Below are 113,687 nucleotides of genomic sequence, written 5' to 3' on the forward strand. Positions count from 1 at the left end.
ACCGCTGTCTCGGTTGGTCTGGTCATGGGGCATCAGGCCTCTCGGCTGTCGGTCGGTACACCAGGTACTTGCCCGACCCCCAAGGTGCGGTTCCCACTACCTAGGGCGTCGAGGCCGGCGCACGCGACGCGGCCGCGGCGGACCACACGGCCACGGCGATCGTGAGGATCGCGGCGGCGATCAGGGCGGCGGCCTCGGCCGGACGCAGCAGCCCGAGCTGTGTGCCCAGCGTCGCCGCGGCGACGGGGACGCCGAGCTGCGCCGCGGCCAGGCCGCCGTAGGCGAACGGCTGGCCGGTCAGCCGCATCGCCACGTGGACCAGGACCGCACCCAGGCCGAGCGCCACGGCGAGTATTGCCGACCGGAGATCCGTGGCGAGCGCCCGCACGTCGAGCGTCGCGCCCAGCCAGACGAAAAACAGCGGGCCCAGGAACCCTTCGGTCAACGCGAACAGCTGCCGTGCCAGCCGCCGCGGTTCGCCGACCGCCGCGACCGCCAGACCGAAGCAGAAACCGGCGAGCAGGACCGAGACGTGCGCCGCCTGCGCCAGCGCCGCGAGCGCGAAGAGGATGACGAGGTTGACGCGCATCTCGATGGCGAACTTGCGCCGCTCGGACACCCGGTGGACCCGTTTGCGCAGGCCCGACGCCTCAAGCCACCGCAGGAGCACGTACAGCACCGCCGTTGCCGCGAGGACCAGCCCGGCGCCGAGTGCCGCCCGGGTGGCGTGCCGCGGGTCGATCGCGAGCGGCAGGGCCACGACGCACAGGGCGTCGGCGATCGCGACCTGCGGCAGCAATTGCAGCACCGCGTTGCCCGCCAGGCCGAGGCCGTCAACGATCGGCAGGATCAGCGCAGCCGACGACGATGCCATCAGCACGGTATAGAGCGCCGCATGCCCGGTGTGGAAGAAGATGTTCGCGAGGAGTACCGCGGGAATGCACGCGAGCGCCGCGACGCCCGCCGCGCGGGCGAGGCCGATCCGCAGGGCGCCGCGCAGGCGCAGGTCGCGCACCGGCACGTGCGTCCCGGCCACGAACATCACCAGCGCGAAGCCGATGTTCGCCAGGAATGTGAACGTGTCGTCCCGGGCGTCGACGATGCCCACGCCGGTCCGCCCGACCGCCGCCCCGGCGACGAGCTCCCCGAGCAGGACCGGCAGGTGCCAACGCCGCGGCAACGCCAGCAGCGGCCCCAGCAGCGCGAACGCGCACACCACCGCCAGAGTGCCGAAGCTCATCCGATCACTATTGCGCACCGCCGGGCAGCCCGGCGGCGACACCGCCGCCGAGCCGGGTCGGCGATCTCGCTGGTTACGTGCTGCTTGGTAGCGTCTCGAGCGGCCAGTTGAGGACCTTGGCGCCGAGCACGGCCGCCTGCAGGGTGAACCGGTGTGCCGGGTCGACCGCGTCGTAGCCGGTCAGGGTCTTGATCCGGTCCAGGCGGTAGGTCACCGTGCGCACGGACACGTGCAGCCGTCTGGCTGATTCGGTGGCCACCCCGCCGGTGGCGAAGTAGGCGTCCAAGGTGTCCAGCAGCGGTGCGGGGCCGCCGCGGGCCTGCGTCAGCGGGGTGAGCACCGCGGAAACGAGATCGACGATGGCGGGCTGGTCGCGCAGCAGCACCCGGTAGACGAGCAGGTCGTGGGCGGTGACGACGGTTTTGTCGGTGTGCAGTCGTCCCGCCATGGTCAGGGCTTCGCGGGCCTCTTCGTAGGAGCGTGCGATGCCGTACAGGCCGGGGTGGGGGCGGCCGACGGCGACCCGCCACGGTCGTCCGTGCCGAAGGCGGTTGAGCTCGCCGTGCATGAGCTGGCCGAGGTCGTTGTCGTGGCCGGCGGGTGCGGTCCCGGTGGCCTCGGCCGGGGCGAGGACGACGAGCAGGCCCTCCTTGGTGGCGACGAGGACGTCGCGGTCGCCGAGCCGGTCGAAGATGACCGCTTCGAGGGCGCTGATCGCAGCGTCGGTGTCCGGCAGCCGCCGGCTCGGGGCGGCGAGCGCCACCTGGTGAACGCGGGCGAGGTCGAGTCCGAACGGTTCCGCCCGCTCGACGAGGCTGCCAAGATCAGAATCGCCGCGCAGCAGGTCGTCGATGAGTTCCCGGCGTAGCGCCTCCTCCCGGCGGACCAGGTCGCGGCGGGCGAGCGCGTAGCCTTCGGCGAGGGTGGCGACGGCGTCGTCGATGACGTGCAGCACAGCCGCCGCCGCGGCGCGTACGACCTCGCTGTCGCGGGAGCGCACCACCGCGGGCAGGTCCTGCCACAGCCGCCGCGCCGACGACAGGTACAGCTGCACCACGCGCCCGGCCGAGATGCCCTGCTCGGCGGCCTGCCGGCCGAGCCGGCCCACCGCATCGAGCTCGGCGCGTCTGGGGCGGCGTCCGCTGGCCGCCGCGTCGGCGAGCATCGGCAGGTAGTCGCCGAGCAGCTGGACCGGAACACCGCCGGCGTCGGCCGCGGCGGCAGTGGCGACGTCGGCCAGCCATGCCTGCTGCGCCGGCGGCGGTTCCGCATCGGCGGCATCTCGCCGTCGGCTGCTGTCGGCCACGCCCCAGTCACCTCCCACCCGCAGCACCACGCGGTGAACGCCTCCACCCCGGCCACACGGCGTCGCTCGTCAACGCTATGGCGGCTCGGGGCCTCTGTTGCCGGTCACCGGCAGTTTAACCCGACCGATGGTGCCGAGATGCCGCTGCGATTGCGGTTGATCAAGCTGCGTCACGGCGACGGTCGCTCCTTTGCGTGGTGCGCTGCCTGGTGCCGCTCAGCGTTCGCGGGGCTGGCAGGGCACGCAGAACCGGGCGTGCGGCAGGATCTCCAGCCGGGCGCCGGGAATCGGATCGGTGCAGCGTTCGCAGCGGCCGTAGACACCCGCGGTGATGCGGGACAGCGCGGCGGTGATCTCCTCGATCGCGTGGCGGGCGGCGACCGTGCGCGCGGCGATGGTGTGCGGGTCCTCGCCGATGCTGCCCGGGTCGGTGTCGGCGGCGGCGAGCACCGTGAGGTTCTCGGAGTGCTGACGCAACTGCGTCTGCAGCGTCTGCCGCAGCGTAGCGATGCTCGGGCCGGTGTCGATGTCCATTCGGGTCTCCCATCGAACTGTCGGATGAGGTGGCGGTGCGCCGGACAGGCGCTGCCCGTCAGAGCCGCACGGCGCCGCGACGCAGCGCGGCGAGGGCGGCCAGGCCCGCGCCACGCACCGCGGCCAGATGTGGTGCGGCGGGGCGGCGGACCGGAAGGCCGGCGGCACCGGCGATGCGGGCGGCCAGCCGCGGGCGGGTTGCGCCGCCACCGACGAGGAGCAGGCCCCCGCGTATCGCCGCGGCGATGGCCTGACGCCGGCCGGGCTGACAGCGCACCTGACCGATGAGCTCGGTGACCGCGGCGATGACCGCCGCATCGGGGTCCAGTTCGCCGGCGTGGTCGTGCAATCCGACGTCGCGCCGCTGGGCGGCGATGACAACGCCGCCCGCGAGCACAGCGACCTCGGTCAGGTGCGCGCCGACATCGGCGACCAGCAACGGGCCGGGCGCCGCGCCGGCACCGACCGCGGCGGCACGCACGGTGTCGATGAACAGCAGCCGTGCCGGCTGGAACACGGTCGTCATCACCTCCCGCAAGGCCAACTGCGCCTCCGCGTCGGCGCCCACGGGTCGGCAGGCCACGACCACGACACCGGCGGGCAGCGGCCGTCGCCGGCCGCACAGCAGACCGGACAGCCGCAACCGCACTGCCTCCGGGTCGGTGACCCGGCCCCGGACGACCGGGCCGGACCACTGCGCAGCGGCCGGCGCCGGGTTGGTGACGTGCAACGTACCGCGGCCGGACGCCCAAACCCGGGTATTGGCGCTGCCGAGGTCGACCCCCACGGCCGCCGGCTCGTGCGGCGTGGCCTCGTCGGCGGGGCGTGTCGGCCCGGCACGACGCCGCGGGTCATCCGGGCGTTCCCGAGCGGCGTTGTCTGTCGGTCTGGTGAGCACCGGTGCTCCTTTCATGCCAAACACGGACGAACGTTGAACAGCTGAACAGCCGACGGGTGGGTCCCGGACGCGGTCGCCGCGTGCGCCGCCGGCCCGACGTCAGCGGCAGGCGGTCGACTGGCCGTTTCGGCCGGGCGGCGACGGCTTCCGGCACGCGCGCTCGAGCCCTCGCTGCCCAGAGGCATCCGGCCATGCCGGCGCGGCACCGGTCGAACCGCCCAGCACGGGGCAGGCTGCGACCGGGACGGCAGGTCGCCTGCCATACAACGCACCAGCCGTCATCGTCACCACCCCTGCAAGCCGTGCCGAAAGGAACCTCCAGCATCGGCCACCGGTCACCGGTACACACCAGAATCGGTCGGCAACCTCGCGCCGGCCAAGTTGCCGATCACCGGCAATGTCGGGATCGCGGAGCCCGCACCGCGGACCGACGGCTCAGGTCGACGAGTGCGACGACGATGACGTGCGCACTGGTGGGCGGTGGCGGGGTGCGGACTGCGGCGAACGCTGCGCGCCGCCCGCTGCACGCCACCGGCGCTGCGTGGCGTGGATGAGGACCGAGCACCACATGCGGTACGGCGCCCAGGGTGCCGAGATCCGGGCCAGGTCGGCCGGCGACGGGTCGTGCGGCAGGGCGTAGAGGCGGCGGATGCCGGCGCGGGTGATGGGCTCGTCGGGCAGCGCGTCGGTGCGGCCGGCGCCGCGCAGCACGATCGCCGTCGCGAAGAAGTCGCCGATGCCGCGCAGGCGCTTCACGTCGGCGTACGCCTCGGCGACCGGCATGGCGCGCAGGCGGGCGCGGTCCAGGCGGCCGTCGAGGGCGGCGTCGGCGATGCCGTGCAGGCGGGAGAGCTTCTCCGCGTCGACGCCGGGCAGCGACGCCTGGCGGCGCAGCACCTGCGGGGACGGGAACGCGTGCACGGTGGCGCCGGGGACCTCGAACGGCTCGCCGCACAAGGCGGCGATGCGGGCGCGGATCGCGCGGCCCTGCTCGATGCGCATGCGGTGGGCGATGACGAAGGCGCACGCCGCCTCGTACGGGGAGTGGAACAGCACCGGGCGCAGGTACGCGTGCTCGGCCTGCAGCGCGCCGATCACCGGGTCGGCCTCCCCCACCCGCGGGAAGCCCGAGCCGTCCTCGTCCAGCGACAACGCGGCCAGGGCCTGCCGCCACGCCGCCTCGCCGGCACCGGAGCCGTACACCTCGCCCGAGACCGTGGCCGTGCCGGCGTGCTGGCGCAGCACCACCGCCGCCGAGTGGGTCCAGCCCTCGACCGGGAAGGCCATGACGATCGAGCGCGGGTCGTCGGCGGGGCGGACCCAGCCGCCGAAGTACTCGTTCTGCCGGGCCATGTCGTACGGGCCCGCGATTCGTGTCTGCATGCGTACCAGCATCGGCGGCATAACACGACATCCCTTGTCATCTTTTCCGCGGTACCGTATGAAAATGCGCGGCGACCGGCTGCTCTCCCTCGTGCTGCTCCTGCAGGCCCGTCCGACGGCGGCCGCGCCCGACCTCGCGGAGCGGCTCGGCGTGTCGGTGCGCACCGTGCTGCGCGACGTCGAGGCGCTCAGCGCCGCGGGCATTCCCGTCTACACCGAGCGCGGGCGGGGCGGCGGCATCCGGCTGCTGGACACCTACCGGGCGGGGCTGGCGCACCTGAGCCGGGCCGAGGGCGCCGGGCTCGCCGTCGGGCAGGCGCGCCTCGCCGGCGACCTCGGCCTCGGCGACGCGCTCGACACCGCCCTGGAGAAGCTGACCGGCGCCGGCGGGCGGGCGCTGCGCGGCGGGCTGGCCGACGCGCGCAGCCACGTGCTCGTCGACGTCGACCCGTGGATGCGCTCCGGCGAGCCGGTCCCGCACCTGCCCGCCATCCACGAGGCGTTGCTGCGGCAGCGGCGGATCTCCATGGTGTACCGCGACAGCGACGACATCCGCGCCGGGCGCACGGTCGACCCGGCGGGCCTCGTCGCCAAGGCCGGCGTGTGGTACCTGGTCACGGCCGAACCGGCGCTGCTGCGCGTGGCCAGGGTCGAGTCGTGCACCGTCCTCGACGAGCCGGCGCACCGCCCGCCCGGCTTCGACCTGGAGGCGGCCTGGTCGGCGCTGCGCGAGGGCGTCGAGGCCCGCCCGCGCGACCTCGCGGTCGTGGCCGAGGCCCGGCCCGAGGCGGCCGCGATGTGCCGCCGCCTGCTGGCCCGCCACCTGCGCAACCCCGCCGCCGGCGGCACCCGCCTCGAGCTGTCGTTCAACGGCGTCAACCACGCGGTCGGCAGCCTGCTCGGCCTGGGCACCCGACTCGAGGTCGTCGAGCCGCCGGAGGTCCGCGACGCGATGCGGGCGGCCGCCCTCGAGGTGGCGGCGATGTACCCCATGTGATCATTGCCCGGTGGCGGACCTCATGACCTATGCCGGCCCCGCGCCGGCCGACGGACCGGGCACCCGCACCGGCGGGGTGCCCCTCGTCCCGGCCGGCTTCGCGTGGCCCGAGTGCACCGAGTGCGACGGCGCGATGCAGTTCCTGGCCCAGGTCCGGCTCGGCGGCGACCTGTTGTCGATCTTCATGTGCCAGAACGACCCGGGCCTGTGCGACGAGTGGGACGCGACCGCCGGCGGCAACCGCGCGTACCTGTTCGGCGCCGACGCGACCGAGCCCGCCGCGGTGCCCGGCGAGGGCGAGACGCTGCTGGAGGAGGTGTCCGCGGTCGAGGTCGTCCCGGTTGACGCGCCCGCCTACCCGCAGGCCGCCGCCGAGTGGTCGCGCCGGACGGGCCGCCCGCGCTCCGACGTGCTCGGGCACCTCGGCGGAGAGCCGGCATGGCTGCAGTTCGACGAGACGCCGGCGTGCGCGTCCTGTGAGCGCCCGATGGACTTCGTCATGGCCCTCGAGGAAGGCCACGACTGGCACACGAAAATCAACTTCGGCGGCGGCCGCGGCTACGCCTTCCGCTGCGCGCCCTGCCGCGCCGCCGCGTTTCTTTGGCAGCGGTGATACCCGTGACCAAGCAGCGGTACCTCGTCCAGCACGACTACGGCATGGGCGCCCTGTGGTGGTGGATCCACGCCCGCTCGCCCCGCGAGATCCTCGAGACCTTCGCCGAGGTCGAGGTCATGCAGACCGCCGAGGCGATCGAGCGCGCGGAGGGCTGGGGCGGCCTCGACGAGGTCGACATCGACATCCTGCCGATGCCGCCGGGCCTGGACGGGCTGCGCGAGCGGCGCGACGGGCAGCGCGACCGGCCGGGCTTCGGCGCGCTCGCCGACCGGGAGATCGTGTACCTGCGCCACGACGGCGAGGAGGGCGACGCGTCGGTCTACCTGACCGAGGTCGGCTCCGACGGGCGGCGCATCCGGCAGGTGGAGCTGACCGGGGACGGCGCGGCGATCCGCTACGACGAAGACTCCTGGTTCTTCAACCCGCCGCTGGTGGACCTGTACGACCCCGACCTGCCGCAGCGGGAGATCGAACGGGCCGAGTTCGAACGTGCCTGGGCGAACGCCCGCCCCGCCGAGCCCGAGGAGTAGGCGGCGGGGCGGGACGGGCGCTGCTGCGGTTCAGAGCCCGGCGGACAGGGCACCCATGAGCGTGCCGCTCGTCGTGTCGCCGGACATCTCCCAGATCATGCCGCCGAGCAGGTTCTGCTGCTTGAGCCAGGCGGTCTTCTGGGCGATCGACCAGGTGTCGTCGAACGTCCACCACTGGCCGTTGGCGCCGGTGTAGCAGTACGTCGAGACCGACTGCGTGTCGTGGTAGACGGTGCAGCCGGGGACCATCGCGAGCAGGTTGGCGTACCCCCGCGTGCCCGCCTCCTCGGCGAACTGCCCGGGCGCGGCGCCGGTCGCGCTCTGCCACTCGCCGTTGGTGCCCGCCGGGCCGGCCGCCACGCCCTGCCAGCCGCGGCCGTAGAACGCGAAGCCGATCGTGAGCTGGCGCGGGTTGACGCCCTGGTCGGTGTACGCCTTGACGGCCCGGTCGACGGAGAACGTGAACGAGTACGGGTCCTGCGCGTCGGCGTAGAGGTTGCCCTGGTGCCCGGTGCGGTTGGGCTCCCACGAGTTGTCGCTGCCGGCGCCGTGGAAGTCGTACCCCTGCACGTTGGCGAAGTCCAGGTAGTCGAACACGCTCGGCGTGCCGTCGGCCTTCGACACGTCCCAGCCCGCGGCCAGCTTCACGGGGTCGGCGGGCGTGAACGCGGTCAGCAGGTAGCGCTTGCCGCCGAGCGCGTCGAGCTGGCGGCGGAACTCGGCGGTCAGCGCCAGCAGGTTCGCCTTGTCGGCCGCGCTGTAGTGGTTGCCGGCGTGCCCCTCGGCGCCCGGCCACTCCCAGTCGAGGTCGATGCCGTCGAAGATGCCGGCCGCGCTGCCCGGCCCGCCGGCGCCGTTGTACGCCGGCAGGTTGCCCTTGATGTACATGTCGATGCAGGACGAGACGAACTTCTGCCGCGATGCGGGTGTGGCCGCGGCGTCGGCGAAGAACTTCGAGTACGTCCACCCGCCGATCGAGATGAGCACCTTCAGGTTCGGGTACTTCGCCTTGAGCTTGCGCAGCTGGTTGTAGTTGCCGCGCAGCGTCTCCCACCCGGTGTCGGCGACGCCGTCGACGGACTGCGCCGCGCTGAACGGCCGGCCGTAGTCGGCGTCGGCGTCCCCGGCGCCGGTGCCCTGGTCCGGGTCCTGGGGGTTCGCCGTGGTACCGCGGGTCACGCCCTGCAGGCACGTCAGGTTGACGGGGTCGAGGTTGGCGAACGCGTAGTTGAGGTGCGTCAGCTTCGCCGCCGCGCCGGACGTGTCGAGGTTGCGCACGAAGTACTGCCGGCCGTAGACGCCCCACTGCACGAAGTACCCCACCTTGGCATAGCTGCCGGACCCGACCGAGTCGTCGGTCGTCACCGACTGCGCGGAGCTCGCCGGCGAGGCGTTGTCGTAGGTGTCGCGCGCCTTCACCGTGAAGGAGTAGGCGGTCAGCGGGGCCAGCCCGGTGACCGTCGCGCTGGTGGCCGTGGTCGTGGTCTTCAGGGCGCCGCCGACGTAGACGTCGTACCCCGCGATGCCGCTCGGGTCGGTCACCGCGTTCCACGCCAGGCTCACGCTGACGGCGGTCTTGCCGACCGCGCGCAGGTTCCCGGGCGCGGGCGGCGCAGCGGTGTCGTCGGCCGGGTTGAGCGTGGTCGCGCTGACGGGCGCGCTGTCGGCGGACACGTTGCCGCGCGTGTCCTTGGCCCGCACGGTGAACGAGTACGCGGTGTTGGGGCTGAGCCCGGTGACGGTGGCGGCGGTGTCGGTCACGCTCGTCTTGAGCGTTCCCCCTTGGTACACGTCGTAGCCCGCGATCGGGAAGTCGGTGGCCGCGGCCGCGTTCCACCGCAGTGACACGGTCTTCGTCGTGCGCCCGCTGACGGCGAGCCCGCCGGGCACGCCGGGCGCACGGTCGGCGCTGCCGTCACACTTGTTCCCGTTGATGCGGCAGTTCAACGGCTGGGTGTTGGTGCCGGTGGCGATGAACCAGAAGCTGTACGGCTCGGTGTTCTTCCCGGCCGCGACGGTGGCGTTGTAGTGCTCGTTGACGACCGTGACGTGGTTGCCGCTGCGGGTGACCTGACCGTTGTACCCCTGCCCGACGTTGAGCCCGGCGGGCACGTCGAACTCGAGGGTCCACCCCGTGATGGACGCGCTGGTGGGGTTGGTGACGATGTACTTGTCGACCCAGTACGTGCCGTAGTCGGACGCCGAGAACGTGGCGGTGAGCCCGGCGGTGGCGGCGGAGGCGGTCGCGCCGGGCAGCGCAACCGCGGCCCCGGCAAGGAGCAGAGTGGCGGCGAGAAGCCTGGTGGGGTGCACTCGTCCCTCCTTTAGGAAAGTTTCCTATTAGTTTCCGGGCGAGGGCCTATGCAGTCAAGGAAGTAAATATTTTCAGCCGCCGATGGCCTGCGCGAGCAGCGCCTGGGCCGTCCCGCGGACCGTCTCGGCGGCCTCGTCGCGGCTCTGCCCGGCGATGTCGACGAGCCAGATGAGCGCCTCGATCCCGGTGGCGGACCGGATCGCGACGGCGAGCCTCCTGACGTCGACGCCCGGGTGGCTGTCCCGCAACGGCCGCAGCGCGTCCTCGATCCACCCGATGGCCCGCCCCTGCCGCAGCGCGGTCCGCCCCGCCTGCGGCTCGAGCGACACCCGCAGCGACGCGCGCAACTGCGGCTCCCACTCGAAGTTGTACCGCGAGAACGCCGCCATGAACGCATCCAGCCGCTGGTGCACGTCGCCGGGCGCCTCGTCCCCGAGCAGCGTGTCGGGCGAGATCTGCGGATGCGCCGCCATCAGCAGGCTGCGCTGGTTCGGAAAGTACCGGTACGCGGTGGTCCGCGAGATCGCCGCGCGCTCGGCGGCCTCGTCGACCTGCGGCGTGATCCCTTCGGCGAGCAGTTCCCGGGTCGCCTCGACGAGCGCCTGCCGCGTCCGCGACTTCTGCCGGGTCCGCCCGGTCGCCTCATATGGAGTCGCCATCGGCTTCATGGTACCGTAGTCCCATGGTACTGGAGTCCCACGAAGCCGTAGACCCCACGATCACCGACCCGTCCCACTACCGCGTCGTGTTCGAAAACGCCCGGGTGCGCGTGCTGGAGTACCGCGACGCCCCCGGCGACAGGACCCACCCGCACCGGCACCCCGACAGCGTGATGGTGACGCTGACGTCGTTCGACCGCCGCATCTCGTCGGGCGGGCGCTCGGTCGACGTGTCGCTGGGGGCCGGCCAGGTCCGCTGGGTCGGCGCCCAGGAGCACACGGGCGAGAACATCGGGACCACGCCGACGCACGGCATCTTCGTCGAGCTCAAGGAGCCCGCCCCGACGCCGAGCACCGGCCCCGCTCCCCTGGGCCCGTCCGCGCAATAGCCTCGCCCCACCCCCAAACGCCGCACGCACACCACTCACACCACGTCCACAACCACAAACGCCGCACACCCTGAGCCGCGCGCGCCCCGCCGACGAGCCGGCGGACCCACGCAGCCGCGAACCCATGATCGGCGTCGTGATCACGCGTGCACGTGCGATCCGCGGGCTGCCGAACAACGCTCCGGCCGGCGAGCCAGCCGATGCACGACGCCGGAACGCGAACCCGGATGCCTCGCTCGGCGGTCCTTCCGGTTTCTCCCTTCACGGTACCAACCGGCACCTAACCGATCTTCAACGCCGTTGCGCACCGTAGCCGAGCGCGACAGCGAGTGACCGTCAGGCGCGGAAGCGGCGTACGCCCGAGATGAGCAGGACCAGGCCGACCACGGCGACCAGCGGGCCGATGATGGCCCACATCGTCGCGCCGCTCATGGCGCTGCCGCCCAGCACGTTCAAACCCTGCAACGTCCAGACCGCGCCGGACAGGACCAGCAGAACACCGACGATGACGAGCACCCAACGCATGGCGTCCACACTGGACCTGGCGACCGGCGCGCGCAATGGGCGTTCGGAAGTCGTAAGGATTCAGCGCGGGGACAGGCCGGCCGCGCGGTAGACGGCGTCGATCACCGTCATGTTCGCGATCGAGTCGGCCGGTGGGGTCAGGTTCGCGGACGCGTCGCCCGCCACTGCGGCGGCGAAGGCCCGCAGCTGGTGCACATACGTGGCGGCGCCGGGGACGCGCTCGTGGGTGGTGCGGCCGGCGCGCGTGATGGTCAGGCGGTGGAACGCGCTCGGCATCAGGTAGTTGAAGATCTTCAGGGAGCCCTCGCTGCCGACGTAACGGGCCGAGAGGCTCAGCAGGCGGCGGGACCACATGCTGGCCGTCGTGTGGCCGGTCGCGCCCGACGCGAAGCTGTACGACGCGCTCATCGCGCGGTCCACGCCGGGCTTCTGGAGCAGGGCGCGCGCCGAGACGACCGACGGTTCGGCGCCCGCGAGCGTGCGCAGGGCGTGGACGGTGTAGCAGCCGGCGTCCATCATGGCGCCGCCGGCCAGCGACAAGTCGTACCGGATGTCGCCGAACCTCGGCAGCGGGAAACACAGCGACGTCTCGATGCGGCGCGGCGAGCCCAACGTCGGCAGGATCTCCAGGACGCGGGCCAGCAACGGGTGGTAGCGGTAGTGGAAGGCCTCTATGACGACCAGGCCGGATGCCTGCGCGGCCGCGGCGACCTCGCGGGCCTCGGCGGCGTTCGCGGTCAGCGGCTTCTCGCACAGCACGTGCTTGCCGGCGGCCAGGGCCGCCAGGGTCCAGCGCGCGTGCAGGCCGTTGGGGAGCGGGTTGTACACCGCGTCGATGGACGGGTCCGCGATGAGCTCCTCGTAGCCCGCGTGCACGGCGGCGATGCCGTGCTTGGCGGCGAACGCGGACGCGCGGGTGCGGTCGCGGGCCGCCACGGCCGCCACCGTGACCTCCGGGACGGCGTGGGACGGGCGGATGAGCGCGGGAGGGGCGATCCGGGCGGCGCCGAGCACGCCGATGCGCAGCATGCCGCGACTGTACCCGCCAGTGCCTAGTCGGCGACCTGCGACACCAGGCCGACGAGGTTGCCCTCGCTGTCTTCGAACGCCGCCTGCCACTCCTGGGTGCCGGCCGGGCCCAGCGCGTCGTCCGCGTGGGTGAAGATGACGTGCGGCTCCGAGCGGATGGGGGCGCCCGCCGCGCGCAGGCGATCGACGGCGTCGGCGATGTCCGCAACGGCGATGTAGAGCATGGCGGCCGGTGCGTTGCGCTCCAGCATGAGCCGCACGCCGTCGAGGTCGAAGAAGACCAGGCCGGGCGGGTCGTACACGGCGCGCGGCTCGGCCTGCAGGAACGTCGCGTAGAAACGGGTGGCGCGCTCCAGGTCCTCGACGCGCTGCGCTACCTGCACCAGCCTCATACCCGCAGGCTACAGGGCCGTCACCGTCGCCGTCGCGGTCGTCAGGGTGCTCGCGCCGGCGGCGCGCAGGGCCTCGCAGACGCCCTCCAGCAGACGCGGGGTGAGTTCGGCCGGGCCGGACACGTGCGTGACGACGGCGTCGGGGCCGGTGCGGCGCACGACGGCGTGCGCGACGACGGCGGCCGTGGCGACGTCGTGCAGGACGTACAGGTCGTCGCGGTCGTCGCGCACGGCGAGCGCATTGCGGGCGGCGCCGTCGCCGGGCAGGACGAGCAGGCCGTCGCTGAGGGCGTCAGCCATCGGCGCGCTCCTCGCCGATCAGGGCGGACAGGCGCGGCAGGCCCCGGTCGGCGACGCGGCCGGCCTCGTCGAGCAGGACCCGGCGGGCGGCGGGGTCGCCGCCGGTGGCACGCAGCACCCGGGCGAGGGCCGCGCGGGCGTACGCCGCCCAGCCCGGCAGCCCGCCGGCGTCGTCGATGCGGATCGCCGAACGCAGGTGCGCCTCGGCGGCGGGCAGGTCGCCGGCGCGCTCGGCGAGCAGGCCGAGGGTGCGGTCGACGGCGCCGCGGCACACGACGCCGGTGCCGGCGACCGCGACCCGCCCGGCGTGCGGCGCGAGGGCGGCGGCGGCCGCGGCGACCTGCGGCGCGGAGCCGACGGCGGCGATGACCTCGGCGCGGACCGCCCACGAGTGGACCAGGCCCCAGCCGGGCAGCGGCTCGGCGAGGGCGCGCTCGATCGCGGCCCGCGCGCCGGCAGTGTCGCCGGCGCGCAGCAGGGCCAGGGCCACGCCCTCGTTGATGCCGGGCATGCCGGCCTGCGCGACGGTGGTGAGCGCCGCGACGAGGTCGGGCAGGCGGCCCTGCTCGTCGCGCAGCGCGAACAGCTGGCTGGCCAGGGTCTCCTCGGCGCCCCACATGCCGGTGCGGCGGTGCACGGCGGCCGCCGAGTGCAGCGCCGCCTCGGAGGCGGCGAGGTCGCCGTCGAGGAGGAGCTCGGTGGCGGCGTACCACGCCTGCTGCGCCAGCAGGCCGGGCAGGCCGAGCCCGGCGGCGAGGGCGCGGCTGCGCTCGACGTGCGCGGCGCCGTCGCGGCGGCGGCCCTGGTCGAGCATGGACACGCCGGCGTACCAGCGGCCGGTCGCCTCGGCCACCGGGCCGGCGGGCAGGGACGCGAGCTCGAGGGCGGCGGCGACGCGGGCGTCGACGGTCTCCGGCGACCAAGTGTTGACGATGTGGGCGGCGAGGGTCTGTGCGAGCAGCGCCGGGTCGCCGGCCGCGCGTGCGGCGGCGACGGCCCGGTCGCAGGTGTCGAGGGTGGCCGCGGCGTCGCCGGTGCGGGCGGTCTCGGCGCCCTCGCAGGACAGCAGCCGGCAGCGCAGCGCCTCGTCGAAGCGTTCCAGGCGGGCGGTGCTGCGCCGCAGCCGGTCCAGCACGACCGGGTCGGGCCACGGGCCGGGCCACAGGGTGGCGGTGGCGGTGCCGTAGGCGACGAGGGCCTCGGCGACGAGCCGCTCGTCGCCGAGGGTCTCGGCGATCGTGACGGCCTGCAGGGTCGCCTCGCGGGCGGCGGGCACGTCGGAGGCCTGGTGCAGGACCACGGCCAGGGCGACGAGCAGCTCGTATCGGCGCCGCGGCGGCAGCGCCGGGTCGTCGCCGGCGAGGTCGAGGACGCGCCGCCGCCAGGTCGCGGCCTCCGACGGGGCGCCGCGCCCGGACGCCTCGGCGGCGGCCTGCTCGGCGGCCTCGACGGCGCGGCCGGCGACGTCGAGGCGGCGGGCGGCGGCCTGCTGCAGGTGGTACGCCAGCGCCGCAGCCCGCCCCGCTCCCCCGCCGCCCTGGACCGCCTCGGCCGCGCGCAGGTGCAGCGCGGCCCGGCGGGCGGCGGGCAGGTCGGCCCGGATCGCGTCGCGGACGAGGGCGTGGCCGAAGCGGACGCGGCCCGTGCCGGGGTCCTCGTCGAGGATGCGGTGCACGACGGCGACGTCGAGCAGGTCGAGGGTGCGCTCGGGGTCGAGGCCGCAGACGCCGGACAGCAGGGCGAGGTCGACGTCCTGGCCCAGGACGGCGGCGACGGACAGCACGGTGCGCGCGTCGTCGGGCAGCGCGGCGACGCGCAGCCGGACCAGGTCGCGGACCCCTGCGGGCACCTCGCCGGCCGGCACGGGCGCGACACCGCCGGGCGCGGTGAGCAGCCGCATGGTCTCGCGCACGAAGAGCGGGTTGCCGCCGGTGCGCTCGTGCAGGGCGGCGACCTGCTCGTCGTCGAGCTCGTGGCCGGCGGCGCGGGCGTAGGCGGCGACGTCACCGGCGGCGAGGCGGCGCAGCTCGATGCGGGCGGCGCCGGCCCGGGTGAGCGCGGCGAGGGCGGCCGTGACCGGCTCGCCGTCGCCGGCGGCCAGGTCGCGGACCGCGGCGACGAGGCACACGGGCCGGGCCGCGAGGTCGTCGGCGACGGCGGCGAGGACCTGTGCCGAGGCGTCGTCGAGCCACTGCAGGTCGTCGAGCACGATCGCGACCGGCGCGCCGCCGGCCGGTGGCAGGGCGTCGCGGACCGCCTGGGCCATGCGCCAGCGGGCCCGGTCCGGCTCGAGGCCCTCGGTGTCCGGGGAGGGGGCACCCAACGCGGCGAGTGCGGCCAGCCAGCCGCGCCAGGCCTGTTGTGGCTCCGGTACCGCGGTGACGGCGGCAATACGCAGCCCGGGCGCGACGGCGGGCAGCTCCCGCAGCAGCCGGGACTTGCCGATGCCGGGCTCGCCGGCCACGACCAGCAGCGCGCCGCGCCCCTCGGCGGCACCCGCGGCGGCGGCGCGCAGTGCGGCCACGGCGTCGTCGCGCCCGACGAGGATGTCGCGGCGTTCCTCGCTGCCGACGACATCGGCAACCGGCGCAGCAGCTGCCGCGGCCGGTCGCGGGTCCAGGTGCGGCGCCTGGCGCAGCACGTCGCGCTCCAGGTCGCGCAGCGCGGGGCCGGGGTCGATGCCGAGCTCCTCGGCGAGGCGGCGGCGCACGTCGGTGAGGACGCCGAGCGCGTCGGCCTGCCGCCCGGCCCGGTACAGCGCGACGGCGAGCAGCTCCCACAGCCGCTCGCGCAGCGGGTGCGCGGCGACGAGCCGGCGCAGCTCGGGCAGCGCGGCGTCGTGCCGGGCGAGGCGGATCTCGGCGGCCCACAGCTCCTCGGTGGCGGTCAGGCGCTGCTCGACGAGGCGGGCGGCGTCTGGCTCGAGGGCGGCGACGGGCACGTCGGCGTACGGCCGGTCGCTGCGCCACAGGGCGAGCGCGGCGGCGAACGCGTCGCGTGCGGCCCGGGCGTCGCCGCCGTCGAGCAGGTCGCGGCCCCGCTCGACGGCGTGCTCGAAGCGGATGCGGTCCAGGTCGTCGCCGACGCGCAGCGCGTAGCCGGGCGGCGCGGTGACGAGGACGGTCGCCGGGCTGCCGGGGCGGCGGCCCGGCTCGAGGATGCGGCGCAGGTTGGACACGTACGCCTGCAGCGAGCCCAGCGGACGCGACGGCGGGCTGCCCTCCCACACCTCCTCGACGAGCCGGTCGACGGAGACCAGCCGCGGCGCGGCGGCGGCCAGCAGCGCCAGCACGGTGCGCTGCTTGGGGCTGCCCGCGTCGGCGATCGACCCGCCGAGGAGCACCTCGACGGGCCCGAGCACCCGGACCTCCGGTACCGAACCGTCCCGCACCGCCACCTCCGCCGCCCTGCCGCTCCGGCGGGTCAGGGTAGCAACGTGGCGACGCAGGAGTGGGTGCGTCACGGCTTCGCGGTGCCGCGCAGGGGCACGATCCCGGTCACGGCGAGGGCGAGGCCGGCCACCATGGACGCGGGGATGATCCACAGGCCTTCGACGACGGGGATGCCGGGCCCGGCGACGAGGACGACGGCGGCGGCGACGAGGCCGATGCCGGCCCAGCGCACCGGCGGGCGGGCGGGGCGGCGAATGAGGGCGACGCCGAAGAGCACCACGGAGAGGATCCAGCCGAAGCCGATGACCGCGTTGACGGTGCCGGCGGGCCCGGCTTCGACGGTCTTGTCGACGCCGCCGGGCAGCGGCGCGATGAACGCCTCGAACCAGGCGCCGGGCGCGAGGCCGGCGAAGGTGACGGCGAGCAGGATCGCGGCCGCGGCGGCCAGGCGCGAGGGGCGCACGGCGCCGCCGGCCAGGACGAGCAGCGGCAGCCCGGCGGCCAGCAGCAGCCCGCCGAGGCCGAAGATGAGGTGGGCCGCCTCCCAGGTGGCGGCGGCGTGCGCGGCCTCGCTGTGCTCGAGCGGGTGCAGCGCGTTGCCGACCGCGAAGAGCACGCCGCCGGCGCCGACCAGCAGGCCGGCCGTGATGTCCGTACGCATGTCGAATGTCTCCCGTTTCCGTGTTGTCGGTTGGATGCCGGCCACGGTGGGCGGACGTGCTTGGCGAACGCTTGGCGCGCCCCTTGGCGGCGGCGTGGCGTGACGGATAGCCGACGACGGTTCCCGGCAAATGCCGGCGAATCCGGACGCACAGTCACGCATGGCCATGTGTCACCGTGCGAACGGTTGATGCCTGCGCGGCGGACGGATGAATACAGTCCCGCCATCCGAAGCGGAGGTTGCGGCAATGTTGCTGTCCAGGAAACGCAGGAATCGGGCGATTGGCGTCGTCGCCGGCCTGTTGCTGGGCTTGTTCGTCGTGGTTTCGCAGCCCGCGCCGGCCACGGCCGACACGTTCTCGAGCCCCGGCTTCACCACCGAGGTGATCGCGACGGTGGACAAGTACACGCTCGTCGGCGAGGCCTTCGCCCCCGACGGCCGGCTGTTCGTGTGGACGAAGCCCGGCGTCGTACGGGTGTTCAAGAACGGCCAGCTGCTGCCGACGCCGTTCCTGGACCTCACCGGCAAGGTGAACACCTATGACGACCGCGGCCTGTGGGGCATGACCTTCGACCCGGACTTCGTCAACAACGGCTACATCTACCTGACGTACGTGTACGAGAACACGAGCAACCCGAACGACCCCGGCGCCAAGACGTCCCGGCTGGTGCGCGTGACCGCCAACCCGGCCAACCCCGACGTGGCCCTGCCGGGCAGCGAGACGGTCATCCTCGGCAGCGTCGGCACCGCGCCGTGCAACCCGGGCGCCGACTGCATCCCGGCCGACGGCAGCAGCCACACGATCGGCGCGCTGCAGTTCGGGCCGGACGGCAAGCTGTTCGTGGGCAACGGCGACGCCGACGACGCCACGAAGGCCGACGTCAACGCGCTCGGCGCGCAGGACCTCACCAGCTACCGCGGCAAGATCCTGCGGATCAACAAGGACGGCACCGCGCCCGCCGACAACCCGTTCTACGACGGCACGAACAGCGTCAAGTCGAAGGTGTACCTCTACGGCGTGCGCAACCCGTTCCGCTTCGCCCTGCAGCCGGGCACGAACCACATCTGGTTCGGCGACGTCGGCTGGAACACGTGGGAGGAGATCAACGACGGCGTGCCCGGCGCCAACTACGGCTGGCCGTGCTACGAGGGCAACGACGTGCAGCAGTCGTTCCAGAACCTCTACGCGCAGTGCCGCAACCTGCCCGCCTCCGCCGTCACCGCGCCCTACCACACGTACAACCACTCGGTCGGCACCGCCGCGATCGGCGGCCCGTTCTACACCGGCAACCTGTACCCGGCGCAGTACCAGAACAACTACTTCTTCGCCGACTACTCCGGCAACTTCATCAAGCGGGTCACGTTCGACGCCAACCACAACCCGACCGGCGTGCAGCCGTTCGCCACGAACGTCGAGGCGCCGGTGTCGCTGGCCGTCGGCCCCGACGGGATGATCTACTACCTGTCGTTCACCACCGGGCAGTTGCGCCGGATCCGGTTCAACGGGCCGTCGGCGAACGCGACGGCGACACCGCAGTACGGGTACTCGCCGCTGCAGGTCGCGTTCTCCAGCGCCGGTTCCGTCGACGCCGGCGGTGCGAGCCTGTCGTACCTGTGGGACTTCGGCGACGGCGTCACGTCCACCGAGGCCAACCCGACCCACACGTACACCGCCGGCGGCGTGCAGACGTTCACCGCGAAGCTGACCGTCACCGGCACCGCCGGGCTGACGTCGCAGGCCACCACCACCGTCACCGTCGGCAGCTCGCCGCCGGTGCCGACGATCAGCGCGCCGGTGAACAACACCACCTACCAGCCCGGGCAGACCGTGAACTTCGCCGGCTCCGCCACCGACCCCGACCAGGGCGCCCTGCCGGCCAGCGCGCTGAGCTGGACCGTGCTGCTGCACCACGACACGCACATCCACACGTTCGTCGGCGGCACCGGCGCCAGCGGCAGCTTCGTCGTGGACGACCACGGCCCGATCGGCACCTTCTCGTACGAGGTCATCCTGACCGCGACCGACGCCAGCGGCCTGCGCTCGAGCACGAGCGTGCTGCTGCCGATCGGCCAGGACTCCTCGCCGCCCAGCGCGCCCGCGAACCTCGCCGCCGCCGTCAACGGCACGCAAGTGGGCCTGACGTGGGGGGCGTCCACGGACAACGTGCTCGTCAGCGGGTACCGCGTGGAGCGCTGCCAGGGCGCCGCGTGCACCGACTTCGCCCAGATCGCGACCCCGACGGCCACGAGCTTCACCGACACCGGCCTCACCCCGAACACCACCTACCGCTACCGGGTGGCGGCCGCCGACCCGTCGAGCAACGTCAGCGCGTACTCGAACATCGCCACCGCAACGCTGAGCGCCGCGCCGACGCAGCCGACCGGCCTGATCGCCGGCTACACGTTCGACGCCGGCAGCGGTACCACCGCGGCCGACACGTCCGGCAACGGCAACACCGGCACGCTCACCGGCGGCACGTGGGTCGCCACCGGCAAGTACGGCGGCGCCCTGAAGTTCAACGGCTCCGGCGACATCGTGAAGGCCCCCTCGGCGGCGTCGCTCAACGCCACGACCGGGCTCACCATGGCGGCCTGGGTCCAGCCGACCGCGGCGCAGTCCGGCTGGCGGACCATCATGCACAAGGAGACCGACGCCTGGTTCCTCAACGCCGGCAGCGACTCCGGCGCGCTCAAGCCGGCCGGCGGGGTGACGACCGGCAGCAGCGACTCCGTGGTGTACGGCACGACCGCGAGCCCGGTGAACCAGTGGACGCACGTGGCGATGACCTACGACGGAGCGAACCTGAAGCTGTACGTCAACGGCACGCTGGTCGCCACGAAGGCCAAGACCGGCACGCTCAAGCAGACCACCGGCCCGCTGTCGATCGGCGGGAACACGCCCTACGGGGAGTACTTCGTCGGCCTCATCGACGAGGCGCGGGTGTACAACCGGGCGCTCACCGCCGCCGAAGTCCAGACGATCATGAACTCGCCGCTGGTGGCGCCGGTCGCCGACACCACGCCCCCGTCGACGGTCACCGCGCTGACCGCGACGCCGTCCGGTTCGTCGCACGTCAACCTGTCGTGGCCGGCGGCCACCGACGACGTTGCGGTCTCCGGATACCAGGTCGAGCGTTGCCAGGGTGACGGCTGCACGAACTTCGCCTCCGTCGGCAGCGTCGGCGCGACCTCGTTCACCGACAGCGGCCTGGCCGACAGCACCGCCTACACCTACCGGGTCCGGGCCACCGACGCGGCGGGCAACCTGGGCGGCTGGTCGCCGACGGCGAGCGCGACGACGACGGCCGCGTCCGACACCACGGCGCCGTCGGCGCCGGCGAACCTGGCGGCGACCGTCGCCGGGAACACGCAGATCAACCTGACGTGGTCGGGCTCGACCGACGACGTGGGCGTCGCGGAGTACCGCATCGAGCGCTGCTCCGGCGCGAACTGCACGACCTTCGCGCAGGTGGCGACGGCGACCTCGCCGACGTATGCGAACACCGGCCTGACCGCCGGCACCGTGTACCGGTTCCGGGTCCGGGCCGCCGACGCCGCCGGGAACGTGAGCGCGTACAGCAACATCGCCACGGCGACGACGACCGCCTCCGACACCACGGCGCCGAGCGCGCCGGCGGGCCTGACCGCCACCGCGGCCAGCCCGACGCAGGTGGACCTCGCCTGGACCGCGTCGACCGACAACGTCGGCGTCGCCGGCTACCGCGTCGAGCGCTGCACCGGCGCCGGCTGCACCACCTACGCCGAGGTGGCCCAGCCGGCCGGCACGACGTGGTCGGACACCGGGCGTGCACCGGCCACGACGTACCGGTACCGGGTGCGGGCCACCGACGCCGCCGGGAATCTCGGCGCCTACTCGTCGGTCGTCGCGGCCACCACGCCGGCCCTGCCCGACTCGACGCCGCCGTCGACGCCGGCGTCGCTGACCGCCACCCCGAACGGCACGCAGGTCGCGCTGTCCTGGCCCGCGTCCACCGACAACGTGAGCGTGGCCGGCTACCGCGTCGAGCGCTGCGCCGGCGCCGGCTGCACCGACTTCGCGCAGGTGGCGACCCCGGCCACCACCTCGTACACCGACTCGGGCCTGGCCCCGAACGCCACCTACCTGTACCGGGTGGCCGCAGTGGACCCGTCGGGCAACGTGAGCGGCTGGTCGCCGACCGCGTCCGCGACGACGAGCAGCGCGCCGACCCAGCCGACGGGCCTGATCGCCGGCTACACGTTCGACGCGGGCAGCGGTACCACCGCGGCGGACTCCTCCGGCAACGCCAACACCGGCACGGTCACCGGCGCCACCTGGGCCGCGGGCAAGTACGGCGGCGCGCTGTCGTTCAACGGCACCTCCGACATGGTGCGGGTGCCCGCCTCCGCCACCCTGAACCCGAGCACCGGCCTCACGCTGGCCGCCTGGGTCCAGCCGACGGCGGCGCAGCAGGGCTGGCGCACGGTCATGCAGAAGGAGAACGACGCCTGGTTCCTCAACGCCAGCAACGGCGCGGGCGCGCAGAAGCCGGCCGGCGGCGTGACGGCGGGCGGCAGCGACAAGGTCGTCACCTGCCCGACCGCGACGACGCTGAACCAGTGGACGCACATCGCCCTGACCTACGACGGCGCGACGCTGAAGCTGTACGTCAACGGCGTCCAGGTCTCCTCGACGGCGAAGACAGGGACGTTGCAGCAGACGAGCAATCCGCTGTCGATCGGCGGCAACGCTCCCTACGGGGAGTTCTTCAAGGGCCTCATCGACGAGGCCCGGGTGTACAACCGGGCCCTGACCCCCGCGGAGATCACCACGGTGATGAACACCCCGCTGTCCTGATTCCCGCCACGGCCGCGGGGGCACTCTCACGGTGCCCCCGCGGCCCCCGGAACCACCTGCGCGGCGAACCGCTCGTGCGCCCGCGGCACCCGCACCCACTGCGAGTCCCGCGAGACGTGCGCCCCCGCAACGGCCGAGGCGTAGCTGCGCGACACCACCACGAGCCCGAGCACCGCCACCACGATCAGCCCCGCGATCTCAAGCCCCGCGCCACCGCCCCGCGCGTCGACCACGCCCGGCAGCACGGCGAACGCCCCGGCCAGCAGCGCCAGCCCGGCGAGCAGCCGGACGACCCGCAGCACCCCGCACCGCCCGCACCACGGCCAGCGCGGCGCCCACACGTCCTCACGCATGACCACGACGGCGATGAGGAAGAACAGCAGCCCGAGCGGGATGAGCGCGTAGGCCCACGGCCGCGGCCGCGACGAGAACCGCAACGACTTCATCTGCGTGGCGTCTCGCCCGTGCCGCGCACAGACCCGCGGCAACCCGGCCGCCGCGGTGACTTGACCCGAGGAAATCTGCACAGCCGGCACTTCGAACTCCTGATCATCAATCGGTGGGCGCTCAGCATGCCAGACCGGGTGAGGAGGTCACGCTGGGGCGCAGGTGTAGAGCGGGAGTGCCGGGTAGCAGGACCGGCATGACTGACCAAAGACCGATCACGACGACCGATGCCGGTGCGCCGGTGGCCAGCGACGAGCACTCGCTGACGGTCGGGGCCGGCGGGCCCAACCTGCTGCAGGACACCTACCTGCTCGAGAAGCTGGCGCACTTCGTGCGCGAGAGGGTGCCGGACCGGGTGTACCACGTCAAGGGTGGCGGGGCCTTCGGCTACTTCGAGGTGACGCAGGACGTCACGCCGTGGACCAAAGCGGCGTTCCTGAACAAGGTCGGCAAGCGCACGCCGGTGCTGGCGCGGCTGTCGACGGTGGCCGGCGAGGAAGGCTACGCCGACACCGACCGCGACGTGCGCGGGTTCGCGGTGAAGTTCTACACCGAAGAAGGCAACTACGACATGGTCGGCAACAACACGCCGGTCTTCTTCGTGCGCGACCCGATGAAGTTCCCGGACTTCATCCACTCGCAGGAGCGCATGCCGGACAGCGGGCTGCGCAGCAACAATGCGCAGTGGGACTTCTGGACGCTCTCACCCGAGTCGGCGCACCAGGTGACCGTGCTGATGAGCGACCGTGGGACGCCGCGGACGTGGCGGCACATGAACGGGTACAGCAGCGACACGTACATGTGGCAGAACGCCGCCGGCGAGCGGTTCTGGGTGAAGTACCACTTCAAGACCGAGCAGGGCATCCAGAACATGACCGACGCCGAGGCCAAGGCGATGCGGGCCGAGGACCTGGACTTCCACCGGCGGGACCTGCGCGACTCGATCCTGCGCCGCGAGCATCCGGCCTGGCGGGTCGAGATGCAGATCATGCCGGTCGCCGACGCCGCCGGCTACCGGTTCAACCCGTTCGACATCACCAAGGTCTGGCCGCACCGGGACTACCCGACGATCCCGATCGGCCGGATGGTGCTCAATCGCAACCCGGAGAACTTCTTCGCCGAGATCGTGCAGGCCGCCTTCGACGTGGCGAACATGGTCCCGGGCATCGGCCCCAGCCCCGACCGTATGGTCCTCGGGCGGATGTTCGCCTACGGCGACTCCAACCGGTACCGCACCGGCCCGAACTACGCCCAGCTGCCGGTCAACCGGCCGCTGAACGAGGCGCACAACTACAACAAGGACGGGCCGATGCGGTACCACCACAACGGCAACCAGGCGGTCTACGCCCCGAACAGCTACGGCGGCCCGGCCGGCGACCCGCGGCGCTTCGCCGACCCGAGCTGGACGGTGGAGGGCGCCGAGATCATGCGCGCCGCGTACGAGGCGCACCCGGAGGACGACGACTTCATCCAGCCCGGCCGGCTGTACCGCGACGTCATGACGCCGGCCGACCGCGACCACCTGGTCACCAACATCGCCGCGCACCTGGGCACGGACGTGGAGCGGTTCATCCAGGAGCGCGCGGTGCGCGACTACTGGGCGAAGGTCGACCCGGACCTCGGTGCCCGCGTCGCCGAGCAGATCGGGCTGGCGGCCATGAGCCGGTGACGGCCGGCGGGCCGCGGATTAGCCCCCCAGCCGTGGGTAGTGCAGGCGGGCTGGAGCTATTCCACGGGAGGGAGTGGCCATGACTGCCGCGACGCTGGTGTCGACGAAACGGAAGTTCCGCGTCGAGGGCGACAGCTGGGTCACCTCGGCGCGGGGCGCCGAGGTGCTCGACAGCCCGCTGCTGAACAAGGGTACGGCGTTCACCCGGCACGAACGCGAGGCGCTGGGGCTGCAAGGGCTGCTCCCGGCGGCGGTGCAGACGCTGGAGGAACAGGTGCGCCGCGCCTACGAGCAGTACGCGGGGCAGCCGACCGACCTGCACAAGAACGTGTTCCTGGCGATGTTGCAGGATAACAACGAGGTGCTGTTCTTCCGGCTGCTGGCCGAGCACCTGCGCGAGATGCTGCCGGTGGTCTACGACCCGACGGTGGGTGAGGCGATCCGGCGGTACAGCCACGAGTACCGCCGCCCGCGCGGTGTCTACCTGTCGATCGACGAGCCGGACCGCATCGAGGCCGCGCTCACCGACCTGGGGCTGGACGCCGACGACGTCGACCTGATCGTGGCCTCCGACGCCGAGGAGATCCTGGGCATCGGCGACTGGGGCGTCGGCGGCATCGACATCGCGGTCGGCAAGCTCGCCGTCTACACCGCCGCCGCCGGGATCGACCCGGCGCGGGTCATCCCGGTCTCGCTCGACGTGGGCACCGACAACGCCGAGCTGCTGGGCGACCCGCAGTACGTCGGCAACCGGCACGGGCGGGTCCGGGGGCCGCGCTACGACGCGTTCATCGACGCCTACGTCACCGCCGCCACCCGGCTGTTCCCGCAGGCGCTGCTGCACTGGGAGGACTTCGGGCCGAGCAACGGGCGGCGGATCCTGCAGCGGTACCGCGACCAGGTCTGCACCTTCAACGACGACATGCAGGGCACCGGCGCGATCACGCTCGCCGCGGCGCTGAGCGCGGTGCGGGCGTCCGGGACCCGGATGCGCGACCAGCGCCTCGTCGTCTTCGGCGCCGGCACCGCCGGCGTGGGCATCGCCGACCAGCTGCGCGACGCGATGGTCCGCGACGGCGCCGACCGCGACGCGGCGACCCGGCGGGTCTGGTGCGTGGACCGGCAGGGGCTGCTCACCGACGACATGCGCGACCTGCGCGACTTCCAGGTGCCATACGCCCGGCCGGCGAAGGAGGTTTCGGGGTGGGCCCGCGACGGGCGCATCGGCCTGGCCGAGACCGTCGCCCGCGTCGGGCCGACGATGCTCATCGGCACCTCGACCGCGCACGGCGCCTTCACCGAGCAGATCGTGCGGGAGATGGGCCGCCACGCCGAGCGGCCGATCATCTTCCCGCTGTCCAACCCGACGGAGCGCATCGAGGCGATGCCCGCCGACCTGATCCCGTGGACCGACGGGCGGGCGCTCGTGGCCACGGGCATCCCGGTGGGGCCGGTCACCTACAAGGGCGTCACCTACTCGATCGGGCAGGCCAACAACGCGCTGCTGTACCCGGGGCTGGGCCTCGGCGCGATCGTGGCCCGGGCGACGAAGATCAGCGACGGCATGTTCCACGCCGCGGCCGACGCCGTGGCAAGGCTCGTGGACGCGTCCGCGCCGGGCGCGTCGGTGCTGCCGCACGTGGAGAACCTCCGCGACGTGTCGGCCGCGGTCGCGACCGCGGTCGCCGGCCAGGCCAAGTCCGAGGGGCTCGCCCGCGCGCGGCTGAGCGACACCGCCAGGCAGGTCCGCGAGTCGATGTGGCAGCCGGGGTACCGCAACATCGAGGCGGGGTGAGGCCGTGAACGACGACCGGAAGTCCTACACCGTCCGCGACGTCCCGATCGGCATCGACGCCAAGGGCACGCGCACCGAGGCCGACTCGCTCGGCAAGGTCGACGTCCCAGCGGACCGCTACTGGGGCGCGCAGACCCAGCGCTCGCTGCTGCACTTCGACATCGGCGACGACCGCATGCCGAAGGAGGTGTACCACGCCTACGGCTACGTCAAGAAGGCCGCCGCGATCGTCAACGCCCGCGCTGGGCGCCTGCCGGACTGGAAGGCGCAGCTCATCGAGCGGGTGGCCGACGAGGTCATCGCGGGCGAGCTCGACAGCGAGTTCCCGCTCTACGTCTGGCAGACCGGCTCCGGCACCCAGTCGAACATGAACGTCAACGAGGTGATCTCCAACCGGGCGATCCAGCTCGTCGGCGGTGAGCTGGGCAGCAAGATCCCGGTCCACCCCAACGACGACGTCAACATGGGCCAGTCGTCCAACGACACGTTCCCCACGGCGATGCACATCGCGGCGGTGACGGCGATCGACCGGCGGCTGCTGCCGTCGCTGACCGGCCTGCACGACGCGATCGCCGGCAAGAGCCGGCAGTGGGCGGACGTGGTGAAGATCGGCCGGACCCACCTGGAGGACGCCACCCCGCTGACCGTCGGGCAGGAGTGGTCGGGGTACGCCGCGCAGCTGCAGGACTCCGTCGTGCACCTCACCAGCACCATGGCCGGCCTGTACCGGCTGGCGATGGGCGGCACGGCGGTGGGCACCGGCCTGAACGCCCCGCCCGGCTTCGGCACCGACGCCGCGCGGGTCATCGCCCAGCTGACCAGGTGGCCGTACGTCACGGCGCCCAACAAGTTCGCCGCGCAGGGCTCCCTCGATGCGCTCGTGCGCACCTCGGCCGCCCTGCGCGGGATCGCCGTGACGCTGTTCAAGTTCGCCAACGACCTGCGCTGGCTCGGGTCCGGGCCGCGCACCGGCCTGCACGAGCTGGACCTGCCGGCCAACGAGCCCGGCTCGTCGATCATGCCGGGCAAGGTCAACCCGACGCAGGCCGAGGCGACGCTCATGGTGTGCATCCAGGTCATCGGCTCGGACACGGCCGTGGCCATGGCCGGCAGCGAGGGCAACTTCGAGCTCAACGCGTTCCGGCCGATCGTCATCAGCAACGTCCTGCACTCGGTGCGCATCCTCGCCGACATGACCGACCACCTGCGCCGGTTCCTCGTCGAGGGCGTGCGGCTCAACGAGGAGCGGCTGCGCGGCAACGTGGACCGCTCGGTCATGATGGTCACCGCGCTGTCGCCGGTCATCGGCTACGACAAGGCGTCGGAGATCGCGCACTTCGCGATCGACCACGACCTCACCCTCAAGGACGCGGCGCTGCAGCGCGGCGTCGACGAGGAGCTCTACGACCGGATCGTGGTGCCGGCGAACATGACCCGGCCCGGCACCGCGGACCTGGTCAGCGGCGGCGCGCGAGGGTGACGCCGTCGCGGACCGTCAGCATGACGGCCTCCCCGCTGGGGTCCCGGGCGATCGCGGCGTTGAGCGCCCGGACCCCGCGGTGTGCCGGGTGCGGCGTGTCGGTCGAGCACCTTGCCGCCGCGCTCGGGGCGGCGAAGGGCACCGTGGGGTACCACATGCGGATCCTGCTGGAGGCGGGCCTGGTGCGCATCGCGCACGCGCGCACCGTGCGCGGCGGCACCGAGCAGTACTTCGAACCGACCGCACCGGCCCTGCGCATCGCGCCCCAGGCGCCCGGAGCGGGCGGCGGCCCTCGCCGCGGAGCTGGAGCGGTTGGCCCAGGAGGTTTCGGACCCCGAAACGGGGGCGGCTTACGGACTTTTGTTGAGCCTCTACTGCGCCGATATTCCGCTCCTTCCCGCCGAATGAGGCACGAACCGCGCATCTCGCCGGAAACGCGGTCCCTCGAAGTGCGTTAGCGTGGTCGCGTGCGGGTCCTGATGGTTGCGCCGCCCGGAGCGGGCAAGGGCACTCAGGGTGCCATAATCGCCAAACACTTCCATCTGTCTCGGGTGGCCATCGGGGACCTGCTACGGCGGCACGTGTCCGAGGGCACCGAGCTCGGCCGCAGTGTGCAGCGCTACCTCGAGCACGGCGACCTCGTCCCCGACGACGTGGTGCTGGAGCTCATGCGGCAGGGGCTGTCCGAGGCGAGGGCGGCCGGCGGAGGGTACGTGCTCGACGGCGTGCCCCGGACCATGGCGCAGGCCCTGGCGGCCTACCGGGTGGCGTTGCAGCTGCAGATGACGGCCGAGGTCGCGCTGCACCTGGCCGCCGACGACGACGAGCTCATGCGCCGGCTGCTCAAGCGGGCCGAGGTCGAGCACCGCACCGACGACACCGAGCTGGTCATCCGGCAGCGGCTGAAGCTGTACCGCGAGGTCACCCAGCCGGTCCTGCAGTTCTACGACCGGCGCGGCATCCTGCTGACCGTCGACGCGATGCGCCCGGTCGAGGTCGTCAGCGCCGACGTCATCGCCGGGCTGGAGGCGCGCGACGGCCACCGATAGGCGAGCTCGCGACAGGCCGATTGCCGCCTTCGATACCTAGCAGTACGATGCCTCGAACTTCTAGGTATGGACGGGGTGAGATCCGTGCGTGTCGCCAAGGACCTGGTGGCCGCGTCGGCAACGCCGATGGTGCTCGGCATCCTGGCGGAGGGCGAGAGCTACGGCTACGCCATCCTGCGCAGGATCAACGAGTTGTCCGGCGGCGAGCTGGAGTGGACCGAAGGGCTGCTGTACCCGCTGCTGCACCGCCTCGAGCGCCTCGGCCACGTCGAGGCGGCCTGGCGCGCCGTCGCCGGCGAGCGGCGCCGCAAGTACTACCGCATCACCGCCACCGGCCTCGATGAACTGGCCGAGCAGCGCCGCCAGTGGGACACCGTCGTCGACGCGCTCAAGGAGATCTGGCTCGGGCCCGGCGACACGCGGCCGCTGACCGCCCGGCCCCAGGTGCGTCCGGCATGAGCGTGCCCGAGCAGCAGGACGACCTTGAGGCCCAGTTCGCGCAGTGGCGGCAGTACGTCCAGAGCCACCGCGCGCTGCAGCCGTCCGACGTGGACGAGCTCGAGGACCACCTGCGCGGCTCCGTCGACGGCCTCGTCGAGCTGGGCCTGCACCCCGATGAGGCGTTCCTGGTCGCGGTCAAGCGCATGGGCGGGCTCGACGAGCTGTCGCGCGAGTTCGCGCGGGAGCACTCCGAGCGGCTGTGGAAGCAGCTGGTGCTCGCCGGCGACACCGGCCGCCCGGCCGAGGACGCCCGCTCGCGCCGGGACCTGTGGGTGATGCTCGGCTGCGCGGCGGGCGCCGCCGCCTCGAGCAAGGTCCCGGAGCTCTTCGGCCGGCAGTGGGGCGGCAACGACGCCGACAGCGTGTTCTACGCACTGAACATCAGCCTGTTCGCCCTGCCGTGGCTGGCCGGTTTCCTGGCCTGGCGGCGCCGCGCCTCCCGGGTGGTCATCGGCGTGCTCGCGGCGCTGTTCGCGCTCGGCGCCGTCGCGGCCAACGTGTACCCGCTGGCCGACTCCTCCCAGTCGGTCGTCATCAGCGGTTTGCACCTGCCGATCGCACTGTGGCTCGTCACCGGCCTGGCCTACGTCGCCGACGACTGGCGCTCCTCGCGCCGCCAGATGGACTTCATCCGCTTCACCGGCGAGTGGTTCGTGTACATGTCGCTCATCGGCAGCGGCGGCGGCGTGCTCATCGGCCTTGTCTTCGGCACGTTCAACGCCATCGGCCTGGACCCCGGGGATTTCGTCGGCAAGTGGCTGCTGCCCTGCGGCCTCGTCGCTGCGGTGGTCGTGGCCGGCTGGCTCGTCGAGGTGAAGCAGGGCGTGGTCGAGAACATCGCCCCGGTGCTCACCCGCCTCTTCACGCCCCTGTTCACCGCGGCGCTGCTGGCGCTGCTCGTCGCCATCGTCGTCACCAGCCACGGCATCGACGTCGACCGCGACGCGCTGATCCTGTTCGACGTGCTGCTCGTGGTGGTGCTCGGGCTGCTGCTGTACTCCTGGTCCGCCCGCGACCCCCTGGCCCCGCCCGGCCTGTTCGACCGGCTGCAGCTCGCCCTCGTCATCAGCGCCCTGGCCATCGACGTGCTCGTGCTGCTGGCCATCACCGGCCGCATCACCGAGTACGGCACCACCCCGAACAAGGCGGCGGCGCTGGGCGAGAACGTCGTCCTGCTGGCGAACCTGGCCTGGTCGGCCCTGCTGCTGACCCGGTTCCTGCGCCGGCACGTGCCGTTCGCGGCCATCGAGCGGTGGCAGACGTCATACCTGGCCGTGTACGCGGTCTGGGCCTGGCTCGTCGTGCTGATCTTCCCGCCCGTGTTCAACTTCCGCTGATCCCCGAGTCGGCCAGGGTCCGCGCCGGCCCGCGATCCGGCGCGGACCGGCGCGCGCCCGACTAAGGTCGACGGGTGAACCCTGAGACGCTGTTGCTGATGGGGCTCGGGGCCGTGGTGATCATCGCGGCGGCGCGATGGATCGGCGCGCGCACGGGCCTGCCGGCGGCGGCGCTGCTTGCGGTCGCCGGGATCGTCTACGCGGTGCTGCCCGGGCCCAACATCTCGCTCGACCCGCACATCGTGCTGACGTTCGTGCTGCCGCCGCTGCTGTACAGCGCGGCGCTGGAGTCCTCGCTGCTGGCCATCCGGGCCAACCTGCGCATCGTCATCGGGCTGTCGGTGCTGCTCGTCTTCGCCACGGCGCTGCTGGTCGGCGCCGGGTTCGGGCTGTTCGTGGCCGGTGCGACGTTCGCGGCGGGCGTGGCCGTCGGCGCGGCCGTCGCGCCGCCGGACCCGGTCGCCGCCCTCGCCGTCGGGCGCAAGGTCGGGCTGCCGCCGCGGCTCGTCACGATCATCCAGGGCGAGGGGCTGCTCAACGACGCCACCGCGCTCACCATCCTCAACGTCGCGGTCGCCGCGGCCGTGAGCGGGCACTTCTCGCTGCCGAAGGCGGCCGGGCTGTTCGTGCTGGCCGCGGCGGGCGGGACCGCCGTCGGGGTCGGGGTGGCCTATCTGGTACGCCTGCTGCGGCCCCTGGCCCGCGACCCGCTCCTGGCCAACGCGATCTCGCTCGCCACCCCGTTCGTGGCCTACTACATCGGCGAGCAGCTGCACGTCTCCGGTGTGCTCGCGGTCGTCGTCGCCGGGCTCATCGTCGGGCACGACACGCCGCGGTCGGGCACGGGCGCGAGCCGGCTGCAGACCAACGCCGTGTGGCGGCTGGTCGACTTCCTGCTCGAGGGCATCGTCTTCCTGCTCATCGGCCAGCAGCTGCCGGCGGTGATGCGCGGGCTGGCGAAGTACCAGACCTCGACCGTTGTGATCGCCGTGGCCGTCACCGTCGGGGTGACGCTGCTGCTGCGCCCGGTGTGGCTCAGCCTGACGCAGGCGGCCCACCTGCTGCTGCGCCGCGAGGACGAGGGGCTCAACGCGCGGGAGATCGCGGCGCTGAGCTGGGCGGGCACCCGCGGTGTGATCAGCCTCGCGGCGGTGTTCACCCTGCCGCTGACCACCGGCGCGGGCGAGCCGTTCCCGGACCGGGACCTGCTGCTGTTCTGCACGTTCGTGGTGGTGCTCGTCACACTTGTCGGGCAGGGGCTCACGTTCGCGCCGCTGGTGCGCCGGCTCGGGCTGCGGGCCAACGAGGTCGACGAGGCCCGGCAGCGCAACGAGGCCCGGATGGCCTCCGTGCACGCCGCCCTGGAGCGCCTCGACGACCTCGAGGAGGACGAGCCCGGCGACGCGCCGACGATCGAGGCGCTGCGCGGCCGGATGCAGGAGCGGCTGCGCCGCTACGAGCACCGCCTCGACGTGCTGCAGAGCGCCGAGTCCGACGAGGTGCCGGTGTCGGAGCACTACGAGTCGGCGCTGCGCATCCAGCGGCTGGCGATCGAGGCGCAGCGCGAGGAGCTGCTGCGCTGGCGCGACGCCGGCAACCTGCCCGACGAGGGGCTGCGCCGCCTCGAACGTGAGCTCGACCACGAGGAGCGGGTGCTGCCCGACCGGCGCGAGTAATCCCATCAGGTGAGTGGGATTGACGAGCGGCCGCCTTCTTCACTACATTACCTACTCATTAAGTAGGCAACGTAGACTTTGACCTCAAGGATGGCCCCGTGAAGCTGCGTACCCGTGCGATCGCTGTCAGTGCAGCGTTACTCCTCCCCGGGACCGCGCTGACCGCTTGCGCCGGCACCGCCGACAACTCCTCAAGCTCCGGCGACAGCGGCGGCGAGGTCACCCTCGCGCTGGTCGCCTACTCCACCCCGCAGGCCGCGTACGAGCAGCTCATCGCCGCGTTCCAGAAGACCGACGCGGGCAAGAAGGTCAAGTTCACCCAGTCCTACGGCGCCTCCGGCGACCAGAGCCGGGCGGTCGCCTCCGGCCTCAAGGCCGACATCGTGGCCTTCTCGCTCGAGCCGGACATCACCCGCCTGGTCACCGCGAAGCTCGTCGACGCGAGCTGGAACTCCGACCAGTACAAGGGCATGATCACCGACTCGGTCGCGGTCATCGGCACCCGCAAGGGCAACCCGAAGAACCTCAAGACGTGGGACGACCTCGCCAAGCCCGGCGTGCAGGTGCTCACGCCCAACCCGTTCACCTCGGGCGGGGCGAAGTGGAACATCCTCGCCGGCTACGGCGCCAAGTCGAAGAAGGGCACCGACCCGCAGGCCGGCGCGACCTACCTCGACGCGCTGTTCCACAACGTGCCGGTGCAGGACAACAGCGGCCGCGCCTCGCTGCAGACGTTCACCAGCGGCAAGGGTGACGCGTTCATCTCCTACGAGAACGAGGCTCTCTTCGCCCAGAAGAACGGCCAGGCCGTCGACTACACCGTGCCCGACGACACGATCCTCATCGAGAACCCGATCGCGGTGACGTCCAACAGCGCCCACCCGACCGAGGCCAAGGCGTTCCTGGACTTCCTGCACACGCCGGCGGCGCAGAAGATCTACGCCGAGAACGGCTACCGGCCGGTGGTCAAGGACGCCGGCGGCCCGTCGTTCCCGACCCCGTCCGGCCTGTTCACCATCGGTGACCTCGGCGGCTGGTCGAAGGTGAACAAGGAGCTGTTCGACCCGGGCCAGAGCGTCATGGCCTCCATCGAGCAGAAGCTCGGCGTGTCCACCTCTGCGGCACCGACCGCGGCGGCCTCCAAGTCCGCCGCCCCGAGCCCGGCGGCCTCCAAGTAATGACCGCCACGGCCGTCAAGTCCACCGGGTCCGGCACTGCGCCGGGCCCGGTGGGCCCTGTTCTGCGCAAGCGCCGGCCGTACGGCACGGCGCTCGGGCTCGGCACGGCGGTGCTGTACCTGAGCCTCATCGTGCTCATCCCCCTCGCCGCCGTCGTGTGGCGCTCCACCGAGGGCGGCTGGGACACGTTCTGGGCGGCGGTGCGCACCCCGGACGCCTGGGCGGCCCTGGAGCTCACCGTCGGCGCGTCGCTCATCGTCGCCCTGGTCAACGTCGTCATGGGCACCGTCATCGCATGGGTGCTGGTCCGCGACAAGTTCTGGGGCAAGAGCATCGTCGACACCCTCATCGACCTGCCCTTCGCGCTGCCGACGATCGTCGCCGGGCTGGTGCTGCTCGCGCTGTACGGCACCAACAGCCCCCTGCACATCAACCTCGCCTACACCCGGTTCAGCGTCGGCGTCGCGCTGCTGTTCGTGACCCTGCCCTTCGTGGTGCGAACCGTGCAGCCGGTGCTCAAGGAGCTGGACCGCGACATGGAGCAGGCCGCGTACTCCCTGGGCGCCTCCCCGTTCACCACCTTCCGGCGCATCATCCTGCCGAACCTCGCCCCGGCCATGATCTCCGGCGCCGGCCTGGCGTTCACGCGGGCGATCGCCGAATACGGCTCGACCAACCTGCTCACCGGCAGCATCCCCTTCTCCACACAGGTGTCGGCGGTGAACATCTTCGGCCGCATCGAGAGCGACGACACCACGGCCGCGGCCGCCATCTCCACCGTGCTGCTCGTCGTCGCCTTCATCGTGCTCGTCGTGCTCGACCTCTTCCAGCGCTGGAGCGCCCGCCGTGGCTAAGTACCCCCTGCGCATCCTCGCCCTCGTCTACCTGCTCTTCCTGCTGGTCCTGCCGGTCGGGCTGGTCGTGTGGCGCACCTTCGACAAGGGCCTCGGCCGCATCGCCGACGTGCTGACCTCGCCGAACTTCACGCACGCGTTCGCCGTCACGCTGTCGGTCGCGATCTGGGCCGTGCTCGCCAACACGATCTTCGGCATCGGCGCTGCGATCCTGCTCGTGCGGCACCGCTTCCCCGGCAAGCGCCTGCTCGGTGCCCTGATCGACCTGCCGCTCGCGGTGTCGCCGGTGGTCGTGGGGCTCGCGCTGATCCTGGTATACGGCAAGTTCGCACCCGCCGGCGGCTGGCTCGAGGACCACGGGCTGCAGATCATCTTCTCGCTGCCCGGCATGGTCCTCGCCACGATCTTCGTGTCGCTGCCGCTGGTCGTGCGGGCCATCGTCCCGGTCCTCGAGGAGATGGGCGACGAGCAGGAGCAGGCCGCGCACACCCTCGGCGCGAGCCGCTGGCAGGCGTTCCGGCGCATCACCGTGCCCGGCATCCGTGCGGCGCTCGGCTACGGCGTCGTGCTGTGCCTGGCCCGGGCCCTCGGCGAGTACGGCGCCGTCGCCGTCGTCTCCGGCCGGCTCGTCGGGCAGACGCAGACCGCGACGCTGTACGTCGAGGAGCGCTACCAGAACTACGACCAGACCGCGGCGTTCACCACCGCCACAGCCCTGGCCCTCATCGCGATCGTCATCCTGCTCATCACCAAGCTCCTGCGGCCGAAAGAGAACGACTGATGGCCATCGAAGTCCGCTCCGTCAACAAGTCGTTCGGCAAGACGCCGGTGCTGCGCGACATCTCGATCGACATCGACTCCGGCTCGCTGACCGCGCTGCTCGGCCCGAGCGGCGGCGGCAAGTCCACGCTGCTGCGGGTCATCGCCGGCCTCGAGCAGCCCGACACCGGCACAGTGCGGATCAACGAGGTCGACGCCACCCGGCTCACCCCACAGCGGCGCAACGTCGGGTTCGTGTTCCAGCACTACGCGGCGTTTAAGCACATGACGGTGTACCGCAACGTCGCCTTCGGCCTCGAGGTCCGCCGCCGCCCGAAGGAGGACATCCGCAAGCGGGTCATGGAGCTGCTCGAGCTCGTCCACCTCGACCAGTTCGCCGACCGCTACCCCGCGCAGCTGTCCGGCGGCCAGCGCCAGCGCATGGCCCTGGCCCGGGCACTGGCCCCCGAGCCGCAGGTGCTGCTGCTCGACGAGCCGTTCGGCGCGCTCGACGCGCAGGTGCGCAAGGAGCTGCGCACGTGGCTGCGCCGCCTGCACGACGAGGTCCACGTCACCACCGTGTTCGTCACACACGACCAGGAGGAGGCGATGGACGTCTCCGACGAGATCGTGGTCCTCGCCGACGGCGTCGTGCAGCAGGTCGGCAGCCCGCACCAGATCTACGAGAACCCGGCGAACCCGTTCGTGATGAGCTTCCTCGGCCCGGTCACCCGCCTCGACGGCCAGCTGGTCCGCCCGCACGACGTGGCCCTCTCGCGTGACCCGGCCGACGGCGGCACCGAGGCGGTCGTGACGCGGGTCGTGTCGCTCGGGTTCGAGGTGCGCATCGAGGCGCGGGCCGGTGACGTCGACGTGTGGGCGCAGCTCACCCGCACCGGCGCGAAGGCGATCGACGTCAAACCGGGCGACACGGTGTACTTCAGCCCGTCGGCGGACGCCCGGACGCTGGCCGCCGCCTGACGCCGACCCCATGGTCCCGAAGCGCATCGAGTACTCGGTCCGGGCGCTCGTCGCCCTGGCCGCGGCCGCGCCGCAGACCATCAAGGCCCAGGACGTCGCCGACGCACAGGACATCCCGCCCGGGTACCTCTACGACCTGCTCGCCGACCTGCGCCGCGCCGACCTCGTGCAGGTCCAGCGCGGCACGGGCGGCGGCTACGTCCTGGCCCTCCCGGCCGCGGAGCTGACCCTCGGCGAGATCGTGCGCCGGCTCGACGGCCCCGGCGCCACAGTGCTGCGCGGCGCGGCACCCGACCCCTCCATCGACCGCCTGCGCCGCCTCTGGGAACGGGCGAACCGGGCCCGCCTGGACTACCTTGACGCGGTAACGCTCGCCGACCTCATGCACCATGGCGCTTGACCCGGGCCTCGCCGCCCCTGGCCCGGCGTGTGACCGGCACCGTGCTCGGCTTCTTCACCGGCAGGTACCTCTCCCCCGGCCGGCGCGACCGAGCACCGCTACTTCGCCAAAGCGGTCGCGCGCATCCGCGAGATCATTCGAAGCTGAAGGCGTCGGTCACGCTCTCGCACGCGGCCGTCCACTTCGGCACCGCCACGCCCTTCGCCGCGATCGTGCCCTTCGGCCGGAACGCCAGCTGCGCGACGGTGATCCCCTCGGGGACGTCGGCGACGAGCTCCCACTCGCCGGTGTGCGGGTCCTGCTGCGACGGCCCGCCGAACGTGAGCGGCAGCGACACCGGGATCGGCCCCTCCGGCCCGGTCACCGTCACGCTGGCCGGCCCGTCGAGGGCGAAGGCGACGCCGTTGCGGGAGTACCACAGCTGCAGCCTCAGATCGAACCAGATCCTGCCCTTGGCGGCCCAGCCGCGCCCCTCCACCCACGGCTCCAGCGTCGCGCTCGTGATGAGCACCAGCGCTGAGTCGTCGATCGTCTTGTTCGGGCTCGCGAGGTCACACTCGATGGACGCCCCGTCGCGTTTGCGCGGGTCGTAGCCCGGGATGACGTTGCCGACCTCGGCGGTGCGCAGGTCGATCCACTGCATCCGCTCGGTGTCGGTGAGCTCGAGGCGCACGACGGCGTCCTTGGGCGCCGCGACCACGATGAACGCCTGGCTGGCGAACGGCGGCACGGCCCGGGCCACCCCGCCGACCTTCACCACGGCGTCGGTGAACCGCCGCGAGGCGAACCCGGCCGGCGCCTGCCCGACGAAGGCCACCACGTACTGCTGCCCGTCGCCCTTCGCCGGCGCCGGCGAGCCGATGAGCGGGTCGACGGCGTCGCTCGCCCCGATCATCTCCAGGTGCAGCCCCGTCTTCGGCCACCTGAGGTTGGCCTCGTTCGCGCCGAGGATGCGGATGAACGGCAGCTCGAGGCTCGCCGGCCGCTGGTGCTCGTACACCATCACGTCACTGCGCGCCGACGGGCTCGGCGACGCCACCGGAGCCTGGTTCGCGGGCTTGGCGCCACCGCAGGCGGTCAGCAGCAGGACGGCGCACAGGGCGAGGCGACGGATCGGCACCCCGCCGATTCTGCGGCCACGCCCGCGCCCCCGCCGTCGCAATGCCGACGCCACCGGACGATCACTCGGACACGGTCCGGAAGCCGGGCGCTCGGCCAGCAACGCCATGTTCGGTAGCTGCGCTGCGGTAACGCCTTTTGTGATCTGGAATGGCGAGTCGTGCGTCATCAGCGCAGGCGGGTGGCTCGCTCAAAGGTGGCCTGCGGGTCTTCGCCGTCGGTGAGGTCGAGATCCTCGACGAGGCGTCCGTCGGTGAGCCTGATCAGGCGGTCGCAGCGCGCGGCGACGTGCTGCTCGTGCGTGGCGAGCAGGATCGTCATGCCACGTTGATCACGCAGATCGAGCAGGAGGTCGAGGACGTGCGCGCCATTGGTCGAGTCGAGGTTGCCGGTCGGCTCGTCGGCCAGCAGGAGTTTCGGTTCGCCCATCAGGGCGCGGGCGATGGCCACCCGTTGTTGTTGCCCACCGGACATCTGTGAGGGCAGCGACCGTTCACGGCCGGCCAGCCCGACCGCGTCGAGCAGTTCACGGGCGCGTGCCGTGCGGTTGTACCGCACGCGGTACGGCAGGACCGGCGCGATCACGTTGTCCAATGCGGTGAGCGCGGGCAGTAGGTGGTAGCGCTGGAAGACAAAGCCGATGCCACGCCGGTACGCGGTGAGCTTGCCGCGCCGCAGGGCGGTGACGTCGACGCCGTCGATGACGATCGTGCCGGCGTCGGCCCGTTCGATCGCACCGATCAGGTGCAGCAGGGTCGACTTGCCGGAGCCGCTCGACCCGGTGACCGCCACGACGCTGCCGGCGGCGACGTCGAGCGTAAGGTCGTCGATGGCGGCGATCCGTGCATCGCCCGCCGTGAACGTCTTGGCCATCCCGACGATCGAGATCTTGGCACCAGAGGATGAGAGTTCGGGCATGCTCACTCCTCGGCAAGCAGTTGGGCAACGGGCAGGCGGCGAAGCAGCAGTGCCGGTACGGCGGCCGAGGCGGCGGCGACCAGCACGCCGGCCAGTGCGGTGAGCACGCCGACGTTGACCAGGCCGGCGGAGATGCCGCCGACGAGCAAGCTCGCACCGGCAAGACCGGCGCCTGCACCGAGCACCGCGCCGAGAACGCCGATGCACAGTCCCTCATACGTGACGAGCCGACCGAGCGCGGCGGCGGACCAGCCGGCCGCCTGGAGGCTCGCCAGTTCGTGCGCGCGGTCGCGGATGTTGAGGTACAGCACGTCAGCGACAGCAACCGCACTGAACAGAACGGTCGCCACGATCGCGACCGTGTCGACCCCCCGCACCCGCAGCGACACGACGTCACCGAGCGCGGTGCCGACGATGGCGCCGCGGAACGCGAAGGTGACCGCCATGAGCATGCTCAGCGCGGCCACGCCGATGGCGAGGGCGACCGTACCAAGCAGCGTGCGCCCTGGTACCCGGCCGAGGTTGGTCAGGGCGAGCCCGAGCACGGTGCGCGCCCGTCGAGGGCGCCGCGGCCGGCGGACCGCTGGGTGCAGCGCGCCGGCGGGGTGTGTGCGCGCCGCCCGTACCGCTGGAACGATCCCGGCGACGAGGGTCAGCCCGAGCGCGACCGGCACGGCCAGCACGGCATGTGACCAGGTGAGCCTCACGCCGAGGATGATCCCGAGCGGCGCGGAGATGCCAAGGCCCAACAGGCCGGCGGCGAGCCCGATGCCGAGGACCTCGGCGAGGATAGCCAGCCCGATCCGTCGGCCGGGCCAGCCGAGACAGGCGAGCACGGCCAACTCGGACCTTCGGTCCCGCACGGCGGCGGCCACCGCGTTGACCAGGAACAGCGTGCACACCACCAGCACCAGCAGGAACAGCACGACGCTCTTGCGGTCAACGGCGTTGACGATGGCGGCGGCGACACCCTTCTTCGACCAGCCCTCGTTGAGGTGCAGGACCGGGCGGCCATAGACACCGGCGGCGAGCTCGACGGTCTGTGGCGTGGCCGAGGAGCCGTAGGTGATGTCGACCTCGAGGCCGGTTCGGGTGGCGATCTGCTCGGCGACGACCCGGACGCGTTCCCGCGACGTCTCGGTGAAACCGGTCACGTCGGCGACCCGCACGCGGATCGCGCTGATCGGCGCGGCGCTCGAAAGCTCACCCGAGGACAGCGCGGCGAGGTTGGTCAGCAGCAGCGGGGGCGCGGCAACATAGCCACTCGGGTTGCCCTCGGGCGCGAGGGTATTGCCCCCGAGGAGGTCCTTCGAGCGCTGGTCGGCGCCGGTGACGCCGGGCGGCTCGTAGGTCTCCATCGGCACTCGGCTCAGCTCGCTGAACGCTCTCAGCTTCGCCGGGTCGTAGGTGCCCACGACCCGCCCGGCGATGAACTGCCTGGTGCGCACCTCCTCGGTCAACGTGCGAAACGTCGTATCGTCGCTTTGCCACGGCGCGACGAAGGTGTCGTAGGCCGACACGCTGGGGTCCACGGTGCGTACCACCAGCGTGCCGTCCGGTGCACGGTCGTACTGCGGTGCGCCGGCCCGCACGAACGACGACATCCTGACATCGTTGGCCGGATCGTCGGCAAGCAGTTGCTGCAGGCCTGGCTCGCCGCCGACGCTCTGCCGAGCGAGGGTGTTTCCAGGCGGGACCGCACCCAGGTGCGACCCCAGGTCGAAACGCGATATGCCGGCTATCGGCGTGTCCGGCGGCAGGCGGGAGAACGCGGCCTCCACCGAAGAGTCGATGTAGCTGCGGCTGCTCGCGAGCACCGGAAGCGCCGAAAAGTCCTGCCCCGGCGTAACGCGATCGTCCGGCGTGAGGTATCGCCCGGTATCGACCGCGTTGCGCAGGCCGACGAGGCGGTCCTCGGCAACCGGATCGATGCCGGCGACCAGGACGGACAGCGTTCGTCGCACCGTGGCCACCAGGCGGTCGGTGACCGCTGGCGGCTGCGCTGACCGGCCCCGTTCGAACTTCCCGTCGGGGCGCAGCCGGACGACCTCGACCGTGTTGAACCCGCGTTCTGTTGCCACGCTCGTGCTGTAGATGCCGCAGATCCGCGTCGGTTGACCGGCGGCGTCGAGGTCGAGCGCGGCGACACTGCCGTGGCAGACCTCGTCCCGTCCCAGCACCTCACCACCGAAGAACGTGGAACGGGAGGTGCTTGACTGCTCGAGGATCGGCCAGGACAGCCGATGCTTGGTGATGTACACGAAGGACGGTTGGCCGGACGCGCGGCTCAGCCCGCGATCGGCGGAGAACGTCGGGTCGATCCGGATGATCTGCCCATCCAGCGAAGGGTCGACCACGTCCGTGATGTCGAATGCGCTGAAATACCTGGTGTTGGCATAGCCCAGCACGGCGACCGGCGCGGCGACGTCAACGCCGGCGAGGTGCTGCACCTGCTCGTACTGCCGCATGGTGATCCCGCCATAGAGGGCTGACATCGCGTGGGGCTGCACAAGGCCGAGATCGGTCTCCATCGGCAGCCGGGTGCCAACCGGGCGCACCAGGATGTCGTAGGCTGCCCGGGCATTTTCGCTGACCACGCCCGTGACCTGTAGCCGCGCGGTGGCGGTCGTCCCGCTGAGCACGGTGAAGCCCGTGGTCGCCACCAGCACACCGGCCAGCAGCGCCAGTGACCGTCCCGCACGACCGCGCACATGCGACCAGACGAACCGGATCATCGCGCGGTCCTCCTCCCCCGTGGCATGAATCATATTCCCGCCATGCATTGTGACAATGCAAGAGGGAGGTTCATCTACGCCGATCCACCATGCGGTCCTGAAGCAGGTATTCGGCTGCGATACGGTGCCGCGTATGAGAACGGCCACCGACGCATCGCGGTGGCCGCGGTATGCCGCAGCCGATGAGCACGCACCTTCCCCAGTCCGGCGCGCCGCGCATTGTCGAACACGAAATTGGTCACCCCGCCGGTGCTCAACGTCCGGTGCGCGGCGCGCACCCGAACGAACACGCTGCGGGCCTCAGCGGTGCGCGGACTGCGCGCCGCAGCCAGGCGGTGATCGCTGCGCCCACATCGGCCGGTAGCGGTAGCTGCTCAGCTCGGTTGCCCTTACCGCAACGGTGAACTCGTTTTAAGGGACCGGCGAGGACTCTCTCGCCAGGAGCGCCGCTCGCTGTTTACTGAGCGTGAGCAACGGGCATATGGCCCTGTTGGCGAACGAGGCCAGAACGTCGAGTATGCCGGGCGGGCAGGCGCTGGGCGCTGGCCACTGTAGTACCCAGATCGTTCGGTTTTGCGTGCAGCAGCCTTGACGCGCGGCTGAACTCAGCCGTGACTGGTACACGGCCCAGCTACGTTCGTGATAGCACATTTTCGAGGTAAGGCCATGCGTCTACTCAACATCGAATCCTCTCCGCGCGGATCCAGGTCTGCATCTATCACCGTCACCAGCGCGTTCATCGAAGCCTACCGTCAGACTTGTCCTTGGGTCATGGTCGACACCTTGAACGTCTGGGAGGAAATGCTGCCAGACTTCGACCAGGAGGCCATCGGGGCGAAGTACAAAGGCGTGAATAAGGAACCGATGGACCAGGCCGAGACCGCCGTCTGGGACAAAATCCAGGAGCTGGCGGCACGCTTCCGGCAAGCGGACCGCATCGTGCTCGGCGTGCCCATGTGGAACTTCGCCTACCCATATGTACTGGTCAGCAACGCCGGCGAGACTGTGCGCGCGCCTTTGGAGAGCGTCCCGATCTCCGAGGTCCAACGGCTCTTTGAACTCAACACCCTGGGCGCGCTGCGGGTTGCGCAAGGCGTACTTCCGGCAATGCGTGAAAGAGGAGCCGGCCGCCTCGTCTTCGTCTCCAGCATCCAGGGGCGGCTCGTACTGCCGCTGATCGGCCCTTACGCCGCCAGCAAATGGGCACTGGAAGCGCTCGCCGAGACGCTCGCCATCGAGACGGGCCACTTCGGCATCAAGGTGAGCATCGTGCAGCCCGGTGTGGTGTCCTCAGGAGGCGCTGAGCGCGCCAACGTGTTCCTCAAGGAGAATGACCCGTACACCCCACTGTTAGAGGCGCTCGATGTCCTCCGTGGCGAATCCGTCACGCCACTGGAGGTGGCCGCCACAGTGGCCGACACGATCGAACATCCCAAGCCTCCGCTGCGCGTGCCGGTCGGTGCACCCGCCACGCGCGTCCTACAGGCCCGCAAAGAGGCCCCGGACAGCAAACCCTTCCTGACGGCCGAGATCGATTGGTAGCCGGGCGCGCCGTGGTGACCTCACCCCGATAGGACCGCTTAGCCGTGCTGGCCCCACCTCGACATCGAGGGTGTGCCCGACCCGGAGCACGTCCCGGATGGATCGACCCGACCCGTCCGGCCTGGCGAACGGCCCGGTGTCAGCGGCTTCGCCGATTAGAAATCCTCCGTCACGTCGTCAGTTCTGTTAGCCTCTCGCACCGGTGGAAGGATTGATGACCATGACCGACGCCAGACTGCTGGGCGCCGACGAGGCCGCGTTCATCGCGGCGGTCCGCTCAGACGACACGGCGCGGTTTGCGCTCATTACGGAGCGCCACCGGCGTGAGCTTCAGGTGCACTGCTACCGGATGCTCGCGAACTACGAGGACGCCCAGGACATGACGCAGGAGACGTTCCTGCGAGCGTGGAACAAGCGGGCGTCGTTCAAGGGCCACGCGGCCCTGCGGACCTGGCTGTACCGGATCGCGACGAACGCCTGCCTCGACTTCCTGGAGAAGCGCAACGACCGCACGCCCGTACCGTCCGGGCTGGCGGACGTCGGCTCCGAGGTGCTGTACCTGCAGCCGTACCCCGACCGGATGCTCCCCGAGGACCCGCAGGAATCGGTGGTGGCGCGGGAAACGATCGAGCTGGCGTTCATCGTCGCCGTCCAGCACCTGCCGCCGCGGCAGCGGGCGGTGTTCATCCTGCGCGACGTCCTCGGCTGGCCGGCGGCGAAGGCCGCCGACGCCCTCGAGCTGACCGTCGCATCGGTGACCAGCGCACTGCAGCGGGCCCGTGTGACGATGCGCGAGCAGCTGCCCGACCGCCGCCTCGACTGGCGGAGACCCGCCACCCACGAGCTGTCGAATGACGAGCGCGGCGTGGTGAAGTTGTATATCGCCGCCCATGAGCGCAACGACCTCGACGGGCTGATGTCCCTGCTGCGCGACGACCTGCGCTTCGTGATGCTGCCCGAGGCGGGCACCTCGGTCATCACGGCCAAGGACGCGGTGGACGGCTGGGTCTCCGGTGGGCTCTTCCGGCGCGGCTACGACGACTGGCGCTGTATCACCACGACGGTCAACCGCATGCCTGCCGCCGTGCTGTACCTCCGCACCCCCGACGACCCGGAGTACCGGTTGTTCAACATCGCGGTCCTGCACATCGTCGACGGGAAGATCGCCGAGCTCACCGGATTCGACGCCACCGGCAAACCATGGCTGGACCTGCCCCCGACACTGTGATCACACATGTCCCCATCGTCGACGAGTCCAGCGCCACGGGCCGCCGTCACCGAAGTCACCGCGGAACGAGCAACCCGACCAGCTGAACACCAACGCGACAACGCGAACACCACCGCCCCGCCGGCGTTGCCGGCGGGGCATCTTGATGCCCGAAGAACATCGTCACGATCAACGACGCCGTCGTCGCTCATCTCCAGCGAGTCGGTCAACAGCTCACTCGGAACGCAAGGAAGGCGCCGGGGGAAGGTTCCCTCATAGCCGAGGGGCACGGTGAGCCCCAGGAATGACTTCGACCTGGCCTCACGAGCCCGATCGTCTGGCCCGTGCTCATCGCCTCGTCTCGTATCGGGTCAGCACCACGCCGCCGGGAAACGTCCGCGTCTCCACCAGGGTCAGGTTCACCCAGCTGTCCAGCGCGGTGAAGAACGGCGTGCCGCCGCCCACCAAGACCGGCACGGTGACCAGCACGTATTCGTCGATCAGCCCGGCCCGCATGGCCGCCCCGGCGAGCGTCGCTCCGCCGATGTCCATCGGGCCGCCGTCCCCGGCCCTGAGCCGGGTGATCTCGGCGACCGCGTCGCCGGTGACCAGGCGGGTGTTCCAGTCGACCTTGTCGATGGTCGAGGAGAACACCACCTTCGGCATGTCCCGCCAGCGGCGGGCGTACTCGATCGCCGCCGGTGTGGCGCCGGGCTGCTGGTCGGCGGTAGGCCAGTGGGGACTCATTGCCTCCCACAGCTTGCGCCCATACAGCGCCAGGCCCGTCGCCGCCACCCGGTCGGACCACCACTGGAACAGCTCGTCGCTCGGCGACGAGTCCGGTCCCTCACCCCCACTCCAGCCGAGGTCGTCGCCGGGCGCGGCGATGTAGCCGTCCAGGGTCACGTTCATGCCGAAGATCAGTTTCCGCATCGTGCCAGCCTCCCGTGAGTTGGTCTCGCACGTACAGACGGGCGCGGCGCGGAAACCTAATCGGTGCGCGATCTGCGTCCGCAGGTAGTCCTCGCGTTCCGGACTCGGCACGGCGCACTCGGCTGGGCTCGAGCAGCACCCACCGGATCTCGATTTCACCCTAGTACGGGCAGCGGCGCACCCATGACCGGCTCTCCAAGATCATTGTCCATAGCGGACTGCGCGGAGCTTGCTCGTCAGTTCTTCCTCGCTGTCACCATCGCGAAGGTGAGGAACTCGCCGGCGTCGGCGGCGAGTAGGTCGATCACCGCCTGGCGATTGTGTTGTGGGCCGGCCCAGTCGCCTGTGTGCTCGGCCACCGCCTGTGTCCATAGCAGCCAGTCCCGCCAGCCATCTTCCTGCAGTCGTGCCGATGTGACGGTCACGAGTTCGGTGACTTCCCACTGAAAGCGCCACCACTCGGCGGTGTGCCAGGCGATCGGCTCCCAGCCGAACAGTTCCTTGATGCGCTCCGGGATCGCCCCGAGTTCCCGGACCTCCTGGGTCATTCCCGGCGTCGCCACGCCGAGTTGGCCGCCAGGCCGCAGAAACCCCACGAGGTATGGCAGGTACCAGTCAGAGGTGCCGAAATACTCGAATGCGTCGATGCTTACGATGGCGTCGAAGCTGTCCTTCCCGAACGGCAGGTTGTGCGCCTCGGCCCGCACGGCGGTCACCTGGCTGGAAACGCCAGCGTCAGCGAACACGGCCGCTGCCTCATCCGGCGCGATCCACCAATCGGCCGCCACGACCTGGACGCCGTACTCACGGGCCAGGAACACCGACGTCGCTCCCTTGCCGGAGCCCAGGTCCAGGACCTGCATTCCCGGGCGCAGGTCAAGATCCCGGGCCAGGTCCTCCAGCAGCCACAACGGGTTCGGCCCCATGTCCAGGTCGAGCAGCCAGGCCGGGTCATACCGGGACGAGCGCGGATACCGATCTGGGCAGGCAAGCTCATCGACGATTGTCACGGGTACCGATCAAAGCTGGTCACACGCAGGCATGCAATCCCTTTGCTCACCCTGCCAGCAAGGACCTGCAGGCGTACTTGGTCACGGCGCCAAGCGCGAACGCAAAGGCCAGGAACAAGTACAGGCCGGCCATGAGGCGTTCGACAGAATATTTGTCCCTTCGGGAGAAGTTGGGCAGGGTGATACCTCCGACGGCGATTGCATTGCCGCCGGAGTCTTGCTTTCAGGGGTCAGCCCCGCAGGGTAGCGATGGCCTTCTCGATACGCCGTCGGCGCGTCTCGGGCTTCTTCGCGCTCTCGATGGCGCGCACATGCTCGCGCTTGTGGCTGTACGCAAGGTTGTCGTATGCGGCGCGGGCGACCGGGTCGTCGTCCAGAGCCTGGGCGAAATCCGCGGGCTCGACGACGACGCGCGGCTCGGAGTCGAGCTCCAGTTCGACTTCGACTTCCTCGCCGATAGCGACACCGGCGGCCTGCCGGTTGGCGTTGCTGAGGCCGAGCAGGTGGCGGCCTCGCATGATGGCGACCCGGCTCTTCCAGGAATGCCCGTTGACCGTAATGGTCACTGCCGGCCGCGCGCCCCCGCCGAGCGCCTCCACCACCTTGGGCGGGACTTCCAGCCCCCGCATGGGCTCGGGTGGCTCGACGAGGGTTCGAAACTTCACGACGTACTCCTTGTCGATCTTGAAGTTTGGGCCTCCAGCATAGAACTCCTTGGCGTGATCCAGGTCCTTGACGCCGAGCATGATGGCGTTCACAGGTCGGACACGGGGTGCAGCACAGTCTTGATCATGTTTGGCTCCTGGGGCGTGAGGTACTCGGTGTGGCCGGTGATGGCCACGCCTAGAGCCTCTCCTGGCTGCGGCGGGCCCACATCCGTGCCGACCACGGAGACCACACGGAGCCGGCCGTGCGTGTAGGGCAGGATGGATCCCGTGGTAGCTCAAGGGATCTCTGGCCGGGAGGCCGAGGTGCTGACCCTGGTAGGGGAGCATCTCAGCAATGCCGAGATCGGCGCGCGGCTGTTCATCTCCGTCCGCACCGTCGAGACCCACGTCTCCTCCATGCTGCGCAAGCTCGGTGCGGTGGACCGGCGAGGGCTCGTGCAGCTGGCCACGGAGTGGAGCCGGACCGGACGCGGTGGCGTGCCCGCGGTCGCCTTGTTCTCGGGCACCCCACACGCATCTGGATGAGGCTCCTCTCCCGGTTCGGGAAGGCGCTTGTCACGGTGACGCGAACATGGGTCGCAGGTGCGGTCATGGATGTCGAAGTGCCACGAGAAGAGGCCGCCGCTCCCCAACGCTAGCTAAACACGTCGTACCCGGCCCAGACGGTGAGGATCGTGGCGAAGAGGGCGATGAAAACCATGAACGTCGCCCCGTACGCCTTCTGCGCGCTTCCGTGGTACCGCACGGGGAACTCGTTCGGCGCCACCAGCTCGCCGCGGCTGATGGCGTATGCGGCGGTGCCGCTGACGGCGGCCACCAGCGGGCCGACGAGCAGCAGCCAGGCGGGGAGTTTGGGCGGCGGTGAAGAGCAGGACCACGAAGCCGGCGCAGCCCAGCCAGTAGAGCCTGCCCATGCGCCGGGCCCACCGCCGCGCGGCCCGCCGATGCTTCGCGAACGTCTCCACCACGGTGGGATCGGGCCCGGCGGCGTCGAAGGCCTCGACGGCGTCGTGGGAACGCGGCATCCGTCGCAGCTTGCGGCGCATGTTCCTCGGCATGATCGCAGCGTCGGTCATCATGTCAACCGGACCCGCAGTGAAGGAGCGCGGCCGTCAACAACCTCCTGGCCAGCAACGCCTGGGCCGCGACGTCGTCCCGGCCCAGGCGTTGACGACTACTGCTGCTGGTCGCGGTGGGTCAGTGGTGGCCGTTGCCGCCGTCACTACGACGGCGTTGGAGCGTGAACTTCTCGAAGACCGACAGCTCACCTGTGGGCGTGATGATGTTGTAGTAGGTGACGTAGATACGGGTCATGTCACCGGGGTGACGGCCCGGGTCGACGGTGAACTCCGCGAAGCCGTACGGATGCTCCGCGTCGCGGACGCCGATCCAGATCGCCGTCTCCTGCTCCTTGACCGAGTTGAACTTGCCGACGTGCTTCGTCTGGACGTATGCCGAGTGATGTCCGTGACCGTCAGCGTCGTCGGTGGTGAAGCTGTTGTTGGTGATGCCGGACACGCCGCCGCCGCCGAGGATCATGTGCGTCGTGCCATGCTCGCTCTCGATCACGTCGAGTGCGGTCTGACTCGGGTTGGGTGTGAGGGTGACGCTGCCGGGGACGACGCCACGCACCGCCAACGAGCGCTCGTAGTCGTGCTCGTGGCCACAGACCACCAGGTCGACGCCGTACTTGTCGAACAGCGGGCCGTACGCCGCACGCAGCGCGAGATCGGGGCCGTTCGCGGCGGTCGCAGAGCTGATCATCACCTGGTGCATGCAGATGACGATCCAGTCGATGTCCTTCGAAGCCCGTGCCGACTTGAGCTCCTTCTCCAGCCAGGCGAGCTGCCGACCGCCGGAGTAGCCGTTGATGTAGATGTCGCCGCCTTCCTGCAGGGCGATGTCGTCGTTCTGCAGGGAGATCACCTTCACCGAGCCGACCGTGAAGGAGTACCAGAGGTTGTCGAGCTCGGGCTGGGTCTCGGTCGAGGGCAGCTCGAAGTAGGTCTGGTACGCGTCGAGACCGAGCTTGCCGTTGCCCAGCTCGATCTCATGGTTGCCCGCGCACGGCATCCACGGACGGAATCGCGCTGAGCGGCTGTTGTTGGCCAGGAAGTCGTGCCAGACGCGGATGCGGTCGGGCCCGGTGTTGGCGTAGCAGAGGTCACCGTTGAGGAGGTGGAACAGTGGGCCGACCTTCTCGATGCCGGTGACGATGTCGGCAGAGGCGGGCGTGGCGTTGGGCTCGAAGTCCCGGCCCGAGGCGTCGGCCGGGTTCGCGCCAGTCTTCCACGTCACACTGGGCGCACCCTGGTCGCCGAAGCTGGTGAAGGTGAACGGAGCTCTGCCGGACGGCGCCGTATGGAAGGTGCCGGCGTCGGGGGTGGCGCCGTCGTGCTGGGCCGCGTACAGGTAGTCGCTGTCGGCCTTGAGCTTGCTGATCTGCGCGTGATGGACCCAGACGGTCCGCCCGGAGGTGCCGTCCACGTAGGTCTTCGTCGTCGCGTGCGCTGTGGAGCCGAAGCCGCCGCTCAGCGTGCCGTAGACGACCCGCGGGTTCTTCACGGCCGCGTCGGTGACCCACGAGACGACCATCTGGCTGCGTGGGTCGGCGCCGAAGGTCAGGTGCAGGCCCTGGACAGGGGTGGTGGCCGAGCCGGTGGTGAGACCGGTGACCTCCGATTTCGCCGGAACCGCCTCGGCGGCTCCGGCGCCGAGGAGCAGTGGCCCGGCGGCGGCGCCGGACACTGTCGCGCCGAACAAGCCGAGCGCGTTGCGACGAGAGATTCGAGTTTGCTTGGATTCTTCGGACATTCCGAGGGCCTTTCGCGTCTTCGGGTGCAGTCGAACACCGACCGGACAGCAGCGGTTCGAACCTGGCAGCGGACTGCGGCAGGCCAGTGGTGCGCGCACTCACGGACGCTAGGAAGCACAGATAACCGGCGCGGCGAGGTGGGCATGAACACTAGATGGCAGTCACCGCAACGGACAGCAAGTCCCGACGGCCTGGCCCTGCAGGCGTCCGGCAGCGCGGCCGGCACCGCCCATCACGTTCACCGGACGATCCGGGTCGCTATCGGCGAGGTAGCGCGGCGCGGGCATGTGCCGACCAACGCCGCGGAGATCGCCAAGGCTCCCCGGCTTGAAGAGGAGGACATCGGGCCTTACACGATCGAGGAGGCCCGAGGGTTTGGCGCACTACGGCCACTCTGGGCGCCACGTGGGCGTTCCACCCAGGACTGACCCAGTACGCGGAGTGACCGTGTGTGGTCAGGCCAGCGCGCACGGACGGCGGGCAGATGTGTGCAACTTCTGCGCGGTTGCGCGGGGTATCGGCAAACCCTGAAGTTCCACCCAGGATCACGCCGGCGCTCGCACAGCGTGGCGAACGGCTCTGGCCGGGATGCCAGCAGGGCGGTGACGAGCGCGGTCGCGATCCGTGTCTGCGCCGTTGGGCAGCACGACCCCAGGTCGAACACCGCGAACTTCGCCCGCCCGCGCGTAAGTCCGGCCTCGTCGTCGGCATTGCGCCACCACTGTTCCGCTGGGAACGGAAGGCTGTACCGGCTCCATCCGCGGCGCGGCATCGGTGGATCGGGGCTTAGGGCGTGGGGGTTCGATCCGTTGAGCGGCTCGATGGCTCCGAATACGTATTGAGCTGGGCGGTGGGGTGGGGTGCGTGCCGGGGGCTGACACGCATCAATTGCCACGCCGTTGATCTTGAATGATGTGCTGCGCCTGGACATCGATCGCTACAGCCTGTGAGGCGTTTGCCTTGTCCTGACCTGCTTTATTTTCGGCAGGTGCAGGAGCGACAACCGGCCGCACCGGCAACAGTGCGGCGAACTGGTCCCACAACGGGGACATCAGCCATGATGGAACAACAGGCACGGACACCTTCCGCGATCACGAGGCGTAAGCACCTTCATGATCATGGACGTCCGTGCCTGCTTCGTACCCGGCCCTACCCGACTGACCTATTTGCGTGAGCTTTAAAGCGCACCGGATTCCGGCGTGGGCTTTAGAAGACCGGCGTGCCCTCGCGCACCAGCCGCCAGTTCGGCGTGAAGAAGTCGGCTGGGTCGATCGCGCCCTTGGCTTGCGCCCAGTCGATGAGCAGCTGGCGGATCTCCTGCTGGGCGTTGTACACCTGCGTCTTGACGATCCCCGGGAAGTTCCCGCCACCGGAGCGCCGGTAGTTGTTCACTGCCACGACGAACTGCTCGGCGTCGCCGACCGGCGTGGTGGTGCCCGGGTGGACCAGACGCGTGATGCGCTGCCCGACCGGCTTGCTGATGTCGATGTCGTACTCGATGCCCGACAGCGTGTCGTAGTTGTAGTCCGGCACGGCCGGGTCGCTGATCGTCGCCGGGTCGACGGGCGCGCCCGGGGCGAGGGTCACGAAGTATTTCGCCGAGTACTCGAGGTACGCGCGCACCTCGGCGCCGGTGAGCACGACCGCCTCGAGGGTGTTGTCGTAGATGTACAGGCCGGCCACGTCCTTGATCCGGACCTGGCCCGCCGGGAACAGCGCGGTGCGGGAGAACGGCGCCGCGATGGACAGCACCGGCAGGGACGCGTACGTGCCGCCGGCGAGCGCCGCCGTCACGACGTCGGTCTGCACCTTGTTGATGTAGTCGAGGATCGGCGTGTCCTTGTACCGCGACTCGACCGCCGACAGCTCCTGCACCGAGGTCGCCACCGGCTGGTTGACGTAGGCGACCGTCTTGTTGTGCTGCTCGCGCACGGCGGCGAGCACGATCGGGTCGGCCTCCACCGTGTTGGTGTTGATGGTCTTCGCTGCCTTGCTGGCGATCTGCCAGCGGCCCCGGTCGCGGGTGAGCGTGAAGTCCATCCGGGTGACCCGCTGGCCCCACTTCGACGGCTCGGACAGCAGCACCTGCGCCCCGGTGGCGGCGTTGGTGACGAACCGCTGCGGGATGTCGTTGTGGGCGTGGCCGAACAGGATCGCGTCGATGCCGGGCACCTGCTGGGCGATGAGCGCCGACGGGTTCTCGTTCGGCAGCTCCGGGCCGTAGCTGGAGGTGCCGCTGTCGCCGCCGTGCGCAGAGATCAGAATGATGTCGGCGCCGCGGTCACGCATCTGCGGCACGTACTTCGCCGCCGTGGCGACCATGTCGTCGAAGCGCAGCTTCCCCTCGACGTTGGCCCGGTCCCAGATCGCGATGCCGGGGTTGGTCAGGCCGAGGATGCCGACCCGCAGCTGCGGCGCGTCCTCGCCGAGCTTGACCTTCTTGATGACGTACGGCAGGAACGCCGGCCGCCCGGTCTTGACGTTCACCGCGTTGGCGGCCAGCGCCGGGAAGCCCAGCTGGCGGATCCACAGGTCCAGCAGCGGCAGCCCGTAGTTGAACTCGTGGTTGCCCAGGGTCACGGCGTCGTAGCGGATGACGTTCATCGCCCGCGCCATCGGGTGCTGCTCGCGGGTGGTGGTGATCGGCTCCTGCTTGGCGTAGTAGGTGGCCAGCGGGGTGCCCTGGATCGTGTCGCCAGCGTCGAGCACCAGCGTCGCCTTGCCGCGCCGCTCGGCGCGCACGGCGTTGACCAGCGTGGCCACCTTGGCCAAGCCGACATCGTTGTGCGCGCCGTCGTCGTACTCGGCGTCCTTGTAGTAGTCCCAGTTGTAGACGTTGCCGTGGGTGTCCGACGTGCCGAGCAGCGTGAGGTCCCAGGTCTTCGGCTGCGTCGGCTTCGCCTGTGCACCCTGGCCCGCGACGAACGGGGCTGCGGCGGCCGCGGCGGCGGCGGCAAGGACCCCGCGCCGGGAGAGGTTGGTCATGTTGCGCCTTCCGTGATGGTCAGGACGCCTCGTGGGCGTCCCGAGCACCATAGCGGGCGGTCAATGCATCGATACCCGTAAGGTATGTGCTCCGGTCGACGCCGCTCTCCAGCACGCGCTGGATGATGTGCCTGCCCTTGCCGAAAACCCCATCCGCCCTGGTAAGAGCGGCGCATGGGAGGAACTGGGTGTCGACGGCGGTCGCTCGAGTTCGGTCTGTCTTCTCCTGGTACTGCGCGAATCGTGGCGCGGCGGCGGTGATCCGCGCCCAGGCGTCTGCGCGCTCCTCGCCGTGGAGTTGGCGTGGGATCATGTCGATGGTCTGGCCGTCGACCTCGATGCGGACCGTGTCGGGGTTGGCGGCAAGGTTGTAGTACCAGGCGACCTCCCCGTCGTGGATCCGCAAGGGGCTGCAGTACATGCATAGTTTTGTTGGCATGGTCATCGACGACCGTGGCACGAAACCATGATTCGACTCTCATCACGGATTTCTACCTTGACAGCTATCGGGTTCAGGTAGCGGCGATGGGGGCGGCGGCAATGGCGATCAGCAGAAGGGCGCTGCTGGGCGGGGCGCTCGGCGTGACGGCGGCGGCGGTCGCCGGTTTCACCGTCGAGTCGGTCGCGACGCGGCGGTCCGCGAGTGCGGACGCGTCCGGGGCCCGGGTGACCGGGCGGGCGTCGCAGGCGGCGCCGGTGCGGCCGATCGGGGACGGCAGCACCGCCGACACCGGGGCGCAGCCGCACCAGCCGGTGCCGCAGAAGCTGGCGCCGGGCGAGCGGCCGCCGCAGTTCGTGGTGATGTCGTGGGACGGGGCCGGGGAGACCCAGGCGCAGCTGTTCACCCGCTTCCGCGGCGTCGCCAAGGAGCTCAAGGGGTCGATGACCTTCTTCCTGTCCGGGATCTACACGCTGCCCGAGCGCAACAAGACCTTCTACAAGCCGCCGCGGCACCAGCCGGGGGCGTCCGCGATCGGGTACCTGTCCGACCAGTCGGTGCACGACACCATCGAGCAGGTGGGGCTGGCCTGGGGCGAGGGGCATGAGATCGGCACGCACTTCAACGGGCACTTCTGCGGCAAGGGCGGGGTGTCGGAGTGGTCGCCGGCCGACTGGGACAGCGAGATCGACCAGGCCGTCGCGATGGTGTCGCAGTGGCGGACGAACACCGGGTTCACGGACCTGCCGGCGCTGCCGTTCGACTACACGAAGGAGCTCGTCGGCGGGCGCACGCCGTGCCTGGAGGGGCAGGCCAACCTGCTCAGGTCGGAGCGGGTCAAGCGGTGGCGGTACGACAGCTCCGGCACCGGCACGCAGATCTGGCCGGCGAAGTTCGCGGGCGGGCTGTGGAACCTGCCGATGCAGCAGATCCCGTTCCCGGGGCACAGCTTCGAGGTCATCTCGATGGACTACAACATGATGTACAACCAGTCGAAAACGCCCAACGGCGACGCCGCGAAGCGCTCCACCTGGCAGCAGCAGGCCCGCGACGCGTTCGTGGCCGGCTTCCAGCGGGCCTACACCACCAACCGGGCGCCGTACATCATCGGCAACCACTTCGAGCGCTGGAACGGCGGCATCTACATGGACGCCGTCGCCGATGCCGCGCACCAGATGGCGCAGCACGACGACGTGCGGTTCGTGTCGTTCCGCCAGCTCGTGGACTGGCTCGAGGCGCAGGATCCCGCGGTACTGCAGAAGCTGCGGAAACTGCCGGTCGGGCAGAAGCCAGACGGCGGCTGGGCCGGCTACCTCGGCGCGGCCTGAGCGCCCCGACTCCTGTCAGGGGTACGCAGTCGGGTCGTGGCGCAGCTGAGTCAACACGCTTCGTCGGGACCGAACCAGGGTTATCCCTCTGTCGACGACGCCTTACGGCTCGCACAATGATTGCGACGACGATTGCGCCGTCGCGTGCAGCCGGGGACAAATCGGAGGCGTTTCATGCCCGCCAGTGATGATCACCATGCCGCGATCGATCGACAGACGGGGCTCTTCGACACACTGACCGGGGCGCTCGGGGCCTGTTTGTTGGGCACTGTCTGGCCTCCGTGGCCAGGTTCAGCGTCGCCGACGCGCTCGACGACACGCCGCGGACGGCCGAGGAGCTGGCCGAAGTTACCGGGGCGAATCCCGAGGCCCTCGGTCGTGTGCTTCGCCTCCTCGCTGCCCATGGCGTCTTCGCGGCCAGCGACGACCGCTTCACCCACACCGGCGCGTCGCGAATGCTCCGTTCCGACCATCCCCAGTCTTGGCGTGACTTCGTGGCAACATTCGGAACCGAACGTACTGCAAAGCAACTGGGTTACTTCGACTACTCACTCCAGACTGGACTCCCGGCCGCGGAACAAGCTGCATCCGGACGGGTTCTTCGCCATCCTTCACAGTGATCCCGAGGTGGGCCGGGTCTTCGACGCCGCGATGGTCTCAAAGGCGCGTATCCAGGTCGCGAGTGTCCTGGCCGCCTACGACTTCTCGGACTGCGGAACGATCGCCGACATCGGCGGCGGCCAAGGACACCTACTGCAGGCGGTGGTGGACGCGGCCGAGCGAACCACGGGCATCCTTTTCGACCTGCCCCCGGTGATCGAGCGTGCCGCGCAGATCGCCTCCGATCGGCTCACGCTGCAAGCTGGCGACTTCTTCAAGGACCCGCTGCCGGTCTGCGACACCTACATGCTCATGGACGTGATCCACGACTGGGACGTCGAGCGGGCCACGGCGATCCTGGCCGCCGTACGGAAGGCCGCTCCGCCGCATGCGCGGCTGTTGTTGGTGGAGAGCGTCATCCCCGACGACCCTGGGCCCGACTGGTCTAAAGCCATGGACATCATGATGCTCATCCACACCGGGGGCAGGCAACGCACCCGCAGCGAACACGAGTCGCTGTTGCAGACCTGCGGTTTCCGGCTCGAGCGGGTCGTTGCGACGGCATCAGATGTGTCGATCCTCGAGGCGGTGTGTGCCTGACCGGGCACTGATTTCGGGTCCGCGTCGAGCGGGATCCTGGCCGATCCCTTGGGAGGGTCGAAAACAGCCAGATCGGGGTGTTCCTCGGCTACGCCTGCGCGGCCGGTCGGGCGCTGCTGGATGTCCGGCTCTACCTGCCGCGGTCCTGGGTCGCCGACCCGGGCCGGTGTGCGGCCGCCGGTATCCCCGCCGATATCGAGTTCGCGACCAAGCCGCAACTGGCGTTGCAGATGATCGCCCCGGCGCTGCGTGCGGGTATCACCACCACCACCGCCGCCGCTCCGACCCGGCCACCAGCACATAGATCACAAGTGCCGCTGCCGTACAGGTTCTGTCTCGCGGATCTTTGGCTGTTGGCGATGGCGTGCGGCCTAGCGACAGGGGGGTGCGTGATCTGGTGCCGCCGCTCGGTGAAGACTGGCTCCGAATATCGTCGACTTTTCGGGAGTGCACCATGTCATCCCTGTTCAGCGGACCGATATTTGGTGTTCGAATGCGTCTTTCGCCCAGCACCGGGGCGCAGCCGGTCTATGCCGAGATCGTGGTCGACATCGAGCCGCTCGAGGGCGGGACAAACGAGTTCGAGTTCGTCAGCCTGGCTCACCCGCTTCGTGCTGAATTTGCTGCCGCAGTCGAGTCCGGCCTTCGAGATGAACTGAACAGCCAGGTGGCCACCAGAGGCTTGTCGTCCGTATTTGAGGGCGCAGGAGTCCGGGTCACGCTCACCACCGCCCGTTCGCACGACGTCGATTCGAGCGTGTCAGCCTTTCTGACAGTGGCGCGCTTGGCCGTCCGAGCTGCCATCGAACGCCGACGAAGGAGCTGAGCTTCGCTGCTCGCGGCCATCCGCGTTGACAACCTGCCGGTGGTCAGGCCACCGCCCGCCACGAGCGGCCTGCGTCGGAAGCAACGGTTCCAGCACAGCCCACTCGGCGTTGCTCAGGTCTCCACGAGCCATACTCGTTCAACGAATCAAAGTCATGATCCGCGAGACACAACGTAGGGCCTGCCCGACGGATTTGCCGGACAGGCCCCGGGTCCCGCGGAGGGCTCAGCGCTTGAGCGTGAAGGTGAAGTCGCCGGAGTGCCTGCCACCCAGCCGGATTGCCGAAACGAGTTTCCCTCCGTGATCAGTCTCTCGACCTCGGCCCGCGAAAGACCGCAGCCTTCGGCGATCAGTCGCACCGGCCGGACCGGGATCCGCGCCGCAAAGCGGACCGAGACGTCGATCACCTCACGGTCAAAGCGATCCGATCCGCCGGTGTCGAGGCGCCAGGCGTTGTCCCAGTCGAGGGCGATGCGATTGCGGCATTGCACGACCGAACCATGGAGCAGCTCGGCTGTCAGGCCGGCGTCGTTGTCGTGCAGCCGGTCCAGCACCTCGGGTCGTGTGGAGTTGCATATTCATCCGCTCCAGGACCGTGGGCTTCGCAGGGTCCCCGCAGGCGGTGCAGAGCACGAGGAGCCAGGCGTCGAGGAGCTTGTGGTTTGCGGTGACGCGAAAATTACCGCTTGCTTGGAACCGCTCGGACGCGCACGCGTGGGAACGGTGGAGTACGAGCGGCAGGCAGGTGGGCACGACAGTTCCGTGTTTGAGCATAGAAGTACACCGGTTTCAGTGAGAAGTCCGCAGCAGGAAGGATCGCGGCGCACATGTGCGACGCGCGACGAATCAGCGCTCGGGAGGTCTCACAGGGTGTACAACGGCGCGTCCTTGACTAGACGACTTGGCTCGGCAGCACGGTAGTGGCGCACAGCGGCGCTGGTCCACTGGTTTTTAGAGCGCCTCACCGCCAGGTTCTGTCCGGCGGATCTTGGGTGGCGCCAGAGTCGGATCGAGGCAATGGCGCCCCATGCCCATGCCGACGGCCCGCAGTCACGGGGGTCACAAGATCCGCCGGGTGCGCCCGAATTAGTGGCGCGGGCCGTACATGATGACGGCGACGCCGAGGAGGCATATGAGATGCCATGCATCGGCTTCGTTCGGTGTCGCGGGGTCGCTGAGCTATCCCGGAGGGGTACGTCGGTCGGGGTATTGACGATTGTGGCGTTCGGGCCTCCTCGGCTCATACGCAGTGCTGCGTGGGACATCGATGTGTCGGAGCTCGACCGCGTGTGGCCTGCGGCAGCCAGCCGAACACGCGCACCGCGCTCAGTACAACAGAACACGCCCGCCACCTTGCGCCAGGGTCGCGAAACAGCAGCTCACACCAGGTGCGATGAGTTTTGGCACGGTACAGGCATTCGGATCGCCGCACCGGCGAACCGCCGTCCGCCCGAGGGGCGTACTGATCTGGGCCAGAACAGGACTCCACGGGAACTTGGCGATCTTCTCTACCTCGACGAGCATGGTATCGATGATGCCCGGCGTGGCGTTGAGGGTGGGCGCGGACATCCGCACATGCCGCAGACAACGCTCGGTCGGCCGCCACAAGCTGCGGGACAACCGCAGGTCGCGCCTACCTGCGGTGACCGTTGGAGGTGGCGAGCCCACTGACATGGCTGATGCGCGTGCGTCTGGCGCCTAGGTTTCACCGATCGGGAGTTGATCGGTCTTTTGGCCGTGTTGCTCCAGCAGCGCGGCGCCCTCAGCCCACTCGATTCGGTACTTCTTAACTTGGTGCAGCACCAGAGCTGCGTCGATCGGCCAGCCTTGCTTGCCGCGCGCTGCGATGCTGGGATCAGCGCCTCGATCCAGCAGGGCGATCGACGGACACTACCGGCGGCAGAGCGCGGGCTCGCACATCTGGCCGCTGATGCAGCGCCGGCCGCACCCCCGACGGTCGCGCTCCGTGCGCCCGGCGGATCACGCCGGCGCTCGCACAGCGTGGCGAACGGCTCTGGCCGGGATTCCCGCCGGGCGGTGACGAGCGGGGTCGCGATGCTGTGTCTGCGCCACTGGGCAACACGACCAGTTCGAACACGGCGAACCTCGCCTGCCCGCGCGTAAGCGCGGCCTCCTCCGTTGCGCCACCACTGTTCCGCGGGGAACGGCAGGCCGTACCGGCTCCGCCCGCGGCGCGGCATCGGTGGATCGGGGCTCAGGGTATGGGGGTTCGATCCGTCGAGCGGCTCGATGGCTCCGAACACGTATTGAGCTGGGCGGTGGGGTGAGGTGCATGCCGGGGTCTGACACGCACCAAATGCCCACGCTGTTGATCTTGAATGATGTGCTGCACCTGGACATCGATCGCTACAGTCTGTGAGATATTCGCCGTGTTCTGATGTGCTTACGATCAGAGGTGCGGATTGCGCCGGGCGGCCGCGCGACCGGTAGATTCTTCGCCAGGTCTGCGGTCAGGAGCACGCGTTCGCCGATGCTTAGGCGGCACAAGTGCCGCACCGTGGCTGGTAACTGGGCGGAGCCCTGGCGGGTGGTGCTGAACATGCTCCGGCACGAACCCTCGGCCCGGACATCGTTGCCGTCGAGTTTCCGTTCTGGTGGGTCTACGTCGTCGGCCCGGTGCTCGGTGCGGTCGCCGGCTCCGTCCTGTGGGAGCGGCTGCTCGTGCAGGGCAGCAAGGAGGCGATGCGGGCGGTCGGGAAGTGTCACAGCTGACCGGCGGTGGCGACACGAATGTCTGGTCTTGTGACCGGTGGCGATCCGGGCGAACGAGCGGACCAGCGGCGTGGCCGGGTCGGCCCGCCAGGCGAACAGCAGCCGGCTCAGTGGCCGGTCGTTCACCGAGACGGTGACCAGGCCGGCCGGCAGCGCCTGGTCGAGGGGTGCCTCTGCGGCGGTGCCGTTCCACAGCACCGACTGCAGGCATTGATGTTCGCTTGCCGAACTCCCGTGCCATGGATCGCGCTACGCCGACCAGTCCGGCTTTGGATGCAGCGTAGTTCACTTGGCCGGCCCGGCGCCTACGGGACGACGCGGTCGCGGATGCTGTCGAGCACCGCCTCCGCTGCCCATGCGGCTGCGTCGGCGATGTCACGCCGGTCCATGCCGAACTCGCGGCGAAACGTCACCCAGGTCGCGGCGGAGTCGAGGTGGGACAGCGCCACGATGACCGCTCTGCGCTGCGCCGCGTCGAGGGATGGCACCTCGGCGTCCAGCAGCCGCTCGAGGTGCGCCCGGCCGACCGACGGCGCCGCGCCGCTCACACCGCGCATTGCCGTCTCGGCGACGACGTGCGCGAGTTCCGGCCGCGCGTCGTACCGCTGCATCGCGTCGCGGATCGCGAGGGGGATGTCGAAGATCGAATGTGACTCCTCGCGGACGAACACCGTCGCCTCGATCCACGCTGCGGTCGCCAGCAGCAGATCGACCCGCGTAGGGTAGTTGCGGAACACCGTGCGCTCGGCGATGCCGGCCCGGCGGGCGACGAGCCGGTACGACACGTCGTCGCTGCCGACTTCCTCGATCAGCTCGGCGTAGGCGGCGAGGATCGCCGCTTGCGTGCCGCTCAGCGCCGGGACGGCCATCGACCCGCTCACGGCTCCGCCCACGTCGCGTCGGGCAGCCTCGCGAGCACTGTGCCCACGGCGCGATCGAACGCGTCGCAGATCTCGCCGGCATCCAGGTCGAAGCCCGTGCGCAGTCGCGCCCAGAACATCGCCGACGAGAAGTAAAGCAGGGATGCCGCGACCCGCCGCCGATCCCGCCGGTTGAGCGTCGAAGCCGACACGTCGAGCATTGCCTCGATCGCACGCGTGATGTAGGCGGGCTCGGCGTCGAGCGTCAGCGAGATCGTAGACGCCCGTGCGCTGACGAATGCGTACGCGGGCGACGCGTCAAAGGCGCGGAAGCGCTCGTGCACGGCAGCGCGGAAATCGGCCACGGTCACGAACGGCGGCAGCGGGAAATGGGTCTGCTCGATCCAGTTCGACAGTGCGGCGAGCAGGTGCGCACGCGTGGGGTACTGGCGGTAAACCGTGCGCTCCGAGATGCCGACCTCGTCGGCGAGGGCGCGATAGGAGATGTCGTCGAACGTGTGCTCACGCAGCAGAACCGCCGCGCTCGCCAGAATCGCGGTCGCGGTGTCGACCGGCTCCTCCATCACGTTCCCCTGCCTCGATCGGTCGCCCAGTGCGGGGGGCCGTTGACTTCCGGCGGAAGCACGTAGCGATCGGAATCGTCGAGCGTGAGCGCCAGCGACGAGACGTACTGCACCTGGCCGTGCGCCCCTCGCTGGGCCGAGGCCAGCATATCCGGTCGCTCGAACATATATCCGGTGACATGGCAGCGGAGCCGCTCGCCCGAGGGGTTGCCGTGCTCGTCGAACAGGGGAGAGTCGATGCCGTCGGAGCGGCGGCGGAGGTAGTAGCGCCCCCGGGTGGCGAGGGCCATGACCGGCGTGGCGACGAACGCGACGCCGATCGCGATGAGCACCGAGAACGGCTTGACGGCGGTGCCGAGCAGCCCGGCGAACGCGAGCAGCGAAAGCACCGAGGCGAGCCCCACCGACACGAGCCCCACCGGGTTCCAGTCGTGCAGCATGCCACGGCGGAATTCCGGGAAGCGTGGCGAGATGCGCAGCACCCACTTGTTGATCGCGATATCAGTGGCGATCGTCACGAGCCACGCCATGACGACGTTCGCGTACAGGCTCAGGACGAAGGAGATGAGGGTGAAGACGTCCAGCATCATGAGCGCGTACGCGATCACAAGGTTGAGCAGCACGAAGATCGTGCGACCCGGGTAGTGCTTTGCCACCCGGGTGAAGACGTTCGACCAGGCGAGCGAGCCCGAATACGCGTTCGTCACGTTGATCTTCACCTGCGCGACCACGATGAGCACGAGGGCGAGGACGATTGCGAGCCAGTCGGGGAACAGGGTCTGGTACATGCCGACGAACTGCTTGACCGGTTCGGTCGCGGAGTGCCCGAGGGTGGGATCGACTTTCACGAGGACGTAGACAGCGAGAAACACCCCGATCATCTGCTTGGTGCTGCTGAAGATGACCCAGCCCGGGCCGGACAATGCGAACGACGTCCACCACGAGCGGGCGTTCGACGGCGTGCGCGGCGGCATGGCGCGGATGTAGTCGATCTGCTCCGCCAGCTGCGGGGTGAGGGCGAAGCACACGGCCGCGCTTGAGACAACGGCGCCGAAACTGATCGAGCCGTCGGAGTTGCCGTTGAACGACGTGAAGGCGCGCACTGACTCGGGGTCGGAGACGATGATCCACAGCAGCGGCAGCAGGGCGAGGGCGAGCCACAGGGGCGTGGTCCAGAAATGCAGGCGCTCCAGCGCACGCATGCCGTAGATGACGATCGGGATCACGACCACGGTCGAGATGAGATAGCCGAGCCACAGCGGCGTCCCCGTTGCCACCTGCAGCCCCTGCGCCATGATGGCGCCCTCCAAGGCAAAGAAGATGCAGGTGAAGCCCGCGAAGACCACGGTTGTGATGATCGAGCCGTAGTAGCCGAATCCCGAGCCACGGGCGATGAGGTCGAGGTCGAGGTTGTAGCGGGCGGCGTAGTAGGCGACGGGTACGCCCACGATGACGATGATGACCGACGCGAACAGGATGCCGAGCATGGCATTGGCGGTACCGTGGTCGATGCCGATGGTCGCGCCGATCGAGAAATCGGCGAGGAACGCGATGGACCCGAGGGCTGTCGCGCCGACGGACGCCGCGCTCCAGCGCCGGAAGGTGCGCGGCACATATCGGAAGGCATAGTCCTCGAGGCTGTCCTCCGCGGCCGCGCGCGCGTTGCCTGTCCTGCTCATAGTGGCATCCCCTCACGCGCCGGGCGTGGGGCATGTTCCGGGTTCGTTGTTACGAAAGTATTGCAGGTCCGGAAACCGGTAATGTCGGCTCAGATCGCCATGGCGGCTCGCACGGTGGAGATGGCTGCCGAACCCCCCTCGTCGGTCTGGGTGACGAAGCCCGAGGCGAGCACGACGTAGCGCTCAGCGGCCTCGAGGGCGAAGCCGATGTGCTGCTCGACGAGCAGCACGTTGATGCCCTCGCCGGCCAGCTGCACGATGGTGCGCTCGATCTCGGCGACGATCGTGGGCTGGATGCCCTCGGTCGGCTCGTCAAGGATGAGCAGCTTCGGCTCGGTGATGAGGGCGCGGGCGATCGCGAGCTGCTGGCGCTGCCCGCCCGAGAGCAGGCCTGCCTTCCGGGCTGCGAACTGCTCCAACGCGGGGAAGCGAGCCAGCTGCGCGTCGATGAGGGCCTTGCCGCCCCGGCGTCCGTCGGCGACGAGCTGCAGATTCTCGAGCGTGGTGAGCTGCCCGAACGCCTGCTGACCCTGCGGCACGTACGCCATGCCGCGAGCGACGCGCTTGTTGGGGGCGAGCGACGCGATGTCTTCGCCGTCGAAGAACACGCGGCCCTTCGTCGGCTTGATGAGCCCGATCGCGACCCGCAGCAGCGTCGTCTTGCCGGCGCCGTTGTGGCCGAGCACGGCCACGACCTTCCCGGCCGGCACCGTCACCCCGTGCAGCACCCGCGTGCGTCCGTAGCCGGCCTCGATGTCGGTGAGTTCAAGCATGTCAGTCCTCCTCCTGCTGCTGCGTCCCGGCTGCCACTTCCGGCGAGCCTGCGAGCCCGACGGCTGCCGCTTCGGGCACGACCGACATTGCGGCCGTGGTCGCGGCGCCCGCAGTGCCGAGGTAGACCTCCTGCACCTTGGGGTCGGCCTGCACCTCGGCCACCGTGCCGTGCGAGAGCACCTTGCCCTGGTGCAGCACCGTCACGCGCGTGGCAAAGCGGCGCATGAAGTCCATGTCGTGCTCGACCACCAGCACAATGCGCTTCGCCGCGACGCGCTGCAGGAGCTCGCCGGTCGCGGTCCGCTCGTCCTGGCTCATGCCGGCGACTGGTTCGTCGAGCAGCAGCACCCTCGCGTCCTGCACGAGCAGCATCGCGATCTCCAGCCACTGCTTCTGGCCGTGCGACAGGATGCCGGCCGGCGTGGCGAGCTCGCCAGCGAGTCCTGTCTCCTCCAGCGCCTGCACGATCGACGGGTCGACGCCACGCCGGGTCCGTAGCAGCGAGGCCCAGTGGCGGTGGCGTCCGGCGGCGATATCGAGATTCTGCAGCACCGAGAGCTCGTTGAAGACGCTGGCGGTCTGGAACGTGCGGCCGACCCCGAGTCGGACGATCTTGTGCACCGGCCTGCCGAGCAGCTCCCGCTCGCCGAGCCTCGCCGACCCGGTGGCCGCAGAGAGCCCCGTGATGGCGTCGATGCAGGTCGTCTTGCCGGCGCCGTTCGGGCCGATGAGGAACCGGACCTCGCCAGGGTGCGCGTCGAAGGAGACGCCGCCGACCGCGACGAAGCCCGAGAACTCGACGTGGAGGTCCGTGACGACGAGCGAGGCGTCGGTCACGACTTCGCCTCCTCGAGCTGCAGGGTGGCGGTCGCCGCCGCGGGCTGTTCGCCCGGGCCCCGTCGCGCTGCCGTATACCTGGCCAGCACCGACGACAGTCCTTTCGGCAGGAAGAGGATGACGACGATGAACAGCAGGCCGATGATGTAGGTCCAGCCGTCGGGCCAGGTGGAGCCGAGGCTCGACTGCCCCCAGCCGACCGCCATCGCGCCGAGCGCGGGGCCGAAGAGCGAGGCGCGGCCGCCGAAGGCAACGCCCGCGATCATGAGGATCGAAGCGGCAGCACCGATCTCGGCCGGCGTGATGATGCCGACGATGGGCACGAACATCGCTCCGCCGATGCTTGCCATCAGCGCTGCGACGACGAAGGCGACGAGCTTGATGTTGGCCGGGTCGTAGCCGAGGAAGCGCACGCGCTCCTCGGCGTCCCGGGTGGCGACGAGGAGCTCACCGAAGCGGCTGCGGTAGAGCTGCCACACCACGAGCAGGCACACGACGAGCAGCGCGGCCGTGATGAGGTACACCATGTTCCTGTTCGCCGGGTCCTTCAGCACGAAACCGAAGAAGTACTTGAAGTCGCTGAGCCCGGTGTCGCCGCCGGTCTCGCGGATTGTGGAGCTGATCAGGGTGGCGAGCGCGACGGCGAGCGCCTGCGTCAGGATCGCGAAGTACGCGCCCTTCACGCGGCGCTTGAACAGCGCGTAGCCGAGGATGCCGGCCGCGATCACCGGGAGCAGCACGATGGCCAGCAGGGTGAACGCAGCGCTGCGGAACGGCTCCCAGAACGCCGGGAGCGGCGCGAGCGGGTCGTAGAGCACCATGAACCCCGGGACCCCGTCACCGGCGGTCTCCAGCGTGAGGTGCATGGCCATCGCGTAGGCACCGAGGGCGAAGAACACCCCCTGCCCCATCACGAGCATCCCGCCTCGGCCCCACGCCAGGCCGATGCCGACGGCGGCCATCGCCCAGCAGCAGTACTTGCCGAGGTTGCCGAGCCAGTGATCGGTGAGTACGAGGGGAGCGACCGCGAGGAGCAGGACGGCGAACACCCCGATGCCGACGAGGGAAAGCCGTGGCTTCAGTTTGGTCATACCAGACTCCTGGTTCGCACCGTGAACAGGCCCTGCGGTCGCAGCTGCAGGAAGACGATCACGAGGATGAAGGCAAACACCTGCGCGAGGCTGCCGGTCGTCCAGTAGGCGAAGCACGAGAGGACGACGCCCACCGCCCACGCGGCGACGATGGTGCCCTTGAGCTGGCCGATGCCGCCGGCGGCGACGACGAGAAAGGCCGGGATGATGTACTGCGCGCCCATCTGGGAGTTCGTGCCGCCGATGAGCGACGCGGCCACTCCGGCGACCCCGGCCAGCCCCGACCCGACGAAGAAGGTCAGGCGGTCGACGTTGCGGGTGGAGATCCCCGCGGTCTCGGCGAGGTCCCGGTTCTGCACGGTCGCCCGGATGCGGCGGCCGAACGAGGTGTACTTGAGCCAGGCCGCCAGCGCGGCGACGCAGACGGTCGCGAGCAGGATGGTGAACACCTGCCGCAGCGGCCAGTCGTAGCCAAGGATGGTCAACTGCCCGTCGAGCCAGCCTGGCTTCTTCACCGGGACGCCCTGGGACGGGAAGATCTGCAGCGCCGCCTGTTGCAGGATCAGGCTGACACCGACCGTGACGAGCAGGGTGTCGAGGGGCCTGCGGTACATCCATTGGATGATGCTGACCTCCAGCAGGAGGCCGAACAGTCCGGCGACGACGAACGCGACCGGCAGTGCGACCGGGATCGACAGATCGCTGGAGTCGATGACCTGCTGGACGAGGTAGGCGGTGAAGGCGCCGATCATGAGGAACTCGCCGTGGGCCATGTTGATCACGCCCATCTGACCGAACGTGAGCGAGAGGCCGAGCGCGGCGAGCAGGAGCAGCGCACCCTGTGCGCTGCCGTTCAGCAGCGGTGGGATCAATGCGTCCACGTGCTCTCGCTCTCTGTGCGGGGTGGGTGTGAGGGGGGATTCGGATCCGGGTACGCGGGGTTGCCTGCCGCAGGCGACACGCAACTCCGCGTCCGGGTGGGGGTGGGGCCGATCAGCCCGCGGCCTTCACGAGCTGGTCGCGGACGTTCGCCGGGAACCAGTCGTAGCCGTTGAGGAACGGGTCGGGCTTGATGAACTTGTCGGAGGACCAGACGATGTCGAACTGGTTGCTGGCGTTGATCCGGCCGATGTGACCCGGCTTTGAGATGTGGTGGTTCTCGCCGTCGAGCGTGACGGTGCCCTCCGGCGCGGCGAACGTGATGGTGTTCTTCTTCGCTGCGGCGTTCACCGCGTTGACGTCGAACGAGCCGGCCGCCTCGACGAGGGCCTTGTACAGGTACAGCGAGATGTAGGCGGCCTCCATCGGGTCGGAGGTGACGCCGCTGCTCTTGGGGTAGGCCTTCCAGCTGTCGATGAACTTCGGGTTGGTGTCGGTCTTGAGCGACTGGAAGTAGTTCCAGGACGCGTAGTGGCCGGTGACCTCGTGGCCCATGGCCGGCGCCTCCTCCTCGGCGATCGACACCGAGATGATCGGCGTCGTCGCCGCGGTGAGGCCGGCGTCGTAGTAGGCCTTGATGAAGCCGACGTTCGACGAGCCGTTGATGGTGTTGAAGATGAAGTCGGGCTTGGCCGCCTTGATTTTCGCCACCTGGGTGGTCCAGTCGTCCTTGTCGAGGGGTACGTACTCCTCACCGACGATCGCGATGCCAAGCTTGGCCGCGTAGAGCTTGATGATCGCGTTCGCGGTGCGCGGGAAGACGTAGTCGCTGCCGGCGAGGAACAGCCTCTTCACCCCCTTGGAGGCGAGGAAGTCCATCGCCGGGATGATCTGCTGGTTGGTGGTCGCGCCGGTGTAGTAGATGTTCGGCGACGCCTCAAGGCCCTCGTACTGCACCGGGTAGAAGAAGAGGCCGTTGTTCTTCTCGACGACCGGCTTGACGGCCTTGCGGGAGGACGAGGTCCAGCCGCCGAAGATCGCGCCGACGCAGTCCTGCGTGAGCAGCTTCTCGGTCTTCTCCGCGAAGGTGGGCCAATCGGTGGCGCCGTCTTCCTGGATGTACTGGATCTTCTTTCCGAGGATGCCGCCGCCGGCGTTGATCTCGTCGGCGGCCATGTGCAGCACGTTGGAGACGGTCTTCTCGGAGATCGCCATGCCGCCGGTGAGGGAGTTGAGGAAGCCGAGCTTGATAGTGCTGCCGGAGGTGTCGACGCAACTGGGTCCGGCCGACTTGCTGCCGGACGTTTCGTCGCCGGCTTTGGCGCCACAGCCGGCGAGCACGAGGGCGACGGTCGTCGCGAAGGCGCCCGTGGCGACAAGCGTGCGCAGCCGCTTGCTGGTGGTGGACATATGCGGGAACTCCGTTCCTGGTCAAGGAGGCGTGACGCCGGGGTCGCGGCACAGCGGATGGTGCGGATGTTCATGTCCCGGGCCGAGCCGCCGGCGTCCAAAGCGCCCAGCCCGGTATCGCCAAACGAGGTGCAGCCGGCTGCTGCAGGTGAGAGCAGATTGGCCTTGTGTCATTACTCTGACATTTCTCGATCGTTCCAACTATGTAACCGCCGCCCGGCAGGGCTGAACTGGCCTCGGAAATACACGGAAAATCGCAGAAGGGCGATGTCAGAGTTCTGTCGCGCTCGAGATGGGGGGCAGAACGATGGCACACTTCTGACATCCTGGAGGCGCCGATGCACTGCATCCCGCCGAGACGGTGTTGCGCGATCGGCGGGCGGCCCAGGACGCGATGCACTTCCGTCCTGCTCGATCGGTTCCGGCGAAACCTTCGCCGCGCCGGCGACCGCAACGTCCAGCACTTCGGCCGCGTCGAACCACAGCGTCGCCTCGCCTCGCCCCGCACGCCAGGCCCGCCGTCCGGCGATCGACGGACACTACCGGCGGCGGAGCGCGGGCTCGCACATCTGGCCGCTGATGCAGCGCCGGCCGCACCTCCAACGGTCGCGCTCCGTGCGCCCGGCGGATTACGCCGGCGCTCGCACAGCGTGGCGAACGGCTCTGGCCGGGATTCCCGCCGGGCGGTGACGAGCGGGGTCGCGATGCTGTGTCTGCGCCACTGGGCAACACGACCAGTTCGAACACGGCGAACTTCGCCTGCCGCGCGTAAGCGCGGCCTCGTCCGTTGCGCCACCACTGTTCCGCTGGGAACGGCAGGCCGTACCGGCTCCGCCCGCGGCGCGGCATCGGTGGATCGGGGCTCAGGGTATGGGGGTTCGATCCGTCGAGCGGCTCGATGGCTCCGAACACGTATTGAGCTGGGCGGTGGGGTGGGGTGCGTGCCGGGGGGCGACACGCACCAAATGCCCACGCCACTGATCTTGGCTGATGTGCTGCGTCTGGATATCGATCGCTAGGGGTTGAGCGATCGGAAATGCCTGCTGCGTCAGGTCGCTGCGGTGGACTCCGCTGTGGTAGCGCTCGACCGAAGCCGAAGCAGTCGTAGATATGGGCGCTACAAGGATGTGCTAGCCGCCACTCGTCCCGGGCAACGGCGGCAACCGCCTGCGCCGGCGGACGCACCGGCCGGCTCGTTCCGGCTGCGGCCGACCGGGTGGGCGAAGATCGATGGAGCGGCCGCGGTCAGCGCGGACCGGTCAAGCCTCAGGAACGCGGCCGGCAGCATGGATGTCTTCCTGAGCTGGGTGGTCGTCATAGCCGTCGACAATGAGGCGGCGCGGTGCATCCCCGCGGACCCGCTACGCGCCGGCCCGCGCGGCCACAGCCGACATCGGCGCCACATCGGCACTGTCCGGCGACACGGTCTCAACACCGCTGCCCGCGCAGACGACCACCTGTACCACTCCAAGCACACCTGCCGCGACCGCGTCGCCACCGACCCCAATCCCCCGGCAGCGTCACCTTGCTGTCGCCGACTCCGAGAACGGCGAGGCGAGGCATTGAACCGCGTCGTGCCGTCGCGGTAACCTCCGGGCCACGTCTCCGGAAGGGGTCGACATGACGCGTGCCAATGCCGGGTCCTCCACAACGCCGACGAGCGATCGGGCCGCAGCCGTCGACATCCGGCCAGTACGGCAGTGAACGATCCGGAGCAGATACCGTTCGAGGACCTCGTCGCGGCGTCCGACCTCGCCTACCAGGACTTCACGGACACGGGCGACGACAGGGCCCTGGACTCCGCGATCAGCCTCCGCGTGGCCACCTGGCGCGACGACGTGCCCGCACAGGTCCGCGCAACCCAGCGGGCCATCGTGGCCAATCTGCTGGTCGAGCGGGCCGCGGCCCGCATGCCGGTCGGGCTGATCCTGGACACCGTCATGGACGACATCAGCGACGCGATCGTCGCCTGCGGGCAGGCGCTGGCGGTCAGCGGTGCCGACGAGCACGTCCAGGGCCTGGTCCTGCGCGCGATGGACATGCTCGTCGCGGCGCTCGATCGCCAGTCGGGCTCCGGCCGCGGTCACGGCACATCCCGGCAGATCCTGGAGATCTACGCCGCCGTGCTGGAGCGCACGGCCGAGTCCGGGATCCGGACCCACGCCTGGCTGTCCATCGGCGACGCCCGGATGCACACGTGGCGCCGGTCGGGCGCCTCCGCCGAGCTCGACCTGGCCATCGCCGCCTACGACGAGGCGCTGACGACGGCCGCGGAGCAGGCCCGGGAGTACGGCACCCACGCCCTGGTGGCGGCCCTGGGCGAGCGGTACCACGCGCTCGGTCTCCCGTCCGATGTGGACCGCCTCGTGGCGTCGGCCTACGAACTGTGCGCCACCGAACCGTCTGTGGAGGACGTCGCCGCGCTGGCCGACGCGCTGCTCATGCGCCATGAGCGGTTCGGAGACGTCGAGGACGTCCGGGCGGCGATCGACCTGCTCCGCAGTGCCCCCGCGCAGGACGAAGGCGATCCGGCCCGCCCGGCGATGGTGCAGTACCTGCTCGGCGAGGCGCTGCTGCGGCTGTTCCAGCACGAACCGGACGCAGACCTGCTGGCCGAGGCCACCCGCTGCGCGCTGGAATCGCTGGATGTGCTCGCCGACGTGCGACCCCGGCGTTGGCGCGTGCGGGCCGGCCGGCTCGCCGGCGACTGCCACAGCGAGCGCGAGACCTCGCAGGCGCGACTCGCCGCCATCGAAGTGTGGTCGTGGGCACTGCAGCTGGCCGGGCATGAGGATCTGCTCCGGGTCGAGCTGGCCGGCCGGCTGGGCTGGGCGGAGTTCTGGAGGTGGGTCGACGGGGAGAACGACGACCCGCTCGACGCGGCCATCATGTTCCACATCGGGGCGGGACAACTGCTGCGGGAGTTCGTCAACCTGACCGCCGGGTATCGGTGGCGGCGAGCCGCCGACTTCCGCTGGATCGTCGACGGGGCGGTGACCACGTCGGTTATGGTCGCCTTGCACGGCCGGTCCGACGGCGCCTGGCGGGCGGTGCAGTGGGCGGAGGCCTCGAAGTCTCGGCGGCTCGGCGAGCTGCTGTCCCGGCATACGGCCCGGGCGCCGTCGTCAGTGCCGCAGGATCGGCTGGATCGGGAGGCCGAGCTGTTGCGACTGCTCGCCCGGCTGGACGCCGCGGATGCCCGTGCAGGCCTGGACACCGAGCCGGCGGGGCTGCTGGCCCGCCGCGCCGCGGAGAACGAGCTCACCCACCTGTGGGCCGACCTCCGCGAGCTGAGCCAGGACGCCGCCGACTACGTCGAGCGCCGCCGGTCGAGCGTCGTGGACGGGCCGGGTATTGTCGCCCTGGCGGACCGGGTCGGACCCGGGACCGGGCTCGGGACGTTGCACTGCGCGCAGCGGTTCGGCGGCGGCTTCTTCATCTTCCTGGTGGTCTTCCGACACGGCTGGGACGAACCGCGGCCGCTCTCGCTGCACTTCGACGAGGACGGTCCGGACTGGCTCATCGAGCTGATGGGTCGCGAACTGCGTGACCTGTCCGCCGATCCCGCCGGATCCAACTGGACCGCACAGATCCGGCCTCTCGTCAACGACGCCGCGAAGCTCCTGGCCGGCATCGAGTCGCTGATCCTGTCGACCGACCAATGGACCCAGCGGATCCCGTGGGCCGCCCTCATCGCCGAGACGGGCTGGCGATCGTCCGCGGGACCGCTGCCTGTCGCGACGGTGCCGTCCCTCGGCGTGCTCGAGCATCTGCTGCGGCGGGCGCCGTCGGACCGCGCCGGCCACCTAGTGGTCGGCGACCCGGTCGGTGACCTGCCACACGCGGCGGAGGAGGCCCGGCGTGTCGGGCTGCTGCTGGACGCCGACACCCGCATCGGCGAGGCCGCGACGCCCGACGAGGTGCTGCCCCTGCTGCGCCGGGCCCGCATCCTGCACCTCGCCACGCACGCACGCTTCTCAGCCGAGGACCCGGCGGGCTCCGGCATCGTCCTGCGCGCCCGGACGACGGGCAACGCCGTCGTTGTCACAGCCGACGACATCGCCGGCCTCGGTATCCGGCCGGACCTGGTGGTGCTGTCCGGCTGCGACACCGGGCTGCTGGGTCATGACGCCGCCGGCGACGTCGACGGTCTGGTCGCCGCGTTCCTGCAGGCCGGTGCCAGGGCCATCGTCGCCAGCCTGTGGCGGGTCGAGGACGAGGCCACCGCGGAGCTGATGCGACACTTTTACGACGCACTCCAGGCCGGCGCGACCGTCGCTGGGGCGCTCTCGCTGGCCGCCGGTGCGCTGCGCCGGCAGCCGCGTTGGCAGCACCCGTTCTATTGGGCCGCATTCGCCGCGACCGGCGACTGCCTGACCCCGTCAACCTGGCCCGAAGCACCATCGACCTGAGCCGACCCGAGCGACCGGAGTTGCCCCATGTGCCGACGCACGACCACGGATCCGCTGGTGCGGGCCTTCCTGGATCGTTACGGGCTCAACCTGCTTACGGTGCCACGAGCCGCGGCGTCGATCGGCGACCTCTACGTGGTACAGGGTGGCCGGGTGCTGCCGCCCGCCAGCGTCAATGGCTTCCTGCGACCCACCCCGCAACTGCCGCCGGCCAGACACGAGACGCTGGCCGACTTGTCCGGGGTGGCGTCCAGCACGATCTCCTGGGAGGCCGGGATCGGGCTGTTTGAAGGCTTCCTCGCCGCGCTGGGCGCCGCTGCGCTCGTCGACGCGGTGAAGGCGGAATACCGGCGCTCGCAAGTGGCATCGCTGTCGTTCCGGTTCAGCGACTGCCGGCGGACGTCCGTCGACCTCGGCTCGCTCGGCTCACAGCTCACCGGGGCCCGGCCCGATCCGGACCATCCACTGTGGACGTCCGGGTCGCGGTACTACCTGGCCACCGGCGTCGTGCGGTCGCAGTCGCTCAGCGTCCGCGCGGAACGGGCCGACGGACAGGCCGCAAAGCTGGACCTGTCGGTGCTGCGGACGGCCGGGGTCGCCGCGGCCGTGTCCGTCGCACAGACCGGTGCCGCGGAGCTGCGGTATGCGGGGACCCTCCGGCTTGCGATCGGCGTCGAGCTCGTTGAGCTGCGGTTCGACCCGATCGCTGGGCTCCGGTTCCTCGTGCAAGAGGCCACATTGAACGTTCGGGAGGATACGGTGCCGACCCGGGCCTTCCTCGGCGGCCCCGACGACGACGCCTTCATCGTCGTGGAGCCGAACCCGTAGCGCCCGTCCGGCACACCTGACCCTCGTCTACCTGATCTTCCGGGAGCTCCTCGCGCGGCGTGATCGAGGTGATCACGTTCTCGGCCGGGCATCCCGCAGCGCGCGACAGCGGGGCGGGGGCCTTCTACGAGCGGCTGGAGGACGGGCCGGACGGGACACCGCGGCAGTGGTACCGCAGGAGGCTCGTCAGCGACTACTCATCCCGCAGGAGGTAGTCGAGGTCCGCGCAGGTGTCCCAGTCGTCGAGGGACCATTGGATCCAGTGGCTCGCGCTCGGGCCGACCCGCTCGGCGACCTCCACCGGGCGGCCCTCCCACAGCAGTTCGGCCCGCAGCAGGTCCGGTGCCAGGGCCGCCACCTCGTCCATTGTCTCGCCGGGCACGCCGTAGGCGCGCCACGCCTCGAGCCAGTACGCCTTCTCCGACGACCACAACGACGTCGGGGTCGTCGGGGTGTCCCGCTCGATCCTGCCCAGGATGTCGCGCTCGTTCGCGGCGCGGCGCTGTTGCGGGCCGAGCTCACGCCGCTGCTCGGCGCCCGTGCGCGAGGTCAGCAGCAGGGAGTCGTAGTGGTACTCGCACACCCGCCACGGCGACGTCTTCGTCATCCCGGCGGTGCGGTGGGCGATCTCGTCGAATTCGCCGGCGTCGTTGTAGTAGCGGACCCAGAGCGAGGCCAGGCGGTCGCCGTAGCGCTCCCAGATGAACTCCGGGGCGGGGACGCCGCTCCATCGGGCGCCGTACTGCAGGTCGATGAAACCGTCCGCTGCGGCGTGCCACACGGGCACGTAGTAGCTGCCCCGCTCGGGGCTGATCACCGCCGAGAGCAGGTCGTCCGCCGTCAGCGCGGCGTCGAGCGGCTCGGCGCGGACGAAGATGGTCGCAACATTGGCCACGCGCCCGATGGTGCCTCAGGGATGCTCCAGCGCGCGACCCGAATCGCACGCACTCACAGCGCGCGCAGGTACGACAGGACGGCGCACACCCGGCGGTTGTCGGTCCACGAGTCGGCGATGCCGAGCCGGTCGAAGATGTGCTGGACGTGGGTGCCGACAGTGCGCGGCGAGAGCGTGAGGCGCTCGGCGATCCCGCGGTCGGTGAGGCCCTCGGCCATCAGCGCGAGCACCTCCCGCTCCCGGGCGGACAGGGCGGCAAGGGCGGCCGGGACCGCGGGGGTGGCGAGCAGCGCGTCGACGAGGGTGCTGTCGACGACGACCTCGCCGGCGTGGACGCGCCGGACCGCACCGAGGAGCACGGCATGGTCCATGACGCGGTCCTTGAGGAGGTACCCGACGTGCGTGCGCCCCCCGTCGAGCAGCTCGATGGCGTAGGCGGTCTCGATGTACTGCGACAGGACCAGCACCGCGGTGCCCGGGTGCTCGCGGCGCAGGCGCCCGGCCGCGCGCAGGCCCTCGTCGGTATGGGTCGGCGGCATCCGGATGTCGACGACGGCGACGTCGGGCGCATGGAGCGCGACCGCGCGCAGCAGCTCCTCGGCGTCTCCGGCCTCGCCGGCGACGGCGATCCCGCCGGCCTCGAGCAGCCGCGCGAGCCCGGCCCGGATGATCAGCGAGTCGTCGGCGAGAACGACACGCAGGCTCATGCACCACCCCGCACTGCGGCCGGCACCCGGGCCGTGACGGTCGTGCCGCCGCCGGCCGGGCTGTCGACGGTGAGGCGGCCCCCGATCGCGGCGACGCGGTCGGCGAGGCCGCGCAGGCCGGTGCCGCGGCGCTGGTCGGCGCCGCCCGGCCCGTCGTCGCGGACGGCGACGACGAGCTCGCCGTCACCGTGGCTCAGCCGGATCTCGACGCGGCCGCCGGGCGCGTGCTTGGTCGCGTTCTGCAGGGCCTCGGCCACGACGAAGTACGCGGCGGTCTCGGCGGCCGCGTCGAGCCGCCCCGGCAGGTCGGCCCGCACCGTGACCGGCAGCGGCGCCCGCCGGCGCAGCTCGTCGAGGGCGACCTCGAGCCCCCGCTCGGCCAGCAGCGCCGGCCGCAGCCCGCGGGCGAGGGCCCGCAGTTCGGCGATCGAGGCGCGCAGTTGCCCGCGAGCGTCGTCGAGCAGCGCCGCGGCCGCGCTGTGCTCGGGCAGCGCCAGCCGCGCCGATTCCAGGGCCATCCCGACCCCGATGAGCTGCTGCTGGGCCCCGTCGTGCAGGTCGCGCTCGACCCGGCCGCGCTCGGCGTCGGCGGCGTGCAGCAGCCGCTCCCGCGACGCGGTCGCCTCGGCGAGCTGCGCCTGCACGCGCGCGGTCAGCCGCGCGTTGTCGAGCGTGACGGCGGCGGCCGTGACGGCGGCGTCGAACAGCTCGGGGTCCTCCTCGCGGGCGCTCGGGTGGTGCAGCAGCAGCGCACCCTCGCCGAGCTCGGTCGCGACGCGAGGGTCGGGCGGCGCGGACGGTTCGGGCTCTGCGGGCGGCTCCACGATCTGCAGGGTCGGGTCGCGCAGCACCTCGGCGAGCCCGGCCTGCAGGTCCTCGACGGTCGCGCTGCGCAGCCGGACGAGCATCGTGGCGACGTCGGCGCGGGCGAGGCGGCTGCGGTACAGGCCGGCCACCAGCGCGGCCGGCACCCAGAACGCCACGACCACGTTGCCCCAGGTGTAGATGTCGTACAGCACGTGCGGCACCCGGGTCGCGAACGACGCGAGGTTCAGGCCGGAGGTGTACAGGAAGTTGCCGAGCGGCCCGGCCGCCGCCCACAGCACGGGCGCGGCGGTGCGGCGCCGGGCCGGCGTCATGCGGGACCGGCGCCGGGCGATCAGCGCGAGCAGCCACAGCCCGAGACCCGCCGCGACAATGGGCCGGGCGACGTAGTACAGCGCGTGGACCACGGCCACCGACGGGTGGATCAGCACCGGGTTGCCCGGGCACTCCCCCGCCCGGCAGCCGGTCAGCCAGGCCGGCTCGGCGAAGGCGGCGATGCCCAGCCACAGCAGCGGCGTGGCGTAGGCCGCCCGCAGGAACCACCGCTCGGCCCGCGTCTGCGCGCGCCCGTCCGGGTAGGTGAGCAGCACGTGCCCAAGCAGGACCCAGTACAACGGCGTCGCGGCGAACCACAGCACCAGCAGCGCGCCGCTGTCCCACCCGCCGACGCCGCCGACGAGCCCGTAGGCGCCCCAGGCCAGCAGCAGCGGCCCGACCCGGCTGTCCGGCCGCCGGGTCCGGGCGATCAGGCCGCCGCCGATCGCGGCGAGGTCGCCGGCCGCGGCCAGCACCGTCCACAGCGGGTCCTGCCCGCGCCAGGTCCAGTAGGCGACGCAGCCGGCCGCGACGAGCACGGCGAGCGGCATCAGCCGCCACGGCCGCCCGAGCGGGATGCTGCGCATGCAAACAGGATCGCACCCCGCCCGCCCGGCCGGGATGCGTAGAACTACCGACGCGCCGCTCGCCGTGACGCTCGAGCGTGGGTCGCATGATTCGACAGTTCGTCCGCGGCGGCTGCCTGGCACTGGCGCTGACCGCCCTCGCCGCCGGGTACGCCGGCGGGACGCCCGCCGCCGCGTCCGGCCCGCCGGCTCGCTACTACCTCGCGCTCGGCGACTCGATCGCCTACGGCTTCCGGACCGACAAGGCGCTCGCCGGCCGGCCGCCCGAGGCCTTCGACACCGGCTACGTCGACCTGCTCTCGGCGCGCCTGCGCGGCCTGGCCACCGTGAACTACTCGTGCCCGGGCGAGTCGACGGTCACGTTCCGCGTCTCCTGCCCGTGGAAGGACTCCGGCCACCGGCTGCACGACGACTACTCCGGCGCACAGCTCGGCGCGGCGCTGTCGTTCCTGCACCGCCACCGCGGCCGGGTCGAGCTGATCACCGTGTCGCTCAACGGCAACGACATCAACGACTTCGTCGCGGCCTGCGCCGGCGACCCGGGCTGCATCCAGCGCTCGGCGCCGGACGCCGTCGCGCGGTACGCCGCCCGCCTGCGCTCCATCCTGCTGCAGCTACGCGCCGCCGCCCCCGCGGCCCGGATCGTCGTGGTCGGCGCCTACGACCCGAACGTCGGCCGGTTCGCGTTCAGCGACCCACTGTTCGCGTCCGTCAACGCCGCACAGGCCGCGGCGGCCACCGCCGTGCGGGCCCGCTTCGCCGACCCGTTCCCGGTGTTCAACCCGCAGGGCGACCCGGCCGCCGAGACTGCGGCGATCTGCGCGCTGACCCTGATCTGCACGAACGGCGACGCACACCCGTCCGACGCCGGCTACCGCGCACTGGCCGACGTGATCTGGCGGGTGGTCAGGCGTCCGGGCCGGTGATGCCCGGTCTACCGCGGACCGCTCTGCTGGTAGGTCCACATCTCGGCCATCAGCCCGTCGGCGAGCCGCACGAGCCAGACCAGCTTCCCCGGCGATCCGTCCCCCGGCGCCTCCCCGACGGACCCCACCACGGCCACGAGGTCCTCGTCGCCGAGCACACTGTGGACGGTGAACCGCAACCCCGGCCGCGCCGCCCGGATGGCCATCACCGACTGCCGCACCCCGTCCGGCCCGGCGACCTCGGGATGGGCGTGGTCGACCCACGCCGGATGCAGCACCTGCTCGGCGATGCTCGTGTCGCCGGTGTTCCACATGTCGAAGTAACGCAGCACCACATCCATGGACCGATCATGCCTCGCCCGGCCAGACCCGGTGGGCCCGCCGCGGCGGGCCCACCGGTCAGAAAGGGTCAGCCGACGGTGTAGGGGATGGTGAGGGTCGACTGGTTGCCGTTGGCGGCGGTGGCGTCGATGCGCACCGTGGTGTTGGCGTTGCCGATGGCGTTCCACAGCTCCAGGCGGACGCAGCCGTTGCTCATCGCCGACAAGGTGCCGCTGGACGAGGCGAGGCCGGCCGACTGGGTGTACTGCTCCGTGCCCACGACCGGGTCGGTGGCGAAGTAGCGGTACGTCTCCACGCGGCCGTAGGTGCCGGTGCCGGTGAAGTCGTACGACACCCGGGCCTCGATGCCCTGGCCCACGGCGGTGCCGGCGTCGACGTGCAGCGTGAACTGCGTCGCGGTGCCGTTCGTGGCGCCGGTGATGCCGCACGTGCGGTACGTGACCGGGTTGTGCGGGTTGCCGTCCCAGTTGCCGTTGGCGGCGGTGATCGTCTGGGTCGACGCGCCGCCGCCGGCGGTGGTGGACAACGCGGGGCCCGAGCGCAGGTAGAAGCGGTTCGAGCCCGCAGGGGGCGTCGACGTGGACGGGGACGCGGACGGGGAGCTCGACGCAGACGCGGACGCCGACGCCGACGGCGAGGCCGACGGGGACTGCGACGTCGGCGGCTGGGAGGTGCCGTTGCCGCCGACCCAGGTGTACGCGCCGGTCGTGGCCGTCTTGCCCGCCGGGACCGTCAGGGTGCGGCCGTCGGAGAACGTGACGGTGAGCGGGTTGGCGGTCAGGTTCGTCGCCGCGTAGGTGCGGGCGCCGTTCTTCGTGAAGACCGCGTACAGCGGCGTGTTCGCGGTGACGCTGGTGTCGACGGTGCCGAGCGCGGCGAGGTTGCGGATCCAGTGGAACGTGTGTGCCCGGCTCTCGCCCTCTTCCGGGGTGTACCCGGGGTTGGCCCGCAGGTTGGCCAGTGCCTGGTCGCCGTTGCCCAGCGCCTGGAACGACCACAGCACGTCCTGCCACACCGTCGGCGAGCCGCCGTTGTTCGTGACGAGCTCGTTGTAGTTGACGGTGTTGTACGCCGGGCGGTACCCCATGTAGAACGACCCGCCCGTGACCGGCAGCATGTTGATGCCCTGGATCATCTCGGGCTCGCCGCTGAACCAGGTGGCGTAGGCGCCGCCGTCGCCCCAGACCATGCCGACGGCGTTGTGCGCGAACGTCGGCGGGAAGTTCTGGTTGGCCGAGTCGAACCAGTACTCCTGGATCGCCTGCGCCTGCGTGGTGTAGATGTACAGGCCGGCGTCGCGGACCGCGGTGTTGCCGGTGGCGATGCCCCACTGGATGAGGGCGTTGGCGAAGTTCATGCCCTCCGAGGACGACTCCTGGTTGTTGCCGGCGAAGAACGAGCCGTGCCCGGAGGCCCAGTCGTGGCCGGCGTAGATGTCGAAGTCGCGCAGGAACGGGAACATCGTGTCGGCGCGGTCCGGGTTGTTCGCGTCGCGGATGAGCAGGTTCACCATGCCGCCGTAGGCGTTGCTGGCGGCCCAGTTGCGGTCGTACTTGGCCAGGGTCGCGGCGGCGGCGATGTAGTAGCCGTAGTGGAAGTGGTGGTCGTTGAGCTCGGCGTCGGAGCCGTAGGAGGCCGGGTAGCCGATGAGCGTGCCCCACGCCTGGTTGTACACGAACAGCCGGCCCGTCTCGCCGCTGCTCGCGGTGAACCAGTCGGTCAGCCGCGTGCGGATCGCGCTCAGCAGCGTGTCGCGCTGGGCGGTGCGGCCGAGCTGGTCGGCGATCTCGGCGGCGCGGGCGGCGCGGCCGAGGCCCTTGCCGGTCCAGTACGTGTCGTTGCCGAAGCCCGCGAGGGGGTCGCCGGCGGTGACCTGGTCCAGGTATCCGCCGACGGTGCTCAGGTCGGCGCCGGAGGAGTCCGCGACGGCGGGCACCTCAGGGAGTACACCTTGGAAGCGTGTCGCAGTGGTGAAGGCGCCCGCGCCGGTCAAGATCTTCATCGCCCCGCGCGGGGAGACGTAGGTCTGTGCGATCGGCGTCGCGCCGGACAGGTTCTTCCACTGGTGCGGGTAGAGCGCCAGCACGGTGCCGGAGCCGGTGCCCTCCCGGGCCGTCGTGGTGAACGTGTAGGTGGCGTTGACGGTGCTGGAGGCCTGGTCGAAGCCCCACGAGACGCGGGTGCCGGTGACGTGGTTGTGCGCGTACTGCCCGTAGGTGTTGGCCAGCGCCGTGCGGTCCGCGGCCGGCGTCGACGTGGTCGTGGGCAGCAGCGCGACCGAGAAGTAGTCGCGGCCGGCGAGGGTGGAGGTGATGGCGTTGCCGCTGACGGTCCAGGTGGCCCCCGTCGGCGCGTAGGCCATGTAGTCGTGGCCGCGGACGGTGAACCCGACCCGGTTGCCGCTGTTGGACCACACGGCGGGCGCGCCGCCGAAGGTCAGCTGGGCGTTGCCGCCGCTGGTGCGGGCGTAGACGAACGGGATGCCGTGGCCGATGGTCGTCTTGAGGGTGCGGGCGCCGTCGGACCACGAGGGCGTGACGGTCCAGTCGGTCCAGCCGTCGACCAGGGTGTTGGGGGCGTTGAGGCCGGTCACGCCGAGGGTGAACTCGGTGGTGTACGGGAAGTGGTACTCACCGGGGCCGGTGGCGGTGCCGGAGATGGCGGCCTCGGTGGTGTACGAGACGCCCAGGCCCCCGGCGGAGGGCTGGAACGCCATCGGGTGCGCCTCCAGCGGGGTGGAGTAGGCGCAGTCGGTGCGCTTGAACAGCAGCGACGACCACCAGTCGTTGGTGGGCACGGCGCCGGCGGGCGCGTTGGCGGTGACGTACTGGCGGGGGTTGGTCGCGATGCTGCCGCACCCGGTCGGGCCGGTGGTCCCGGCCGGCGCGGTGGTGGCGTAGCTGCCGGAGCCGAGCGTTGCGGCCTCGGCATTCTGCAGAGCGACGAAGGTCAGGGCGGCGGCGACCACCGTTACGGCGATCGCGCCGGCCGCGGCGGGGCGGCCTCGGGCAAGACGCATGGTTGGGACTCCGAGATGAGATTGGCGGTCATTGCGGGGTCCCTGGGAATGATGCGCACCAAATGTGACCAGTGTCAATGGTCAGTTGCGGAGAGCGCTCTCAAAATCGTACCTGAGCTGGGCAAACAAAAAGAGAGCGCTTTCACGCGAGGAGTCCTCAGAGGCGGCGCAGTTGGGCGAGGATCGACTCGTCGGCGATGCGCTCGTCCTCGTTCAGCAACAGGATCTTGCTGAGGATGACGCTCGTCGGGCGGTCCTCGTCCGCGAAGGGCAGGAACAGCCGCTGGTGCGGCCGCGCGCCGAAGTCGGCCGGCACCACGCACAGGTAGCCGCCCGGCTCGACGTGGATGCTGCCGCTGTTGAGGTGCACGCGGTACGTCGCCCGCGAGCCGCGCACCAGCGCCGTGACGCCCTCGACGCTCACGCGGGTCAGGGCGAGGTCGCGCACGAGGGCGCCGAGCAGCTGGGCGCGGCTCTGCGCGTGCAACGGCGACGCATAGGCGTCCGGTTCCGTGCCGGCCACCGACACGACCAGGTCGAGGTCGCGCATGACCTCTGAGAACGCGATGGGTGGCGCTTGCTCCAGTGGTACCGCGGAATCTCCGGCGAGCAGGACCACCTCGCCCAGCAGGACGTCGCCCATGCCGAAGTGGCCGTGGAAGTCGCAGTGCAGTGCGGCGCGCAGGCCCGGGCCGGCGGAACGGATCGCCGAGTGCGTCTCGTAGCTGTCGCGCAGCGACCAGCCCCGCGCGGACAGCAGCTGCCCGGCGACCTTGCCGTTGACGCGGTGCCCGGCGAAGCGGGCCGAGGCGGTCACGGCGGCGCGCTCGGCCGGCGTCGGCAGGTACAGCTCCCGGAACGCCTGCCGCACGGGCTGGCGGACCCGCCGGGCGACGATCTCGGCCTGCCAGTGCGCGAGCAGGTCGCGCTCGAAGAGGTGGTACGGGTGCACGGCGGTCAGCGGCGCGCCGCGCTGCACGTCGGGCAGCAGCCCGATGGCGCCCGAGGCGTCCAGCCACAGCAGGGCGGGCAGCATCGCCGCGCCGGCCGGTATGCGCAGCAGCCGGTCGAGCTCGTCGGGCGCCAGCGTGCCGCCGGTGGCGACGAGGCGCTCCAGCAGGCCGGTGCGCATCCGGCGGGCCTGGTCGCGCAGGCGCTCCTGGTGCTCGCGCAGCGCCGGGTAGTCGGGGTGCCCGCGGACCTCGGCCGGCACGCTACGCAGCCGCTTGCCGGCCTTGACGACCTCGATGACGGCGTCGGCGCCCTCGGCGCGCACGGCCGCGGTGTAGGCGCCGATCTGCCGCTCGACGGCGGCCTCGGCGAGGTCGGCCTCGCAGTGCCACTCGAGGCGCGCCGCGTCGGGGAAGCCGGTGACCTGGGCGAGGTGGTGCAGCGCGGCGTCGATCGCGTCGGCGTGGCTGTGCCGGCGGTTGGGGCCGAGCTTCGCGCCGCGCTTGGCGACGTCGCGCAGCACCAGGTAGCGGTCCCGGACGGTCTCGCCATCGGCGAGCGGCAGCAGGCCGTAGGCGGCGATGCCCTCGAGGGCGTTGTTGCGCACGCGCTTCTCCACCGCCGGGCGGTTGCGCCCGAGGGCGGCACCGACCGCCTCGCTCGGGCACAGCTCGAGGATCCGCTCGGTGCGCTCCGGGCCGGCCTCGGCGACCGCGTCGAGGATCTCCGCCCGGTCGTAGCGCCGGGTGCCCTCGTGCAGGCGCGGCGGCCGGCACAGGCGCAGCAGCGGCTCGTGTGCCGCCGGGCCGAGCACGGCCAGGATCGCGTCGGCGTCGCCGGACGGCCCGCGCAGCTGCATGGCGCGCCGGGCGACGGACAGGGGCCGTTCGCGCAGCCACGCGACGAGCTCGTCGCGCTCGGCGTCGGTGAGGTCGGCGTCGCAGTCGTAGTAGGCGGGCCGGGACTCCTCCACCGCGCGCAGGAAGTGGCGCAGCCCGCGCGGGCGGACCACCTGCGGCACCGGCTCGACGCGCCGCCACAGCAGGTCGTCGGCCACGTCGCGCAGGAACAGCAGGCAGTCGTCGGGGATGCCGAGCATGCCCCGCCACAGGTACGGGTCGTCGGCGAAGGCACGCTCCACTGTGGACGCGTCAAGCTCGCCGGCGGCGAACTTCGACGCGAGGCAGAGGGCGACCTGGTACGGGTCGGGCGGCCGGTCCATCGGCTCAGCCGCCGGCGAGTGGCACGAGCCGCAGGAAGACGACGACCTCGCCCGGCCGGGCGGCGACTGGCTCGTCGAGGCCGTGCAGCTGCCGGCCGCCGACGAAGACCGCGAACGCGCCCTTGCCGAAGGCGGCCCGCGCCCGCGCCGCCTCGGCGCCGGCGTCGGGCGGCGCCGGCTCGCGCTGTGCCGGCTCGCGCAGGCGCACGGCGCCGGCCGCGGCCTGCGCCCGGATGTCGTCGGCGGTGAGGTACTGCCGGTCGAGCACCACGCGGCACTGCGCGCGGTCGGCGGCGAGGAGCCGGACCTGCTCGGCGACGGCCCGCCCGATGAGGTCGCCGACGGTCGTGCCCGGTCCGGCCTCGACCCGCACGGCGGGCATCTCGCCCCGGTCCCGCCCGGGGATCCGCCCCCGCACCTCGACGATCATTTCGACGGCCACCTCCCGGCCGCCATCCTAGGTGCGCACGTTCCGGCGCACTGCCCGCCGCCTGAGCGACCGCGTTTTGCCTGGTGGCAGTATTTGCGGGGGTCTTGGCAGGGACGGTACCGACCAGTAAGGTCACCTCGTCCGAGTCGGTTCTCAGCCGTGACCACGTGGCGCCGGCCCGGACCCGCCGAATCGCAGATGCGAACCGGGGACCCACAGTAGTCCCGGGGTGAATCCAACGGCCCCCTGGCCGTGGTAGGGCGAAGCTTCCCGCCCGAATCCGTCAGCTAACCCGGTAGGCGGCACCGGAAGGAGTTCCCTGTGCCCCACCCTCTTCGCCTGCTGGCAGGCCTACATCCGGTTGAGCGCTTCCGGGCCTAGCAAAGCCCGCGCTCCCTCGACCCCACGTAGTCGGTCGCCGACGCCCTCAGCCGGGCGGCGGGACCTCAGCCTGCCCAGGAGTACCTTACCATGCGTCATCGCTCCACCACATCTATGCGTGATCGTATCGCCACGCTTCGCCGTCCCCTTCCCGCGGTGCTCGGCACCGCCGCGCTCGCGGTCGTCTCGGTAGCGACCGCCGCCGCGCTCAGCCACTCGCCGGAGCCGGCGAACAACGCACACGGAGCCGGCCTCGCCGCGCTCAGCCTGGCCCTCCCCGAGCACCATGACGCACCGCAGGCCGAGGCCAAGCCCGACCCGCTGCTCACCGCGCCGGCGGAGAAGGTCCTGAACTACTCCTTCCAGCTGCAGACGACGTTCTACAACTGCGGGCCGGCCGCCACGCGGATGGCCCTGTCCACGAGCATGTCTCCGCCGTCGCAGGGCGACCTGGCCGGCGTGCTGGGCACCACGGTCAACGGCACCAACTCGGCCGACGACACCACCCGTGGGCTCAACCGGGTCCTGGGCCGCGACGCGTACAAGACCCACTGGATTCCCGGCGAGGACGCCACGGGCGAGGAGGCCGAGCAGCTGCAGCGCAACGTCGTCAGCGCCATCGGCGACGGACGCGGCGTGGTAGCCAACATCGTCGGCGGCGTCACCGACATGGCCGGCACCTACCACGAGTTCGGCGGCGGCCACTACGTCGCGATCATCGGCTACCGCGACCGCGGCCGCCAGGTCAAGGTCGCCGACTCGTCGGGCATGTTCGGCCCCGGCTCGTACTGGGTGGAGACCTACCCGATGGCCAGCTGGATCGGCCACCGCGGCTACTCCGCCTGAGATATCGGTTCGGTGGGATCGGCCCCTCGGCGAGACTGGTCACCGTGAACGTGGACTGCGTTGCGGTGCCCGGTGCGGACGCCGAGGGGCTGGTGCCGTTGCTGCATGACGCCGAGGAGGACGACGAGCGCATCCGCGCGGCGCTGCGCGAGCCGGCCTGCCGGGCCTACGCCGCGCTGCTCGGCGGCGAGCGGGTCGCCGCGGCCGTCGTGCGGTGGGACGAGCACGGGCCTTCGGAGATCGTGTACATCGCGGTCGACCCCGCCCGCCGCGGCGGCGGCATCGGCCGGCGGCTCGTCGCCGCGATCCAGGCCGAGCTGCCGCAGCACGGCCGGACGCTGCTGGTCGGCACGGCGAACTCGTCGCTGGACAACATCGCGTTCTACCAGAAGTGCGGCTTCCGGATGCACTCCGTGCAGCGCGACTTCTTCGACTACATCCGCCCGCCCCTGGTCGAGCACGGCATCACGATGCGCGACATGATCGTGTTTTCCTACGAGGCCGACGCGTAGGCGTCGGCCACCGCGTGGAAGGCGAGCTTCGGAGCCCACGGCAGGCCCCGATAGTCCTCGCCGTGCGACGCGGTCCGCCACGGTACCGCGGGATGGCGCGCGGCCAGGTCCCCGACCCGGCCCGCGCCGCTGCGCACGAGGGCGTAGCTGCCGAGGTCGAAGTCGAAGCGCGGGTCGGCGTTGGCCGGGTTGAGCGGCGAGACGAAGGTGTGCACGAAGGCGCCGTCGACGCCGGCCGCGTCGAACAGGCGCAGGCACTCGGCGATCTCGCGGGCCTGCGCCGGCTCGTCGCGCACGTAGTCGCCGGCCAGCCGCGGCGGGTCGGCGGCGTGGTCGAAGATGTCCCAGCCCGCGCCGCCGAGGCGCTGCGCCCCGGCGTAGCCGCAGCAGCCGAACTCCGCGACGATCGCGGGCCGGCCGCGGGCGCAGATCCGCTCGACGATGCGGGGGTAGCGGTCGCGGATCGCCTCGTCGCGGTACAGGTCGACGCCGACGAAGTCGAACCGCGCCCAGTCGACGCGCTCCCACGGCAGAGCGGCATACGTCAGCGGCCCGGCGAAGACGCCGCGGACGCCGGCGACGGCCCGCCCGAGCACCTCGTCGAGCCGGCGCGTCTGCTCCTCGGTGCGCGGCCCGGCGGCGGCGCAGTGCGCGATGCGTTCGTACACGGTGGCGCCGGGCAGGATGCCGGGCATCATCAGGCTCAGCTCGCTGGCGACGCTGAGGAACACCCGGCCGGGCGCTCGTCGGTGGAGCCGCTCGGCCACGCCGGCGGCCGCGACGATGAAGGCGTGTGTCTCGTCCGGCCCGCGCTCCCACAGCTGCGGCGCCAGCCAGGCTTCGAGCCCGGCGTCGAGCGCGAGCCCGCCGGCCCGCGCGAGGCGGTCCAGGTCCTCGCCGTGGATCTTGACCGCGGTACCGTGCAGGTCGCCCCTGATGATCTCGAGCTCGCGGGCCACCTCGTCCCAGCGCAGGTCGGGCCGCGAGTCCTGCCCGTCGACCGTGTGCCCTACGTCGTAGGTCACACCCCGGCGCCTCATCCGACGGACAGCATCTTCTGCACGGCCTGCCGCGTGACGCCGAGCTCGCGCGCGACGTCGCTCTGCGTGAACCCGACGTCGATCAGCTCCTGAATCAGCGCGCGCCGCACCGCCGCCAGCTCGCGGACGGCCCGCGCGTGCCCGAGCAACTCCTCCCGGACGGCCCTGAGCCGCTCGAACGCCGCCCGGTGTCCTTCGGCATCCACCCGTCCACCCATGCCGTCAACCTTGACAACCCGGGGTTGCGGTGTCAACCCCGGGTTGTCGACTAGCCTCTGCGGAATGGCCTACCTGGCGGAGCCGGCGAGCGGCGACCACGGCCGCCTGACGGGCGGCGACGCGGACTTCCCGCGCCCTGTCACGGACCACGACTGGGAGACGCCGTACCCGCCGTTCGAGGCCGTGCCGCGCTTCCGCTGGACGCGGGGCGAGCTGCGGCGGCGCCCGTCGGTCTACCGCCACTCGGCCATCCGCGACTGGATCGTCGACGAGCGCGCCTGGCACGTGTTCGAGGAGGTGGCACCGGGCGACCTCCACCTCATCGCGCGGGCAACGGTCGACGGCGAGCCGGCGCGCATCGTGCAGGCCGCCGTCATCCTCGACGTGGTCGACCGCGATCACTCGATCATCGACGTCTACAGCACCTACGAGATCCTGCGGTTCCCGGCGTTCCTCGAGTCGTCCCGCGCCGAGGTCGCCCGCCGCGTCTTCCGCGTGCCCGGCTCGTACGTCGACGTCTTCGTCGGCGAGGACCTCCGCGCGGCCCTGGACGAGGCCGGCATCCACGGCCTGAACTACGCCAAGGTCAAGTTCGAGGAGTTCTGATCCCGTCCGCGGCCGGGCTTCGGATCATCCTTTGGTCAGGCAGAACGGGTGGCCGGCCGGGTCGGTCAGCACCACCCAGGCGCCGTCTCCCGGCTGGAACTCGGGCTGCTTCGCCCCCGCCGCGACCAGCTCGGCCACCGCGGCGTCCACGTCGGGCACCTTGAGGTCGAGGTGGGCCTGCTTGCCGGCGTCCGGCCAGCCCGGCGCCCGGTATTCGGGGACGCGCTGGAACGCGAGCTGGATGGGTCCCCCGTCGCCGAGGTACACGAAGTCGTCGTCGGCGGAGGCAACCTCCCACCCGGTCGCCTTGCGGTAGAACTCGGCCAGCGCACCCGGGTCGGCGCAGTCGAAGATGATGGTGCTCAGCATCTCGGATTCTCCTGTTCGTCTTGGGTCGTGCACCAGCCTCCTCGCCGGCGTCCCCTCGCGGCTTGGACATCCTTGCGGCGCCGGGAATTGTCGTACCCCCGGCGTAGCGTGCGGGGCATGAAGGCAGTGCAGCTGGCCCTCCGTCCCGGGCTCGACGTCGCGGCGGTGACCTGCGACGGGGATCATGCCGGGTGGTCGCCGCCGGAGGCGCAGCCCGACTATCGCGTGGTGCTGGTCCGCCGCGGACGGTTCCGCCGGCGCGTGGCCGGGCGGACCGCGGACCTAGACCCCACCGTCGGTTACCTGGGGGTCCCCTCCGACGAGGAGCACTTCGCCCACCCCGCCGGAGGCGACGTCTGCACCTCGATCCGCCTGCACCCTTCGCTGTGGCGCGCGCTCGCCGGCGAGACGGACCCGGCGGCCCGCACCTTGTACGTCGACGCCCATCTGGATCTCGCGCATCGGCGGCTGCTGCGGGCGGCACGGGACGGCGACGTGGACTACGCCGTCGTCGAGCGGCTCACCGCGTTGCTCGCCGCCGCACTGCCCGGTCCCTCGAGGCCGCACGACGCGGACCTGGTCGACCGGGCGCGCGACGCCATCCGGGCGGACGAGCCGGCCGCCCGCGCGCTGCTCACCCTCGCCGCCCTGCTCGACGTGTCGCCGTTCCGGCTGAGCCGGGCATTCAGCCGGCACCTCGGGGTGTCGGTGACCCGCTATCGCAACCGGGTCCGCGTCGAGCGGGCCCTCGATCGGCTGGAGGGCGGCGCGGACGACCTCGCCGCGCTCGCTGCCGACCTCGGGTTCACCGACCAGGCCCACCTTTGCCGCACGATGCGCCAGCACCTGGGACACCCGCCGAGCGCCGTGCGGCGGCTCTTGGCCTAATCAGCCACCCGCTTGTCCCGTTTCATCATTTGCGAATGGCACCTCGGCACAGCCGCTCACGTGGCTGTCGGCGTCTGTCTAGCCCGGCGGCGCCTTGCTGCGCGGAACCATAGGAAGTTGACGGACAGACCCAATCCCACCGCAATGAGCCAAGCCGCCCACTCCGGCAGCAACTCGAGCCGCCAGATCACGATGCCGACGATCACGGATGCCGCTGCCACCGCGCCACCGACGAGGTCGTCCCGGAGCTCCGACCGACCAGCCACCTGGGCAGCACCTCCGGGGAGCGCATGAGGACCAAGCCGACGTGCGCAAGCATAGCGACCGGCATCGACAATCGCGCCTACAACACCCTCAGAACCGCAGCAAGCGCCGGACTTGGGCATCCAACGACTCGTCGCAATGCTCGTTCCAGCCGACATGCATTGGAGCGTAGGAACCCACCGCAATCAATTCGATGCACTCCGTTGCCGACTGTGTCAGGCGTGCTCGGGAATCGCCTCGGCCACGGGCGTGGTCGCCTCGTGCTTCGTAACGCGGCGCGCGCGGACGATGCCCCAGCCGACGAGCGCCGCCGCCACGGCTGTGAGGGTGAGGCCCGCGATCGTGACGGCCTCGCGGAACTCGTTGGTCTGCTGCGGGCTCCAGCTCGACGTCGCGATGTCGCCGGTGAACAGCGCCGCGAGGATGGTGCCGGTGACGGCGATGCCGGCGCCGGAGGTGACCTCGGTTGCGGTGTCGGTGAGCGCCGCGCCGATCGTGGTCCGGCTGCTCGGCAGGCCGCGCAGCACGTTGGTGCCGGCGACGACGCCGACCACGCGCATCCCGGCGGCCACGAGGACGAGCGCGACGGCGACCCAGACGTACCCGAACCGGCTCAGCAGGCCGTAGACGGCGAGCCCGAACACGACCGTCGCGGCGCTGAGCCAGGCGGCCCGCTCGAGGCCGACCCGCTGCATGAGCGGCCTGATGAGCGCGCCGCCCGCGATGAGGACGACGACCTGCGGCAGCATGCCGATGGCGGCGAGCGCGGGTGTCCAGCCCCAGTCGAGCTGCAGCTGCAGCGTCACCATGTAGCCGAGGCCGGCGGTCGCGAGGCCGGCGGCGGCCTTGAACGCCAGGCCGCTCGCGACGAGCGGGTGCGCGACGAGCTTGAGGTCGAGCAGCGGGTACCGCGCCGAACGCTCGCGCAGGACGAAGAGCGTCGCCCCCGCGGCGACCGCCGCCGTCGTCGCCCACGGGGCCCACGATCGGGCGCCCTGGTTCACGAACAGCGTCGGCGCGACGAGCGCGAGCACGATCGTCGCCGTGCCCAGGACCGCGCCCGCGATGTCCAGCGAATCGCGGTGGCGGTCGGCCGCGTTGTCCGCGGCGATGCCGGTCCGCACGCCGATGATCGCGAGCGCGGCGATCGGGACGTTCACCAGCAGCAGGACCTGCCATGGCGCGATCGCGAGCACGAAGCCGCCGGCCGTCGGGCCGATCGCGAGGCCGACCAGGCCCACGGTCGAGATGAGGGTGGTCGCGCGGACGCGCAGGCCGTCCTCGTCGAATAGGCGGAAGGCCAGCGCCATCGATCCCGGCGTCGTCATCGCGGCCGCGACGCCCATCGCCACCCGCACGGCGATGAGCTGCTCGGCGGTGGTGACGAACGCGGTCGCCAGGCTCGCCACGCCGAGCAGGGCCAGGCCGATGAGCATGATGCGGCGCCGGCCGAAGCGGTCGGCGATCGCGCCGAAGGCCAGCATCAACCCGCCGAAGACGACGGCGTAGGAGCCCGTCACCCACTGCAGCGCGGTCGTCGAGGCCTGCAGTTCGCGGCCGATGGTGGGCAGTGCGACGTTCAGGATCGAGTTGTCGAGCATCTCGAACAGGAACACCGCGGACAAACCGGCCAAGGCCACCCATGCCTCGCGCAACGATCGAGGGGCGCGAGCCGCATGGTCGAATGAGCGCGTTACGGTGGTCATGTCATGAGGTTAACTGACTAAATTTAGTCACAAAAGCAAGTGAGGTCGGATGCCCAGGACCGGAGAGCGCGGCGGGCCGCAGACGCGGGCGAGGATCGCGGAGGTTGCGGCCCGGTTGTTCCTCGAGCGCGGGTTCGAGGCGGTCACGGTCGCCCAGGTCGCGCGGGAGGCCGGGGTGTCGAGCGTGACGGTCTTCAACCACTTCCCGCGCAAGGAGGACCTGTACCTGGATCGCGCGGCCGACGCCGTCGAGCTCCTGCGTTCGGCCGTGCGCGACCGCGATCCGGGCGTGGACGTGCTCGCGTCGCTGCGCGATACGACCCTCGGCCTCGTCGACACCCGGCACCCGCTCTCCGGCGTCAACGAGCGGTCCACCCCGTTCTTCCGGACCGTCGCGGCGTCGCCGGCGCTCATCGCGCGCGCAAGGGAGATCGCCGCCGACCTGCAGCACACCCTCGTCGAGGAGCTCGAGCGCGACCCGGCGTTCGAGGGCGACGCGACGTTGCTCGCCGCCTTCTTCATCGCCGGCTACGGCACGGTCCTGGTCGAGACCGCGCGCCGCCTCATCGCCGGAGAGACGCCGAGCGCGGTGGTGGACGAGCAACGTGCGCGCTTCGAGCGGCTCTTCGACGCCTTGCGCACCGGGGTCTGAGCTCAGGCGGCCTCGGCCTCGGACAGCAGCACAGCCGGCGGCGCCGACGTGGGGCCATCGAACTCGGGCGGCGTCGCGAAGTGCGCGCCGTGCAGGTCGACGGTGCCGCCGGAGAACTGCGCGCCGCGGAAGCTCACCGTGGCCATGAAGCGGGCGCGCTCGAGGCGCAGCACGCCGTCGACGAACCGGGCGCCTCGAAAGCTGACCGACTTGCCGGCGAAGACCGCCTCGTCGAGGTCGCCGCCCTCGAAGACGGCGCCGGTGAAGTCGACGTTGTGGTCCCGCCAGTCAGTGCGGGCCGACGGGCGAAGATGGTCGCCGATGACGCGGATGATCGTCAGGCGTACCTCCCGTTCGCCGTCGGCCGCCGGGACGTACGGCAGGCGAAGGTAGGCGCAGAGCACGTCGACGCAGGTGTGCAGGTGCTCGGGCGAGTCGTCGGCGAGCTCGGCCATCGCATGGACACCGGCCAGGCGTACCGCCGCGCTGTCATGTCCCAGTTGCGCGCTCGCCGCGATGAACCGCTCATTGAACAGCTTCCCGTGCTCGCGCGCGTCGGCCTGCTCGTGGATGCGTTGCCGGCGGTACGCCACGACGAGCGCAACGATGCCGCCGATCCCCCCGGTGACGACCAGGGCGATCCGGGTCAGGTCCAGCAGGGCGGCGGCGTTCAGCGGCACCGGCCGCGCCACCGGCGGACGACCGAGGACGAACCAGAGGATCAGGCCGGCGGCTCCCGCGACCACGGCGCCGAACAGCACCATCGAGGCGAGCGCCACCCAGAACGGCCACAGCCGCAGCCCACGGCGAGAAGCCAGTCGATTCACCAGCACCGTACAGTCTTACCCCAAGATCGCATGTAGCTCGGCATTTGCGCTGGCGCCGCTGGTGGGAGTCGTCGGGCACGACGGCGTTGGTCAACACCCCGATCGGTCACGGACTCATCGGCGCTCAGGACAACCCCACCGGCGTTCGTCTCGGCCCCTTCGGACGGTTTGGTCGCCGGTCGCGCGCCGGTACGTTGCCTCTTTGCAAGTGTACTTTGTCAATGTCGCATCGAGCCGGCCACGAAACGCCGGCATTGGGGGTCGTCAATGACACGTCACGTCTCTATCCGCCGCAAACTCGTCAGTGCCGTGGTCGCCGGCGTCATCGGCGCCGGTGCGCCGGTGCTGTCCGGAATGACCAGCGCTTACGCGGCCGATCCGGTCAGGCCCGTCAATTCTGTCATCGTGTGGGACCAGAACGCGCAGACCGCGATCTGGGACTACGCCCAGCAGCAACCGCAGGTGCAGGCGCGCAGCTTCGCGATGGTGCACGGGGCCGTCTACGACGCCGTGAACGCCATCTCCGGAAAGCCCTACCAGCCGTACCTCTCGGCGCCGTCCGCGAACGGGCGGGAGTCCGTCGACGCCGCCGTCGGCACCGCGGCGTTCAAGGTGCTCGTCTCGCTCTTCCCGGGCCAGCAGGACCGGCTGCAGCAGCAGTACGACGACTACATGGCCGGCATCCCGGCCGGCCTCGCGAAGGTCCGCGGCACCACCGTGGGCGACAAGACCGCGGCCGCGATGATCACCGCCCGGCAGAACGACGGGGCGTTCGGCGACGAGGCCTGGCCGGTCGGCACGCAGCCCGGCCAGTGGCGGCCGACGCCGCCGACCAACGCCAACGCCACGGCGTGGGTGGGCCACCTCAAGCCGTTCCTGCTGCCCAGCGTGTCGATGTTCCGCTCGTCCGGCCCGCCGGCGCTCACCAGCGCGCAGTACGCCCGCGACTTCAACGAGGTCAAGACGATCGGCGCGGTGAACAGCACCACCCGCACCCTCGACCAGACGCAGGCGGCCATCTGGTGGCACGACCGGCACCTGGGCGAGTGGGAGATCAAGCGGCAGCTCGCCACGGGCCAGCGCCTCAGCACGCTGCAGACCGCCCGGATGTTCGCCATGGTCGACCTGTCGGAGGCCGACGCGACATCGGCCTGCTACAACGAGAAGGGCGCCTGGCTGTTCTGGCGGCCGGTCACCGCGATCCAGCTCGCCGACACCGACGGCAACCCGAACACCGCGGCCGACCCGGCCTGGATGCCGCTGCTGGTCACGCCGCCGCACCCGGACTTCACCTCCGGGCACACCTGTTTCACCGCGGCGAGCATGTCCGCGCTGGCGTACTTCTTCGGGCGCAACGACATCCAGTTCAGCGCGTTCAGCTCGGCGTCGGGCACCACGCGTTCGTTCAACAGCTTCACCGGCGCGATCGCCGAGGTCATCGAGGCCCGCATCTGGGGCGGCATCCACACCCGTACCGCCGACATCGAAGGCGCCAAGATCGGCCTGCGCACGACGGCGTACGCGGTCACCCACTACTTCCAGCCCCGCCGATAGCAATCCCAGCCTGACCGGAGGGGGTCCGCGCCCGGACCCCCTCCTGTCCGTCAAGGTCGCATCACGCGACGGCGGTTCCCTCGAGCTCGACCATCAGGGTGGGGATCGCCAGCCGGGTCACCCCGAGCATGGTGGTGCTCGGCGCCACCCCGTCGGCGCCCAGCCTCGACGCCAGCACGCCGTAGTGCTCGAAGAGCCGATCGACGTCGGTGGTGTACACGTTGAGCCGGACGAGGTTCGCGAGGGACATGCCGGCCTCGCCGAGAACGGCCTCCAGGTTGTCGAGGCTCAGCGTCAGCTGTGCCGCCATGTCACCGGCGTGCTGGGGCTTGCTGTCGGCCAGACCCCGAAGTGGCGCACGGTGGACCCGATCGGCCTGGTCACCGTGCGCGAACAGGGCTACTTGCTGGCCACGAGATCCGGCGCGGACCGCACCTACCGGCTGTCGCGGATCTTGGCCGCCGAGGAGCTCGCCGAACCGGCACAGCGACCGGACCGGGTCGATCTGGACCGGGCCTGGCAGGAACGCAGCACCCGGTTTCGGACCGGCGGCGACCAGGTCACCGTGCTGCTACGGGTGAACCCGGCGCGGCGGGAAGACCTCGTGGGCACCGCGCTGGCCGTCCTCGCCGAAGAAGCCGACGCGGACGGATGGCTGCGGCTGGAGGTGACGTTCCAGGATTCGCGGCACGCCGAGTGGGCGCTGTGGCAGCTCGCCACGAACGCGGAAGCCCTGTCCCCGCAGTGGTTGCGCACCTCGCTGCGCAACCGCGCCGCCGCGATCGCCACCCGCTACGAACCGTCAGCCGGTCCGACGTTGCCAGAAGATTCAGGGCCGTAAACCCGCACCGATGGCGCAGGTCTACGGCCCGCAGCGCTCTACGTATGACGCTGGATCAGCGGGTGTTGCAGGTCGGCGACCACGTCACCGCGGCGGAGGAATAGAAATTTGCGATGCCGAATGCGCGGAGCTGCACGTCGCCGTTGGCGTAGGTGTCCCAAACGGTGATCTGGTACGCCTGCGCCTTGTAGTTCACGATCGGCGCACGGTTCGGCCCGGCCGGCAGCCAGTGCGGGCAGTAGGACGCGAACGCACGGCTGGCCGCCTCCCCGTTCGCCTTTTGCCGCACCGCCGCGTCAATGAGGTGATCGTCGTCCGTGTAGTTGTACTCCTCGGGAATGAGGATGCTGACCGAGCTGGTGCCGTAGTGGCACACCTGGTAGTTGCCCTTGTTGAACTCCGGCGTCCCACGGCCGGCCGCCACGCCCCACACCTCGGTGGCGCCACAGGACCGCTGCACGACGGCGTTGTACCAGCCAGGCTGGACCTCCACGGTCCGGTTCATCGGCCCTTCCGGCTGCGGTTCGTCGGCGGCCGCCGGTCCGGCCGCCGACAGCAGGGCTATGACCGCCGCGGCCGTAGCGACCGCGATGCGCTTGATGCTCACATTGAGTCCCTTCGTGAACGGGCCTGACGACCCGGCACAAAGAATCCGATGTATGTCTTGGCACCAACTTGGAACCGACTGAAACGCCACTGACCGACACCGGACAGCGCGAGGCGTACAGGCTGACGCCGGGGCTCGCCACGTGCGCGATCCACCGGGCGGGGAACTTCACCTGAGCGGCCGCCGGCTTCGGGTGCGGCGGCCGGTCGCCAAACGGACGAACGGCGCGCCGGTCATGCATCATCGGCCGTAACGCCCGGTGTGGACTCGCTGCCACGATGTATACGTGCGACTCCGGTACGGCGCTGCGGCCGTCTCCCTCATCGCGGTGCTCGCCGTGGCTGCGTGCACCGCGAAGCACCCGGGCGCGGCACCGTCGGCGATGCCCAGCGCGCCCGCGCTGACCGGCGAGCGGGCCTCGGCGATGGCGGCCGGCCTGTCCTCGGGGCGCGAGCCCGACGTGCGCGGCGTCGTGCTCCTGTCGTCCGGGCAGGCGCTCGATCCGGCCGCGGCGCAGCAGCTGCAGGCCGCAGGCCCGATCACGTTCGACCTGGCCAGCTTCCGCGCCGTGGACGCGACTCACGCGACCGTCACGGGGCGCTTCGCCAACCCGCCGGACGGCACGCCGGCGGTCTGGACGTTCGACCTGGCCTGGGTCGGCGGCGCCTGGATGATCACGGACACGGAGCCCGCGGGTTGAGCCGCCGCCTGGGTCGCATCACCCGGCTCGTCGTGACGGCGGCGCTCCTCACGGCGGCCGCCGTGGTCGCGCCGGGGGCCGCCGGGCGCGCCGGCGCGGAGCCGGCCTGCTCGACCCACTCCACCGATCAACATGCGAAGCCGAGGCCGGGGACGCAACCGGCTATCTTCGTCCACGGCTGGACGGGCAACGGCGACGGGCAGCGCGCCACGCTGCGCGACGCGGCCGACAAATTGCAGGCACGGACCGGCAACCGCATCACGCCGTACTTCTTCGACTACGGCGACCGCGCGACGATCTGGGCCGGCGCCGACGACATCGCCGGCTGCCTGGCCCGCTACATCAACGCGGTCGCCGAGGCCGCCGGCGGCAAGGTCCTCGTCGTCGCGCACTCGATGGGTGGCATCGCCACGCTGTACGCGGCCGCGCGCGACGGCGCCGGCGCCCACCTCGCCGGCGTGGTCACCTTCGACACGCCCTACCTCGGCTCGCCGTTCGGAGACACCGGCGTCGCCGGTTTCCTGCAGGGCTTGCACCAGCACGGCGCCGGTGTCGTTCCGCCGCCCGGCTCCGACGCGCAGGTCTGCTTGGCGCCGCACGCGGACGGGCAGACGCTCGCCCGAAACTGCCGGTTCGACCTGCCGCCCAACCTGCCGGCGTCCGTCCCGCTCACCGAGATCGCCGGCGCCGTCACGGTCCGCCGGACCATCGGGCCGATCCACCTGTACGACATCGCGCTCGGCTCCGACGGCGTCGTGCCACAGAGCTCAAGCGAGGGGTACCTCGGCATCCGCGACAAGGCGGGCCGGCCCACCGGGGTGCGAGTAACGCCCTACGACGTGCGGTGCACGATCAGCAGCGACAGCCTCAAGGTCGCCGCGACGGCCGCCGGCTGGACCCGCAACGAACTGGCCGGACTGGCAGCGGGCGCCGCCCAGGTCTACGCCGACCATGCCGCCGTCGACGCCGTGCTCTCCGGGAGCCTCAACGCCGGCCTGGCCGCGTATCTGCTCGCCGCCACGCTGACCGCGCCCTGCTCACACATCAACATCTACCAGCAGGACGGCGGCCTGGACGCCGCCGCCTCCGCCCTCGACGAATACCTCGACGGGCTCGCGGGCGACCAGACCCTCGCGTCGCTGCCTGGCGTCTGCGGCACCGTCACCACCGTCGGCGGCACGACCGGCATGGTCAGCACGTTCCCCGGGCACGACTGCGGCACGGCGCTCGCGATCGTCAAGGACTTCTACGCGCAGCTGCGCAAGGGGGGCGCGTACCCGTACACCCAGGAGACCCAATGCGCCGCCGAGCACTGCACCTATCTGCCCGGCAACCTGCTCTTCGCCGGCCCCGGACAGCGGTGGAGCTGCTGGTACGCCTACCCGGTCAAGACGCACTACGCCGACTGCCAGCTCCTGGCCTGGCACGGGGACGGCAGCCCCTGGAACACGCCGGCCTCCGAGGCCATCACCGTCGACATCCCGCTCGCCGCGCCGGCCGGCCCCATCCCGCCGTGCGACCCGGCCCTGCTGGCGGCGGCGCTGCGCACCGTGCTCGGCGGCTCCTCCGGCCGCTACCTCACCGGCCACGCCTGCTACTCCGGCTACGCCACCGGCACCGTCGACGGCGGCACGGCCGTCGGTTTCTGGGCCTCTGGCGGCGCGTGGCGGGCGAAGGTGCTCGGCACCGACCTGTCGTACGAGGCGCTGTCCGCCTCCGGCATCCCCGTGGTGGCGCTGCGCGGACTGCTCGCCGCGCAGCGGCTGGGCTTCGAGCGCGTCCCCGTCTGACCGGCCGCGGGCGTCACATCCTGAGCCATTGAGCAGAAACGTCGAACCCGGCCGGGGTCGGGTGACCGCGGCCGGGTTCTTGCGGATGCGTCAGCTGGAGGCGACGCCCAGCTGGGCCTCGCCGCCGGGCTCCTCGCCGCCGAGGCCGGTCAGGCGGTCGTGCAGGTCGTCGATGTCGCCGCCCGTGAACGACGGCTGCTCGCCCTCGTCGTAGCCGGCGCTGTACTCGACGTGCTGGCCGTGCTCGAGCGCGCTCGTCTCGGCCTGCGCGTGGTCGTGCTCGAACACGCCGAACTGCTGGCCGAAGTCCGTCTCCGAGCCGTGGTCGGTGTGCAGCTGGTCCAGCGCGCTGTGCTCCTGGCCCGCCTCGTAGTGGCCGAAGTCGACGTCGTGGCCGCCGAAGACGTCGGGCTGGTCGTTGCCGGTGAAACCCGGGTCAAGCGTCTCCGGCTGGTCGTTGCCGGTGTAGCCGGGGTCGAGCTGGCCGCCGTCGTCGTAGTCGCTCATCCTGTCCGTCCCTCGGAATGTCGCGGTGGGTGTTCGTGCTGAACGATAGGCGTCCGCTTCCGGCCAACCCATCCCCAATCCGCGCCACCTCTACAACGAGAACTGATCGGCCGCCGCTGGGCGTTGCGAGGAGGCGACGGCGGCCACGGCGGCCGCCATGGTGGGTACGAGCGGCGGGTGCAGGACGTCGGGCAGCAGCCGCCGCGTGCCGAGCAGCTCGTCGCCGATGAGGCCGCTGAGGACGTCCGCGGCGGTCAGCAGGATGGTCGTGGTGACGTGCGGTGCTCGGGCGTTGAGCAGGCCGCGGAGCACGCCGGGTGCCGCCAGCAGGTCGCTGATCTGGTTGGGATTGCCGTGCCCGGTGGCGGCGACGAGCGCGCTCGATCCGGCGAGCTGGTCCGGGCGTATCTCCGGTTCGGGCCGGGCGAGCGGGAACACGATCGGCGGTGATGCCATGGCCGCGATGAGGGCCGGATTGAGCAGGCCGGCGGCGCTGAGTCCGATCACGGCGTCGGCGGCGGTGAGGGCGTGCTCCAGTCCTCCGCGCAGGCGTCTGGGGTTGGTGTACGTGGCGAGCCATGCGGTGTGGGGCGGGAGGCCGTGCAGGTGCGGACCGAGAACGCCGTGGCGGGTCCAGACGGTCACGTCGTGGGCGCCGGCGTGCAGCAGCAGCCGGGTCACGGCGATGCCGGTGACGCCGGCTCCCATGACGACGACGCGGGCGGTCTGCAGCTGCCTGCCCGTCACGCGGAGGGCATTGCGCAGCGCCGCCAGCACGGCGACCGGGGTGCCGTGTTGTTCGTCGTGGTACACCGGGATGTCGAGGGCGTAGCGCAGACGGCGTTCGATGTCGCACGACGCCGGGGCGGCGACGCCGGTGAGGTTGATGGCGCCGAACGTGGGTGCGATGGCGCGGACGGCGGCGACGACGCCATCGGCGTGCACGGCGTCGAGGCAGATCGGGACGGCGTCGATGCCGGCCAGTTGCGCCAGCAGCGCGGCCTTGCCTTCCAGCGCCGGGAGTGCGGCGAGCGGACTCACGGGGCCGAGGCCGGGCAGGGCGGTGCCGTTGCCGACCACCGCGACCCGGTTGGGCCGGCCCGTCACGTCGGCTGTCAGGTCGGGCCGTGCCGCGATGGCGGTCGCGAGGCGGTCGGTGCCCGGCGCGCACATCAGGGCGAGGTCGTCCGCGGAGCGGACCGGGTGCCGCGGCTGCGTCGTGATCCGGCCGCCGGCCGACATGGCCCAGAGCCGGTCGGTGTACCCGATGACATGGCGGTCCCGGATTGCGGCGCGGCACAGCTGGTGCAGGTCCGATTCGTTCGGCAGCTGGATCAGCAGTCGTTGCTGGCCGGGCAGGAGCGCCGGCAGCGCGGTGACGTCCCATCCGGGGTCGAGGAAGTCCAGCAACGCCAGTGCCGCGTCGGGTGTTCCGGCACGCACGGTGAGGGTCGCGGTGAGATGGTCACCGCCTGCGTGACACCCATCCCCACTTGCGTACTTCATCAATTGAGCACTTTAGCAACTTGGGGTGTTGCTGGGCATGCGCCGTCGACGTGGACGCGGGCGTGGGCGATAGCGGCGGGCGTGTCGGGGAACAGATGACCCTCGCGCCGCAACCGGTCAGCGACGCCGAGCGCGGTGAGGATCTGCTCGTGCTGCGCGGTGATGCCGGACAGCAGCACGGTGACGCCGCGCCGGCGCAATCGGGCGATGGCGTCGCCGAGCACGCTGGCGCCGGTGGCGTCGATGGTCGTGACCCGGGACATGCGCAGGATGACGACCCGGACGTCCGCGACCTCGGACAGCTGGATCAGGAACTGGTGCGCGGCCGCGAAGAACAAGGGACCATCCAGCCGGTACGCCACGATGTGCTCGGCCAGCAACTGGTGCTCCTCGGCGGAGTGGTCGGCGAGATCGAGCGGCACCTGTTCGATCCGGGCGGTGCGGGCCACGGCGCGCAGTGCGAGGACGACGGCGACGCCGAGACCGACGGCGATGGCGGCAACCAGGTCGACCGCAACGGTGACGGTGAAGGTGAGCGCCAGCACGAGGGCGTCGCCACGGGTGGCGCGAGCCAGAGCCAGCAGGGAGCCCGCCTCGACCATCCGCACGGTCGTGGCCAGCAGCACCCCGGCCAGCGCGGCCAGGGGAATGCCGGCGACGAGCGGGCCGGCGGCGAGCACGATGACGGCCAGGACCGCGGCGTGGGTGAGCGCCGCGAGCCTCGAGCCGGCGCCGGCGCGGACGTTCACTGCGGTGCGGGCGATCGCCGCCGTGGCCGGAACACCACCGAACACCGGCGTCACGAGGTTGGCCAGGCCCTGGCCGAACAGCTCCCGGTCGGGATCGTGGTGCTCGCCGACGCTCATCGCGTCCGCGACGGTGGCGCACAGCAGGCTCTCCAGCGCCGCGAGCGCGGCCACCGCGAGCGCGGAGGGCAGCAGTCTGCCGATCGCGTCCAGGTGCAGGAAACTCAGCGACGGCGAGGGCAGCCCGGCCGGAAGACTGCCGATCCGGGCCAGGTCGAGGCCGGCGAGGTTGGCCAGGCCCGTGGCCGCGGCCACCGCGATGAGCGAGAACGGCAGCCGGGGTCGCCACCGGGCGCCGAGCAGCATCACGGCGGCGACGCCGATCGCGGTCGCCGGCGCGGCGGGGTCGGGGTGGGCGGCGAACCGGACGGCGGCGTCCGCCGCGACCGCCCAGACCTTCTCGCCGTGCGCGTCGCCGATCCCGAGCGCGGCCGGGACCTGCTGCAGGGCGATGACCACCGCGATCCCCGCGGTGAACCCCTCGACCACCGGCGTCGGCAGGTACCGCACGAAGCGGCCGGCCCGGGCCACGGCGAGAACGACCAGCACCACGCCGGCCATGGCACCGACCATGAGCACGCCGGACGGGCCGAACTGGGCGACGACCGGCACCAGGACGACGGTCATGGCCCCGGTCGGCCCCGACACCTGCAGGTTCGACCCGCCCAGCACCGCGGCGAGCGCCCCGGCGACGACGGCGGTGACCAGGCCCGCCTGCGCGCCGAGCCCCGAGGTGACGCCGAATGCCAGCGCCAGGGGCAGGGCCACGACCGCAACGGTGAGCCCGGCCAGCAGATCCCTGCGCGGCGCGCGGCGCGCCGGGGTCCAGTCACGCCCCCGCGGCAGCAGCCCGGCAACGCGAGCGGCAGCCCCGCGGACGGCCTTCGTGTAGATCGCCATGCACCACCCGGTTCCGCACCCGCGCACCATCAATACGAAGACTTTATCAGTTGCAAAAGTCTTCAACTAGCTCGCCGGGTGTGCGGCAGTTGCTGCTAGCCTTTGAGGCCAGAGCCCAGCCGGAGGTGCGTACAGGCATGTCGGTGCCGCTGTATCAGGCGAAGGCGGAGATGTTCCGCACGCTCGGTCACCCCGTGCGCATCCGCGTCCTGGAACTGCTGCAGAACGGGCCGCGCCCGGTCCGCGACCTCCTCGCGGAGATCGAGGTCGAGGCGTCCAACCTCTCCCAGCAGCTCGCCGTGCTGCGCCGGGCCGGCATCGTCACCTCCTACCGCGACGGCTCCCTGGTGATGTACGCGCTGAGCACCCCGCACGTGGCCGAACTGCTCGCCGTCAGCCGCAGCATCCTCAGCTCCCTGCTCACCGACCGCGACGGTCTCCTGGTCGAGCTCCAGGCGCGCAGCGAGTAACCGCCACCGGCGAACCCTTGGTGTCATCCCACGGGTAGTACTTTGTCTCGACGGCGGGTCGTACTTCGGCATGGCTCGGCTCCGGCCCGCGCTCCGATGTCTCACGGCTCCCCCGCCGGGACGATTTGGCCATGACCTCGTCGATCGCGCCGGTACACCGGCGTCAGTGGCTCGTCCCGACCGGCCTGATCCTGCTCAGCGCGGTGCCGGTGATCGCCGGCGGTGTCCGCGTCGGGGAGCTGGCCGGCGGCGCGACCGTCACGCCGGACAACGCCCGGTTCTTCGCCATGCCGGTCCCGGTGCTGCTGCACATCTTCGGCGCCACCGTCTTCTGCTGGCTCGGCGCGCTGCAGTTCGCGCCCGGCCTGCGCCGCCGGGCCTGGCACCGCTACGCCGGCCGCATCCTCGTCCCGAGCGGGATCGTCGCCGCCCTGTCCGGCATGTGGATGACGCTGTGGTACCCGCTGCCGGAGCACGACGGCCCGCCGCTGGGCCCGCTGGGCGTCATCCGGCTCGTCGTCGGCGGCGCAATGGCCGCCGCGCTCGTGCTCGGCCTCCTGGCGGCCCGCCGGCGCGACTTCGCCCAGCACCGGGCCTGGATGATCCGGGGATACGCGCTCGGGCTCGGCGCCGGCACCCAGGCCTTCACGCACGCGGCGTGGGCCGTCGTCGTCGGCACCCCGACCACCGAGGTACCCCGGATCTTCCTCGTCGGCGGCGGCTGGGTGATCAACCTGATCGTCGCCGAGTGGGCCATCCGCCGTGCCCGCGGATGAGCGCGTCAGAGCGGCTTGAGGCGGGTCTTGAGCAGGCAGAACTCATTGCCCTCGGGGTCGGCGAGCACGTGCCAGGACTCCTCGCCGGTCTGGCCGATGTCCGCCGGGCGCGCCCCGAGCTTCAGGAGGCGTTCGAGCTCGGCGTCCTGATCGCGGTCGGTGGCGTTGACGTCGATGTGCAGGCGGGACTTCCCCGGCTCCGGCTCGTCCCTGCGGCTGAGGAAGATCGTCGGCTGCGGGCCGCCGAACCCTTCGCGCGGCCCGATCTCGAGGCTGCCGTCCTCTTCGCGACTGAGCACGACGAAGTCCAGGACCTCGCACCAGAACCGCGCCAGCACCTCGGGGTCGCGGCAACCGAGCACGAGCTCACCGATACGACATGCCATTGACGAAACCTACTCTCAGCGTGGGAACTGCCGGCGCGGCTGCGCGCGGAACACGCTCGAGACCGTACCGGGCGCGGCGAGCAGGTGCGCAGAGGGATGGCGACTACTCCCAGTTCAACGGGAGCGATACGCACAGTTCGGTGCCGCGGCCGGGCGGGCTCGTCACATCGACGGTGCCGCCGAGGGACTTGACCCGGTCCTCGATCCCGACCAGGCCCGAACCCCGGCCGGGATCGGCGCCCCCGACACCGTCGTCGCGGATGTCCAGGGTGAGCGTGTCGGCCGAGCGCCCGACACACACCGTCACCAGCGAGGCCCGGGCGTGTTTGGCCACGTTGTTGAGCGCCTCCGACACGATGTAGTAGGCGGCAATCTCGACGGTCTTGGGTAGGCGGTCGTCGATGCGGATGTCGCTTTCGACGGGGACGACGCAACGGCGGATGAGCCCCTTGAGTGCGGGCTCGAGGCCGCCCTCGGACAGGATCGCCGGATGAATGCCCCTCGAAAGCTCGCGAAGATCGTCGGCCATGCTCTTCAGGGCATTGCGCATCTCGGACAGGTCGGCCTTCAGCTCGGGCAGTTCCGGCGGGATTTCCGCTTCGGCGTTCGCCATGGCGAGAGCCAGCGAGATGAGCCGCTGCTGCGCGCCGTCGTGCAGATCGCGTTCCAGCCGCCGCCGCGTTTCGTCGGCCGCGGCGATGATGCGTGCGCGAGATGCGGCCAACTCGGCCCTGCTCTCGGTGTTGGCGATGCTGCTGGCCAGCAGTTCGGTGAACTCGGAGATCCGGTCCTCGACGTCGGCCGGGAACGCATCGGGATTTCTCGACGAGGCGATCGCGACGCCCCACAGCCGCTGGTCGACGATGATCGGCGCGCCGACCGACACGCGAATGTCCGCCTGTCGCACGGCGACCCCGATGACGCTGGATACGTGGCTGAAGTCGTCCATCCGCGCCGGGCGCCGCGACTGGAACACCATCGTCGAGACGTCGTTGGCGCCGAGCGGATAGTTGGCCGGCGCCTCCAGCGCGACCGGACTGCGCTGCCAGGTGGCGAGCATGGTCGCGCTGGCGTTCATCTCGTACCGCGCCACGACCGCGAGGTCGGCGTGGAGGACTTCGCCGACCGCTGCGGCCACGGCGGCGAACACCTCGGCGGGCGTGGCGTTTCGCGCGACGAGTGTCGCCACCCGCCGCAGCGCTGCCTGCTGATCGGCGAGCACGCCGCGCCGCGCCTCGGAGGCCACTTCACGTCTCTGGGCGACGCTGACGAGCTCGCCGATTGCGACCGCCAGCGCGAGGTACAGCGCGGCCTCCAAGAGGTCGTCGATGCTCGGGCTCCCGACGGGATGTGTCGGCTTCATGTAGTACCAGTCGAAGGCGAGGAAGCTCGCGAGCGCCACCGGCACACCGAAGGCGGCGCCGGCCCGATAGGTGACCGCCACGATGCCGAAGATGCCGAGCGCGATGACGACCGGGATCGTGAGATACGGCCCGCAGTAGATGACCGCCAAGGCGACGAGCGGGAAGGTGACCGCCGCTACCGCCAGGGCAAGCGCCAATCTGACACCTGTCCGGACAGCAGCTCCGAATGCGGAACCAGTCACAACGCCACGCCCCGGTCACCAAGCGTTCCCGCGCACGCCTCCCCCACCATTGTCCGCATTTTCACCGCGCTGCCGCGGCCGCACGGCGGATTCCGCCCGAGCTCATTGGGCGGCACCGGCGAAGGACGAGCGCCGGACCGCCATCACCATCGCCGGGCTCGAGTCGCCTTCCGCGCCGTGCGGGAGGCGACTCGGGCGCTGCAGCGGCCGGTCACGCGGGGACGCGGTCCAGGAAGCCGTGGACCTTGTCGATGCGGCCGTCGGCGAGCACGGCGACGTCGAAGCCGACGACGATCGGCTCGCCGTTGTGCGGGCCCAGGTGCCAGGTGAAGCGGGCCACGTCGTGGTGGGCGTCGACCTCGCCGGCCAGGGTGAACTCCAGGCCGGCGAACTGGGCCTGGGCGGCGGCCAGGAGGGCGTCGATCTGGTCGTGACCGGTCACCTGTGCCAGCGGGTCGGTGTAGGTGGCCTCGGTCGTGAAGACGCGGCCGACGAGCTCCTTGCGGGCGGCGGCGTCGGTGGTGTTCCAGGCGGCGATGTACTGCTCGATGATCTGCATGCCGGAAACGCTACGGAGGACGCGGGGCCGCGGAATCGGTCGCGCTTAGGTAATCTGGCCGGGCGCCTACCGATGTCACGGCCGAGGTCCGCGGGAACCTTCCGGCCGGGTGGGGGCTCGTTGTGGTGTGAGGCTCATGCGGTACCGAAGAATCGCACTCGTCATGGCGGTGACGCTGCTGGCGGGTTGCACCGCGACCACCGCGCACCCGGCCGCGTCAGCGCCGCAACCACGCGCGGCCCGCAGCGGGTGTGGCTCGCCCATCGATCGTGGGCCGCTGCCGGACTGGGCGAGCGGCGGGTTCTCCGGCGACACGAGCATGGCGCACGTCATGGGCGACGGCGGCGCGATCGTCGGCGTGCTGTTCGGCGATCCGCTGGTGGCGCACCGGGCGGACGGCAAGGCCAACAAGATCCTGTGGGTGGCGAAGGACGGGGCGGCCGGGCCGGGCGACCTGGTGATCGACGCGTCGCTCGACGGGTCCGGCGAGACCGCGCGACGCAGTGTCGAGGGCGGGCCGGGCCCGTCGATCGTCGATCTGCCGCGGGCCGGCTGCTGGCGGCTGACGCTCACGTGGCCGGGGCACACGGACACGATGGACCTCACGTACGGCTGAGTCGCCGCCGCACGTGAGGTCCACGCTCCGCGCGAGCAGCGGATCAGGGCACCGGCAGCGAGGCCGTCGGGATGTTGTAGCCGCGCACCCGCAGGTAGGCGGGTAGCCCGCCCAGATCCGCGGTGGCGTAGGCCGCGGTGATCTGCCTCGACTCACCCGGGAAGAGCGAGACGTAGTTGTCGGTGTAGGAGACCGGCACGACTTCGGTTCCGCCGTTGCCGGCGGTCACCTCCGGGCGCAGGAAGAAGGCGATGTTCGTCGCGCTGGTGTTGGTGAGCGTGATCGTGACCGTCTCCTGGCCGCCGGCGACCGACCGGGACACGGCCGTGCTGACGCCGGTGTTGCTGGGCAGGCTGTTGAGCCCGGTCAGGTTGGCGTAGGTCTTGACGGCGGTGGAGTACCAGTTGCTCTTGTTGCCCAGCGCGTCGGGCGTGGTGGAGTACCAGTAGAGGTTGTCGCTGACGGTCGCGCCGCCGGCGTCCTTCAGCTGAAGGCGGACGAAGTACGTCGACGTCAGGCCGGTGACGGCCGGCAGCGTCAGCACCGAGGCGGAGGCGTTCGCGGGCGCGCTGACCGGGACGCTCGTGGTGTACTTCTGGGCCAGGTCCGGGATGTTGAGGACCGTGGCCGTGGCGGTGAGCCCGGTCCGGGCGGCGAGGGTCGAGTTCACCACGTAGACGTTGCGCGTGAAGTAGTCGTAGGCGATGTGCAGCGACTCGGTCGCCTTCCTGGTGCCGTAGAACGAGCCGCCGGGCTTGAAGTAGTAGTCGTACAGGTTCCAGTGCAGCGACGGCCAGGCGTTGTTCTGCATCCACCAGATCGCCCCGAACGACTGGGTGTACTCGCGGGCGCTCCACGCCTCGAAGAACGACCGGGTGTTCTCGTAGTTCATCACCTCGGACTTCTTCGAGTAGTCCGCGGCGCTGGTCGTGGTGCCGTACCGCTGGCTGAGCGCCTTGCTGTAGACGTCGGTGTTGTCGAAGACGCTGCCGGCCCGGCCGACGTGGTAGTTCCAGGTCGCGTTGCCGACCGGCCAGGTCTGCGCCGGTGTGAGGAACCGGGACAGGCTCTCCAGCGGCGGCGGCGCCTCGGTGCCCTCCTCGCCGGTGGCGCCGAACGCGGAGCCGGCCCGGCTGAGGTCCCACCACAGCACCGGCGGCTCCCACTTGTACGGGCCGTCCATCTTCATGCCCGCATTCGGGTTCGACCACGTCGCCACGTTGTCCACCGTCGGGTTCTGCCAGTGCAGGGCTGCGGCGATGTTCTTGTACGCCGTAAGATGCGCCGCCGTCGGCGGCTGGTCGCTGCCGTAGGCCCACATGAACGTGCTGGCATGGGCGCGCAGAGCACGCATCTGGGTGCTCAGCGACGCCTGCGCGACGGTGGTCTGCTCCGCCGTCCAGCCGCTGTCGTTCTCCCACGCGCTGCAGCAGACGAACCCCGGCATGATCATGACGCCCGCCGCATCGGCCAGGTCGTACAGCTCCTGGTTGCCGAGCGTCCCCTCGAGGCGGATCGTGTTGAGACCCATGGCCTTCACGTAGTCGACGTGGGTCTTGTTCGTCTTGGTGTTCCACCGTTGCAGCAAATCCCAGACGTAGCCGCCGCCGCGGAACAGGATCGGCTGCCCGTTGACCTTGTACCCGGCGAACGAGGTGCCCTGCACGGTGGTGCGGTAGTCGGTGAACTGGCGGATGCCGAAGTTGATCGTCTTGCTGTCCGATGCCGCCCCGGCGACGCTCGCCGCCGTTGTGAGCTGGTAAAGCTCGGGGTTGCCGAACTGGTACGGCCACCACAACAGCGGGTTCGCGACGTGCAGCTGCGGGTAGCCGGCGGGATCGAAGACGACCTCGCGCCGTTCCTTGGCCGCCAGCGTGACGGTCTGGCTGGCGGTGATCGTCGGCTGGCCGGGCTTGCTGATGGTCGCGGTGACGGTCGTGGTGGCCGGCGCGGCGGTCGCGTTGATCGCGTCGGCGTAGACGGTCAGGTCGGCGGCGTTGGTCGCGGGCAGCGGCAGCACGGTCCGCACGTACGGGTCCCGCACGGCGACCGGGCCGGTCGTGTCGAGCAGCGTGCGGCCCCAGATCCCGGCGTTCATGTCGGGGGCCTCGGGGTTCCAGTCGACGGTGCACGCCGACAGGTCGCTGCAACCGTGCCGCGGCGGGGTGACCCGGATCGCGATGGCGTTGAGTGCGCCGGGCAGGATGGCGCCGGTGACGTTGTACTCGTGCTCGACGAAGGTACCGACGGCGTTCGCGTCGAGCTGGGTGCCGTTGAGCCAGACCTGGGCGCGGTAGCTCACGCCCTGCAGGCGCAGCCAGTACACCTGGCCGGAGGTCGCGGCCGCGGCCGTGAACTGACCCCGGTACCACCAGTCCTGGCCGGTCAGGTCCGGCACGGACTGCAGGTTCGTGCCGGCGTAGATGTTGGTGTAGACGTTGTTGGCCACCAGCCCGGCCAGCACGGTGGAGGGCAGGGCGACCGGGTTCCAGCCGGCGGTCGGGTAGCCGACCCGGGAGATCGTGGCGCCGGTGGCGGCCAGCCCGGTGGCGGTGTGCAGGGCCCAGCCCGAGGTCAGCTCGGCGGAGCCGACCGTGGCGGCCGAGGCGCCGCCCGGCCCGAGCGCCCCGACGGTCAGGACGGTGACCACGGTGAGCAGCAGCGCGGCCAGGGCCCGCGGGTAAGGACGGTTGATTCGGGACAATTCGCACCTCCCGGGGTGTGCGGAGCCGTGGCGCGTTCGCAGCGCGGCTCCGCAGGCGGTTACGAACCGCTCGGCCAGGTGACCTGGGTCGAGTGGTAGTAGTTGATGCCCATGACGCGCCAGCGCGGCCCCTGCGCGCCGAGCCGGCCCTTGAACGCGGTGAGGTTGTGCGTGCTCCAGGGCGACCAGCCGAGCTCGGCGATCGCGGGCAGGCGCGGGAAGGCCATGTACTCGATGTCGGCCGAGGTGACGATGGTCTCCGTCCACAATGGAGCCTCGACGCCGAGCACGGCCGTCTCGCCGACGCCACTGAGGTAGGCGCCGGGGTTCCACTCGTACGCGGTGTTCACGTCGATGAGGCCGGCCCACTTCTGCCCCAGCCTGGTGTTGTTGCGGTACTTCATGTCCAGGTAGGCCTTGTTCGCCGGGGACATGACGACCTTGGTGCCGTTGGCGGCCGCGGCGGCCAGGGGCGCGTTGCTGGTGGTGGTGCCCCAGAACTGCGCGACCGTGGACGGCAGCGGCGTCGCGTTGGCCACGTCGTGCCAGCCCATGACGGTCTTGCCGTGCGCGGCGACGATCTGCTGCGTGCGGTTGATGAAGTACGCGTAGTCCGACGCGGTGGTCGAGGACGCCTCGTCGCCGCCGATGTGCACGTACGGACCCGGGGTCAGTGCGGCGATCTCCCCGACCACCTGGTCGATGAAGGTGTACGTCAATTCGAGCGGCACGCACAGCGAGCTGAAGCCGACCTGCGTGCCCGTGTAGCGGGCCGGGGCGACGCCGTTGCAGTTGAGCTGCGCGTACGAGGCCAGCGCCGCGTTGGTGTGCCCCGGCATGTCGATCTCGGGGACGATCGTGACGTACCGGTCGGCGGCGTAGTTGACGATCGCGGTGTAGTCGGCCTGGGTGTAGTAGCCGCCCGGTCCGCCGCCGACCTGCGTGCCGCCGCCGTACGCCGCCAGGTTGGGCCAGGAGTTGATGGCGATGCGCCAGCCCTGGTCGTCGGACAGGTGCAGGTGCAGAACGTTGATCTTGTACAGGGCGATCTGGTCGATGTACCGCTGAACCTGCGCCACGGTGAAGAAGTGCCGCGCGACGTCCAGCATCGCGCCGCGGTGCGCGAACCGCGGGTAGTCGATGATCTGCCCGCCCGGCACCGGCCACGGCCCGGCCTGCGGCGTCGTGGCGTCGGCGGTCACCGGCAGCAGCTGGCGCAGGGTCTGCACGCCGCGGAACAGCCCGGCCGGCTGGTTCGCCCGCACGGTGATCGCGCCCGCGGTGATGTCGAGCTGATAGCCCTCGGCGCCGACGCCGGGCGGCGCGCCGGTGAGCAGCAGGGCGATCCCGTCGGACGGACCGGCGACGGTAGTGACGACCGGCAGCGGCAGCCCGGTCGAGACCCGTAGGCGTGCCGCGAACTGATTGGCGGTGGCCGCCGCCGGCGCGGAGCCCGGCGCGGCGTAGACGGTGGTGGCGGAGGTGACGGTGTAGCTCACCCCGGGCGCTGCGGTGGCGGTGACCGGGGCCGGGACCACGGCGGAGAACGCGACCGCGGTGGCCGCGGCGGCGGGGGCCGCGATGCCGGACACGAGACCTGCGGTCAGCACGATGCCGGCAAGGGCGGCGATGCAACGTGTTTGACGGGATGCGATGGTCATGCCGGTCCTCTCGCAGCACACGCCGGCCTGGCGACGGGCTCGCGTCCGCCACCAGGTATCGAGATGTCACGATCCCCAGTTACGCCAGGATGACACCGCGCTTACTGAATGGCAACCTGCCTAACAGATGCGGACTACTCAATCGGCCTTGGCGGCTAGCGGACGAGTCCGCTCTCGAACGCGAAGATCACGGCTTGGGCCCGGTCGTGAATCTCGAGTTTGAAGTCCGGCACACTCGGTGCCAGGTCGTCGCGGCGGTAGACCATGAACACTCGGCCCAGGCCGGGATGCCGGCCGTCGGCGGTAACCGCTGCGGCGGTCGCCGGAGGCCATTCGCGATGCCGGGAGCGCATCCGCTCGACCTGGACCCTCGCGGAGACGAGGTCGACCCCGGTCCTACGCGAGCACGGGCCGCAAAGCCAGCAGCGCGGCGTCGACCGGAGGGTTGGCCTGGACCTGGTCCAGCAGCTCGAGCACGCTCGCCGTTACCTCTTCGGGCGTGCCTGTGCCGTCGACGCTGCGCAGGATGCCCCGTTCGGCGTACCCGTCCAGGACCGGCTGTGTCATCTGGTGGTAGAGCGCCAGGCGCCGGCGGATCACCGGCTCGGCGTCGTCCGGGCGGTGCTCGACGGCGGCACGGGCGAGCATCCGCCGTACCGCTTCCGCGTCATCGACCTGCAGGTGCAATGCGACATCGGCGGTCATTTCCAGCTCGGACGCCGCGGTGTACGCCGCCCGGGCCTGCGACCGCGTCCGCGGGAAGCCGTCGAGCACATAGCCGACCCGGTTCGCCTTTGCGTCGGCCAGCGCCTGACGCACCATCTTGAGCACGATCCGGTCCGGCACCAGCGCGCCGCGGTCCATGTAGCCGCGCACGGAGCGACCGAGCCGGGTGTCGAGTTCGACGTGGCTGCGTAACAGGGTGCCGACAGCGATATGCGGGATGCCGTAATGCGCGGCGATCCGGGCGCTCTGGGTTCCCTTCCCGGCCCCCGGCGGTGCGATTATCACCAGCCGCATGGTCTGCCTCCTATCGCTGTTACGCAACGTGGCGGTGCCTCGACTGAATCCTGTCGCGGCCGGTGGGTCGCGGCATGGGTCATCTGACCCGCCCGGATGTGGCCCGGGTCATCTGACGCGCACCCAGGCGGCCTTTTCTGCATAAAGCCCGCAATACTCGCGTACCTCGCAGAACGGGCATCGCCGCCCTGGCCGCCGGCGGCCTGACCAACAAACAGATCGACGAGCAGTTGTTCCTGTCCCACCCGCACGGTCAGCGGTCACCTGCACCGCATCTTCCCGAAGCTGGGCATGACCTCGCGCGCCGCGCTGGGCGCATCAGCACCACCCGGCGACGGCCACGTCCCGGGCGCCGTCCCCGAACAGCGCCGGATCGCCTGAGCGCTCGCGAGAGCGGGCCGGACCCGGGGCAGACGGACAACGACGGACCTCACATACGGCTGAGCACTCTGCCGCACGTGAGGTCCGCGCGGTGACTCAGCCCTCGATCGCGGCGGCGGCCTGACGCAGGCGCTCGACCGTGCGCCGCACCCCGAGTGCGGCCATCGTGTCGTCCAGTGGCGGCGAGACCGGCTTGCCGACGAGGGCGAGGCGGGCCGTCATGAACGAGCGGCGGCGGTTGAAGCCGAGGTCGGCGACGACGCGGTCGAGGGTGGCGGTGATCTGCGCTTGCTCGAACGGGTCGACCTGCTCCAGGTTCTTCGCGAACGCCTCGAGCGCGGTGCGCGCGTCGGACGCGGGCAGGCCGTGCTTGGCGAGGTCGGCCGACTGGATCTCGACGGTGCCGGCGGCGAGCCAATCCAGCTGCTCTTGCAGTTCGGCGAGCTTCTTGGTCCGCTCGCGCAGCGGCACGACCAGGCCGCGGATGTCCTCGGCGGTCAGGCCGGCCGGCAGGAACGGCTCCGCAGCGCGCAGGAACGCGTCGTCGTCGAGCGAGCGCAGGTAGTGGCCGTTGAGCCAGTTCAGCTTGTCGATGTCGAACACCGGGCCGACCGGGTTGACGCGGGCGAAGTCGAAGGTCTCGATGACCTCGTCGAAGGTGAAGATCTCCTGGCCGTCGGGCATGGAGTAGCCCATCAGGGCCAGGAAGTTGACCAGCGCCTCCGGCAGGTAGCCCTCCTCCTGGAACCACTTGAGGCGGGCCGCCGGGTTCTTGCGCTTGCTGATCTTCGAGCGGTCGGCGTTGCGCAGCAGCGGCATGTGGGCATACACCGGCTCCCGCCAGCCCAGCCACTTGTACAGCAGCAGGTGCTTCGGGGTGGAGTTGATCCACTCCTCGCCGCGAATGACGTGCGTGACCCCCATCGCGTTGTCGTCGACGACGACGGCGAGGTGGTACGTCGGGAAGCCGTCCGCCTTGAGGATGACCTGGTCGTCGGGCTGCGGCGGGGTGATCTCCCCGCGGATGAGGTCGGTGAAGGCGATCCGCGCGTCCTGGGGCACGAGCATGCGCAGCACCGGCACCTCGGTGAAGCCGGGCAGCTCGGCGCGCTCCTCGCGGGTCTTGCCGTAGCACAGCCGGTCGTACCCCGTGGGCACCTTCAGCTGCTGCTGGCGCTCCCGCATCTGGGTGAGCCGCTCCGAGGAGCACCAGCAGTGGTAGGCGTGCCCCTCGGCGAGGAGCCGGTCGGCGACCTCACGGTAGATCGGCAGCCGCTCGGACTGCCGGTAGGGCGCGGCCGGGCCGCCGACGTCGGGCCCCTGGTCCCAGCTGAACCCGAGCCACCGCAGCGTGTCGAACACCTGCTGCTCGCTGCCCTCGACGTAGCGCGTGCGGTCGGTGTCCTCCACCCGGAGGATGAACTCGCCGCCGTTCTTGCGCGCGAACGCGAGGTTGAACAGCGCCGCGTATGCGGTCCCGACGTGCGGATCGCCGGTCGGCGACGGCGCGATGCGGGTGCGTACGGGTGCGTCGGTTCCAGGAGTGCTCACCAGCGTGACGATACGACACGCGCCGTGATCGCCGGGCGCCGGGTTGCCCGCCTCAGCACCGGTTCCCGGAGTTATCCACAGGCTCGAACCGGCCCTTGCCGCGCCCTCGGCGACGCGAAAGGCTTGCTGCGCGAGTCGCACTTCACGGGGGTAAAGAGATGGACACGAACGTGCCTCGCCGCGTTCTGGCACAGGTCGTCGCGGCGGCCGCGGCGGTTGCGGTGCCGGCTTTGGTACTCGCCGCGCTGGGCCTGCTGCGCGGCCGCGGCATCCGCGTCACGGTCGGCGCGGTGGCCCGGCTGGATGTGGACCAGGCCGCCGTCTTCGCCGACGCGGGCGCGACGGCGCGCCCGGCGCCGGCCATCAGGGGCTCCCCCGCCGCGTAATCCCACCGCTCGTGCCGCCGGGCGCGGACCGTCCCGCGCATACCGGGCCCGGCAGCCCTACGCCGGCTGAGCCGGAGGTCGGCGCACGGCCACGCCGCGACGAAAGGAGGAGGTGACCGGGCCAGAGTCCGGCGTGGCCAGGGCGGCGGTAGCGTTTTGAGGAAATGCGCAGATACGTTGCCGAGCGCGACAACCGGCGGGTCGAGTAGCTTCGCCGGATGGCCGATCCAGTGGTGCGACCGGGCGACGTCGCGGTAATGGCGTTGTCCGACGGCGGGTACGGCGCCTGCCAGGTGACCGGCGCCGACGACAAGGTGGTCGCGGCGTGTGCGCTGCGGTGGCATTCGGCCGAGCCGCCCACGCTGGATGCGCTGCGCGGCGTTGAGCCTTTACGGCTCGATCACCACGCCCACGACGGGTGGCTTGCGCATGTGCGCGTCGCCCGCTCGTATCCGGTGCCCCCGGATTTCGTGTGGATCGGCAGTTTGCCGGTGCCGCCGGAGGTTCCGGCATTGGCGAGTTCGTTTTCCAGCTGGGAGACGTTGGCCGTGGGCGTGGTTCTGCAGCGTCGCTGGGACGAGGAGCTGCCGGCGGCGGCGAAGGCTGCGTATCGGACGTCGGCGGCCAGAGGTTCGGTCGACGTCGACTTCGGTGCCGGCGCGGTGACGTTGCCTGCCACCTGGCCGCGGTTGGACCTGAGCCCGGACGGCGCGATGCGGGTGCCGGCCTCCGGGCCGGTGGCCTGGTCCGCGCTGGACCTGCTCCCGCGGTGTACGAACGTGACCTGGGTGGGAGCGGACCGCGGCTTCGGCGAGGCGCTCGCCGCCCGGCCGATCGTCTCGTCGGTCGGGTGGTTCGACGCCGCGCTGGTCGTGGATCTGGCCGGCACCGGTGTGCGGGACCTGACGCTGGCCGGCGACGAGCTGCGCGAAGTCCGGCTCCCCAGAGGCCTGCGCACACTCGAGCTGCTGGACCCGGACCCGCAACTGACCGTGCACGCGGCGGACGGCGGACGGCGGACGATGGCTCCGCCTCGAGATCCGCGCCTCGGCCGCCGGCGCGACGGTTCCCGGCGGTCTCCGGCACGTCCGGGAGGTTGTCCTCGACGGCGCCGGCGTACTGTCCGCGGCGCCGCTCGGCGCGCTGGAAGACCTCCGGGCGCTGCGGATCCGCTGGCGCCAGGGACCGGGCCGGCTGACCGACGCCGCGGAGCTCTCCGGTCGGCGCCACCTGACCGTCGTCGAGCTGCTCGACGGCTACGGCCTGGATGCCGACACGCTGCCGGAGTTGCCGTCGCTGGCCCACTTGAGTTTCAGCGGCCTGCGCCGGTCCGTCGTGCCCGCATTGCGAGCCCGATACCGGGGCACCGCGGTTCGCCTGGTGGTTCACGGTGCGAAACCCGACATCTGGCTTGCCGCCAACCTCGACAATCCGTTCCGGGACTGGGTCGACGACGACACTCGGGGCGGGAACGCCGCCTGCAAGGCCTACGCCACCGCGGTGCGGGCCGTTGACCGGCTGCCGCCGTCCGGCGACGGGCGTCCGGCCGATGCCGAGACGATCCTGCGCCGGCTGGTCGACACGCTCAACGACATCGACCAGAAGTACCACTTCATCGATACCCTACGCCAGGAGGACGCCGGTGAGGCTTTTGTCGCGCTCGCTGCCCGAGCCGGCGTCGAGGCGCCCGAGGCGGAGCAGTGGTTCGACGAATGGCGTGACTTCTAAGAGTTGAGTCGTAAACTCATGGTCTGGCTCTGGGTGGGGCCTATCCGGGCTGGTGGCGCGGTCCGCGCGTGGTCCCGGCAGCAGGCTGCCAAGCCTCATCGGGGGTTGCGTCACCAGTGGTGTGACCGTTTCGCCGGCAGAGGCCACCCCGTGAGTGGCTGCC

General features: G+C 71.0%; 104 protein-coding genes, 4 pseudogenes and 1 riboswitch (1 of these 109 only partly in view). Of the genes and pseudogenes, 42 read left to right on the forward strand and 66 right to left on the reverse strand.

The features are described 5' to 3' along the window. The 6 genes from ABD901_RS35355 to ABD901_RS35380 form a co-directional block, all read right to left on the reverse strand. Positions 1-26, reverse strand: partial view of an RNA polymerase sigma factor gene (locus tag ABD901_RS35355; protein WP_345133699.1) — the 5' portion only. 577 nt of this gene lie to the left of the window's left edge; 26 of the gene's 603 nt are visible here — the first part of the coding sequence; its start codon is at positions 24-26; the stop codon falls past the left edge of the window. 74 nt (positions 27-100) lie between these two features. After that, the gene (locus tag ABD901_RS35360; RefSeq protein WP_345133701.1) at positions 101-1,240 is read right to left on the reverse strand and encodes a cation:proton antiporter; all 1,140 of its coding nucleotides are present in this window, start codon (positions 1,238-1,240) and stop codon (positions 101-103) included. Between the two features lie 73 nt (positions 1,241-1,313). Further along, the gene (locus tag ABD901_RS35365) at positions 1,314-2,546 is read right to left on the reverse strand and encodes a PucR family transcriptional regulator (protein WP_345133703.1); all 1,233 of its coding nucleotides are present in this window, start codon (positions 2,544-2,546) and stop codon (positions 1,314-1,316) included. 216 nt (positions 2,547-2,762) lie between these two features. Further along, the gene (locus ABD901_RS35370; protein ID WP_345133705.1) at positions 2,763-3,080 is read right to left on the reverse strand and encodes a TraR/DksA family transcriptional regulator; all 318 of its coding nucleotides are present in this window, start codon (positions 3,078-3,080) and stop codon (positions 2,763-2,765) included. A 58-nt stretch (positions 3,081-3,138) separates the two neighbouring features. After that, on the reverse strand, positions 3,139-3,978 hold the full coding sequence (locus ABD901_RS35375) for a cell shape-determining protein MreB (protein ID WP_345133707.1): 840 nt from the start codon (positions 3,976-3,978) through the stop codon (positions 3,139-3,141). A 435-nt stretch (positions 3,979-4,413) separates the two neighbouring features. After that, the gene (locus ABD901_RS35380; RefSeq protein WP_345133709.1) at positions 4,414-5,361 is read right to left on the reverse strand and encodes a DNA-3-methyladenine glycosylase family protein; all 948 of its coding nucleotides are present in this window, start codon (positions 5,359-5,361) and stop codon (positions 4,414-4,416) included. 64 nt (positions 5,362-5,425) lie between these two features. On the opposite strand from ABD901_RS35380, the gene ABD901_RS35385 reads away from it, so the two are divergent. Genes ABD901_RS35385 through ABD901_RS35395 form a run of 3 tightly spaced genes read left to right on the forward strand, consistent with a single transcriptional unit; the run spans position 5,426 to position 7,504 of the window. After that, the gene (locus tag ABD901_RS35385) at positions 5,426-6,358 is read left to right on the forward strand and encodes a helix-turn-helix transcriptional regulator (protein ID WP_345133711.1); all 933 of its coding nucleotides are present in this window, start codon (positions 5,426-5,428) and stop codon (positions 6,356-6,358) included. A gap of 10 nt (positions 6,359-6,368) precedes the next feature. Further along, positions 6,369-6,971, forward strand: a complete 603-nt coding sequence (locus ABD901_RS35390; RefSeq protein ID WP_345133713.1) for a hypothetical protein — start codon at positions 6,369-6,371, stop codon at positions 6,969-6,971. A gap of 5 nt (positions 6,972-6,976) precedes the next feature. Then, positions 6,977-7,504 (forward strand): hypothetical protein, encoded by a 528-nt coding sequence (locus tag ABD901_RS35395; RefSeq protein WP_345133714.1) that lies wholly within the window; start codon positions 6,977-6,979, stop codon positions 7,502-7,504. Positions 7,505-7,534: 30 nt separating this feature from the next. Here ABD901_RS35395 and ABD901_RS35400 read toward each other — a convergent pair whose 3' ends face one another. Continuing rightward, positions 7,535-9,817, reverse strand: a complete 2,283-nt coding sequence (locus ABD901_RS35400; protein ID WP_345133716.1) for a glycosyl hydrolase family 18 protein — start codon at positions 9,815-9,817, stop codon at positions 7,535-7,537. 72 nt (positions 9,818-9,889) lie between these two features. Beyond that, entirely contained in the window at positions 9,890-10,477 is a 588-nt protein-coding gene (locus ABD901_RS35405) for a TetR/AcrR family transcriptional regulator (RefSeq protein WP_345133718.1), read from the reverse strand. 23 nt (positions 10,478-10,500) lie between these two features. On the opposite strand from ABD901_RS35405, the gene ABD901_RS35410 reads away from it, so the two are divergent. Continuing rightward, positions 10,501-10,866 (forward strand): cupin domain-containing protein, encoded by a 366-nt coding sequence (locus ABD901_RS35410; protein WP_345133720.1) that lies wholly within the window; start codon positions 10,501-10,503, stop codon positions 10,864-10,866. A 336-nt stretch (positions 10,867-11,202) separates the two neighbouring features. Here ABD901_RS35410 and ABD901_RS35415 read toward each other — a convergent pair whose 3' ends face one another. From ABD901_RS35415 to ABD901_RS35440, 6 genes are all read right to left on the reverse strand, one after another. Continuing rightward, a complete protein-coding gene (locus ABD901_RS35415; RefSeq protein ID WP_345133723.1) occupies positions 11,203-11,391 on the reverse strand; it encodes a hypothetical protein in 189 nt (62 codons plus the stop codon). A gap of 60 nt (positions 11,392-11,451) precedes the next feature. Then, positions 11,452-12,420: a Gfo/Idh/MocA family protein gene (locus ABD901_RS35420; protein ID WP_345133725.1), complete on the reverse strand. Its 969-nt coding sequence runs from the start codon at positions 12,418-12,420 to the stop codon at positions 11,452-11,454. A gap of 23 nt (positions 12,421-12,443) precedes the next feature. Then, positions 12,444-12,812, reverse strand: coding sequence for a VOC family protein (locus ABD901_RS35425; protein ID WP_345133727.1), 369 nt, complete (start codon positions 12,810-12,812; stop codon positions 12,444-12,446). A 9-nt stretch (positions 12,813-12,821) separates the two neighbouring features. Further along, the gene (locus tag ABD901_RS35430; RefSeq protein ID WP_345133728.1) at positions 12,822-13,112 is read right to left on the reverse strand and encodes a hypothetical protein; all 291 of its coding nucleotides are present in this window, start codon (positions 13,110-13,112) and stop codon (positions 12,822-12,824) included. After that, on the reverse strand, positions 13,105-16,509 hold the full coding sequence (locus tag ABD901_RS35435; protein WP_345133730.1) for an ATP-binding protein: 3,405 nt from the start codon (positions 16,507-16,509) through the stop codon (positions 13,105-13,107). Before ABD901_RS35435 ends, ABD901_RS35430 begins: the two co-directional genes overlap by 8 nt. A gap of 62 nt (positions 16,510-16,571) precedes the next feature. Next, positions 16,572-17,165, reverse strand: coding sequence for a hypothetical protein (locus ABD901_RS35440; protein WP_345133732.1), 594 nt, complete (start codon positions 17,163-17,165; stop codon positions 16,572-16,574). A 247-nt stretch (positions 17,166-17,412) separates the two neighbouring features. Between ABD901_RS35440 and ABD901_RS35445 the strand changes: the two genes are divergently transcribed. After that, positions 17,413-22,002 (forward strand): LamG-like jellyroll fold domain-containing protein, encoded by a 4,590-nt coding sequence (locus tag ABD901_RS35445; RefSeq protein WP_345133733.1) that lies wholly within the window; start codon positions 17,413-17,415, stop codon positions 22,000-22,002. 26 nt (positions 22,003-22,028) lie between these two features. Here the strand turns inward: ABD901_RS35445 and ABD901_RS35450 are convergent, their stop codons facing one another. Then, positions 22,029-22,448 carry a hypothetical protein gene (locus ABD901_RS35450; RefSeq protein ID WP_345133735.1) on the reverse strand — a complete coding sequence of 140 codons (420 nt, stop codon included), beginning with the start codon at positions 22,446-22,448 and terminating at the stop codon, positions 22,029-22,031. Between the two features lie 197 nt (positions 22,449-22,645). On the opposite strand from ABD901_RS35450, the gene ABD901_RS35455 reads away from it, so the two are divergent. From ABD901_RS35455 to ABD901_RS35465, 3 genes are all read left to right on the forward strand, one after another. Beyond that, complete coding sequence (locus ABD901_RS35455) at positions 22,646-24,118, forward strand: catalase (protein WP_345133737.1); 1,473 nt, start codon at positions 22,646-22,648, stop codon at positions 24,116-24,118. Between the two features lie 79 nt (positions 24,119-24,197). Next, positions 24,198-25,913, forward strand: coding sequence for an NAD-dependent malic enzyme (locus ABD901_RS35460; protein WP_345133739.1), 1,716 nt, complete (start codon positions 24,198-24,200; stop codon positions 25,911-25,913). A 4-nt stretch (positions 25,914-25,917) separates the two neighbouring features. Then, positions 25,918-27,393 carry a class II fumarate hydratase gene (locus ABD901_RS35465; protein ID WP_345133741.1) on the forward strand — a complete coding sequence of 492 codons (1,476 nt, stop codon included), beginning with the start codon at positions 25,918-25,920 and terminating at the stop codon, positions 27,391-27,393. Here ABD901_RS35465 and ABD901_RS35470 read toward each other — a convergent pair. Continuing rightward, a complete protein-coding gene (locus ABD901_RS35470) occupies positions 27,371-27,550 on the reverse strand; it encodes an O-methyltransferase (protein ID WP_345133743.1) in 180 nt (59 codons plus the stop codon). The genes ABD901_RS35465 and ABD901_RS35470 overlap by 23 nt on opposite strands. Positions 27,551-27,872: 322 nt before the next feature. Here ABD901_RS35470 and ABD901_RS35475 point away from each other — a divergent pair, with 322 nt between their 5' ends. The 9 genes from ABD901_RS35475 (at position 27,873) to ABD901_RS35515 (ending at position 36,128) form a co-directional block, all read left to right on the forward strand. Next, positions 27,873-28,442, forward strand: coding sequence for an adenylate kinase (locus ABD901_RS35475; protein ID WP_345133908.1), 570 nt, complete (start codon positions 27,873-27,875; stop codon positions 28,440-28,442). An 84-nt stretch (positions 28,443-28,526) separates the two neighbouring features. Further along, entirely contained in the window at positions 28,527-28,901 is a 375-nt protein-coding gene (locus ABD901_RS35480; RefSeq protein ID WP_345133745.1) for a PadR family transcriptional regulator, read from the forward strand. Then, positions 28,898-30,280, forward strand: coding sequence for a permease prefix domain 1-containing protein (locus ABD901_RS35485; RefSeq protein WP_345133747.1), 1,383 nt, complete (start codon positions 28,898-28,900; stop codon positions 30,278-30,280). The genes ABD901_RS35480 and ABD901_RS35485 overlap by 4 nt, the downstream gene beginning before the upstream one ends. 74 nt (positions 30,281-30,354) lie before the next feature. Continuing rightward, the gene (locus ABD901_RS35490) at positions 30,355-31,956 is read left to right on the forward strand and encodes a Na+/H+ antiporter (RefSeq protein ID WP_345133749.1); all 1,602 of its coding nucleotides are present in this window, start codon (positions 30,355-30,357) and stop codon (positions 31,954-31,956) included. Between the two features lie 98 nt (positions 31,957-32,054). Next, positions 32,055-33,134: a sulfate ABC transporter substrate-binding protein gene (locus ABD901_RS35495; RefSeq protein WP_345133752.1), complete on the forward strand. Its 1,080-nt coding sequence runs from the start codon at positions 32,055-32,057 to the stop codon at positions 33,132-33,134. After that, entirely contained in the window at positions 33,134-33,988 is an 855-nt protein-coding gene (gene cysT / locus ABD901_RS35500) for a sulfate ABC transporter permease subunit CysT (protein WP_345133753.1), read from the forward strand. The genes ABD901_RS35495 and cysT overlap by 1 nt, the downstream gene beginning before the upstream one ends. Next, entirely contained in the window at positions 33,981-34,769 is a 789-nt protein-coding gene (locus ABD901_RS35505) for a sulfate ABC transporter permease subunit (RefSeq protein ID WP_345133754.1), read from the forward strand. Before cysT ends, ABD901_RS35505 begins: the two co-directional genes overlap by 8 nt. After that, complete coding sequence (locus ABD901_RS35510; protein ID WP_345133756.1) at positions 34,769-35,728, forward strand: sulfate/molybdate ABC transporter ATP-binding protein; 960 nt, start codon at positions 34,769-34,771, stop codon at positions 35,726-35,728. The genes ABD901_RS35505 and ABD901_RS35510 overlap by 1 nt, the downstream gene beginning before the upstream one ends. A 10-nt stretch (positions 35,729-35,738) precedes the next feature. Then, positions 35,739-36,128, forward strand: a complete 390-nt coding sequence (locus ABD901_RS35515) for an Rrf2 family transcriptional regulator (RefSeq protein ID WP_345133758.1) — start codon at positions 35,739-35,741, stop codon at positions 36,126-36,128. A 133-nt stretch (positions 36,129-36,261) separates the two neighbouring features. On the opposite strand, the gene ABD901_RS35520 is transcribed toward ABD901_RS35515, so the two are convergent. From ABD901_RS35520 to ABD901_RS35530, 3 genes are all read right to left on the reverse strand, one after another. Then, positions 36,262-37,248, reverse strand: coding sequence for a hypothetical protein (locus ABD901_RS35520; RefSeq protein ID WP_345133760.1), 987 nt, complete (start codon positions 37,246-37,248; stop codon positions 36,262-36,264). A gap of 167 nt (positions 37,249-37,415) precedes the next feature. Then, positions 37,416-38,165 (reverse strand): ABC transporter ATP-binding protein, encoded by a 750-nt coding sequence (locus ABD901_RS35525; RefSeq protein ID WP_345133762.1) that lies wholly within the window; start codon positions 38,163-38,165, stop codon positions 37,416-37,418. A 2-nt stretch (positions 38,166-38,167) separates the two neighbouring features. Next, positions 38,168-40,900 (reverse strand): FtsX-like permease family protein, encoded by a 2,733-nt coding sequence (locus ABD901_RS35530; RefSeq protein ID WP_345133763.1) that lies wholly within the window; start codon positions 40,898-40,900, stop codon positions 38,168-38,170. A gap of 666 nt (positions 40,901-41,566) precedes the next feature. On the opposite strand from ABD901_RS35530, the gene ABD901_RS35535 reads away from it, so the two are divergent. Then, positions 41,567-42,442, forward strand: a complete 876-nt coding sequence (locus ABD901_RS35535; RefSeq protein ID WP_345133765.1) for an SDR family NAD(P)-dependent oxidoreductase — start codon at positions 41,567-41,569, stop codon at positions 42,440-42,442. Between the two features lie 220 nt (positions 42,443-42,662). After that, on the forward strand, positions 42,663-43,670 hold the full coding sequence (locus ABD901_RS35540) for an RNA polymerase subunit sigma-70 (RefSeq protein ID WP_345133767.1): 1,008 nt from the start codon (positions 42,663-42,665) through the stop codon (positions 43,668-43,670). A gap of 327 nt (positions 43,671-43,997) precedes the next feature. Here ABD901_RS35540 and ABD901_RS35545 read toward each other — a convergent pair whose 3' ends face one another. From ABD901_RS35545 to ABD901_RS35555, 3 genes are all read right to left on the reverse strand, one after another. Beyond that, on the reverse strand, positions 43,998-44,582 hold the full coding sequence (locus ABD901_RS35545) for a dihydrofolate reductase family protein (protein ID WP_345133769.1): 585 nt from the start codon (positions 44,580-44,582) through the stop codon (positions 43,998-44,000). Positions 44,583-44,818: 236 nt separating this feature from the next. Continuing rightward, the gene (locus tag ABD901_RS35550; RefSeq protein ID WP_345133772.1) at positions 44,819-45,592 is read right to left on the reverse strand and encodes an SAM-dependent methyltransferase; all 774 of its coding nucleotides are present in this window, start codon (positions 45,590-45,592) and stop codon (positions 44,819-44,821) included. Between the two features lie 230 nt (positions 45,593-45,822). Next, entirely contained in the window at positions 45,823-46,350 is a 528-nt protein-coding gene (locus ABD901_RS35555; RefSeq protein WP_345133775.1) for a YdeI/OmpD-associated family protein, read from the reverse strand. A gap of 177 nt (positions 46,351-46,527) precedes the next feature. Between ABD901_RS35555 and ABD901_RS35560 the strand changes: the two genes are divergently transcribed. Continuing rightward, positions 46,528-46,785 carry a response regulator transcription factor gene (locus tag ABD901_RS35560; RefSeq protein ID WP_345133778.1) on the forward strand — a complete coding sequence of 86 codons (258 nt, stop codon included), beginning with the start codon at positions 46,528-46,530 and terminating at the stop codon, positions 46,783-46,785. Between the two features lie 109 nt (positions 46,786-46,894). Here the strand turns inward: ABD901_RS35560 and ABD901_RS35565 are convergent, their stop codons facing one another. The 5 genes and pseudogenes from ABD901_RS35565 to ABD901_RS35585 form a co-directional block, all read right to left on the reverse strand. Further along, positions 46,895-47,077 (reverse strand): hypothetical protein, encoded by a 183-nt coding sequence (locus ABD901_RS35565; protein ID WP_345133781.1) that lies wholly within the window; start codon positions 47,075-47,077, stop codon positions 46,895-46,897. Between the two features lie 380 nt (positions 47,078-47,457). After that, positions 47,458-49,023 carry a purple acid phosphatase family protein gene (locus tag ABD901_RS35570; RefSeq protein WP_345133785.1) on the reverse strand — a complete coding sequence of 522 codons (1,566 nt, stop codon included), beginning with the start codon at positions 49,021-49,023 and terminating at the stop codon, positions 47,458-47,460. Positions 49,024-50,067: 1,044 nt separating this feature from the next. After that, a pseudogene (locus ABD901_RS35575) lies at positions 50,068-50,151 on the reverse strand (IS5/IS1182 family transposase); the annotation flags it as partial. A gap of 130 nt (positions 50,152-50,281) precedes the next feature. Further along, the gene (locus ABD901_RS35580; protein WP_345133788.1) at positions 50,282-52,060 is read right to left on the reverse strand and encodes a bifunctional metallophosphatase/5'-nucleotidase; all 1,779 of its coding nucleotides are present in this window, start codon (positions 52,058-52,060) and stop codon (positions 50,282-50,284) included. 19 nt (positions 52,061-52,079) lie between these two features. Further along, complete coding sequence (locus ABD901_RS35585; protein ID WP_345133791.1) at positions 52,080-52,466, reverse strand: nitroreductase/quinone reductase family protein; 387 nt, start codon at positions 52,464-52,466, stop codon at positions 52,080-52,082. 134 nt (positions 52,467-52,600) lie between these two features. Here ABD901_RS35585 and ABD901_RS35590 point away from each other — a divergent pair, with 134 nt between their 5' ends. From ABD901_RS35590 to ABD901_RS35610, 5 genes and pseudogenes are all read left to right on the forward strand, one after another. Next, complete coding sequence (locus ABD901_RS35590; protein WP_345133794.1) at positions 52,601-53,827, forward strand: polysaccharide deacetylase family protein; 1,227 nt, start codon at positions 52,601-52,603, stop codon at positions 53,825-53,827. A gap of 254 nt (positions 53,828-54,081) precedes the next feature. After that, positions 54,082-54,447 carry a methyltransferase family protein gene (locus ABD901_RS35595; RefSeq protein ID WP_486303872.1) on the forward strand — a complete coding sequence of 122 codons (366 nt, stop codon included), beginning with the start codon at positions 54,082-54,084 and terminating at the stop codon, positions 54,445-54,447. A 7-nt stretch (positions 54,448-54,454) separates the two neighbouring features. After that, a complete protein-coding gene (locus ABD901_RS35600) occupies positions 54,455-55,027 on the forward strand; it encodes a methyltransferase (protein ID WP_345133801.1) in 573 nt (190 codons plus the stop codon). A gap of 17 nt (positions 55,028-55,044) precedes the next feature. After that, positions 55,045-55,287: pseudogene (locus ABD901_RS35605) on the forward strand (transposase); the annotation flags it as partial. A 125-nt stretch (positions 55,288-55,412) separates the two neighbouring features. Then, positions 55,413-55,853: a hypothetical protein gene (locus tag ABD901_RS35610; protein ID WP_345133804.1), complete on the forward strand. Its 441-nt coding sequence runs from the start codon at positions 55,413-55,415 to the stop codon at positions 55,851-55,853. 152 nt (positions 55,854-56,005) lie between these two features. Here the strand turns inward: ABD901_RS35610 and ABD901_RS35620 are convergent, their stop codons facing one another. From ABD901_RS35620 to urtA, 13 genes and pseudogenes are all read right to left on the reverse strand, one after another. Continuing rightward, positions 56,006-56,407 carry a DUF1062 domain-containing protein gene (locus tag ABD901_RS35620; protein WP_345133807.1) on the reverse strand — a complete coding sequence of 134 codons (402 nt, stop codon included), beginning with the start codon at positions 56,405-56,407 and terminating at the stop codon, positions 56,006-56,008. 28 nt (positions 56,408-56,435) lie between these two features. Further along, positions 56,436-56,627, reverse strand: a pseudogene (locus ABD901_RS35625) (DUF1062 domain-containing protein); the annotation flags it as partial. A gap of 552 nt (positions 56,628-57,179) precedes the next feature. After that, positions 57,180-57,422, reverse strand: a complete 243-nt coding sequence (locus tag ABD901_RS35630; RefSeq protein ID WP_345133810.1) for a hypothetical protein — start codon at positions 57,420-57,422, stop codon at positions 57,180-57,182. 798 nt (positions 57,423-58,220) lie between these two features. Further along, the gene (locus tag ABD901_RS35635; protein WP_345133915.1) at positions 58,221-58,784 is read right to left on the reverse strand and encodes a hypothetical protein; all 564 of its coding nucleotides are present in this window, start codon (positions 58,782-58,784) and stop codon (positions 58,221-58,223) included. Positions 58,785-58,803: 19 nt separating this feature from the next. Then, a pseudogene (locus ABD901_RS35640) lies at positions 58,804-58,881 on the reverse strand (beta-ketoacyl-ACP reductase); the annotation flags it as partial. 10 nt (positions 58,882-58,891) lie between these two features. Then, positions 58,892-59,467 carry a TetR/AcrR family transcriptional regulator gene (locus ABD901_RS35645; protein WP_345133812.1) on the reverse strand — a complete coding sequence of 192 codons (576 nt, stop codon included), beginning with the start codon at positions 59,465-59,467 and terminating at the stop codon, positions 58,892-58,894. Beyond that, entirely contained in the window at positions 59,464-60,030 is a 567-nt protein-coding gene (locus tag ABD901_RS35650; RefSeq protein ID WP_345133910.1) for a TetR/AcrR family transcriptional regulator, read from the reverse strand. The genes ABD901_RS35645 and ABD901_RS35650 overlap by 4 nt, the downstream gene beginning before the upstream one ends. Next, positions 60,030-61,643, reverse strand: a complete 1,614-nt coding sequence (locus tag ABD901_RS35655; RefSeq protein ID WP_380139508.1) for a purine-cytosine permease family protein — start codon at positions 61,641-61,643, stop codon at positions 60,030-60,032. The genes ABD901_RS35650 and ABD901_RS35655 overlap by 1 nt, the downstream gene beginning before the upstream one ends. Before the next feature lie 155 nt (positions 61,644-61,798). Beyond that, positions 61,799-62,482 (reverse strand): ATP-binding cassette domain-containing protein, encoded by a 684-nt coding sequence (locus ABD901_RS35660; protein WP_190255869.1) that lies wholly within the window; start codon positions 62,480-62,482, stop codon positions 61,799-61,801. A 1-nt stretch (position 62,483) separates the two neighbouring features. Then, the gene (gene urtD, locus ABD901_RS35665) at positions 62,484-63,320 is read right to left on the reverse strand and encodes an urea ABC transporter ATP-binding protein UrtD (RefSeq protein ID WP_345133819.1); all 837 of its coding nucleotides are present in this window, start codon (positions 63,318-63,320) and stop codon (positions 62,484-62,486) included. Then, positions 63,317-64,411, reverse strand: a complete 1,095-nt coding sequence (gene urtC, locus ABD901_RS35670; protein ID WP_345133821.1) for an urea ABC transporter permease subunit UrtC — start codon at positions 64,409-64,411, stop codon at positions 63,317-63,319. The genes urtD and urtC overlap by 4 nt, the downstream gene beginning before the upstream one ends. Then, a complete protein-coding gene (urtB, locus tag ABD901_RS35675) occupies positions 64,408-65,292 on the reverse strand; it encodes an urea ABC transporter permease subunit UrtB (protein ID WP_345133823.1) in 885 nt (294 codons plus the stop codon). The genes urtC and urtB overlap by 4 nt, the downstream gene beginning before the upstream one ends. Before the next feature lie 112 nt (positions 65,293-65,404). Further along, entirely contained in the window at positions 65,405-66,700 is a 1,296-nt protein-coding gene (gene urtA, locus ABD901_RS35680) for an urea ABC transporter substrate-binding protein (RefSeq protein WP_345133826.1), read from the reverse strand. A 1,700-nt stretch (positions 66,701-68,400) separates the two neighbouring features. Between urtA and ABD901_RS35685 the strand changes: the two genes are divergently transcribed. Both ABD901_RS35685 and ABD901_RS35690 read left to right on the forward strand, forming a co-directional pair. Beyond that, entirely contained in the window at positions 68,401-71,112 is a 2,712-nt protein-coding gene (locus tag ABD901_RS35685; protein WP_345133828.1) for a CHAT domain-containing protein, read from the forward strand. Positions 71,113-71,139: 27 nt separating this feature from the next. Continuing rightward, entirely contained in the window at positions 71,140-71,940 is an 801-nt protein-coding gene (locus ABD901_RS35690) for a gasdermin (protein WP_345133830.1), read from the forward strand. A gap of 193 nt (positions 71,941-72,133) precedes the next feature. Here the strand turns inward: ABD901_RS35690 and ABD901_RS35695 are convergent, their stop codons facing one another. From ABD901_RS35695 to ABD901_RS35705, 3 genes are read right to left on the reverse strand one after another with little or no spacing between them, the layout of a single operon-like run. Further along, positions 72,134-72,835 carry a hypothetical protein gene (locus ABD901_RS35695; RefSeq protein ID WP_345133832.1) on the reverse strand — a complete coding sequence of 234 codons (702 nt, stop codon included), beginning with the start codon at positions 72,833-72,835 and terminating at the stop codon, positions 72,134-72,136. A gap of 53 nt (positions 72,836-72,888) precedes the next feature. Then, entirely contained in the window at positions 72,889-73,542 is a 654-nt protein-coding gene (locus ABD901_RS35700) for a response regulator transcription factor (protein ID WP_425556759.1), read from the reverse strand. Then, positions 73,539-75,269: a sensor histidine kinase gene (locus ABD901_RS35705; RefSeq protein WP_345133834.1), complete on the reverse strand. Its 1,731-nt coding sequence runs from the start codon at positions 75,267-75,269 to the stop codon at positions 73,539-73,541. Before ABD901_RS35705 ends, ABD901_RS35700 begins: the two co-directional genes overlap by 4 nt. A gap of 86 nt (positions 75,270-75,355) precedes the next feature. Between ABD901_RS35705 and ABD901_RS35710 the strand changes: the two genes are divergently transcribed. Then, a complete protein-coding gene (locus tag ABD901_RS35710) occupies positions 75,356-76,195 on the forward strand; it encodes an SGNH/GDSL hydrolase family protein (protein WP_345133836.1) in 840 nt (279 codons plus the stop codon). A gap of 8 nt (positions 76,196-76,203) precedes the next feature. Here the strand turns inward: ABD901_RS35710 and ABD901_RS35715 are convergent, their stop codons facing one another. From ABD901_RS35715 to ABD901_RS35730, 4 genes are all read right to left on the reverse strand, one after another. Continuing rightward, the gene (locus ABD901_RS35715; protein ID WP_345133838.1) at positions 76,204-76,536 is read right to left on the reverse strand and encodes an ester cyclase; all 333 of its coding nucleotides are present in this window, start codon (positions 76,534-76,536) and stop codon (positions 76,204-76,206) included. Between the two features lie 68 nt (positions 76,537-76,604). Further along, the gene (locus ABD901_RS35720; protein WP_345133840.1) at positions 76,605-79,556 is read right to left on the reverse strand and encodes a glycosyl hydrolase; all 2,952 of its coding nucleotides are present in this window, start codon (positions 79,554-79,556) and stop codon (positions 76,605-76,607) included. A gap of 157 nt (positions 79,557-79,713) precedes the next feature. Beyond that, positions 79,714-81,729, reverse strand: coding sequence for a DUF4132 domain-containing protein (locus ABD901_RS35725; protein ID WP_345133842.1), 2,016 nt, complete (start codon positions 81,727-81,729; stop codon positions 79,714-79,716). Positions 81,730-81,733: 4 nt separating this feature from the next. Beyond that, positions 81,734-82,171 carry a hypothetical protein gene (locus ABD901_RS35730; protein ID WP_345133844.1) on the reverse strand — a complete coding sequence of 146 codons (438 nt, stop codon included), beginning with the start codon at positions 82,169-82,171 and terminating at the stop codon, positions 81,734-81,736. A 163-nt stretch (positions 82,172-82,334) separates the two neighbouring features. After that, positions 82,335-82,476, forward strand: a riboswitch (cyclic di-AMP (ydaO/yuaA leader). 178 nt (positions 82,477-82,654) lie between these two features. Between ABD901_RS35730 and ABD901_RS35735 the strand changes: the two genes are divergently transcribed. Further along, entirely contained in the window at positions 82,655-83,386 is a 732-nt protein-coding gene (locus ABD901_RS35735; RefSeq protein WP_345133846.1) for a C39 family peptidase, read from the forward strand. Positions 83,387-83,430: 44 nt separating this feature from the next. Beyond that, entirely contained in the window at positions 83,431-83,898 is a 468-nt protein-coding gene (locus tag ABD901_RS35740; RefSeq protein ID WP_345133848.1) for a GNAT family N-acetyltransferase, read from the forward strand. On the opposite strand, the gene ABD901_RS35745 is transcribed toward ABD901_RS35740, so the two are convergent. Both ABD901_RS35745 and ABD901_RS35750 read right to left on the reverse strand, forming a co-directional pair. Continuing rightward, positions 83,880-84,923, reverse strand: coding sequence for a glycoside hydrolase family 113 protein (locus ABD901_RS35745; protein ID WP_345133850.1), 1,044 nt, complete (start codon positions 84,921-84,923; stop codon positions 83,880-83,882). The genes ABD901_RS35740 and ABD901_RS35745 overlap by 19 nt on opposite strands. 11 nt (positions 84,924-84,934) lie before the next feature. Next, entirely contained in the window at positions 84,935-85,156 is a 222-nt protein-coding gene (locus ABD901_RS35750; RefSeq protein ID WP_345133852.1) for a helix-turn-helix domain-containing protein, read from the reverse strand. Between the two features lie 64 nt (positions 85,157-85,220). Here ABD901_RS35750 and ABD901_RS35755 point away from each other — a divergent pair, with 64 nt between their 5' ends. Beyond that, positions 85,221-85,763, forward strand: a complete 543-nt coding sequence (locus tag ABD901_RS35755) for an imm11 family protein (protein WP_345133854.1) — start codon at positions 85,221-85,223, stop codon at positions 85,761-85,763. Positions 85,764-85,787: 24 nt separating this feature from the next. Here the strand turns inward: ABD901_RS35755 and ABD901_RS35760 are convergent, their stop codons facing one another. Then, positions 85,788-86,132: a VOC family protein gene (locus tag ABD901_RS35760; RefSeq protein ID WP_345133856.1), complete on the reverse strand. Its 345-nt coding sequence runs from the start codon at positions 86,130-86,132 to the stop codon at positions 85,788-85,790. A gap of 117 nt (positions 86,133-86,249) precedes the next feature. On the opposite strand from ABD901_RS35760, the gene ABD901_RS35765 reads away from it, so the two are divergent. Next, a complete protein-coding gene (locus tag ABD901_RS35765; RefSeq protein ID WP_345133857.1) occupies positions 86,250-87,020 on the forward strand; it encodes a helix-turn-helix domain-containing protein in 771 nt (256 codons plus the stop codon). 479 nt (positions 87,021-87,499) lie between these two features. Here ABD901_RS35765 and ABD901_RS35770 read toward each other — a convergent pair whose 3' ends face one another. Further along, a complete protein-coding gene (locus ABD901_RS35770; RefSeq protein ID WP_345133860.1) occupies positions 87,500-88,990 on the reverse strand; it encodes an MFS transporter in 1,491 nt (496 codons plus the stop codon). Between the two features lie 49 nt (positions 88,991-89,039). Between ABD901_RS35770 and ABD901_RS35775 the strand changes: the two genes are divergently transcribed. Continuing rightward, positions 89,040-89,642: a TetR/AcrR family transcriptional regulator gene (locus ABD901_RS35775; RefSeq protein WP_345133862.1), complete on the forward strand. Its 603-nt coding sequence runs from the start codon at positions 89,040-89,042 to the stop codon at positions 89,640-89,642. Between the two features lie 2 nt (positions 89,643-89,644). On the opposite strand, the gene ABD901_RS35780 is transcribed toward ABD901_RS35775, so the two are convergent. Further along, positions 89,645-90,469, reverse strand: coding sequence for a hypothetical protein (locus ABD901_RS35780; RefSeq protein WP_345133865.1), 825 nt, complete (start codon positions 90,467-90,469; stop codon positions 89,645-89,647). Positions 90,470-90,736: 267 nt separating this feature from the next. Here ABD901_RS35780 and ABD901_RS35785 point away from each other — a divergent pair, with 267 nt between their 5' ends. Next, positions 90,737-92,023, forward strand: a complete 1,287-nt coding sequence (locus ABD901_RS35785; RefSeq protein WP_345133867.1) for a vanadium-dependent haloperoxidase — start codon at positions 90,737-90,739, stop codon at positions 92,021-92,023. Positions 92,024-92,084: 61 nt separating this feature from the next. Here ABD901_RS35785 and ABD901_RS35790 read toward each other — a convergent pair whose 3' ends face one another. Then, the gene (locus ABD901_RS35790) at positions 92,085-92,333 is read right to left on the reverse strand and encodes a RidA family protein (RefSeq protein WP_345133869.1); all 249 of its coding nucleotides are present in this window, start codon (positions 92,331-92,333) and stop codon (positions 92,085-92,087) included. A gap of 9 nt (positions 92,334-92,342) precedes the next feature. On the opposite strand from ABD901_RS35790, the gene ABD901_RS35795 reads away from it, so the two are divergent. Continuing rightward, the gene (locus tag ABD901_RS35795) at positions 92,343-92,864 is read left to right on the forward strand and encodes a helix-turn-helix transcriptional regulator (protein WP_345133870.1); all 522 of its coding nucleotides are present in this window, start codon (positions 92,343-92,345) and stop codon (positions 92,862-92,864) included. Positions 92,865-92,919: 55 nt separating this feature from the next. On the opposite strand, the gene ABD901_RS35800 is transcribed toward ABD901_RS35795, so the two are convergent. Next, on the reverse strand, positions 92,920-93,471 hold the full coding sequence (locus ABD901_RS35800; RefSeq protein WP_345133872.1) for a hypothetical protein: 552 nt from the start codon (positions 93,469-93,471) through the stop codon (positions 92,920-92,922). A gap of 286 nt (positions 93,472-93,757) precedes the next feature. Between ABD901_RS35800 and ABD901_RS35805 the strand changes: the two genes are divergently transcribed. Beyond that, the gene (locus ABD901_RS35805; protein ID WP_345133873.1) at positions 93,758-94,171 is read left to right on the forward strand and encodes a hypothetical protein; all 414 of its coding nucleotides are present in this window, start codon (positions 93,758-93,760) and stop codon (positions 94,169-94,171) included. Next, on the forward strand, positions 94,168-95,961 hold the full coding sequence (locus ABD901_RS35810) for an esterase/lipase family protein (RefSeq protein WP_345133875.1): 1,794 nt from the start codon (positions 94,168-94,170) through the stop codon (positions 95,959-95,961). Before ABD901_RS35805 ends, ABD901_RS35810 begins: the two co-directional genes overlap by 4 nt. 90 nt (positions 95,962-96,051) lie before the next feature. On the opposite strand, the gene ABD901_RS35815 is transcribed toward ABD901_RS35810, so the two are convergent. The 3 genes from ABD901_RS35815 to ABD901_RS35825 all read right to left on the reverse strand — a co-directional run bounded on the left by ABD901_RS35815 (position 96,052) and on the right by ABD901_RS35825 (position 99,680). Then, positions 96,052-96,468, reverse strand: a complete 417-nt coding sequence (locus ABD901_RS35815) for a hypothetical protein (RefSeq protein WP_345133876.1) — start codon at positions 96,466-96,468, stop codon at positions 96,052-96,054. 90 nt (positions 96,469-96,558) lie between these two features. Continuing rightward, positions 96,559-97,911, reverse strand: coding sequence for an NAD(P)-dependent malic enzyme (locus tag ABD901_RS35820; RefSeq protein ID WP_345133878.1), 1,353 nt, complete (start codon positions 97,909-97,911; stop codon positions 96,559-96,561). Between the two features lie 62 nt (positions 97,912-97,973). Continuing rightward, the gene (locus ABD901_RS35825; RefSeq protein WP_345133880.1) at positions 97,974-99,680 is read right to left on the reverse strand and encodes a SulP family inorganic anion transporter; all 1,707 of its coding nucleotides are present in this window, start codon (positions 99,678-99,680) and stop codon (positions 97,974-97,976) included. A 137-nt stretch (positions 99,681-99,817) separates the two neighbouring features. Between ABD901_RS35825 and ABD901_RS35830 the strand changes: the two genes are divergently transcribed. Together ABD901_RS35830 and ABD901_RS35835 are read left to right on the forward strand one after the other, a co-directional pair. Beyond that, the gene (locus ABD901_RS35830) at positions 99,818-100,150 is read left to right on the forward strand and encodes an ArsR/SmtB family transcription factor (protein ID WP_345133881.1); all 333 of its coding nucleotides are present in this window, start codon (positions 99,818-99,820) and stop codon (positions 100,148-100,150) included. 131 nt (positions 100,151-100,281) lie between these two features. After that, positions 100,282-100,926 carry a DUF2306 domain-containing protein gene (locus ABD901_RS35835; protein ID WP_345133883.1) on the forward strand — a complete coding sequence of 215 codons (645 nt, stop codon included), beginning with the start codon at positions 100,282-100,284 and terminating at the stop codon, positions 100,924-100,926. Between the two features lie 5 nt (positions 100,927-100,931). Here ABD901_RS35835 and ABD901_RS35840 read toward each other — a convergent pair whose 3' ends face one another. From ABD901_RS35840 to ABD901_RS35850, 3 genes are all read right to left on the reverse strand, one after another. Beyond that, the gene (locus tag ABD901_RS35840) at positions 100,932-101,312 is read right to left on the reverse strand and encodes a VOC family protein (protein ID WP_345133885.1); all 381 of its coding nucleotides are present in this window, start codon (positions 101,310-101,312) and stop codon (positions 100,932-100,934) included. A gap of 103 nt (positions 101,313-101,415) precedes the next feature. Beyond that, entirely contained in the window at positions 101,416-102,918 is a 1,503-nt protein-coding gene (locus ABD901_RS35845) for a GAF domain-containing sensor histidine kinase (protein WP_345133886.1), read from the reverse strand. Positions 102,919-103,129: 211 nt separating this feature from the next. Then, positions 103,130-103,477, reverse strand: a complete 348-nt coding sequence (locus ABD901_RS35850; RefSeq protein WP_345133888.1) for a nuclear transport factor 2 family protein — start codon at positions 103,475-103,477, stop codon at positions 103,130-103,132. Positions 103,478-103,613: 136 nt separating this feature from the next. Between ABD901_RS35850 and ABD901_RS35855 the strand changes: the two genes are divergently transcribed. After that, positions 103,614-104,093, forward strand: a complete 480-nt coding sequence (locus tag ABD901_RS35855) for a hypothetical protein (protein WP_345133890.1) — start codon at positions 103,614-103,616, stop codon at positions 104,091-104,093. Between the two features lie 43 nt (positions 104,094-104,136). On the opposite strand, the gene ABD901_RS35860 is transcribed toward ABD901_RS35855, so the two are convergent. From ABD901_RS35860 to gltX, 5 genes are all read right to left on the reverse strand, one after another. Next, on the reverse strand, positions 104,137-106,797 hold the full coding sequence (locus ABD901_RS35860; RefSeq protein ID WP_345133891.1) for a glycoside hydrolase family 2 protein: 2,661 nt from the start codon (positions 106,795-106,797) through the stop codon (positions 104,137-104,139). A 59-nt stretch (positions 106,798-106,856) separates the two neighbouring features. Continuing rightward, positions 106,857-108,458 carry a family 20 glycosylhydrolase gene (locus tag ABD901_RS35865; protein ID WP_345133893.1) on the reverse strand — a complete coding sequence of 534 codons (1,602 nt, stop codon included), beginning with the start codon at positions 108,456-108,458 and terminating at the stop codon, positions 106,857-106,859. Positions 108,459-108,613: 155 nt separating this feature from the next. Continuing rightward, complete coding sequence (locus ABD901_RS35870) at positions 108,614-108,811, reverse strand: hypothetical protein (RefSeq protein WP_345133894.1); 198 nt, start codon at positions 108,809-108,811, stop codon at positions 108,614-108,616. Positions 108,812-108,854: 43 nt separating this feature from the next. Then, positions 108,855-109,478: an adenylate kinase gene (locus tag ABD901_RS35875; RefSeq protein ID WP_345133896.1), complete on the reverse strand. Its 624-nt coding sequence runs from the start codon at positions 109,476-109,478 to the stop codon at positions 108,855-108,857. 477 nt (positions 109,479-109,955) lie between these two features. Continuing rightward, positions 109,956-111,410 carry a glutamate--tRNA ligase gene (gltX, locus tag ABD901_RS35880; RefSeq protein ID WP_345133897.1) on the reverse strand — a complete coding sequence of 485 codons (1,455 nt, stop codon included), beginning with the start codon at positions 111,408-111,410 and terminating at the stop codon, positions 109,956-109,958. A 170-nt stretch (positions 111,411-111,580) separates the two neighbouring features. Between gltX and ABD901_RS35885 the strand changes: the two genes are divergently transcribed. Further along, a complete protein-coding gene (locus tag ABD901_RS35885; protein ID WP_345133899.1) occupies positions 111,581-111,796 on the forward strand; it encodes a hypothetical protein in 216 nt (71 codons plus the stop codon). 400 nt (positions 111,797-112,196) lie between these two features. On the opposite strand, the gene ABD901_RS35890 is transcribed toward ABD901_RS35885, so the two are convergent. Continuing rightward, positions 112,197-112,475: a hypothetical protein gene (locus ABD901_RS35890; RefSeq protein WP_345133901.1), complete on the reverse strand. Its 279-nt coding sequence runs from the start codon at positions 112,473-112,475 to the stop codon at positions 112,197-112,199. Positions 112,476-113,083: 608 nt separating this feature from the next. Here ABD901_RS35890 and ABD901_RS35895 point away from each other — a divergent pair. Then, the gene (locus ABD901_RS35895; protein ID WP_345133903.1) at positions 113,084-113,524 is read left to right on the forward strand and encodes a hypothetical protein; all 441 of its coding nucleotides are present in this window, start codon (positions 113,084-113,086) and stop codon (positions 113,522-113,524) included. Positions 113,525-113,687 lie beyond the last annotated feature (163 nt).

The sequence above is a fragment of the Dactylosporangium darangshiense genome (assembly GCF_039537565.1).
In the GTDB taxonomy this organism is placed as follows: Bacteria; Actinomycetota; Actinomycetes; order Mycobacteriales; family Micromonosporaceae; genus Dactylosporangium; species Dactylosporangium darangshiense.

What these genes read in the sequence shown, in the direction of transcription:
- ABD901_RS35715 (WP_345133838.1), bottom strand. Translation starts at nt 76,536, where the DNA reads ATGGATGTGGTGCTGCGTTACTTCGACATGTGGAACACCGGCGACACG.
- ABD901_RS35405 (WP_345133718.1), bottom strand. Translation starts at nt 10,477, where the DNA reads ATGGCGACTCCATATGAGGCGACCGGGCGGACCCGGCAGAAGTCGCGG.
- ABD901_RS35445 (WP_345133733.1), top strand. Translation starts at nt 17,413, where the DNA reads ATGTTGCTGTCCAGGAAACGCAGGAATCGGGCGATTGGCGTCGTCGCC.
- ABD901_RS35660 (WP_190255869.1), bottom strand. Translation starts at nt 62,482, where the DNA reads ATGCTTGAACTCACCGACATCGAGGCCGGCTACGGACGCACGCGGGTG.
- ABD901_RS35650 (WP_345133910.1), bottom strand. Translation starts at nt 60,030, where the DNA reads ATGGAGGAGCCGGTCGACACCGCGACCGCGATTCTGGCGAGCGCGGCG.
- ABD901_RS35690 (WP_345133830.1), top strand. Translation starts at nt 71,140, where the DNA reads ATGTGCCGACGCACGACCACGGATCCGCTGGTGCGGGCCTTCCTGGAT.
- urtC (WP_345133821.1), bottom strand. Translation starts at nt 64,411, where the DNA reads ATGACCAAACTGAAGCCACGGCTTTCCCTCGTCGGCATCGGGGTGTTC.
- ABD901_RS35420 (WP_345133725.1), bottom strand. Translation starts at nt 12,420, where the DNA reads ATGCTGCGCATCGGCGTGCTCGGCGCCGCCCGGATCGCCCCTCCCGCG.
- ABD901_RS35450 (WP_345133735.1), bottom strand. Translation starts at nt 22,448, where the DNA reads ATGAAGTCGTTGCGGTTCTCGTCGCGGCCGCGGCCGTGGGCCTACGCG.
- ABD901_RS35430 (WP_345133728.1), bottom strand. Translation starts at nt 13,112, where the DNA reads ATGGCTGACGCCCTCAGCGACGGCCTGCTCGTCCTGCCCGGCGACGGC.
- ABD901_RS35790 (WP_345133869.1), bottom strand. Translation starts at nt 92,333, where the DNA reads ATGGCGGCACAGCTGACGCTGAGCCTCGACAACCTGGAGGCCGTTCTC.
- ABD901_RS35475 (WP_345133908.1), top strand. Translation starts at nt 27,873, where the DNA reads ATGGTTGCGCCGCCCGGAGCGGGCAAGGGCACTCAGGGTGCCATAATC.
- ABD901_RS35840 (WP_345133885.1), bottom strand. Translation starts at nt 101,312, where the DNA reads ATGGCATGTCGTATCGGTGAGCTCGTGCTCGGTTGCCGCGACCCCGAG.
- ABD901_RS35875 (WP_345133896.1), bottom strand. Translation starts at nt 109,478, where the DNA reads ATGCGGCTGGTGATAATCGCACCGCCGGGGGCCGGGAAGGGAACCCAG.
- ABD901_RS35370 (WP_345133705.1), bottom strand. Translation starts at nt 3,080, where the DNA reads ATGGACATCGACACCGGCCCGAGCATCGCTACGCTGCGGCAGACGCTG.
- cysT (WP_345133753.1), top strand. Translation starts at nt 33,134, where the DNA reads ATGACCGCCACGGCCGTCAAGTCCACCGGGTCCGGCACTGCGCCGGGC.
- ABD901_RS35455 (WP_345133737.1), top strand. Translation starts at nt 22,646, where the DNA reads ATGACTGACCAAAGACCGATCACGACGACCGATGCCGGTGCGCCGGTG.
- ABD901_RS35410 (WP_345133720.1), top strand. Translation starts at nt 10,501, where the DNA reads ATGGTACTGGAGTCCCACGAAGCCGTAGACCCCACGATCACCGACCCG.
- ABD901_RS35485 (WP_345133747.1), top strand. Translation starts at nt 28,898, where the DNA reads ATGAGCGTGCCCGAGCAGCAGGACGACCTTGAGGCCCAGTTCGCGCAG.
- ABD901_RS35850 (WP_345133888.1), bottom strand. Translation starts at nt 103,477, where the DNA reads ATGCAGATCATCGAGCAGTACATCGCCGCCTGGAACACCACCGACGCC.
- ABD901_RS35360 (WP_345133701.1), bottom strand. Translation starts at nt 1,240, where the DNA reads ATGAGCTTCGGCACTCTGGCGGTGGTGTGCGCGTTCGCGCTGCTGGGG.
- ABD901_RS35720 (WP_345133840.1), bottom strand. Translation starts at nt 79,556, where the DNA reads ATGCGTCTTGCCCGAGGCCGCCCCGCCGCGGCCGGCGCGATCGCCGTA.
- ABD901_RS35830 (WP_345133881.1), top strand. Translation starts at nt 99,818, where the DNA reads ATGTCGGTGCCGCTGTATCAGGCGAAGGCGGAGATGTTCCGCACGCTC.
- ABD901_RS35425 (WP_345133727.1), bottom strand. Translation starts at nt 12,812, where the DNA reads ATGAGGCTGGTGCAGGTAGCGCAGCGCGTCGAGGACCTGGAGCGCGCC.
- ABD901_RS35510 (WP_345133756.1), top strand. Translation starts at nt 34,769, where the DNA reads ATGGCCATCGAAGTCCGCTCCGTCAACAAGTCGTTCGGCAAGACGCCG.
- ABD901_RS35775 (WP_345133862.1), top strand. Translation starts at nt 89,040, where the DNA reads ATGCCCAGGACCGGAGAGCGCGGCGGGCCGCAGACGCGGGCGAGGATC.
- ABD901_RS35580 (WP_345133788.1), bottom strand. Translation starts at nt 52,060, where the DNA reads ATGACCAACCTCTCCCGGCGCGGGGTCCTTGCCGCCGCCGCCGCGGCC.
- ABD901_RS35415 (WP_345133723.1), bottom strand. Translation starts at nt 11,391, where the DNA reads ATGCGTTGGGTGCTCGTCATCGTCGGTGTTCTGCTGGTCCTGTCCGGC.
- ABD901_RS35440 (WP_345133732.1), bottom strand. Translation starts at nt 17,165, where the DNA reads ATGCGTACGGACATCACGGCCGGCCTGCTGGTCGGCGCCGGCGGCGTG.
- ABD901_RS35460 (WP_345133739.1), top strand. Translation starts at nt 24,198, where the DNA reads ATGACTGCCGCGACGCTGGTGTCGACGAAACGGAAGTTCCGCGTCGAG.
- ABD901_RS35825 (WP_345133880.1), bottom strand. Translation starts at nt 99,680, where the DNA reads ATGGCGATCTACACGAAGGCCGTCCGCGGGGCTGCCGCTCGCGTTGCC.
- ABD901_RS35870 (WP_345133894.1), bottom strand. Translation starts at nt 108,811, where the DNA reads ATGCGCTCCCGGCATCGCGAATGGCCTCCGGCGACCGCCGCAGCGGTT.
- ABD901_RS35855 (WP_345133890.1), top strand. Translation starts at nt 103,614, where the DNA reads ATGCGGTACCGAAGAATCGCACTCGTCATGGCGGTGACGCTGCTGGCG.
- ABD901_RS35710 (WP_345133836.1), top strand. Translation starts at nt 75,356, where the DNA reads ATGATTCGACAGTTCGTCCGCGGCGGCTGCCTGGCACTGGCGCTGACC.
- urtA (WP_345133826.1), bottom strand. Translation starts at nt 66,700, where the DNA reads ATGTCCACCACCAGCAAGCGGCTGCGCACGCTTGTCGCCACGGGCGCC.
- ABD901_RS35385 (WP_345133711.1), top strand. Translation starts at nt 5,426, where the DNA reads ATGCGCGGCGACCGGCTGCTCTCCCTCGTGCTGCTCCTGCAGGCCCGT.
- ABD901_RS35525 (WP_345133762.1), bottom strand. Translation starts at nt 38,165, where the DNA reads ATGCCCGAACTCTCATCCTCTGGTGCCAAGATCTCGATCGTCGGGATG.
- ABD901_RS35815 (WP_345133876.1), bottom strand. Translation starts at nt 96,468, where the DNA reads ATGAGCGACTACGACGACGGCGGCCAGCTCGACCCCGGCTACACCGGC.
- ABD901_RS35545 (WP_345133769.1), bottom strand. Translation starts at nt 44,582, where the DNA reads ATGCGGAAACTGATCTTCGGCATGAACGTGACCCTGGACGGCTACATC.
- ABD901_RS35380 (WP_345133709.1), bottom strand. Translation starts at nt 5,361, where the DNA reads ATGCAGACACGAATCGCGGGCCCGTACGACATGGCCCGGCAGAACGAG.
- ABD901_RS35705 (WP_345133834.1), bottom strand. Translation starts at nt 75,269, where the DNA reads ATGCGCAGCATCCCGCTCGGGCGGCCGTGGCGGCTGATGCCGCTCGCC.
- ABD901_RS35630 (WP_345133810.1), bottom strand. Translation starts at nt 57,422, where the DNA reads ATGTCCGCGCCCACCCTCAACGCCACGCCGGGCATCATCGATACCATG.
- ABD901_RS35535 (WP_345133765.1), top strand. Translation starts at nt 41,567, where the DNA reads ATGCGTCTACTCAACATCGAATCCTCTCCGCGCGGATCCAGGTCTGCA.
- ABD901_RS35785 (WP_345133867.1), top strand. Translation starts at nt 90,737, where the DNA reads ATGACACGTCACGTCTCTATCCGCCGCAAACTCGTCAGTGCCGTGGTC.
- ABD901_RS35725 (WP_345133842.1), bottom strand. Translation starts at nt 81,729, where the DNA reads ATGGACCGGCCGCCCGACCCGTACCAGGTCGCCCTCTGCCTCGCGTCG.
- ABD901_RS35540 (WP_345133767.1), top strand. Translation starts at nt 42,663, where the DNA reads ATGACCGACGCCAGACTGCTGGGCGCCGACGAGGCCGCGTTCATCGCG.
- ABD901_RS35530 (WP_345133763.1), bottom strand. Translation starts at nt 40,900, where the DNA reads ATGATCCGGTTCGTCTGGTCGCATGTGCGCGGTCGTGCGGGACGGTCA.
- ABD901_RS35515 (WP_345133758.1), top strand. Translation starts at nt 35,739, where the DNA reads ATGGTCCCGAAGCGCATCGAGTACTCGGTCCGGGCGCTCGTCGCCCTG.
- ABD901_RS35750 (WP_345133852.1), bottom strand. Translation starts at nt 85,156, where the DNA reads ATGGGTGGACGGGTGGATGCCGAAGGACACCGGGCGGCGTTCGAGCGG.
- ABD901_RS35755 (WP_345133854.1), top strand. Translation starts at nt 85,221, where the DNA reads ATGGCCTACCTGGCGGAGCCGGCGAGCGGCGACCACGGCCGCCTGACG.
- ABD901_RS35835 (WP_345133883.1), top strand. Translation starts at nt 100,282, where the DNA reads ATGACCTCGTCGATCGCGCCGGTACACCGGCGTCAGTGGCTCGTCCCG.
- ABD901_RS35760 (WP_345133856.1), bottom strand. Translation starts at nt 86,132, where the DNA reads ATGCTGAGCACCATCATCTTCGACTGCGCCGACCCGGGTGCGCTGGCC.
- ABD901_RS35770 (WP_345133860.1), bottom strand. Translation starts at nt 88,990, where the DNA reads ATGACCACCGTAACGCGCTCATTCGACCATGCGGCTCGCGCCCCTCGA.
- ABD901_RS35470 (WP_345133743.1), bottom strand. Translation starts at nt 27,550, where the DNA reads ATGTGGTACCCCACGGTGCCCTTCGCCGCCCCGAGCGCGGCGGCAAGG.
- ABD901_RS35735 (WP_345133846.1), top strand. Translation starts at nt 82,655, where the DNA reads ATGCGTGATCGTATCGCCACGCTTCGCCGTCCCCTTCCCGCGGTGCTC.
- ABD901_RS35700 (WP_425556759.1), bottom strand. Translation starts at nt 73,542, where the DNA reads ATGAGCCTGCGTGTCGTTCTCGCCGACGACTCGCTGATCATCCGGGCC.
- ABD901_RS35765 (WP_345133857.1), top strand. Translation starts at nt 86,250, where the DNA reads ATGAAGGCAGTGCAGCTGGCCCTCCGTCCCGGGCTCGACGTCGCGGCG.
- ABD901_RS35590 (WP_345133794.1), top strand. Translation starts at nt 52,601, where the DNA reads ATGGCGATCAGCAGAAGGGCGCTGCTGGGCGGGGCGCTCGGCGTGACG.
- ABD901_RS35865 (WP_345133893.1), bottom strand. Translation starts at nt 108,458, where the DNA reads ATGACCATCGCATCCCGTCAAACACGTTGCATCGCCGCCCTTGCCGGC.